Consider the following 84,217-nt stretch of genomic DNA (forward strand, 5'->3'; position numbering starts at 1 on the left):
AGCCGCGGCGCGCGCGGCTGGGCCGCCGGCTGGGCGGCCGCAGGCTGGGCCGCCGCGGGCGCCCCGGCGGTGGGTGCGCCGGCGCCCTGCTGGGCGGCGGCGGACTGGCTGAAGTCCGGGCGGGCGAAGATGGCCGTGGCCTCGTTACCGTGCGACCGGAACCACACCGCCTCCATCTCCCGGAAGATCGGCGCCTCGGCCGGCAGCTCGGGACGCGGCGTGATCGGCGCGGCCGGGGCAGCCGGAGCCGTGGCGGCCAGCCCCGCCCCGAGGCCGCGACCGGCACCCGGGTCGGCGCCGAAGCCGCCCCCCCGGGCGGATCCGGCCAGGCCCGCCGACAGCCCGGCGCCGGCCGACGACCCGGCGATCGGGCCGACCGGCAGGACCGGCCCGCCCGGCGTCTGGTTCTCCCCGGCGCCCGGGACGCGCTTGGGCAGCGGCTCGACCGTGGGGTACGCGACCGTCGGCGTACCGACCGACATGCCGCCCGCGAAGGCCGGCTGGGCCGGGGCGGCCGGCTGCGCGCCGCTCGGGCCGCCCGCCCGCACCGGGGCCGTGGTGTCGCGCGCCTGCTCCGGGGCCTGCCACGGCGCCGGGGTGGCGGAGCGCCACTGCTCGGTGAGGGTGGCCGAGGCGGTACGACCCCCGCCGTACGCCGGCTCGGCCATGGGGGCCGGGTTGAGCGGCGTCTGCTCGACGGCGAGCGGCTGGCGCGGCCGGGTGATCTGCTGGTCCCGGCTGTGCGTGGGCAGCACCACCGTGGCGGCGGGGAGCGTCACCTGGGCGACGGTGCCGCCCTCCACGTTGCGACGCAGCTCCACCCGGATGGAGTAGCGGGAGGCAAGGCGGCTCACCACGGCCAGACCCATCAGCCGGAACGCCGCGACGTCGACGCTCGGCGGGGCGGCCAGCCGGCGGTTGAGCGAGTCGAGCTGCTCGTCGGTGAGGCCCAGGCCCCGGTCCTCGATCTGGATCAGGACGTAGTCCCGGATCCGCCGGCCGTCGGCGACCACCGTGGTGTTCGGCGGCGAGAAGCGGGTGGCGTTGTCGAGGAGCTCGGCGACGAGCCGGACCACGTCGTTGACCGCGTGCGCGGCGACCGAGATGTCGGTGTCGACCGTGCCGAACTCGATCCGGTTGTAGAGCTCCACCTCGGACTGGGCGGCCCGCAGCACGTCCACCAGCAGGGCGTCGTCCCGGCGCGGCACGGCCGAGTCGGCGCCGGCCAGGACGAGCAGGTTCTCGTCGTTGCGGCGCATCCGGGTGGCCAGGTGGTCCAGCTCGAAGAGCTGCGCCAGCCGCTTCGGGTCCTCCTCGCCGCGCTCGATCGCGTCCAGCTCGCCGATCATCCGGTCGACCAGGGTCTGACTGCGCCGAGCCAGGTTGAGGAACATCGCCGAGACGCTGGTACGCAGCGCGGCCTGCTCGGCCGCGACGCGGACCGCCTCGCGGTGCACCACGTTGAAGGCGAGCGCCACCTGGCCGACCTCGTCGCGGTTGTTGAGCTGGATGGGGTCGCGTACCTGCCGGACGATCTCCTCGACGCCGCCGTCGCCCACGTTGCCGACGTTCTGCAGCCGCTTCACGGCGTCCGGCAGGTCGTGGTTGGCCACGGAGAGGGCGCCCTCGCGCAGCCGGCGCAGCGAGTGGTTGAGCGAGCGGGCCAGCACCACGGCGAGGGTCACGGCGACGACGAGGGTGAGCAGCACCAGCACCGACTCGATGACGGCCTGCCGGATGACGGCCGAACGGGCCTCGTCGGCCTGGCTGAGCAGCCGCTCCTGGAGCCGGATCTCGGCCCAGCGCATCAGGTCGTTGACCGCGCCGATGGCGGCGGTGGCGTCCTGGGCGGTCACCAGCGGACGCTGCCCGACCGAGCGGGTGATGTCGGCGGCCACCCGGTCGGCGAGGGTGACGGCGTCGCCGGAGACGGTGCTGTCGACCAGTGCGCGCTGGGTCGGGTCGGCGGCCAGGGAGAAGGAGAGCAACGCCTCCTGCTGGCTGGTCAGCGTGGCCACGAAGGAGGAGAACTGCTCCTCGTCGAGCTGGCCGGCGACGAGCGCGGTGTAGACGACCGACTGCTCCTCGGCGACGGCCTCCTTCGCCCGGGCGAAGCTGGCCACCGCGCGGCGGGCGTCCGCCAGCCCCTCGTCGCCGGGGAGCTGGGCCAGCCCGTCGCCGTACGCGACCAGGTCGGCGATGACGACGCCGTAGCGCAGCGCGGCCTCGGCGACCGCCATCTGCTGGCGGTCCAGCACCTTCTGGCGGGTGCCGGCCAGCGTCTCCAGGTGCTCGTCGATGGTCGCCAGCCGGTCCCGCACGGCGGCCGGCGGCTCGCCGACCCGCTTGCGCTCCGACCGGTACGCCTCGACCCGCTCGTCGGTGCTGCGCACCCGCACGTTGTACGGGTCCGCCTTCTGCTGCGGCGCGGACAGGAAGGCCGCCGCGGCCATCCGCTCGGCGTGCAGGTCCTGGGTCAGCGCGGAGATGTCGATGGAGAGCGCGGTGAGCGCCCGGGCCTGGGTGGCCTCGTAGGCTCCCTCGCCGACGGAGACGAGCCGGACCGTGGCCAGCGCGAGCACCGCGGCGACCGGCACGACCAGGATCAGCGCCAGCTTGGAGCGGATCCGGGCGTCGCGGAGCCGGGGCAGCCTGCGCCGCTTCGGCTCTGCGGTGTCGCCACTCGCGGGCAGGGTCGTCGGTCCGGTGCTCACGACATCGCCTCCGTCGTTTCTTCCACGCCTGCCCCGCCGACTCGCGCCCGGTGCAGCGGACTGCGCCACACGCGGCACGGCCGCGATTTCATCAGAAGTGATCCTGTTTGGGAAGCCACGGTGGGGCAGGAAACGTTCGGGCGGCACGCATCCCGTGATCCGGTCAACTAATACCTTCAATTCTCCACGCCCGTGAACAGGGCATGTGACTCCAGAGTGGTCATCCATGTCGGATTAGTAAGCGTTTGCAAAGTTCACGTTGCCCCACGATGTGGGATGCACGTCCCGAAACGCTTCCGACGCCTCCGCTTGACCGCAGGGCCCGGCGTTGGCAAGGTTTTGCAGGCTTCGCGCACACCGTACGGCAGACCTATCCCGTTCCTCCACTGAGGACGGACGACCCGGCGGTGACCGGGCAGCACCCGGGCCGCATCTGGAGGACTGAGTTGAGCACCATCCGCTCCGCGACCGCCGCGGCGCTCGCATCGGCCGCCCTGGCCACCACGCTCACCGGCTGCCAGTTCGGCGCGGAGGAGCGGGACACCAGTCCCATCGTCATCGCCGCGGACCTCGAACTCTCCGGCGCGGCGGCGCCCGCCGGCAAGGCGTACCAGCGGGCGCTGGAACTGAAGGTCGAGCAGCTGAACTCCTCCGGCGCGCTGGACGGTCGGCGGATCGAGCTGAGGGTGAAGGACAACCGGTCGGACCCGAGCGAGTCGCTGCGTAACGTCAACGACTTCAGCGGCGATTCGCAAGTCAGCGCCATCATCATGGGCAGCTGCAACGAATGCGCCGTCGGCGCCGCGGCCGCCATCAACCAGAAGCGAATTCCCACCATTGCGCTCGCGCCGTCCGACGCCGTGTCCACTCCGGTGGCCGACCGGCGCTACGTGTTCAAGCTCGCCCCGAACTCGGCGGACAGCGCCACCGCGCTCGCGGCGGAGATGCGCCGCCAGGGCGTCCGCAAGGCGGGCGTGCTGCACACCGACGACGCGTACGGCCGCGAGGGAGTGGCCGCGCTGACGGCCGCGCTGGGCAAGGTCGGCATCAAACTGGTCCACGAGAAGGCGGTCCGTACCACCGACACCGAGGTGGCCGAGCAGGTCCGGGAGCTGATCGACAAGAAGCCCAACGCGCTGGTCGTCTGGACCCCGGCGGAGCAGGCCACGCTCACCGCCGCGGCGGCGCGGCAGGCGAAGTTCGAGGGCCCGCTCTTCTTCGACGCGACGGCCGCCGGCGACCTCTTCCTCGGCGCGGCGTCCCGGGCGACCGAACGCGCGACGATGGTCTTCACCCAGACGATGGTCATCGACGACGTGATCGCCACCACCCCGGCCAAGGCGGCCCGCCGGCAGTGGTTCCAGGACTACACCGCCCGCTTCGGCGGCTACAACGGTTCCTCCTCGTTCGCCGCCGACGCGGTGCAGCTCATCGCGGACGCCGAACTGCGTGCGGGGGGCGAGCCCGGCCGGGTCGACCGCGACGGCATCCGGAACGTGCTGGAGACTTCCCAGATGGACGGCCTCTCCGGGCCGATCCGGATGACCCCGGACAACCACTCCGGCCTGATGCCGCAGGCCCTCACCACGCTGGTCGCGCGCAACGGGCGCTGGCGCCTCGCTGGCTGAGCCGAGGGGATGTGGCCCGCCGACCGGGCGGGCCACATCCCCTCGACCCCGTCTAGCGCCTCACCGGGCCGACGTGGTGGCCCGGACCCAGGGCAGGGCCAGGCGCTCGACCAGCGAGAGGGCGCTGTAGAGCAGGATGCTCATCGCCGCGATCAGCACGATCGCCGCCCAGGCCGTCGCGGTGTCCCCGACGCCGTTGTACTGCAGGATCTGGTAGCCCAGCCCCGGCTGGTCGGAGTAGAACTCGCCGATCACCGCGCCGATCGCGGCCAGTGGCATCGCCACCTTCAGCCCGACGAAGATCTGCGGCAGCGCGGCCGGGAAGCGCACCTTGCGGAACGCCTGCCACCACGAGGCGTTCAGCGACCGGGCCAGCTCGGCCAGGTCGGCCGGGGTGGTGGTGAGACCGGTCGCCGTGGAGAGCACGATCGGGAAGAAGCAGAGCAGGAACACCATGGTCAGGATGGGCTTCTCCCCCCAGCCGACCGAGACCACCAGCAGCGGACCGAGGGCGATCTTCGGCACCGCGTTGATCGCCACCAGCAGCGGCGAAAACATCCGCTCGACGCGCCGGGAGGCGGCCAGGGCCATTCCGATCAGGACCCCGGCGACCGCCGAGAGCAGGAAGCCGACCAGCGTCATCAGGGTGGTCACCCCCAGCGCCGGCACCAACACGTCGGCGGCCGCCCGGAACGAGCTCCACACCGCCTGCGGCGGCGGCAGGGCGGCCGGGTGCACCAGCTCCAGCACCGACGTGACCAGCCACCAGACGGCCAGCGCGATCACCACGCCGAGCAGCGGCAGCCCGACGGCCGCCGGGCGTACGCCGGATCGACGCGTCGGCGTGGGTACGCCGGCGGCGGTGGTCCCCACCCGCCGGGTCCCGGGGTGGCCGGCCCGGGTACCGGTCGTCTCCGTCACGGGTTCTCCTCTCCTGCCGGCCGGGCCGGCACGCGACGGGGGTGCGGCCCCCGGGTCGTCCCGGTGGACCGCACCCCCGTGGCACGGTCGGCGTGATCAGGCCTTCGGCGCGAGGCTGAAGTCGATGATCTGGTCGGGGGTGATGTTCTGCTTGAGCTGGCCGGCGCCCTGCAGGATCGCGATGCTCTTGGCGACCCGGCCGCTGTCCAGCGTGCCGAGCTGGGTGCCGGAGTTGCTGGAGCGCACGTAGCCGGCCATGAGCTGGAGCTCGGCGGCGGCCGCGGCGGGGTTCGCGGCGTCGACGTTCTTCTTCAGCAGCTCGCCCGCCTCCTGCGGGTTGGTGAGCGCGTAGTCCAGGCCCTTCATCAGGGCGGCGGTGAACCGCTTGACCATCTCCGGCTTCTCCTTGGCCGTCTTGGCGGAGGTGATCAGCACGTTGCCGTAGAGGTCCTGCATCACGTTGCTGTACGGCAGCAGGACGGCCTTCTTCTTGGTCACCGTCTCGATGGTGGGCTGGCCGACGACGAACTGGCCGATCCCGTCCACCGCACCGGAGGCGAGGGTGCCCATCAGGGTCTGCGCCTCGCCGTTGACCCACGTCACCTTGCTGGCGTCCACGCCGGCCAGCCGGGCGTACGTCGGGAAGAGGTTGCGCACGACGGAGCCGGGGGTGTCGGCGAGCTTCTTGCCCTCCAGGTCCTTCGGCGACGCGATGCCCTTGCCCTCGACGGTGGCGATGGCGGCCATGGTGCGCTGCTGGATCGCCGCGACCGCGACGAAGTCCTTGGCCTGGCCGTTGCCGAGCTGGAGCAGACCGCCGGTGAGGTCGATCGGGCCGAAGTCGGCCTGCCCGCCGGTGATTGTCTGGATCACACCGCCGGTTCCCTGACCCGGCTTGATGTCGACGTCGAACCCGGCCTCCTTGAAGAAGCCCTTCTCCTTCGCGACCCAGGCGTAGGAGTCACGGCCGAAGTTGCCGAACGAGGTGAGGTAGGTCACCTTCTCCAACGCCCCGCCGCTGCCACCCTTGGCGTCGGCGCCGGAGTCCGAGTCGCCACTGCACCCGGAGACCAGGGCGAGGGCGGTGGCCAGCGCAGCGGCAGCGACCGTACGGGTCAGCCTTCTCATCAGTGCACCATGTCCTTTCCGCCCGGCGGGGACAGGCCGCCGCCGGAGGGGGTTGTCTGGCGGGCCGGCGGAGGGGTTTGGCCGGCGCCACCGTCTTGAGGGGACTCTTAGCGGGCACAGCGTACGAGAAACCGCCCTGCGTAATGCCCGGCGTATGGGTTTCGTTACGGAAAAATCCTCGCGTCCACCCCGGACGACGTGGCGTCCACACCCGCCGGTTACCCTGGGCCGCTACTGCTGATCGCTGGCTCAGGAGGTCGCCGGAGATGATCCAGCTTTCCGGGGTGTCCCGCACCTTCGACGGCGGCAGCGGCCGAGTCGAGGCGCTGCGCGGCATCGACCTCGACGTGGCGGCCGGCGAGTTCGTCGCCGTACTCGGCCGCTCCGGTTGCGGCAAGTCCACGCTGCTCCGCCTGATCGCCGGCCTGCTCCCGGTCAGCGAGGGCACGATCACCGTGGCCGGTACGCCGATCACCAGGCCGCGCCCGGACATCGCGATGCTCTTCCAGCGACCGGCCCTGCTCCCATGGCGCACGGTCCTGGACAACGTCCTGCTCCCGGTGGAGATCTTCGGCTGGAAGCGGGCCAAGCACCGCGACCGGGCCCGCCAGCTGCTGGACCTCGCCGGACTGGGCGGCTTCGAGAAGCGGCTGCCGCACGAGCTCTCCGGCGGCATGCAACAGCGGGTCTCGCTGTGCCGGTCGCTGATCGGCGAGCCCCGGGTGATGCTGATGGACGAGCCGTTCTCCGCGCTCGACGCGCTCACCCGCGAGGAACTCTCCGGCGAACTGCAACGCGTGCACATGACGTCCGGGGCCACCGTCGTCTTCGTCACCCACTCGATCGACGAGGCGGTGCTGCTGGCCGACCGGGTCGTCGTGCTCAGCCCCCGGCCGGGCCGGATCCGCAAGGTGGTCGACGTGAACATCCCGCGACCGCGCACCCTCGGACGCAACGCGCACCTCGCGGACGTCGCCCGGGTCAGCGCCGACCTGCACGAGCTCCTCATGGAGCGGGACCTGCCGGCGGGGGCCGGCGCGGGAGGGCGGTGAGCATGCGGGTCTCCGTCTTCACGGAGCCGCACCGCGGCGCCAGCTACGACGACCAGCTCCGCTTCGCGCGGCTGGTCGAGGCCGGCGGCTTCGAGGGCTTCCTCCGCGCCGACCACTACCAGGCGATGGGGGACGAGCCGGGGCTGCCCGGTCCGACCGACGCCTGGCTCACGCTCGCCGCGCTGGCGCGGGAGACCAGCCGGATCCGGCTCGGCACCCTGGTCACCTCGGCGACCTTCCGGCTGCCCGGCCCGCTGGCGCTGATGGTGGCGCAGGTCGACCAGATGAGCGGCGGCCGGGTCGAACTGGGCATCGGCGCCGGCTGGTACGAGCGCGAGCACACCTCCTACGGCATCCCGTTCCCGCGCGTCGGCGAGCGCTTCGACCGGCTGGCCGAGCAGCTGGAGATCGTCACCGGGCTGTGGCGGACGCCGCCCGGCGAGACGTACAGCTTCACCGGCGAGCACTACCGGCTGGTGGACGCGCCGGCGCTGCCGAAGCCGGTGCAGGTGCCCGGCCCGCCCGTCATCGTGGGCGGACGCGGCCCGAAGCGCACCCCCGAACTCGCCGCCCGGTACGCCGACGAGTTCAACATGCCGTTCAAGACCGTCGCGGAGACCGCCGCCGCGTACGAGCGGGTGCGGGAGGCCTGCGACCGGACCGGGCGGGCCGGATCGGGACGCGCCCCGCTGACGCTCTCCGTCGGGATCGTGGTCGCGATCGGCCGCACCGACGCGGAGGCACACCGCCGCGCCGCGCCGCTGCACGTCAAGAGCGCACTGCCGCCGGAGGACCCGGTGGTCGGCTCGCCCGCGCAGCTCGTCGACCGGATCGGCGAGTTCGCCGCGATCGGGGCGACCCGCGTACACCTGCGGCTGATCGACCTCGCCGACCTCGACCACCTGGAGCTCATCGCCGCCGAGGTGCTCCCCCGACTGGACGGAACCCGATGACCGACACGCAGCTGGAACTCGGCCCGGTGGGCCAGGAGATCGTGTACGAGAACGACCGGGTCCGGGTCTGGCACATCCGGCTGGAGCCGGGCGAGCGGCAGCCGCTGCACCGGCACGACCACCCGTACCTGGTGGTGGCGATCCAGGGCGCGAAGAACGTCGTGCAGACGATCGACGGCACCCGCATCGACGCCGACGAGCCGACCGGCGGGGTCGTCTACCGGGATCCGGGCGCGGTGCACATGCTCACCAACGTGGGCGACACGACGTACCTGGCCCGGCTGGTCGAACTGAAGTAACCGCCGGCCGGCGGGTCGGAGCGGCTCGCGGCGCGCCGGTGGCGGCCTGGTCAACAGGTGCGTAACGTGCCGGACATGGCCTTTCGGACCTGGGGCAGACTGCTGCTCACGGCGCTCGCGGTGAGCCTGCTGGCCGGCGCCGGTCAGCTCGGCGTCGCCTTCGGTCTCGGCATCGTCCGGCTCACCGGCTCCTTCACCGGCGCCACCGTCAACCAGTGGCCGGCCCAGCTCGTCTGGGTGGGCTGGTTCGCGGCGAACGCCGCCGTGCTGGGTGCGGTGCTCACCGAGCGCCTGGCCCGCCGGGGCGACGGGCTGGCCGGCACCGGGCGCCTGCTCGCGGTCGCCGGCGCCGCCGCGCTGGGCGCGACGGTCGTCGCGCCGCTCTGCATGCAGCCCGCCCGGGCCGCCGAACTCGTCTCGGTGGACCCCGTCTGGGCCGTCGGAATCTGCGCGGTCCTCGGTGCGCTGGCCGGCGCGGGCGCCGCCCTCGCCGTACTGCTCCAGCCGCCGGTGGGCTGGAACATGGCGGCGGTCGCCGGCGCGGTCTGGCTGCTGGCCCTGGTGTCGGTGGCGCCCACGCTCGTCTCGACCGGGCCGCTGCCCTCCGTACGCCTCGGGGTGCTGGAGCCGTCGTGGCTCGCCGCCGGCGCGGCACAGCGGCTCGCCCTGGTGGTCCTGCCGCTGGTGGCGCTGCTGGCCGGCGCGGCGACCGGCGGGCTGGCCCGGTGGCGTGGGCAGCCGCCGCTGGTCAGCGGCGCGACGGGGGTCGCGGGCCCGGTGCTGGTCGCCTTCGCCTACCTGACCGCCGGCCCGGGCGACACGGCCGACCGCTACCAGCTCACCCCCTACTACGCCGCGCTGCTCGCGGTGGCCGCCGGCGCGCTCGGGTCCGCCGCCGCGGCGCTGCTGCGCTGGCCGCTCGGCACGCGCACCGCCCCCACCGGGGCCATCGAGCCGACCGACATCCTGCGCCCGCTGCCCGCCGGCCCCGTCCGGCCGCAGCGTGCGGCCCCGGCCGCCGACGGCGAGGAGCCGGAGACGCTCGACCTGGCCGGCGCCGACCTGGCCGCCACCGGCCGGGCCGGGCGGGAGCGGGCCGCTGACGTGGGCTCCGGCGGCCTTGTCGCCACCGGCGACACCCCGCCGCACCGGGCCGTCCCGCCGCACTGGGACTGGCCGGCCCACGGCGGCACCGCCCCCGCCGCCGACGCCCCGCCGGTCGGCAACTCGCAGCGGGTGGCCGCCTCGCCCGCCCCGGGCACGGCGGCGACGACCGGCCGCCCGGACGAACCGTCGCCCGCCGCGGCGGACGACGTCACCGACGCCCGCACCCCGACGGCCCCGGCCGCGACGCCCACCTCGGCGGGCCCGGCCGCGACCCCCGCGCCAGCCGGCGAGGACCCGCCGGCGCGACGGGCGACGCCCGACGGGGACGCGACGCGGATCGGCCGGGCGGCGCGGGCTGAGGGCGCGGCACCGGCTCAGGTCGGCGCGCCGACTCAGAGCGCGGCGCCGGCTGAGGTCGCGGCGCCGGCTCACAGCGGGACGCCGGCTGAGGTCGAGACGCCGGCACAGCACGTGGCGCCGACGGGAGCACCGGAGGCGCGGCCAGTGGCCGCCGAGGACCCGGCGGTGGCCGTCGCCCCGGCCGAGGAGGCGAGCGCCGACGAACGGTCGACCGGGCGGGTGGCGCGGGTCGGGCAGCCGACCGAGCCGGCGGCGCGGGTCGAACCGCCGGCCGACGGGGCGGCGACCGTCCGGCAGCCGGCCAGGAAGGCGGCGCCCGTCGGACGGCCGGCGGAGAAGGCTGCGTCCACCGAGCAGCCGGCCGATGCGGCGCCCCCCGCCGAGCCGTCCGCCGCGCCGGGCGCCCCCAAGCCCCGCCGCCCACGCAAGGCCCGGTCGACGCGCGCGTCGGCCGCGGTGCCGCCGGCCGGCACGGACGCGACGCCCGACGCCGACGTGCCCGTGAGCGAGGCCGCCGCACCGGCTGCGAAGCCGTCGCCGACGGCACCGGACGCCCCGGCCCGGCCCGACGCGCCGCGCGGCGCGGCACCAGACGCCCCGGCGGGCGGAGCGGCGGCGGAGGCCCTCGTCCCGGCCCCGCCGCCCGGGCCCGCCGCGCACCCCGAGCCGGTCCCGCCCGTCGGCCCGGCCGGCCTCTTCGCTACGACGACCGGAGCCGAGCCCGCCCCACTGTGGCCGGTGCCGACCCGGGTCCGGCCCGACGCGGCCGAGGCCACGCCCGTCGCGGAGTCCGCACCCGAGCAGGCGCCCCGCCCCCGGCACCGGGCCCCGATGCCCGACCTGGCCCGGGCCGCCAACTGGGACGCCCTCGCCACCGCCCGGCGTGCCGGCCCCGTCCCGGCACCGGCACCGGCCGACGGCACGCCGGCCGAGGAGACGCCCGCGACCGCCCCCGCGGCCGACCCGGCGTCCCCGGCCGAGGCCGAGCCGGCCACCGGTCGGTCCCGGATCCGGCTGGGGCTGTTCCGCCGCAACCGGTCCCGCACCGAGGACGCCCCGGCAGACCGGGATGCCGCCGAGGCGCTGCCGGAGCAGGACGAGGAGTACGTGGACTGGGTCACCGGCCTGAGCCGGCCCGTGCCGGACAACGAGCCCGAGCAGGAGAGCGGCCGGCGGTCGTTGCGCTCCACCGGCCGCCACCACCGCGACTGACCCGGCCGGCACCACCGGACCGGCCGGGCCACCGGGCCGCCACCGGGACGTACGGGTCACCCCATGCGGTGGCGCCCGGCCCCCGGGCGGTCGCCCCGGTCAGGCCAACGGCAGGTAGACCCGGCCGCCGGAGGAGACGAACTGCGCCGACTTGTCCTTCATGCCCCGCGCCGCGTACTCCTTCAGCTCCTGGGTGATCTTCATGGAGCAGAACTTCGGCCCGCACATCGAGCAGAAGTGCGCGGTCTTCGCGGGCTCGGCCGGCAGCGTCGCGTCGTGGTACGACCGGGCCGTCTCCGGGTCCAGCGAGAGGTTGAACTGGTCCTCCCAGCGGAACTCGAACCGCGCCTTGGAGAGCGCGTCGTCCCACGCCTGCGCGCCCGGGTGGCCCTTGGCCAGGTCGGCCGCGTGCGCCGCGATCTTGTACGCGATCACGCCGGCCTTCACGTCGTCGCGGTCCGGCAGCCCCAGGTGCTCCTTCGGGGTCACGTAGCAGAGCATCGCGGTGCCGAACATGCCGATCATCGCCGCCCCGATCGCCGAGGTGATGTGGTCGTACGCGGGGGCGATGTCCGTGGTCAGCGGGCCGAGGGTGTAGAACGGCGCCTCGTGGCACCACTCCTGCTGGAGGTCCACGTTCTCCTTGATCTTGTGCATCGGCACGTGGCCCGGGCCCTCGATCATCACCTGCACGTCGTGCTCCCAGGCGACCTTCGTCAGCTCGCCCAGGGTGCGCAGCTCGGCGAACTGCGCCTCGTCGTTGGCGTCCGCGATCGAACCGGGGCGCAGCCCGTCGCCCAGCGAGAACGTCACGTCGTAGCGGGCCAGGATCTCGCACAGCTCCGCGAAGTTCGTGTACAGGAAGTTCTCCTCGTGGTGCGCGAGGCACCAGGCCGCCATGATCGAGCCGCCCCGGGAGACGATCCCGGTCACCCGGTCCACCGCCAGCGGCACGTACGGCAGCAGCACCCCGGCGTGCACCGTCATGTAGTCGACGCCCTGCTCGGCCTGCTCGACGACGGTCTCCCGGAACACCTCCCAGCTCAGCTTCACCGGGTCGCCGCCGACCTTCTCCAGCGCCTGGTAGATCGGCACGGTACCGATCGGCACGGGCGAGTTCCGCACGATCGCCTCGCGCGTCTCGTGGATCCGCTTGCCGGTGGAGAGGTCCATCACCGTGTCCGCGCCCCACCGGGTCGCCCAGGTCAGCTTCTCCACCTCCTCGGCGACCGACGAGGTGACCGCCGAGGTGCCGATGTTGGCGTTCACCTTCACCAGGAACGCCTTGCCGATGATCGCCGGCTCGCACTCGGGGTGGTTGACGTTGAGCGGCAGCACCGCCCGCCCGGCCGCGATCTCGTCCCGGACGAACTCCGGCGCCATCCCCTCCCGGACCGCCACGAACTCCATCTCCGGCGTGACGACGCCGGCCCGGGCGTACGCGAGCTGGGTGGGGCGCCGGCCGTCCGCGCCCGCGAGCGGGGTGCCCGCGCCCCGCACCGGTGCGACGTCACCGCGCTCGGCGATCCACCCTCCGCGCAGCGGCGGCAACCCGACCTCCGGGTCGGAGCCGGGTCCGGAGGTGTCGTAGAGCCGCACCGGCGGGTTGCCGCCGGCCAGTTCCACCTCGGCGAACGGCACCCGGACGTCCGGCCGGGCCCCCTCCACGTACACCTTGCGACGTGCCTGCATGACAGCCTCCCTGGTGATCAAGCGGACCAGCCGAAGTGGTCCAGCGGGCCGCGTCCCGCGCCCAGCTCCCAGCCCCGCGCGCCGGTCAGCGCGCGGAGGACGTACTCCTTGGCGGCGGCGACCGCCGTCGGCACCGGGTCGCCGAGCGCCAGCCGGACGGCGATCGCCGCCGAGAACGAGCACCCGGTGCCGTGGTTGTGCCGGGTGTCGACCCGCGGCGCGCGGAGCAGGGTGGTGACGCCGCCGCCGTGCAGCACGTCGACCGCCTCGCCGTCGGCGTCCACGTCCCCGCCGGTCACCACCACGTGCGCCGGCCCGCCGGCGGCCAGCGCCTCGGCGGCGGCCACCATCTCCTCGACCGTGCTCACCGGGCGTCCGGTGAGGGCCGCCGCCTCCGCGCAGTTCGGCGTCGCCACCAGCGCGTACGGCAGCAGCCGCTCGACCGCGGCGACCACGCCCAGCCGGTGCCCGCTGGTGGCGACGAGCACCGGGTCGACCACGAGGTGCGGCAGCCGGCCGTCCCTCGCGGCGCCGGCCACCGCGTCGGCGACCGCCGGGGTGCCCAGCATGCCCGTCTTGACGGCGCGGACCGTGAAGTCGGCGAGCACGCTGTCGAGTTGCTCGGTGACCGTGCGGGGCGGCAGGGGCAGCACGGCGTCCACGCCCCTCGTGTTCTGCGCGGTGATCGCCGTGATCACGCTGGTGCCGTACGCGCCGAGGGCCGCGAAGACCTTCAGGTCGGCCTGGATGCCGGCGCCCGCGCCGGAGTCCGATCCGGCGATGGTGAGCACGGTCGTCGGGGTCATCGTTCCTCTTCCCTGGTCGACGTCGGCGGCTGCGGGGAGACCGCCGACCGGAAGGCGGCGTCGAGGGTGGCGGCGACCCCGGTCGGGTCGTCGGCGCGCATGATCGCGCCGAGCACCGACACGCCGGCTGCTCCCGCCCCGACGCAGGCGGCCACCTGCTCCGGGCTCCGCACCCCGCCCAGCGCGAGGACCGGCGCCGGGCTGTGCCGGATCAGTTCACGCAGCCCGTCCGGGTGCAGGGGCGGGCCGTAGCCGGGCTTGGTGCTGGTCGGGTAGACGGGCGAGAGGGTGGCGTAGTCCTCGGTGGTGAGCCTGGCCAGCTCGGCGCGGTCGTGGCAGGAGCGGCCCACCAGGCCGAGCCTCGGCGGCGGGTACGGGCCCGCGGCGGGCAGGTGGACGGCGTCGCCGCCGAGCGGGTCGGGGCCCGCGACGACCAGGGCACCGCCCGCCTCGGCGAGGATCGCGCGCAGCTCGGCGGCGAGGGCGGCGCGCTCGGCCCGGGGCAGGTCCTTCTCCCGCAGCACCACCCACCGCACTCCCCCGGCGACCGCCCCCGCCACGACCTCGGCCAACGACCGCCGCGCCTGCCACCGGTCCGTCAGCAGCACGACGCCCGCCGGCCCGCGCGCGATCCTGGTGGCAAACGGCCCCTCCGGTGTCCTTGTCGCACCAGGAGCCGACGCCGGTGCCGGAGCGGCCGGCGGGGGCGGGCCGGCGGGGGCGGGGGCGGGGCGGCTCACAGGTCCGGCCTTCCCTCGTCGGGTGTGGAGGCGAGCGCGTGGAAGCGGCGGGCGATCCGGCCCGCCCCGTACGCCAGCCGGCCCGCCTCGACCGCGTACCGCATGGCGGTGGCCATCGCCACCGGGTCGGCGGCACGGGTGACCGCGCTGGCGAGCAGCACCGCGTCGCAGCCCAGCTCCATGGCGAGCGCGGCGTCCGAGGCGGTGCCGATGCCGGCGTCCAGGATCACCGGCACGTCGACGCCCTGCCTGATCAGCCGGATGTGGTGCGGGTTCGACACGCCCAGGCCGGAGCCGATCGGCGCGCCCGCCGGCATCACCGCCGCGCAGCCGACGTCGGCCAGCCGGCGCGCCAGGATCGGGTCGTCCGACGTGTACGGCAGCACGACGAACCCGTCCGCCACGAGCTCCTCGGCGGCGCGCAGCAGCTCCACCCCGTCGGGCAGGAGCGTGCGCTCGTCACCGATCACCTCCAGCTTCACCCAGTCGGTGCCGAACGCCTCCCGCGCCAGGTGCGCCACCTTGACCGCCTCGCCCGCCGTGTAGCAGCCGGCGGTGTTCGGCAGCAGCCGTACGCCGCACCGCTCCAGCAGGTCGAGCAGCCCGCCGGCGGTGCCGGGGGCGGTGTCCACCCGGCGCAGGGCCAGGGTGACGAGTTCGGTGCCGGAGGCTCGGATCGCCTCCTCCAGCACGCGCAGGTTCGCCGCGCCGCCGGTACCGAGGATCAGCCGGGACGTGAAGCTCACGCCGCCCAGGTCGAGGCCCACCGGGTCACCCGCCCTGCGCGGCACTGAGCACCTCGACCCGGTCGCCGTCGCGCAGCGCGGTCGCCGGCCAGCCGCTACGCGGCACCACCTCTCCGTTGACCGCGACGGCGAGGCCGCGTCGCTGGTCGGTGACCGCGCGGACCAGGTCCGCCACGGTCGATCCGCCGGGCAGGCTGCGCCCGACGCCGTTCACCGTCAGTTCCACGGATACTCCTCCTCGGACACGAAGGGACCGGGCCCGCCGGCGGCCGGTGACGCGAAGCGGGCCGGGCTGAAGGGGGCGAGCAGCGGGTCCGCCGTACCCGTCTCGACCAGGTCGGCGATCAGGTCGGCGGTGACCGGGGTGAGCACGATGCCGTGCCGGTGGTGCCCGGTCGCGGCGAGCACCCCGGGCCGGCCGGGCAGCGGGCCGAGGATCGGGGCGTTGTCGGGGGTGCCGGGGCGCAGGCCGGCGAGGGTCTCCACCAGGTCGTACTCGGCCAGCTCGGGCAGCAGGCCGACGCCGGCGCGGAGCAGGCGCAGCACCGCCCCGGCGGTGACGTCGGTGTCGCCGCGCTCCTCGACGGTCGCGCCCACCACCACCTCCCCGTCGGGGCGGGGGACGAGGTAGACGTGCTCGCCGTCGGCGTACCCCCGGATGACGTGCCGGAAGCCCGGCGCGGCGCCGCCGGGCGCGCGGAGCCGCAGCAGCTGCCCCTTCACCGGACGCACGGGCAGCCCGGTCAGGGCCGCCGCGCCGCAGCCGGCCGCGACCACCGTGACCCCGGCGTCCAGCTCGGACAGCGCGCGCACGGCGGCGGGCACCAGCGTGGCACCGGCCCGTTCCGCGGCCGTGCGCAGCGCCCGCACCAGCCGGCGCGGGTCGACCTGGTGGTCGGTGGCGGCGAGCGCACCGCCGCGCACCCGGGGTGCCAGCGCCGGCTCGCGGTCCCGCAGCGCCGAGGGGCGCAGCGGCGTCACGGACAGCCCGAGCCCCTGCTGGTACGCCCACAGCCGGCGCGCCTCGGCCAGGTCGTCGGCGGTGAGCCCGACCATCAGGGTGCCCTCGGTGCGGTAGCCGACGTCCACGCCGCTGACCTCGGTCAGCTCGGCGGCGAAGGCCGGCCAGCGGGCGGCGGAGCCGGTCAGCAGCCCGGTCAACTCGCGCTCGCCGAAGTACGCCTCGGCGACCGGGGCGAGCATCCCGGCGGCGACGTGTGAGGCGCCGGAGCCCGGGGCGGGATCGTGCACGGCGACCCGGAGTCCGCGCGCCGCGCAGCGCCAGGCGATCGCCAGCCCGACCGGTCCCGCCCCCACCACGGCGACGTCCGGTCGGCTCAACACCCCAGCGCCCCCAGCAGCTCCGCCGTCGCCCGGGCCGGATCGGCCGCCCCGCTGATGGCGCCCACCACCGCCACCCCGTACGCACCGGCCGCCAGCAGCGCCGGCACCTCCGCGGCGGTCACCCCGCCGATCGCGACCACCGGCACGTCCACGGCGTCGGCGACGGCCCGCACCCCGGCCGGGCCGATCGGCGCGGGGAGCCCCGTCTTGGTGCTGGTGGCGTGGCAGGGGCCGACGCCCAGGTAGCTGGCGCCGGCCGCGACCGCCCCGGTCGCCGTCCCCGGCTCGCGGGCGGTGGCGCCGAGCACCGCGGTGGCGCCGAGCACCCGGCGGGCCGCCCCGACCGGCAGGTCGTCCGCGCCGACGTGGCCACCCGCGGCGCCCACCGCCAGCGCCACGTGCAGCCGGTCGTTCACCAGGCAGGTTGCGCCGTACCGCTCGCAGAGCGTGACCGCCCGGCGGGCCAGGTCGTACGCCTCCCGGTCGGTGGCGTCGTCCTCCACGCGGACCTGCACGACCAGCTCGGCGCGGGCCACCGGAAGGGCGGCCCGCAGCACGGCCAGCGGGTCCCGCCCGGGACGGGTGTCGGTGATCAGATGCAGTCGCCCGAGGGACGGCACGGCAACACTCCTCCCTGCGCCGGCATTACCCGGATCAGGTTCGACGGTCGGGGGCTCACAGCCCCCCTCTCAGCCCGGTGTACCGGGCTCCCGTGGGTCACTTGCGGGTGTCACCGTACGACGGATCCCCGGATCCGCCAAGGGCGGGCCGTGGATTTCACACCGACCGGCCGAAGCCGACGGGCGAGGTGCGCGTGACCGGTCCGTCACGCGATGCTGTCCGGATGCCCTCCCCGGCCCGGCTCCCGCCCCGGCTCGCCCCTCCTGCCGTTCCGAGGCAGCGCCGCGGTCGCCGAAGGCCTGGTGACCTGGACGATGCTGCGCGGACGGTCCTGGCGGCGCCTGCTCCCCGACGTCCACGTGCACCGTGACGCCTACCGGGTGGACGACCATCGGATGTGGTGCGACGCGGTCATCATCCGTGGGAGCGGCACCCGGTCGGCTGGTGCCGGCCGGAAGACACACCGGCCCCGGCAGGACGGTGCCGGGGCGGTGTCAGCGTGGTTCAGAGGATGGCGCGCAGGGCGTCGAGATCCTCGTCGGTGGGCTGCCAGGTGCCCGCCTCGGCGTTGGCACGCACCTGCTCCGGCGTGGTGGCACCGGCGATCACCGAGGTCACCGCCGGCTGGGCGGCGAGCCCGCCGATCGCCACCTGGAGCATCGACAGCCCCCGCTCGGCGGCGTACGCCTCGATCGCCTCGATGGTGTCCCAGTCGGCGGCGGCGAGACGCTCGGCGTACCGGCCGCCACCGGCGAGGCGACTGCCGGCCGGCGGCGCCTGGTCCCGCCTGTACTTGCCGGTGAGCAGCCCGTTGGCCAGGGGGAAGAACGGCAGCAGCCCGAGGCCGAACCGCTCACAGGCCGGCACCACCTCGGCCTCGACGCCGCGCTCCAGCAGGCTGTAGTGGTTCTGCGCGCTGATGAACCGGGTCCGGCCGGCGGAGGAGGCAACCCAGTCCGCGTCGGCGATCTGCCAGCCGGCGAAGTTGGAGTTGCCCAGGTAGCGCACCTTGCCGGCGCGGACGAGGTCGTCGAGCGCGGCGAGCGTCTCGTCGATCGGCGTTCCCGGGTCGGGCTCGTGCATCTGGTACAGGTCGATGTGGTCGGTGCCGAGCCGGCGCAGCGACGCCTCCACCGCCCGCGCGACGTAGCGACGGGCGCCCCGGGCACCGAAGTCGGGGCCGTTCATGCCGTGCATGTCCATGCCGAACTTGGTGGCCACCACCACGTCGTCGCGCCGCCCCTTGAGCGCCTGGCCCAGCAGTTCCTCGGAGCCGCCCTGCGGCTCGCCGTAGATGTCGGCGGTGTCGAAGAAGTTGATCCCGGCGTCGAGCGCGGCGTCGACCACCGCCCGGGTGCCGTCGAGGTCGAGCTTGCGGCCGAAGTTGTTGCAGCCGATGCCGACCACGGACACCACGAGCCCGGAGTCGCCCAACCGGCGGAAGGTCATCTCAGTCACGAGATCCACCCTATGCCGGCCGTCCGCCGCCCGCCGTGGGCATCGGAACCCGCCCCCCCCCGCCGGTCGAGCACGTCGGCGGCGGGCGGCGGGGATCACGCCACGTCCCAGACCGGTTCGGTGGTCTCCACCACCTCGTTGTCGCCTCCGAAGAGCACGAAGCGGTCGAAGGTGCGGGTGAACCAGCGGTCGTGGGTCACCGCCACCACGGTCCCCTCGAACGCGGTCAGTCCCGCCTCCAGCGCCTCCGCCGAGGCCAGGTCGAGGTTGTCGGTGGGCTCGTCGAGCAGCAGCAGCGTCGCGCCGGAGAGTTCCAGCAGCAGCACCAGGAACCGTGCCTGCTGACCGCCGGAGAGGGTGCCGAAGCGCTGGTCGCCCTGCCCCGCCAGCTCGTACCGGCTGAGCGCCGCCATCGCGGCGTGCCGGTCCATGCCGGCCCGGTGCTCGTCACCCCGCCAGAGGATCTCGACCAGCGTCTTCGCCATCAGCTCCGGCCGGTCGTGGGTCTGCGAGAAGTGCCCGGGACGCACCCGCGCCCCGAGCCGGGCGACCCCGGCGTGCGTCACCGGCGCCAGCGCGGCAGCGCCGTCGACCGGGCCGTTGGCCGGGTCGGGGTCGGTGCCGCCGCGGGCCAGCAGCCGGAGGAAGTGCGACTTCCCCGTGCCGTTGGCGCCGAGCACCGCGACCCGGTCGCCGTACCAGATCTCCAGGTCGAACGGGTAGGTCAGGCCGTCGAGTTCGAGCTGCTCACAGACCACCGCGCGCTTGCCGGTCCGCCCGCCGGTCAGCCGCATCCGGATGTCCTGGTCCTTGGGCGGTACGGGCGGCGGCCCGGCCTCCTCGAACTTGCGCAGCCGGGTCTGCGCGGCCTGGTAGCGCGACGCCAACCCGTCGTTGTACGCGGCCTTCTGCTTGTACATCAGCATCAGCTCGCGCAGCTTCTGGTGTTCCTCGTCCCAGCGCCGGCGCAGCTCGTCGAGGCGGGCGTGCCGGGCCACCCGTGCCTCGTGCCAGCTCGCGAAGCCGCCCGGGTGCACCCAGGCGCTGCCGCCCTCCACGGCGACCACCCGGTCGGCGGTGTGCGCGAGCAGCTCCCGGTCGTGCGAGACGTAGAGCACCGACTTGGTGGACTCGCGCAGCCGCCCCTCCAGCCAGCGCTTGCCCGGCACGTCGAGGAAGTTGTCCGGCTCGTCGAGGAGCAGCACCTCGTCCGGGCCGCGCAGCAGCAGTTCGAGGGCGAAGCGCTTCTGCTGGCCGCCGGAGAGCGTCCGGACCCCACGCTCCCGGGCACGGTCCCAGGGCATGTCGAGCACGATGGTGGCGACCGTGTCGAAGAGCACCTCGGCGTCGTACCCGCCGACCTCGCCCCAGGCCGCGAGCGCGTCCGCGTACGCCAACTGGGCCTTGCCGGCGGCGGTGCTGTACTTGCCGCGCACCTCGGCCGCCCGCATGGCCGCCTCGGTGTCGACCAGCCGGCGGCCGGCGTCGCGCAGCGCCGGCGGGGCCAGCGACAGCGCCAGGTCGGCCAGCGTGGACTCGTCGCCGATCATGCCGATGAACTGGCGCATCACGCCCAGCCCGCCGGCCCGCGCGACGGCGCCGGTCTTCACCGGCAGGTCGCCCGCGACCATCCTCAACAGCGTCGTCTTGCCGGCGCCGTTCGGCCCTACCAGGGCCACCTTGGCGCCCTCACCGACCCGGAACGACACGTCGGAGAAGAGCTCCCGGCCGTCGGGGAGGATGTGCCCTACCGCTGCCACGTCCACGTATCCCACGTCGGCATCCTGCCCGAGCACCGGCCGGGCGGCCCAACCATTTACCGGGTGACCCGCAGCACCCGGTAGCCCTTCTGGCTGGCGTGCCGCCCCACCTGCCAGCCCTGCTCGACCAGCCAGCGCTGCAACGAGTCACCCCCGAGGTACCGGGCCACCACCAGCCAGGCGACGCCGTCCGGCGCGAGCCGGGGCAGCCAGCGCAGCAGGAGCTGGTGCAGCTCGTCCTTGCCGACCCGGATCGGCGGGTTCGACCAGATCTCGGCGAAGCTCAGGTCGGCGGGCACGTCGTCCGGCCCGGCGACACGTACCCGGTCGGCCGCGCCGATCCGCGCCGCGTTGGCGGCGGTGAGTTCGCGGGCCCGTTCGTTGACGTCCACGGCCCACACGGTCGCCGTGGGCGCCGAGGCGGCGAGCACGCAGGTGATCGGCCCGAAGCCACATCCGAGATCCAGCAGGGCGCCGGTCCTCCCGGCGGCCGGCAGTTCGGCCTTGCGCAGCAGGACCGCCGTGCCGGGGTCGAGGCGGGCGGCGGAGAAGACGCCGCCGGAGGAGGTCAGCGCGTAGTCGTGGCCGGCGACGGAGAACTCGACCTCGCGCGGGTGGGCGGCGGTCGTGGGTTCAGCGGTGAAGTAGTGGTCGCCGGTCACGCCGGCAATTCTCGCACCGCCACCCGGCACCCCGACGCGGACCCGGCGCGACGCGGAACGGCGGGTGGCGGGCCGACGCGGCGCGGGCCGGCGAGTGGCGGGTCGGCGCAGCACGGCGCGAAACACCCGCGCGCTCAATTTCCCATTATTCACGCCTAAAGGGACAAATGCTCCTACCCTGGCGACATGGTGTATCGGTACGAGTCCGATGAGGACGAATTCATGGAGTACCCGGAGCCCGGGTCCGACCGGTCGGTGCTCGGTGCCGGTCCGCCTCCCCCCGCCGGTCCCTCCCCCTCGCGCTTCCCGACGCCGTCGCTCTCCCGCGGCGATCGGCTCGCGCTGCCCTCGACCGGCCCGGAGACGATCCGCGAGGCGGCCGACGTGCCGCCGCCGGCCGCCCAGCCGGAGACGTACTCGCAGCTCCGGCCGCACGCGCAGTCGCACGAGCGGGTACCCCCGCCGGCCGCCCCCGCCGCCGCGCGGCGCGGCGGCGGTCGGCTGTGGCAGGTCGTGATCGGCGGCGCGGCCGTGCTGGCGCTGCTCGCACTCTGCGGCCTGAGCGCCGCCGCCCTGCTGGTCGAGCGGGACGAGACCCCGCAGGCCACGCCCACCGCGCAGCCCACCGTGGCCGAGTCGGCCGACGCCGAGGCACACGATCTCGACTCCCGCGACACCGACCAGGCGCCGCTGACCGCCAAGGAGCTCTTCCCGGGCAAGCAGCTCGCCGTGGCCGACGGGGAGCCCGCCTACCGGGTGCTGAAGACGCACTCCAGCGCCAGCTGCGCGGTGGCGGCCACCGGGGAGGTCGCCGACCTGCTGCTCCGCCTCGGCTGCAACCAGGTGGTCCGCGCCACGCTGCGGACGCCCGACGGGGAGCACCTGGTCACCGCCGGGCTGTTCAACCTGACCGACCGGGCGAACGCCGAGCGCGCCCGGGACCGCATCCGGCAGTCGCTCGACGAGCGGGAGGGCCGGTTCCGGGGCATGGCGGCCGACGAGGAGAGCGAGGCCGTGGCCACCGCCCCGGCGCGCGTCGGCTGGCAGGTACGCGGCCACTACCTCGCGTACGCGGTGGTCGCCCGCAGCGACGGTGAGGCGATCAGGTCCGGCGACACGAAGGCGCGGGAGATCCTCTTCGACATGATCGAGCTGCATCTCAACCGGGGCGTGCTGGAGCGGCGCGCGGACGGCGGGACGGCCGGCCAGCCGACCGACGAGAGCACGAACCGGACCGGCACGCAGGACGGGGGCGAGCTGCCCGGCGAGTGACCGCGGCGCGACGGGTACGGGTGCGTGAGCCGGTGGCCCGCGCACCCGTGCCCGTCCGGAACTGCGCACCGGTGCCCGCTCACCCCTGGGGTACGACCCGGTGCGCCCGGAGCAGGTCGAGCATCCGGTCGTGCGGCACCGCGTACCTGACCCGTCCCCTGAAGCCGACGGTGGTGCCCGCCATGAACAGCGAGTTCAGCAGCGCCTCCTCCACGGCCTCCAGCACCGCCGCGAAGACGGGCTCCAGATCCGACTCGGGCGCGGCCGGCGTCTCCGTCCCGGCCGTGGAGAACGCCAGCGCGTAGTCGCCGCTGCCGCCGGCGAAGTCCGAACCCACCCGGGCCATCGCGAAGACGGCCCGTCGGGCGACGCGCCCGAGCTGCCGCGCGTCGAGTCGGCCGTCCGTGGCGACCACGATGACGCAGGAGTTCCCGGGCGGCTCGGGCCGGTGCGACAGCGGCGGGGCCGGCACCCCCACCTGCTCGGGTCGGACCGGCACCCCCGACACCCGCAGCACCCCCGAGAAGTTGGTCTGCACGAGCACGCCGACGGTGACCGTGCCGCGGGACGTCGGGGCGAGCCGCGAGGACGTCCCGACACCGGCCTTGAAGCCGAGGGCCGCGGTGCCCGTACCGGCGCCGACGGCGCCCTCCGCGGGCAGTCCGCCACGCGCCTCCTCCAGCGCGCCGAGGACGTGTTCCGCCCGTACCGGCCGGGCCCGGATGTCGGAGAGCAGCCCGTCGTTGGTCTCCGCCACCACGGGGTTCAGCGACTCGACCGCCTCCCGGCCGGGCTGCCGGAGCATGTAGGTGACCAGCGCGTCGGCGGCACGGAACGTCGACAGGGTCGCGGTCAGCACCACGGGAGTCTCGATCTCGCCCAGCTCGGTCACCTGGGTGGAGCCGACCATCTTGCCGTGCCCGTTGCCGACGAAGAGTCCCGCCGGCAGCGCCCGACGGCCGGTCAGCTGCTCCGGCACGACGGCCGTCACCCCGGACCGGATGCTGTCGCCGTCGAGCAGCGTGGTGTGGCCGACCCGCACGCCGGGCACGTCGGTGACGGCGTTGAGCGGTCCCGTCGGCATCGTCCCGACGACGACGCCGAGTTCCCGCGCGCGGCGAGGTTCCTGCACCACTTCCACTCCTTCAGGTCGACGAGGCGCTGCCGGGGAGGTCGCCCGGAGCCGCGCCGGCAGCGGCCGGCGGAGCGGCCACCTCGGCGGTCAGCCCTCCACGGGTACGCGCAGCCGCCGGGTCGCCTCGGCCCGGCGGGCGTACTCGGCCGGGTCGTCGGGGTAGCCGACCGCGACGAGGGTGAGCCCGTGGGCCGGCGCCACCGTCACCTCGCTGGAGCGTTCCCGGCGGGTCAGCAGGCTGCCCGGCCACTCGACCGGCCGGCGACCGTCCCCGGCGACCAGCATCGCGCCGACCAGGCTGCGCACCATCGCCTGGCAGAACGCGTCGGCCTGCACGGTGGCGACGAGGATGCCGTCGGGCTCCCGCCGCCAGTCCAGCCGGGTCACCGCGCGCAGGGTGGTGGCGTGCTCCTTGCGCCGGCAGTACGCGGCGAAGTCGTGCTCCCCCACCAGCCCGGCGGCCGCGGCGTTCAACGCGCCCAGCTCCAGCGGCCTCGGCCAGGCGAGGATCTCGTGCCGGCGCAGCGGCTCGGCACCCCAGGGCGCGTCGGTGACCCGGTACTCGTAGCGGCGGAACGTCGCCGAGAAGCGCGCGTCGAAGTCCGCCGGCACCTCGGCCATCGCGCGTACCCGGACATCGGTCGGGAGCAGCCGGGCCAGCCGGCGCAGCAGCCGCCCCTCGTGCTCCCGCCACACGGCGACGGGGAGGTCGACGTGGCAGACCTGCCCGCTGGCGTGCACCCCGGCGTCGGTGCGGCCCGCCACGGTCAGCCCGCTCGCCGTGCCCGCGCCGAGCACCAGGTCGAGGGTCTGCACGAGCACCCCGGCCACCGTGCGCCGCTCCGGCTGGGCCGCCCAGCCGGAGAAGCCCGACCCGTCGTACGCGACGTCCAGCCGCAGCCGGGTGCGCTCGTCCACTCGTACCTCCGCCTCACGGGATCGGGCCCGGCACCCCACGAAGGGGTGCCGGGCCCGACGGTGGCCTGGATCAGGCCTTGTCGTTCTCGCCGGCCTCGTCGCTGTCCTCGCGGGCGGCGGCGGTGTCGCCGGACGCCGACACGGGCGGCTCGGCGTCCTGGTCGCCCGAGTCCGACTTCGGGGCCTCCTCGGCCGGGGCGAGCGCCTCGACCTTGTCCTGCTGCGCGGCCTTGCGGGCCGCGGTCTTCTTGTTCGCCTTCGGCTCGGCGACCTGGAGCTCCTCGACCAGCTCGATGACCGCCATCGGCGCGTTGTCACCCTTGCGCGGACCGGTCTTCACGATCCGGGTGTAGCCACCGTTGCGGGTGGCGAACCGGGGCGCGATCTGGTCGAACAGGGCGTAGACCACGTCCTTGTCCTTGACGACGCCCAGCACCCGCCGGCGCGACGCCAGGTCGCCTCGCTTGGCCTTGGTGATGAGCTGCTCGGCCAGCGGACGCAGCCGCCGGGCCTTCGTCTCGGTGGTCTTGATCTTGCCGTGCTGGAACAGCGCGGTGGCCAGGTTCGCCAGCATCAGCCGCTCGTGCGCGGGGCTGCCGCCGAGGCGGGGGCCCTTGGTGGGCGTGGGCATGCTTGGTGCTCCTCAGGTGTGGCGGCAGCGCGGACTAGAGCTGCTCGGTCTCGCGGTAGTCGTCGGTGTCGTAGTCGGCCTCGCCGAAGCTGTCCACGACGTGCGCCGGATCGAAGTTCGGGGCCGAGTCCTTCAGCCCCAGACCCATCCCGGCGAGCTTCATCTTGACCTCGTCGATCGACTTCTGACCGAAGTTGCGGATGTCGAGGAGGTCGGCCTCGGTACGCCCGATGAGCTCACCAACGGAGTTGATGCCCTCGCGCTTGAGGCAGTTGTAGGAGCGGACGGTCAGGTCCAGCTCCTCGATCGGCAGCGCCAGGTCCGCAGCGAGCTGGGCGTCCTGCGGGGACGGCCCGATGTCGATGCCCTCGGCGGTCTCGTCCAGCTCGCGAGCCAGGCCGAAGAGCTCCACCAGGGTCGAGCCGGCGGAGGCCAGCGCGGTACGCGGGCCCATCGACGGCTTGGTCTCGACGTCGATGATCAGCCGGTCGAAGTCGGTCCGCTGCTCGACACGGGTCGCCTCGACGCGGTAGGTCACCTTCAGCACCGGCGAGTAGATCGAGTCGACCGGGATCCGGCCGATCTCCGCGCCGGCCTGCTTGTTCTGCGCCGCCGTGACGTAGCCGCGACCCCGCTCGACGGTCAGCTCCATGTCGAGCCGGCCCTTGCCGTTGAGGGTGGCGAGCTTCAGGTCCGGGTTGTGCACCGAGACGCCGGCCGGCGGCTGGATGTCCCCGGCCGTCACGTCGCCCGGGCCCTGCTTGCGCAGGTACATGCTGACCGGCTCGTCGTGCTCGGAGCTGACGCAGAGCTCCTTGACGTTCATGACGAGCTCGACCACGTCCTCCTTGACGCCGGGGATCGTGGTGAACTCGTGCAGCACGCCGTCGATCTTGATCGAGGTGACCGCCGCACCCGGGATCGACGACAGCAGCGTGCGCCGCAGCGAGTTGCCCAGGGTGTAGCCGAAACCGGGCTCCAGCGGCTCGATGGTGAACCGGGACCGGGTCTCGTTGATCGACTCCTCGGAGAGAGTCGGTCGCTGGCTGATGAGCATGTCTTCTCTTCTCTTCCGGGGCGCCCGCCATATGACGCCCACGACAAAGTGTTCCGGTGGCCCGCCCCGTGAGGGCGGGCCACCGCAACGAGCTCCGACTACTTGGAGTAGAGCTCGACGATCAACTGCTCCTGGACCTGCGTGTCGATGACCTGCCGGGCCGGGAGCGAGTGCACGAGGATCTTCATCTGGCTGGGGATCGCCTCCAGCCAGGCCGGCACCGACCGCGAACCGGCCTGAGCCTGCGCCACCAGGAACGGGGTGAGCTGCTTGCTCTTGCCCCGCACCTCGATGATGTCGTGCTCCTTGACCCGGTACGACGGGATGTCGACCTTCTTGCCGTTCACCATGAAGTGACCGTGCTTGACCAGCTGACGGGCCATGTCCCGGGAACCGGCGTAGCCGGCCCGGTAGACCACGTTGTCCAGCCGCGACTCGAGGATCTGCAGGAGGACCTCGCCGGTCTTGGCCTTCTTGCCCACGGCCTCCTCGTAGTAGCCGCGGAACTGCTTCTCCAGCACGCCGTAGACACGGCGGGCCTTCTGCTTCTCACGAAGCTGGAGCAGGTACTCCGTCTCCTTGGTGCGGCCGCGGCCGTGCTGCCCGGGCGGGAACGGCCGGGACTCGAACGGGCACTTCGGGCCATCGCACTTGCTGCCCTTGAGGAACAGCTTCATCTTCTCCCGCCGGCAACGGCGGCAGTCAGCACCGGTGTAACGAGCCATCTCTCTCTAACCTCTCAGACCCGGCGACGCTTCGGCGGACGGCATCCGTTGTGCGGCTGCGGCGTGACGTCGGCGATCTGCCCGACCTCGAGCCCGGCTGCCTGCAGCGAGCGGATGGCGGTCTCCCGGCCGGAGCCGGGTCCCTTGACGAACACGTCGACCTTGCGCATGCCGTGCTCCATCGCCCGGCGCGCGGCGGCCTCGGCGGCCAGCTGCGCGGCGAACGGGGTCGACTTGCGGGAGCCCTTGAAGCCCACCTGGCCCGAGGAGGCCCAGGAGATGACCGCACCGGTCGGGTCGGTGATCGACACGATGGTGTTGTTGAAGGTGCTCTTGATGTGCGCCTGCCCGTGGGCGACGTTCTTGCGTTCCTTGCGCCGGACCTTCTTGACGGCGGCTCCGGCACGAGCCTTCGGTGGCATAAGTCTGTGCGCTCCTAGTTACTTCTTGCCGGGCTTCTTCTTGCCGGCGACGGTCCGCTTCGGGCCCTTCCGGGTCCGCGCGTTGGTCTTGGTCCGCTGGCCACGCACGGGCAGGCCCCGGCGGTGCCGGATACCCGCGTAGCAGCCGATCTCGACCTTGCGGCGGATGTCAGCGGCGACCTCGCGGCGCAGGTCGCCTTCAACCTTGTAGTTGCCCTCGATGTGATTACGGAGCTGGACCAGCTCCTCATCGGTGAGGTCCCGAACGCGCTTGTCCGGCGAGATGCCGGTCTCGGCGAGCGTCTCCAGGGCGCGGGTGCGACCGACCCCGAAAATGTAGGTGAGCGCGATCTCCATCCGCTTTTCGCGGGGGAGGTCGACGCCGACTAGACGTGCCATGTGCGGGCGTACTCCTCGTGGTGTTAGTGCGGAGGTGTGGACCCGTCCCACCCCGCTACCGACCGCTCCGCCACCGGCGTCGTACGCCGGCGACCGCGAACGGCCGTGCCCGAGCGGGCCCCGGCCTCCGACCGGGGGTCAACCACGCAGTGGTACGCGACGCGCACCGCCCGCGGCTGGGACGAGCATGTGATTCGTTGTCGGGATCCGCGGCCCGGACCGATTCGACCGACCGTCTTCACACGGTCGGTCGGAACTGGTTCAGCCCTGGCGCTGCTTGTGGCGCGGGTCGGTGCAGATGACCATGACCCGGCCGTGCCGGCGAATGACCCGGCACTTGTTGCAGATCCTCTTGACGCTCGGCTTGACCTTCACGGTTGCCTTACTTCCCATCTGGCCCGACGACGCGCCGAGGCGCGACACCGGACGTCGAAGACGGACACGGGGACGACCCGGCCGCCGTCAGGCTTACTTGTAGCGGTAGACGATGCGCCCGCGGGTCAGGTCGTACGGCGAGAGCTCGACGACGACCCGGTCCTCCGGCAGGATGCGGATGTAGTGCTGCCGCATCTTGCCGCTGATGTGAGCCAGCACCTTGTGGCCGTTCGCGAGCTCCACCCGGAACATAGCGTTCGGCAGGGGCTCGATGACCCGACCCTCGATCTCGATGGCTCCGTCTTTTTTCGGCATGTCCTCCGCTGTCCTGACGTCGGTTGCTCCGGACGGCTCACAACGTCTTACACGGGCCACCAATCAAGATCGGAATGCCCGCGCCAGCCGCGGCTCCGACTCCCACCGAAGCGCGTGGTGGGCATGCCGGAGTGGACGCTGTGCGCCGATCTGAAAGTGTACGCCCGCCTGCGCGCCGCCGCCAAACCGGCCACCGTTCGGTGCGGCGAACCGGACAGAATCCGCCATTCAGGCAGCCGCGCCGGGCCGCCGCTCCCGCTCGGCGGCCGTCAGCTCACGGGCCTCGCCCTCGGCGTCGGTCAGCTCGCGGTCCTCGCCCTCGGCGGCCGTCAGCTCACGGGCCTCCCTGCCGTCCCGCTCGGCGGCCGTCAGCTCGCGCTTCGCCGCCCACCGCCGCGGCTCGCCGCCGGCGAGGCCGCCGATCGTGCCCACCAGGAGCACCGCTCCCCAGGGCCCGGCCACCCAGGCCGGCCAGAAGTAGAGCAGGTCCGAGGCGAGGACCGAGGTCACCGCCCAGATGGCCGACACGATCGCCACCACCCGGAGGTAGGGGGACCAGAGATCGGCCAGCCAGCGCCACGTCACGGCCGCCGGGGCACGGCCCACAGCCGGTGCGGCCGCGGCCGGGGTCGTCACGAGGTCCGGCGCCGGCAGGTCGGCCACCAGCGCGTCCAACTCGCCGTAGGTCCGCGCGGCGTAGGCGCGCTGCAACCGCTCGTCGTACTCGTGCAGATCGAGCCGGCCCTCGTCGACCGCCACCCGCAGCCGGTCGGCCACCGCCTGGCGGTCCGCGTCGGCGGCCCGCATCCCGTCGCGTCCGTCCATGCCCGCAAGCATGCCACCGCCCCACCAGCGGGGCCTCCCGCGCGGCCGGCGGAGCGGCGGGGGTCAGCGCGTGGGCGAGCCGGCCGGCTGGCGGGAGGTGACGAGTTCCCCGAGGCGGCCCCGTCCGCCGTCGGGCGCGGTCAGCACCCAGACGCCGTCCGGGAGCAGCGCCATCGTGTGCTCCACGTGCACCGCCATCGACCGGTCCCGGGTGACCACGGTCCAGCCGTCGGAGAGTTCGACGGTCCGGGGCGAGCCCATCGTGATCATCGGCTCGATCGCCAGCGCCATCCCCGGCACCAGGCGCGGGCCCTTGCCCGGCCGCCCGTGGTTGAGCACGTGCGGGTCCTGGTGCATCTCGGTGCCGATGCCGTGCCCGCCGTAGCCGTCGACGATGCCGTACCGGCCGCCCTTGCGTACCGCGTCCTCCACGGCGTGCGAGATGTCGGTGAGCCGGCCCTTGCCGCTGGCCGCGCCCCGCGCCGCGGCGGCGATGCCCGCCCACATGGCGTCCTCGGCGACGGCGGCCATCTTCAGCAGCGCCGGGTCGACCTCGCCCACCCCGACGGTGATCGCGGCGTCGCCGTGCCAGCCGTTCAGCACCGCGCCGCAGTCGATGGAGATCAGGTCGCCCTCGCGCAGCACCTGCTCCGGCCCCGGGATGGCGTGCACGACCTGCTCGTTGACGGAGGAGCAGATCGACGCCGGAAAGCCGTGGTAGCCCTTGAACGAGGGGGCGGCACCCGCCTCGCGGATGGTCGACTCGGCGATGGCGTCCAGGTCGGCGGTGCTGACCCCGGGGGCGACCGCCTCCCGCATCCGACGCAGCGCCTCGGCCACCACCAGCCCGGCGGCGCGCATCTTCTCGATCTGGTCAGGGGTCTTCAGCTGGATGTCCAGCTGGGGACGACGCATGGAGCCGTACCTTTCGTTGCCGAAGCCGAAGAGCGGGGCACGTCCGACGTACCCCGCTCTTCGCACTCTATCCGCCGGTACCCGGCGGGACGTCAGCCGCCGTACGAGCGCAGGGCGTCGATGGCGCGGACGGTGACGTCCTCCACCGGGCCGGTGGCGTCGATGCCCACCAGCTTGCCCTGGGCGCCGTAGTAGTCCACCAGCGGCGCGGTCTTGTCCGCGTACTCCCGCAGGCGGGTCGCGATGGTCTCCGGCTTGTCGTCGTCGCGCTGGAAGAGCTCGGCGCCGCACCGGTCGCAGATGCCGTCACGGGTGGTGGCGTCGAACTCGACGTGCCAGATCTTGCCGCAGCCCCGGCAGGTACGCCGGCCGGAGAGTCGCCGGATCACCTCGTCGTCGTCGACGACCAGCTCCAGCACCAGGTCCAGCGCGGTGCCCAGGTCGGCGAGGAGCTTGTCCAGCGCGGCGGCCTGCGGCGTGGTGCGCGGGAAGCCGTCGAGCAGGAAGCCCTCACCGGCGTCCGGCTCGGCGAGCCGGTCCCGGACCATGTTGATCGTCACCTCGTCGGGCACCAGCTCGCCGGCGTCCATGTAGCGCTTCGCCTCGACGCCGAGCGGGGTGCCCTGCGAGACGTTCGACCGGAAGATGTCGCCGGTCGAGATCTTCGGAACCGAGAGGTGCGCGGCGATGAACTCGGCCTGCGTGCCCTTGCCCGCACCAGGCGGACCAACCAGAACGAGTCTCATCTACCGCAGGAACCCTTCGTAGTTCCGCTGCATCAGTTGGCTCTCGATCTGCTTGGTCGTCTCCAGACCGACGCCAACCATGATCAGCACAGCGGTGCCGCCGAACGGGAAGTTCAGGTACTGCTGCTTGTCCAGCCAGATGAAGAAGAAGTTCGGCAGGATCGAGATGATGCCCAGGTAGAGGGCGCCCGGCAGGGTGATCCGGCTGAGGATGAAGTCGAGGTAGTCGGCGGTCGGCTTGCCGGGGCGGATGCCCGGCACGAAGCCGCCGTACTTCTTCATGTTGTCCGCGACCTCGGTCGGGTTGAACGTGATCGAGACGTAGAAGTACGTGAAGAAGATGATCAGCAGGAAGTAGACCGCGATGTAGATCGGGCTGGTCGGGTCGACCAGGTTGTTCTGGATCCACGCCTGGGTCTTGCCCGGGTTGTTCTGGTCGAAGAACTGCAGCGCCAGCTGGGGCAGGTAGAGCAGCGACGAACCGAAGATGACCGGGATCACACCCGCCTGGTTCACCTTCAGCGGGATGTAGGTCGAGGTGCCGCCGTACATCCGCCGGCCGATCATCCGCTTGGCGTACTGCACCGGGATCCGGCGCTGCGCCTGCTCGATGAAGGTGACCGCCGTGATGACCACCAGGACCAGCGCGATGACGAGCAGGAACTTGCCCCAGCCGCCGGTCTGCTTGATCTGCCAGCCCTCGCTGGGCAGCCGGGCGGCGATCGAGGTGAAGATGAGGACGGACATGCCGTTGCCGACGCCCCGGTCGGTGATCAGCTCACCGAGCCACATCACCACGCCGGTGCCGGCGGTCATCGTCATGACCAGCAGGGTGAGCGTCAGCCAGTCCGGGATCCCGGTCCCCTCGGGGATGATCGGGAACTGGTCGCACTGGTTGTTGAAGAGCTGCCCGGAGCGGGCCAGCGCCACGAACGCCGACGCCTGGAGGACACCCAGGCCCAGGGTCAGGTACCGGGTGTACTGGGTGATCTTCGCCTGGCCGGCCTGGCCCTCCTTGCGGAGCTGCTCCAGCCGGGGGATGACCACCGTCAGCAGTTGCAGGATGATCGACGCGGTGATGTAGGGCATGATGCCCAGCGCGAAGACCGAGAGCTGCAGCAGCGCTCCGCCGGAGAAGAGGTTGAGCAGGTTCATCACGCCGGTGGAGCCGTTCTCCATCGCGTCGATGCACTTCTGCACGTTGCCGTACGAGACGCCCGGGCTGGGCAGCGTCGCCCCGAGCCGGTAGACCGCGATGATGCCTACTGTGAACAGCAGCTTCTTGCGCAGGTCAGGCGTACGGAACGCACTGAGAAAGGCGGACAGCAACTTCTTCCTCCTGCGCGAGGCGGGCCGCCGGTGATCCCTGGCGGGGCGGGTTGGGTGCCGGGCGAGTGCCCGATATCCATGGCTGGGAAGGGACTCTAACAGCCCGATCCCCGTCCGGGCAGGTGTGCCCGGCTACATAAACCGAATCCGATGTTACCCGGCGCACACGCGCCCGGGCAGAGCATGGCGCCCGCCCAGTTTGGACAACTGAGCGGGCGCCAGGGAACGTCAACCCCTACAGCTCGGTGGCGGAGCCACCGGCGGCGGCGATCTTCTCCTTGGCCGACGCGCTGAACGCGTGCGCCGACACCTGGAGGGCGACCCCGCCGAGGTCGCCGGTGCCGAGGACCTTGACCGGGTGGCCCTTGCGGACCGCGCCGGCCTCGACCAGCTCCAGCGGGCCGACCTGGCCGCCGTTGGGGAACAGTTCGGCGAGCCGGTCCAGGTTGACCACCTGGAAGACCACCTTGAACTTGTTCTTGAAGCCCTTCATCTTCGGCAGGCGCATGTGGATGGGCATCTGCCCACCCTCGAACGCCGCCGAGATGTTCTTGCGGGCCTTGGAACCCTTGGTACCGCGACCGGCGGTCTTGCCCTTGGAGCCCTCACCGCGACCCACGCGGGTCTTCGCGGTCTTGGCACCGGGCGCCGGGCGCAGGTGGTGGACCTTGATCGTCATTACTCGACCTCCTCGACCTTCACGAGGTGGTTGACCGTGAAGATCATGCCGCGGATCTCCGGACGGTCCTCCTTGACCACCACGTCGTTGATCCGCTTGAGACCGAGCGAACGCAGCGAGTGACGCTGGTTCTGCTTGGTCCCGATCTCGGACCGGACCTGGGTGACCTTCAGGCGAGCCATCAGGAAGCCACCCCCGCCCGCGACGCCAGCATGGCGGCCGGCGCGACGTCCTCGACCGGCAGACCACGCCGGGTGGCGACGGCCTCGGGGGACTCGAGCCCCTTCAGCGCCGCCACGGTGGCGTGCACGATGTTGATGGGGTTCGACGAGCCGAGGCTCTTGGAGAGCACGTCGTGGATGCCCGCGCACTCCAGCACGGCGCGCACCGGACCACCGGCGATGACACCCGTACCGGCCGAGGCCGGCTTGAGCAGCACCACACCGGCGGCGGCCTCACCCGTCACCGGGTGCGGGATCGACGCGGCGATCCGCGGCACCTTGAAGAAGTGCTTCTTGGCCTCCTCGACGCCCTTGGCGATCGCCGCGGGCACCTCCTTGGCCTTTCCGTAGCCCACGCCGACGGTGCCGTCGCCGTCGCCCACGATCACCAGGGCGGTGAAGCTGAAGCGACGACCGCCCTTCACGACCTTGGCGACGCGGTTGATCGCGACGACCCGCTCGAGGTGCGGGGTCTTCTCGACGGGCGCGTTTCCGCGGCCGCCCTCACGGCGGTTGTCGCGGCGACCACCCTCGTTGCCACCGGACCCGCCGCCACGGCGCTGTTGACCTGGCATCAGCAGCCTTCCTTATCTCTCGTGACGGGGTTTCTAGAACTCGAGCCCGGCTTCGCGGGCGGCGTCGGCAAGCGCGGCGACCCGCCCCGCGTACCGGTTGCCACCGCGGTCGAAGACGACCTTGGAGACGCCGGCGGACTTGGCCCGCTCGGCGAGCAGCGCGCCGACCTTGCCGGCGAGGGCGCTCTTGTCGCCCTCCGTCCCGCGCAGCGAGGCGTCCAGGGTCGAGGCCGACGCCAGGGTGTGCCCCTTGGTGTCGTCCACGATCTGGGCGACGATGTGCCGCAGGGAACGGGTGACCACGAGGCGGGGACGCTCGGCGGTGCCGCTGATGTTCTTGCGGACCCGGAAGTGCCGGCGCGCACGCCCGACGGCGCGCTTGGCGGCGACGCCGCTGCGGCGCTTGAGCAGCGTGGCGCTCACTTCTTACCTGCCTTTCCAGCCTTGCGGCGGATGACCTCGCCCTGGTACTTCACGCCCTTGCCCTTGTAGGGCTCCGGCGGGCGGATCTTCCGGATGTTGGCGGCAACCTCGCCGACGAGCTGCTTGTCGATGCCGGCCACGTGGAACAGCGTCGGCCGCTCCACCGTGAAGGTGATGCCGTCCGGCGCCTCGACCAGCACGGGGTGCGAGAACCCGAGCGCGAACTCCAGGTCCTTGCCCTTGGCGGTCACGCGGTAACCGGTGCCGGCGATCTCCAGGCTCTTGCGGTAGCCCTCGGTGACGCCGACGATCATGTTGGCGACCAGGGTACGGCTGAGGCCGTGCAGTTCCTTGGCCTTGCGCTCGTCGTTCGGGCGGTTGACGTTCAGCTGCCCGTCCTCGGCCCGCTCGACCTTGATCGGCTCGGCCAGGGTGTGCGAGAGCTCGCCCTTCGGGCCCTTGACCTTGACGGTCTGCCCGTCGATCGTGATGTCGACGCCGGCTGGTACCGGGATCGACCTACGTCCAATACGCGACATTTCTACCTGTCTCCCGTTACCAGACGAAGGCGAGGACTTCCCCGCCAACGCTCCGCTTGCGGGCCTGCCGGTCGGTGAGCAGCCCCTGGGACGTCGAAATGATCGCCACGCCCAGCCCGCCGAGCACCCGCGGGAGCCCGTCCGACTTGGCGTAAACCCGCAGGCCGGGCTTGGACACGCGCTTGATGCCGGCCAGGCTCCGCTCGCGGCTCTGGCCGTACTTCAGCTCGACGACCAGTCGCTTGCCGACGGCGCCCTCCTCGGGCTCCTCGACCGACCAGGTGGCGATGTAACCCTCGGCCTTGAGGACCTCGGCGATGTTCGCCTTGATCTTCGAGTAGGGCATCGTCACCCGGTCGTGGTACGCCTGGTTGGCGTTACGCAGACGCGTGAGCATGTCTGCGATCGGGTCGGTCATCGTCATGGATTTCGTCAGCCTTTCTCGCCGGGGTTCCCGGGGCCTTCCGCCCCGGGCCTACGGCGAAGAGCAATACGTGATCGGTGCAAGGGGTCCCGGCACGGAGCCGGGACGCGGTCGCCCTTACCAGGAGGCCTTGGACACGCCCGGCAGCTCACCGCGGTGGGCCATCTCCCGGATGCAGACCCGGCAGAGCCCGAACTTGCGGTAGACCGCCTTGGGACGCCCGCACCGCTGGCAGCGGGTGTACGCGCGAACCGAGAACTTCGGCTTCGCGGCCGCCTTGATGATCAGCGCCTTCTTGGCCATCTCAGTTCTCCTTGAACGGGAAGCCCAGGAGCTTGAGCAGCGCCCGGCCCTCGTCGTCGGTCGTGGCGGTCGTGACCACCGTGATGTCCATGCCCCGCTGCCGATCGATCTTGTCCTGGTCGATCTCGTGGAACACCGACTGCTCGGTCAGACCGAACGTGTAGTTGCCGTGCCCGTCGAGCTTGCGCCCGTCCAGACCGCGGAAGTCACGGATACGCGGCAGCGCGATCGACAGCAGCCGGTCCAGGAACTCCCACATCCGGTCGCCGCGGAGGGTGACCTTCGCGCCGATCGGCATGCCCTCGCGGAGCTTGAACTGCGCGATGGACTTGGTCGCCCGCCGCACCTGCGGCTTCTGCCCGGTGATGGTGGCCAGGTCCCGGACGGCGCCGTCGATCAGCTTGGCGTCCCGGGCTGCCTCGCCGACACCCATGTTGACGACGATCTTGACCAGCCGCGGCACCTGCATGGGGTTGCCGTAGCTGTGCTGCTCCTGCAGCCGCGCCACGATCTCGTTGCGGTACCGCTCCTTGAGGCGCGGCATGGTCTTGGTTTCGGTAGCCGTGGTCATCACAGGTCCTTACCGGTGCTACGCGCGATGCGGACCTTCTGGCCGTTTTCGTCGAACCGGTAACCGACGCGGGTCGGCTTGCCGTCGGAGTCCAGAACCTGCACGTTCGAGACGTGGATCGGGGCCTCCTGGGTGACGATGCCACCGGTCTTGGCGCCACGCTGGGTGGTGCTGATGCGGGTGTGCTTCTTGACCCGGTTCACGCCCTCGACCAGGACCTTGTCCTGCCGCGGGTAGGCCGCGATGACCTTACCCTTGGCACCCTTGTCCTTGCCGGCGATGACGACGACCGTGTCGCCCTTCTTGACCTTCACGGTCACAACACCTCCGGCGCGAGAGAGATGATCTTCATGAACCGCTTGTCCCGCAGCTCCCGGCCCACCGGGCCGAAGATGCGGGTACCGCGCGGGTCCCCGCCGTCCTTGATGATGACGGCGGCGTTCTCGTCGAAGCGAATGTACGAACCGTCCGGCCGACGCCGCTCCTTGGCGGTGCGAACGACGACGGCCTTGACGACGTCGCCCTTCTTCACACCCGCACCCGGGATCGCGTCCTTGACGGTCGCCACGATGACGTCGCCGATGCTCGCGTAGCGCCGACCGGAGCCACCGAGAACCCGGATGCACAGGATCTCCCGGGCACCCGTGTTGTCGGCGACGCGCAGTCGCGACTCCTGCTGAATCACGTCTATCTCCTATGTCTGCCGGTTCTCCGGCCGCGCTGGGCGGCCGGAGCCTGGCGGAACCCGCGCCCGGCTGACGCCGGGCGAGCTCGAGCCTTCGCTACTTGGCCTTTTCCAGGATCTCCACGATCCGCCACCGCTTGGTGGCGGACAGCGGCCGGGTCTCCATGATCATGACCCGGTCGCCGATGCCGGCGGTGTTCTGCTCGTCGTGCACCTTCAGCTTGCGGGTACGGCGCATGATCTTGCCGTACAGCGCGTGCTTGACCCTGTCCTCGACCTCGACGACGACGGTCTTTTCCATCTTGTCGCTGACCACGAGGCCCTCACGCACCTTGCGGCGGGCCCGCGCGGTGGCGGTGGTGGTGTTCTCGCTCATGATGCAGTCACCTCAGTCGGCGCGGCCGAGAGACCCAGCTCGCGCTCACGCATGATCGTGTAGATCCGGGCGATCTCCCGACGGATGACCTGCAGCCGCCGGTTGTTGTCCAGCTGGCCGGTCGCGGCCTGCACGCGGAGGTTGAACAGCTCCGCCTTGGCCTCGCGCAACTTCGTGACCAGCTCCTCCTCGGAGAGCTCACGCAGCTCGGAGGCCTTAACGCCCGCTGCCATCAGGATTCACCCACTTCGCGCGTAACAATGCGGCACTTCATCGGGAGCTTGTGGATCGCGCGACGCATCGCCTCTCGCGCGATCTGCTCGTTGGGGAAGGACATCTCGAAGAGGACCCGCCCCGGCTTGACGTTGGCGACCCACCACTCCGGCGAACCCTTACCGGAACCCATCCGGGTTTCCGCCGGCTTCTTGGTGAGGGCCTGGTCCGGGAAGATCGTGATCCAGACCTTGCCGCCACGCTTGATGTGGCGGGTCATCGCGATACGCGCCGACTCGATCTGGCGGTTGGTCACGTACGCCGGCTCGAGAGCCTGGATCCCGAACTCGCCGAACACCACCCGGTTACCACCCTTGGACGCGCCACTGCGGTCCGGGTGGTGCGGCTTGCGGAAGCCCTTCGGGGGCTTGCGCGGCATCAGCATCTGTCAGCCCTCCTGCTGCGTTTCTGCCGCGGCGGCGACGGCGGCGGGGTCCACCGCGTCACCGCTCGGCGTCTCGGCCTGCTGCGCGATGGTCGTCGCGGCGGCCCTGCCGGCCTCGGTGCCGCCGGCGGTCGTGCCGGCCGAGCCGGACCGACCACGGCGCGGCCGCTCGGGGCGGTCGCCGCGCTCACGGCGCGGGCGCGACGGCGCCTCGGCCGGGGTCTCCCGACCCGGCACCGCGTCGCCCTTGTAGATCCAGACCTTCACGCCGATCCGGCCGAAGCTCGTACGGGCCTCGAAGAAGCCGTACTCGATGTTGGCCCGCAGCGTGTGCAGCGGAACCCGGCCCTCGCGGTAGAACTCGGTCCGGCTCATCTCGGCGCCGCCGAGGCGACCCGAGACCTGGACCCGGATGCCCTTGCAGACCGGGTTCTTCATCGCCGACTGCATGGCCTTGCGCATCGCCCGACGGAAGCTGACCCGGCTGGAGAGCTGCTCGGCCACACCCTGTGCGACGAGCTGCGCGTCCGACTCGGGGTTCTTCACCTCGATGATGTTCAGCTGGACCTGCTTGCCGGTCAGCTTCTCGAGCTCGCCGCGGATCCGGTCGGCCTCCGCGCCCTTGCGGCCGATGACGATGCCCGGCCGGGCGGTGTGGATGTCGACGCGGACCCGGTCGCGGGTGCGCTCGATGTCGACCTTGGAGATGCCGGCGCGCTCGAGGCCCTTGGACATCATGCGGCGGATCTTGACGTCCTCGCCGATGTAGTCCTTGTAGAGCTTGTCCGCGAACCAGCGGGACTTCCAGTCGGTCGAGATGCCGAGCCGGAACCCGTGCGGGTGAACCTTCTGACCCATTACTCGGCGCCCTCCGTCTTGCTCTGCGTCTCGGCCGGCTCCGCCTGCTTCGCCGGGGCCGCCTTCTTCGCGGCGGCCTTCTTCGGCGCGGCCGGCGCCACCGCCTCGACCGCGACGGTGATGTGGCAGGTGCGCTTGCGGATCCGGTACGCCCGGCCCTGGGCCCGCGGCTGGAACCGCTTCATGGTCGGGCCCTCGTCCACGTACGCCTCGCTGACGAGCAGCGCGTCGGGGTCCAGCCGCTCGTTGTTCTCCGCGTTGGCGATCGCGCTAGCGAGCACCTTGTACACCTGCTCGCTCGCAGCCTGCGGCGCGAACTGCAGCACCGTGAGCGCCTCCTTCGCGGGCAGGCCGCGGACGAGGTTGACCACCCGGCGCGCCTTCATCGGCGAGATGCGCACGTGCCGCGCAACCGCCCGCGCGCCCGGAAGCACCGGAGCGTCGCCCTTTCCTGGCATCGCTGTAACCCCTTGTTCCTCTATCCGTATGCCCGCGGCGTCAGCGCCGACGGCTCTTCCGGTCGTCCTTCTCGTGACCCTTGAACGTACGGGTCAGCGCGAACTCGCCGAGCTTGTGCCCGACCATCGCCTCGGTAACGAACACCGGGACGTGCTTACGTCCGTCGTGCACGGCGATCGTGTGACCCAGCATCTCCGGGATGATCGTCGAGCGCCGCGACCAGGTCTTGATCACGTTCTTCGAGCCCTTGTCGTTCTGCGTCTCCACCTTCTTGAGCAGGTGGTCGTCGATGAACGGGCCCTTCTTCAGGCTGCGAGGCATGTCTTATCTCCCTCAGCCGCGCTTACGCGTGGCGTAGCGGCGGCGGACGATCAGCCGGTCACTCGGCTGGCCCTTACGACGGGTGCGGCCCTCGGGCTTACCCTGCGGGTTGACCGGGTGGCGACCGCCGGAGGTCTTACCCTCACCACCACCGTGCGGGTGGTCGACCGGGTTCATCGCGACACCGCGGACGGTCGGGCGCTTGCCCTTCCACCGCATCCGGCCGGCCTTGCCCCAGTTGATGTTCGACTGGTCGGCGTTGCCGATCTCGCCGATGCTGGCGCGGCAGCGGACGTCGACGCGCCGGATCTCGCCGGACGGCATGCGCAGGGTCGCGTAGACGCCCTCGCGGCCGAGCAGCTGGATGCCGACGCCGGCCGAGCGGGCCAGCTTGGCGCCGCCGCCCGGACGCAGCTCCACGTTGTGGATCGTGGTACCGACCGGGATGTTGCGCAGCGGCAGGTTGTTGCCCGGCTTGATGTCCGCGCCGGGGCCCGACTCGACGGCGTCGCCCTGCTTCAGGTCCTTCGGCGCGATGATGTAGCGCTTCTCGCCGTCGGCGTAGTGCAGCAGCGCGATGCGCGCGGTGCGGTTCGGGTCGTACTCGATGTGCGCGACCTTCGCCGGCACGCCGTCCTTGTCGACCCGCTTGAAGTCGATCAGACGGTACTGCCGCTTGTGACCGCCACCGTGGTGCCGCGTGGTGATCCGGCCGTGGGCGTTACGCCCGCCCTTCTTCGGCAGCGGAGCCAGCAGCGACTTCTCGGGCGTCGACCGGGTGATCTCAGCGAAGTCGGCGACGCTGGAGCCACGCCGGCCCGGCGTCGTCGGCTTGTACTTACGGATAGCCATTGTCTACACCCCTCAGCTGACCGGGCCGCCGAAGGCCTCGATACGGTCACCGTCAGCCAGCTTCACGATCGCCCGCTTGGTCGCCTTGCGCTGACCGAAGCCGGTCTTGGTGCGCTTGCGCTTGCCCTGGCGGTTGAGCGTGTTGACCGTCAGGACGCGGACGTCGAAGATCTGCTGGATAGCGATCTTGATCTCCGTCTTGTTCGCGTCCGGGTGCACCAGGAAGGTGTACCAGTTGCGGTTCAGCTCGCTGTAGCTCTTCTCCGAGACGACCGGCGCCACGATGATGTCGCGCGGGTCGGCGATCGTGCTCACTTGCCACCCTCCTCGGTGGTCTCGGCGGGAACTCCCAGGAACTCGTCCAGGGCGTCCTTGGTGAAGACCACGTCGTCGGCCACCAGCACGTCGTACGTGTTGAGCTGGCCGGCCTCGATCAGGTGCACCCGCGGCTCGTTGCGCAGCGACACCCAGTTCAGCTCGTCGGTGCCGCTCAGCACGACCAGGACCCGGCTGGCCCCGGTCAGCTTCGCCAGCGTGGCCAGCGCGGCCTTGGTCGACGGCTTCTCGCCCGAGACGAACGCCTCGACGACGTGCACCTGCCCGGCGCGGGCCCGGTCGGAGAGGGCGCCACGCAGGGCGGCGGCCTTCATCTTCTTCGGGGTCCGCTGGCTGTAGTCGCGCGGCACGGGGCCGTGGACGACGCCACCGCCGGCGAACTGCGGCGCGCGGATCGAGCCCTGCCGCGCGCGGCCGGTGCCCTTCTGCTTGTACGGCTTCTTGCCGCCACCGGCGACCTCGCCGCGGGTCTTGACCTTGTGCGTGCCCTGCCGGGCCGCCGCGAGCTGGGCCACCACGACCTGGTGCATCAGCGCGACGTTGGCCTGGACGTCGAAGATGTCGGCGGGCAGCTCGACCGAGCCGCTCTTGGTGCCTTCGACGGTGAGGACGTCAACGGTGGTCACTTGGCCGCACCGCCCTTCTTCGCCTTGGTCTTGGCCGCGGTACGGACCAGGACCAGCGCGCCCTTGGGGCCGGGAATGGCGCCACGGACGAGCAGGAGGTTCTTCTCGGTGTCGACCGCCTGGACGGTCAGGTTCTGCACGGTGTAGCGCACGCCACCCATGCGGCCGGCCATCCGGGTGCCCTTGAAGACACGTCCCGGGGTGGCGCAGGCGCCGATGGAGCCCGGCGAACGGTGCTTGCGCTCGACACCGTGGCTGGCGCGCAGGCCGTGGAAGCCGTGCCGCTTCATCGGGCCGGCGTAGCCCTTGCCCTTGGTCTTGCCGGTGACGTCGATCGAGACGCCGGCCGGGAACTCCTCGACCGTGACCTCCTGGCCGAGCGAGTAGTCCGCGGCGTCGCTGGTGCGCAGCTCGACGATGTGCCGGCGCGGCGCGACGTCCGCCTTCGCGTAGTGCCCGCTGATCGGCTTCTTGACCTTGCGCGGGTCGATCGTGCCGTACGCCAGCTGGACCGCGGAGTAACCGTCCTTGTCGGCGCTACGAACCTGGCTGATGACGCACGGGCCGGCCTCGACCACGGTCACCGGGACAACACGGTTGTTGTCCCAGACCTGGGTCATGCCGAGCTTTGCGCCCAGGATCCCCTTGACTTGCCTGTCCATTTGTCCGGTCCCTACAGCTTGATCTCGATGTCGACGCCAGCCGGCAGGTCGAGGCGCATGAGCGAGTCGACCGTCTTCGGGGTCGGGTCGATGATGTCGATCAGCCGCTTGTGCGTGCGCATCTCGAAGTGCTCGCGCGAGTCCTTGTACTTGTGCGGCGAGCGGATAACGCAGAAACGGTTGATCTCCGTGGGCAGCGGCACCGGGCCCGCGACCTGCGCCCCGGTACGCGTCACCGTCTCGACGATCTTCCGAGCCGAGGAGTCGACGACCTCGTGGTCATAGGCCTTGAGCCGGATGCGGATCTTCTGTCCCGCCATGGTGGCTTCTGTTCCTTCTCTCGATGCCGCTGTGTTGCGGGCGCCTGTACCGGCTGGCACAGGCCCACTTCGCCGACCCCCGCGGTCGGGCGTGTCGCGCCCTCGGACCAGGCTCCGCCCCGGGACTCCGGAGCGACTCTGACCACGCGGTGGGTCAAGGCGTCGATCGCACTACCGCGACCTGAACGCCGTGCGAGGGTGGTTGACGGACGGGCCGCCAACCACCCTACGCTCGACTGCTCCGCCACCCGGAGGTTCAGCGAGAGCCGAACACGGGCAGCGAACTGTCGTTACGCAACCTGACTAGTATGCCGCACGACCGGCGGCGGGTCTAATCGGGGTTACCCAGCTCACTTAAGGATCTTGGTGACGAACCCGGCGCCGACGGTGCGGCCACCCTCGCGGATCGCGAACTTGAGGTTCTCCTCCATGGCGATGGGCTGGATCAGCTTCACCGTCATGGTGGTGTTGTCACCCGGCATGACCATCTCGGTGCCCTCGGGGAGCGTGACGACACCGGTGACGTCCGTGGTCCGGAAGTAGAACTGCGGACGGTAGTTCTGGAAGAACGGGGTGTGCCGGCCGCCCTCCTCCTTGGAGAGGATGTAGACCGTCGCCTCGAACTCCGTGTGCGGGGTCGTGGTGCCCGGCTTGATGACGACCATGCCGCGCTCGACGTCCTCGCGCTTGATGCCACGCAGCAGCAGACCGACGTTCTCGCCCGCGCGGGCCTCGTCGAGCAGCTTGCGGAACATCTCGATGCCGGTGCAGGTGGTCTTCATCGACTTCTCGCGGATGCCGACGATCTCCACCTCCTCGTTCGGCTTGAGCACGCCGCGCTCCGCGCGACCGGTGACGACCGTGCCACGACCGGTGATCGTGAAGACGTCCTCGATCGGCATGAGGAACGGCTTCTCGGTCTCGCGCTCCGGCTGCGGGATCGCGGTGTCGACCGCGGTCATCAGGTCCATCAGCTTGCCGGTCCACTCGGGGTCACCCTCGAGGGCCTTCAGCGCCGAGACGCGGACGACCGGCAGGTCGTCACCCGGGTAGTCCTGGTTCGACAGGAGCTCGCGCACCTCGAGCTCGACGAGCTCCAGGAGCTCCTCGTCGTCGACCATGTCGCTCTTGTTGAGCGCCACGACGATGTACGGCACGCCGACCTGACGGGCCAGCAGCACGTGCTCGCGGGTCTGCGGCATCGGGCCGTCGGTCGCCGCGACCACCAGGATCGCGCCGTCCATCTGCGCGGCACCGGTGATCATGTTCTTGATGTAGTCGGCGTGCCCGGGGCAGTCGACGTGCGCGTAGTGCCGCGCCTCGGTCTGGTACTCGACGTGCGCGATCGAGATCGTGATGCCGCGGGCCTTCTCCTCCGGCGCCTTGTCGATCTCGTCGAACGGCGTGTACGGGTTCAGGTCCGGGAACTGGTCGTGCAGGACCTTGGTGATGGCCGCCGTCAGCGTCGTCTTACCGTGGTCGATGTGACCAATGGTGCCGATGTTGACGTGCGGCTTAGTCCGCTCGAACTTCGCCTTCGCCACTGGTGTCCTCCTGTGGACTTCTTGGTTCGTTCGCCCCGGCGCGCCGGACGGCGCTTAGGACTCTGTCGACAGCCTTTCCGGCCTGGCGGCCGGAGAGCTTTGGTGGGTTCTGCGGCGATGAAGCCTACAGGCCCGGTCTCACGCGTCCCGACCGAGGTGGCCGCGGGTGGGAGCACCCTCCCGCGACCGCCCCGGATCATCGGATCAGGCTCGGGCGAGCGTCACTCGCCCGTCGCCTTGGCGATGATCTCCTTCGCCACGGAGGCCGGAACCTCGGCGTAGGAGTCGAACTGCATGCTGTAGCTAGCCCGGCCCTGGGTCTTCGACCGCAGGTCGCCGACGTAGCCGAACATCTCCGACAACGGCACCAGAGCCTTGACGACGCGGGCGCCGCTGCGCTCCTCCATCGCCTGGATGATGCCGCGGCGGGAGTTGAGGTCGCCGATGACGTCACCCATGTTCTCCTCAGGGGTGGTGACCTCAACGGCCATCATCGGCTCGAGCAGCGCGGGGTCGGCCTTGCGGGCCGCCTCCTTCATCACCATCGAGCCGGCGATCTTGAACGCCATCTCCGACGAGTCGACCTCGTGGTACTGGCCGTCCAGCAGGGTGAGCTTGAGGCCCACCAGGGGGAAGCCGGCGAGGATGCCGTACTGCATGGCGTCCTGCGCGCCCGCGTCCACCGACGGGATGAACTCCCGGGGGATGCGCCCACCGGTCACGGCGTTGGCAAACTCGTAGGTCGGGGCGTCGTTGCCCAGCGGCAGCGGCTCCAGGCTGATGATCACCCGGGCGTACTGGCCGGAACCACCGGTCTGCTTCTTGTGGGTGTACTCGACCTTGTCCACCTTGCGGCGGATGGTCTCGCGGTACGCCACCTGCGGCTTGCCGATGTTGGCCTCGACGTTGAACTCGCGGCGCATCCGGTCGACCAGGATGTCCAGGTGCAGCTCGCCCATGCCGGAGATGACCGTCTGACCGGTCTGGTCGTCCAGCTTGACGCGGAAGGTCGGGTCCTCCTCGGCCAGCCGCTGGATGGCGGTGCTGAGCTTCTCCTGGTCGGCCTTGGTCTTCGGCTCGATGGCGACCTCGATGACCGGCTCCGGGAAGGTCATCGACTCCAGGATGACCGGGTTCGCCGGGTCGCAGAGGGTGTCGCCGGTCGTGGTCTGCTTGAGACCCTGCACCGCGATGATGTCGCCAGCCTGGGCCGAGCTGCGCTCTTCCCGCTTGTTGGCGTGCATCTGGTAGATCTTGCCGATCCGCTCCTTGCGGTCCTTGGTGGAGTTGACCACCTGGGAGCCGGACTCGAGCGTGCCGGAGTAGATCCGCACGTAGGTGAGCTTGCCGAGGTGCTTGTCGGTCTGGATCTTGAAGGCCAGGCCCGAGAACGGCTCCGACACCGACGGCTTGCGCAGCATCGGGGTCTCGCCGTCGGTGGCCGTGCCCTCGATCGCCGGGACGTCCAGCGGCGACGGCAGGTACGCGACGACCGCGTCGAGCATCGGCTGGATGCCCTTGTTCTTGAACGCGGTGCCGGTGAGGACCGGGTTGGCCTTGCCGGCGATGGTGGACCGACGGATGGCCGCCTTGATCTCCTCGACGGAGATCTCCTCGCCCTCCAGGTACTTCTCCATCACCGAGTCGTCGACGTCGGCGAGGGTCTCCAGCAGCTTCTCGCGCCACTCCGCGGCGGAGTCGGCGAGGTCGGCCGGGATCTCCTCGATCGCGTAGTCCTCACCCTTCTGGGTCTCGCCCCGCCAGGTGAGCGCCCGCATCTCGACCAGGTCGACGACGCCGATGAAGTCGGACTCGGCGCCGATCGGGATCTGGAGGACCAGCGGGGTCGCGTTGAGCCGGTCGATCATCATCTGCACGCAGCGGAAGAAGTCGGCGCCGGTCCGGTCGAGCTTGTTGACGAAGCACATCCGGGGGACGTTGTACTTGTCGGCCTGGCGCCAGACGTTCTCCGTCTGGGGCTCCACACCGGCGACACCGTCGTAGACAGCGACCGCACCGTCCAGCACCCGCAACGACCGCTCCACCTCGACCGTGAAGTCGACGTGACCGGGCGTGTCGATGATCTGGATCGTGTGGCCCTTCCACTCACACTTGGTGGCAGCGGAGGTGATGGTGATACCACGCTCCTGCTCCTGCTCCATCCAGTCCATGACGGCGGCGCCCTCGTGGACCTCACCGATCTTGTACGTGATGCCGGTGTAGAACAGGATCCGCTCGGTGGTAGTGGTCTTACCGGCATCGATGTGCGCCATGATGCCGATGTTGCGTACGTTGGCGAGCGCGTCTGCGGCGGCCACTTCAATCCCTACTTATCGTCGTCTCGACACAACTGGTGGCGGTTCCGGCGCCACGAGGGCGCCGGAACCTGGGTGTTACCAGCGGTAGTGCGCGAAGGCCTTGTTCGACTCGGCCATCTTGTGCGTGTCCTCGCGCCGCTTGACGGCGGCACCGAGGCCGTTGCTCGCGTCCAGCAGCTCGTTCATCAGCCGCTCGATCATGGTCTTCTCGCGACGGGCGCGGGAGTAGGTGACCAGCCAGCGCAGGCCCAGGGTGGTCGCCCGGGCGGGGCGGACCTCGACCGGGACCTGGTAGGTGGCGCCACCGACGCGGCGGCTGCGCACCTCGAGGGTCGGCTTGACGTTGTCCATCGCCCGCTTGAGGGTGACGACCGGGTCGGTGCCGGACTTCTCGCGGCAGCCCTCGAGGGCGGCGTAGACGATGCGCTCGGCGAGCTGACGCTTGCCGCGCAGCAGGATCTTGTTCACCAGCTGGGTGACGAGCGGCGAGTTGTACACCGGGTCAGCGACCAGCGGCTTCCGCGGAGCGGGTCCCTTACGCGGCATGTCAGCTCTTCTCCTTCTTCGCGCCGTAGCGGCTGCGCGCCTGCTTGCGGTTGCGGACACCCTGGGTGTCCAGCGAACCGCGGACGATCTTGTAACGCACGCCGGGGAGGTCCTTCACCCGGCCGCCGCGGACGAGCACGATCGAGTGCTCCTGGAGGTTGTGGCCGACACCGGGGATGTAGGCGGTCACCTCGATCTGGCTGCTGAGCTTGACACGAGCGACCTTGCGCAGCGCCGAGTTCGGCTTCTTGGGGGTGGTGGTGTACACGCGGGTGCACACGCCGCGCCGCTGAGGGGAACCCTTCAACGCCGGGGTCTTGGTCTTACTCGTCTTCGCCTGGCGGCCCTTTCGGACCAGCTGCTGGATCGTGGGCACCGGGTTTCTCCGCTCCCTTCGACCGCCTGGTGGCGGCCGCGCCGTCTGCCGTAGCCGACCTGATGGCCGACTCTCCTACATTCCGACCAGGGCCACCTCGCGGAGGTCCCGGTACCCGCGGTCGGGCGTGTCGCCCAGCTCACGGTCCCGGCGCCGACGCTCTCGCGTGTCGACCGGGTCTTGCACCGGCACACGGCAGGCCGCGCGCCGGGTCTTTGGCTTTGTCGTGCTCCCGCGCGATCTCCGGGGGACCGGATCCAGCGCACGCACGAGTTGCCCGGGCTTGCCCGGGCGCAAGGGGAAAGAGTACCTATCACAACCGCACAGGTCAAAACGGAGCGGCTGGCGGAGCATCCCACCGCCCGCCGATCGAACCCGTCGCGCCTGCCCGCCCGTGATGGGCACCTACGGAAACAAGTGTAACGGCTTCCCCGGAGACCGACCCGTCGACCCCGTCACGGCGGCGCCCACCCGCGCGCCGGCGTCACGCCAGCGCCAGCAGCAACGCCAGCCCCAGGCCGAGCAGGCTGAGCAGCAGCCCCGCGCCGCCGCAGCAGACACCCGCGATCGCCAGGCCGCGACCGGTGAAGCGGACGGCCGGTGGCGCCGCCGGCCGCCGGATCTGCCGCAGCCCGAGCAGGCCGGCGACGACCGCGCCCGCGCCCGCCAGGACGCCCAGCACCGTGAAGGCCCCGGCCGCCCAGGCACCGTTCGCGCCGGCCACCGCGCCGAAGCAGACGACCACCATGGCGACCAGCGTCGAGACGACCCCGGCCACCAGCGACCCCACGGCCAGGCCGGAGGTGACCGGCGGCACGTCGAGGTGCACGACGCCGAACGGCGTACCGGCGACCGCCTCGACCCGCTTCGGCGGCAGGGCCGCCTCGCGCGGCGGCGGGGGCACCGGGGCCGCGGCCGGGCCCCAGCCGAGAGCCGGCCCCGGGCCGACGCCCCCGGTCGTGGCGCCCCGGGGCGCCACGGGATCGCTGCCCGGGAAGCGCGCCGGTTCGGTCACGGGTCCTCCTGTCGACGTTGAGCGTCCGCCGCCGCGCGGCGGACACCGGGCCAGGCTACCGCCGTCGGCCGGACGGGCCGCGCCGGGCGCGACCGCTCCCCCGGTTGGTCGTCAGTCCACGTTCGGCGCGAAGTCCTGCCCCGAGGGCGCGTCGGCGAGTTGGACCACCCCGATCACCACCGCGGTCACGACGCTGACGGCCACCAGCACCAGGCCCGCCCACGCCAGCCGCTCCCCCCGGCGCAGCCAGGCCGCGCCGGTCAGGAACCCCCCCGAGGCGTACGCCTCCCGGCGGGCCTGCCGGGCCAGCTGGAGCGCCACCGTCGCCGGCACCACGCCGCCGATGAACAGGCCGGTCAGCGCGCCCACCAGGCCCAGCGCGAAGACGGCCCGCGCCTTGGTGGCCCGGACCGGGTCCGGGTCGAGCGGATGGCGCGGCGGCCCCGGCTGGGCGACGGGCGCCTGCCCGGGTGCGGTCGTCATGTCCCCATCATGCCCCGCCCCGCCGGGCCACGGCGCCCGCACCGCTCACCCGGTGCCGGGACGCGACGAGGCCCCCGGCGGGACGCCGGGGGCCTCGTCGACAGTGCTGCCTAGCGGTACGACCCGAAGTCGAAGTCGTCCAGCGGAACCGCCTGGCCGCTGGCCGGCCCGAAGCCGTAGTCGGTCTCCGGGTAGCCGGTCATCGAGTAGACCTTGGCCTTCGCCTCCTCGGTCGGCTCGACCCGGACGTTGCGGTACTTGCTGATGCCCGTACCGGCCGGGATGAGCTTACCGATGATCACGTTCTCCTTGAGGCCGACGAGCGAGTCGCTGCGCGAGTTGATCGCCGCGTCGGTCAGCACCCGGGTGGTCTCCTGGAAGGAGGCCGCCGAGAGCCAGGAGTCGGTGGCCAGCGACGCCTTGGTGATACCCATCAGCACCGGGCGGCCGGCGGCGGGCTCGCCGCCCTCCGAGACGAGCCGGCGGTTCTCCGACTCGAACAGCGCCCGATCGACCAGCACGCCCGGCAGGAACTCGGTCGAGCCGGAGTCGATGACCGTCACCCGCTTGAGCATCTGGCGAATGATGATCTCGATGTGCTTGTCGTGGATGAGCACACCCTGCGAGCGGTAGACCTCCTGGACCTCACTGGTCAGGTGGACCTGGACCGCCCGCGGACCCATGATCCGCAGCAGCTCGTGCGGGTCGATGGTGCCCTCGGTCAGCTTCTCGCCGACCGCGACGTGACCGCCGTCGTGGGTCCGCAGCTTGACCCGCTTCGAGATCTTGTCGTAGACGATCTCGTCGCTGCCGTCGTCCGGCACCACGATGATCTTCCGGGACCGCTCGCCGTCCTCGATCCGGACCCGGCCGGGGGTGTCGGCGATGGGCGCCTTGCCCTTCGGGACGCGGGCCTCGAAGATCTCCTGGACCCGGGGCAGACCCTGGGTGATGTCCTCACCCGCCACACCACCGGTGTGGAAGGTACGCATCGTCAGCTGCGTGCCCGGCTCACCGATGGACTGGGCGGCGATGATGCCGACCGCCTCGCCGATGTCGACCGACTTGCCGGTCGGCAGCGACCGACCGTAGCAGGCCGCGCAGACGCCCAGCTTCGACTCGCAGGTGAGCACGCTGCGCACCCGGACCGTCTCCGTCCCGGCGGCGACGATCTTGTCGACCAGGATCGAGTTGAGGTCCTGACCCCGCTCCGCCACCACGGTGCCGTCCGGCCCCTTGATGTCGTCGGCCAGCGTCCGGGCGTGCACGCTGGTCTCGGCGTGGGTGTGCACGACGAGCCTGTCGTCGAGCCGCTCGCCGATCTGCATCGGGATCGCGCGGTCGGTGCCGCAGTCCTCCTCGCGGATGATGACGTCCTGCGAGACGTCCACCAGACGACGGGTCAGGTAACCCGAGTCGGCGGTCCGCAGCGCGGTGTCGGCGAGACCCTTGCGGGCACCGTGCGTGGAGATGAAGTACTCCAGTACGGAGAGACCCTCCCGGTAGCTGGCCTTGATCGGCCGGGGGATGATCTCGCCCTTCGGGTTGGCCACCAGACCACGGATCGCCGCGATCTGCCGGAGCTGGAGGAGGTTACCGCGGGCACCCGAGTTGATCATCTTCCACAGCGGGTTCTCCTGCGGCAGGGCGGTGTCCATCTCCTTGGCGACCTCGTTGGTCGCCTTGGTCCAGATCTGGATCAGCTCGCCGCGGCGCTCCTCCGGCGTCATCAGACCGCGCTGGTACTGCTTGTCGATCTGGTCGGCGTCCTTCTCGTACCGGGCCAGGATCTCCCGCTTGCGCGGCGGGGCGATGACGTCCTCCATGCCGATCGTCACACCGGACCAGGTGGCCCAGTGGAAGCCGGCCTCCTTGAGCCCGTCCAGGGTGGCGGCCAGCGCCACCTTGGGGAAGCGCTCGGCGAGGTCGTTGACGATCGCGGAGAGCTGACCCTTGCGGATCTCGTAGTTCACGAAGCGGTAGCCCTGCGGCAGCGTCTCGTTGAACAGCACCCGACCGAGCGTCGTCTCGACGGTCAGCGGCTCGCCCTCGACCCAGCCCTCCGGGGCGCTCCACGCCTCGGCGCCGGCGCCGTTGTCGACCCCGACCACGCCGCGCAGGCGGATCTTCACCGGGGCCTGGAGGTGCAGCTCGCCGTTGTCGTACGCCATCCGCGCCTCGGCGTCCGAGCTGAACGCCCGGCCCTCGCCCTTCTCGCCCGCGGTGAGGTGGGTGAGGTGGTAGAGGCCGATGACCATGTCCTGGGTGGGCATGGTGACGGGCTTGCCGTCGGCCGGCTTGAGGATGTTGTTCGACGACAGCATCAGGATCCGCGCCTCGGCCTGGGCCTCGGCGGAGAGCGGCACGTGCACCGCCATCTGGTCACCGTCGAAGTCGGCGTTGAACGCGGTGCAGACCAGCGGGTGGATCTGGATGGCCTTGCCCTCGACGAGCTGCGGCTCGAAGGCCTGGATGCCCAGGCGGTGCAGGGTGGGCGCCCGGTTCAGCAGGACCGGGTGCTCACCGATGACCTCTTCCAGCACGTCCCAGACGACCGGACGCTGCCGCTCGACCATCCGCTTGGCGGACTTGATGTTCTGCGCGTGGTTGAGGTCGACCAGCCGCTTCATCACGAACGGCTTGAACAGCTCCAGCGCCATCTGCTTGGGCAGGCCGCACTGGTGCAGCTTGAGCTTCGGGCCGACGACGATGACGGAACGGCCGGAGTAGTCGACGCGCTTGCCCAGCAGGTTCTGCCGGAACCGGCCCTGCTTGCCCTTGAGCATGTCGGAGAGCGACTTCAGCGGGCGGTTGCCCGGCCCGGTGACCGGCCGGCCGCGGCGGCCGTTGTCGAACAGCGCGTCGACGGCCTCCTGGAGCATCCGCTTCTCATTGTTGACGATGATCTCGGGAGCGCCGAGGTCGATCAGCCGCTTGAGGCGGTTGTTCCGGTTGATCACGCGGCGGTACAGGTCGTTCAGGTCGGAGGTCGCGAAGCGGCCACCGTCCAGCTGCACCATCGGACGCAGGTCCGGCGGGATGACCGGCACGCAGTCGAGCACCATGCCGAGCGGCGAGTTGCGGGTGTTCAGGAACGCCGCGACGACCTTCAGCCGCTTGAGCGCCCGGATCTTCCGCTGCCCCTTGCCGGAGCGGATGGTCTCGCGCAGGCTCTCGGCCTCGGCGTCGAGGTCCATGTTCTGGACCAGCGCCTTGATGGCCTCGGCGCCCATGCCGCCGGTGAAGTACTCGCCGAAGCGGTCGCGCAGCTCGCGGTAGAGCAGCTCGTCGGTGACGAGCTGCTTCGGCTCCAGCTTGCGGAAGGTGTCCAGCACCTCGTCCAGGCGGTCGATCTCGCGCTGGGCCCGGTCGCGGATCTGGCGCATCTCGCGCTCTCCGCCCTCCTTGACCTTGCGCCGGACGTCCGCCTTGGCACCCTCGGCCTCCAGCTCGGCCAGGTCGGCCTCGAGCTTGGTGGCCCGCTTCTCGATCTCCGAGTCGCGGCTGTTCTCTGCCTGCCGCTTCTCGGCCAGGATCTCGTTCTCGATCGTCGAGAGGTCGCGGTGACGCGACTCGGCGTCCACGCTGGTCACGACGTACGAGGCGAAGTAGATGATCTTTTCGAGGTCCTTGGGGGCGAGGTCCAGCAGGTAGCCCAGCCGGCTCGGCACGCCCTTGAAGTACCAGATGTGGGTCACCGGAGCGGCGAGCTCGATGTGCCCCATCCGCTCACGACGGACCTTCGACCGGGTCACCTCGACGCCGCAGCGCTCACAGATGATGCCCTTGAACCGGACCCGCTTGTACTTACCGCAGTAGCACTCCCAGTCCCGCTGCGGACCGAAGATCTTCTCGCAGAAGAGCCCGTCCTTTTCCGGCTTCAGGGTGCGGTAGTTGATCGTCTCAGGCTTCTTGACCTCACCGTGCGACCACTGACGGATGTCGTCGGCGGTGGCGAGGCCGATGCGCAGCTCGTCGAAGAAGTTGACGTCGAGCACTATGTCCCCTATGTCGTCGTCTGTACTGCTAGCTAGTGGGTGGGGTCGGGAGCCGGCGAGCCGGCCCCCGACCGCTCACCTCAGACCTCTTCGACCGAGCTCGGCTCGCGCCTGGACAGGTCGATGCCCAGCTCCTCCGCGGCCCGGAACACCTCGTCGTCGGTCTCGCGCATCTCCAGGGCCACGCCGTCGCTGGAGAGCACCTCGACGTTGAGGCACAGCGACTGCAGTTCCTTGAGCAACACCTTGAACGACTCCGGGATGCCCGGCTCCGGGATGTTCTCGCCCTTGACGATGGCCTCGTAGACCTTGACCCGGCCGAGGACGTCGTCGGACTTGATGGTCAGCAGCTCCTGCAGGGCGTACGCGGCGCCGTACGCCTGCATCGCCCAGCACTCCATCTCACCGAAGCGCTGGCCACCGAACTGGGCCTTACCACCCAGCGGCTGCTGCGTGATCATCGAGTACGGGCCGGTCGACCGGGCGTGGATCTTGTCGTCGACCAGGTGGTTGAGCTTGAGGATGTAGATGTAGCCGACCGCGATCGGGTCCGGCAGCGGCTCACCGGAGCGGCCGTCGAAGAGCTGCGCCTTGCCGGAGGCGCCGATCAGCTGCTTGCCGTCCCGGTTGGGCAGGGTCGACGACAGCAGACCGGAGATCTCCTCCTCGCGGGCACCGTCGAAGACCGGCGTGGCCACGTTGGTGTCCGGCTCGGACTCGTGCGCCTCGATGGAGCGCAGCTGGCGCTTCCACTCGGTGTCGTCGCCGTCGACGCTCCACCCCGTCTTCGCCACCCAGCCGAGGTGCGTCTCCAGCACCTGGCCGATGTTCATCCGGCTCGGCACACCCAGCGGGTTGAGCACGATGTCGACGGGCGTCCCGTCCTCCAGGAACGGCATGTCCTCGATGGGCAGGATCTTCGAGATGACGCCCTTGTTGCCGTGCCGGCCGGCGAGCTTGTCGCCGTCCTGGATCTTCCGCTTCTGGGCGACGTAGACCCGGACCAGCTCGTTGACGCCCGGCGGCAGCTCGTCGCCGTCCTCGCGGGAGAAGGTACGAACGCCGATGACCGTGCCGGTCTCGCCGTGCGGCACCTTCAGCGAGGTGTCCCGGACCTCGCGCGCCTTCTCACCGAAGATCGCACGCAGCAGCCGCTCCTCCGGGGTCAGCTCGGTCTCGCCCTTGGGCGTGACCTTGCCGACCAGGATGTCGCCGGGGACGACCTCGGCGCCGATCCGGATGATGCCGCGCTCGTCGAGGTCGGCGAGCATCTCCTCGCTGACGTTCGGGATGTCGCGGGTGATCTCCTCCGGGCCGAGCTTGGTGTCCCGGGCGTCGACCTCGTGCTCCTCGATGTGGATCGAGGTGAGCACGTCCTGCTGCACGAGGCGCTGCGACAGGATGATCGCGTCCTCGTAGTTGTGGCCCTCCCAGCACATGAACGCCACGAGCAGGTTGCGCCCGAGCGCCATCTCGCCCTCGTCGGTGCACGGACCGTCGGCGATGACCTGACCGGCCTCGACGCGGTCGCCCTCGAAGACCACCGGCTTCTGGTTGACGCAGGAGCCGGCGTTGGAGCGGCGGAACTTGTGCAGCAGGTACGTGCGGCGGTGGCCGTCGTCCTGGTGGATCGTGATGTAGTCGGCGCAGAGGTCCTCGATGACGCCGCCGACCTCGGCGACGACCACGTCACCGGCGTCGACCGCGGCGCGGTACTCCATGCCGGTGCCGACCAGCGGGGACTCGGCCTTGACCAGCGGCACCGCCTGGCGCTGCATGTTCGCGCCCATCAGTGCCCGGTTGGCGTCGTCGTGCTCGAGGAACGGGATCATCGCGGTGGCGACCGAGGTCATCTGCCGCGGCGACACGTCCATGTAGTCGACGGCGCTCGGCACCACGTCCTCGGTCTCGCCGCCCTTACGACGACACAGGACCCGGTCCTCGGCGAACGTGCCGTCGGCCCTCAGCGGCGCGTTGGCCTGCGCCTTGACGAACCGGTCCTCCTCGTCCGCGGTCAGGTAGTCGATCTGGTCGGTGACCCGACCGTCGACGACCTTCCGGTACGGCGTCTCGATGAAGCCGAACGGGTTGACCCGGGCGAAGGTGGAGAGCGCGCCGATCAGGCCGATGTTCGGGCCTTCCGGCGTCTCGATCGGGCACATCCGGCCGTAGTGGGACGGGTGCACGTCGCGGACCTCGAAGCCGGCCCGCTCCCGGGACAGACCACCCGGGCCGAGCGCGCTCAGCCGGCGCCGGTGGGTCAGGCCCGCCAGCGGGTTGGTCTGGTCCATGAACTGGGACAGCTGCGACGTGCCGAAGAACTCCTTGATCGCCGCCACCACCGGGCGGATGTTGATCAGGGTCTGCGGCGTGATCGCCTCGACGTCCTGGGTGGTCATCCGCTCGCGGACGACGCGCTCCATCCGGGACAGGCCGACCCGGACCTGGTTCTGGATCAGCTCCCCCACGGTGCGCAGGCGCCGGTTGCCGAAGTGGTCGATGTCGTCGGCCTCGTAGCCGTCCTCACCGGCGTGCAGCCGGCAGAGGTACTCCACGGTGGCGACGATGTCGTCCTCGGTCAGGGTGCCGGTGGTGATCGGCACCTCCAGCTCGAGCTTCTTGTTGAACTTGTAACGACCGACCTTGGCGACGTCGTACCGCTTCGGGTTGAAGAAGAGGTTGTCGAGCAGGGTCTGGGCGTTCTCACGGGTCGGCGGCTCGCCAGGGCGGAGCTTCCGGTAGATGTCGAGCAACGCCTCGTCCGCGCCGGCGATGTGGTCCTTCTCGAGCGTGGTCATCATCAGCTCGGACCAGCCGAACCGCTCACGGATCCGCTCGGCCGACCAACCGACGGCCTTGAGCAGGACGGTGACGGCCTGCCGGCGCTTGCGGTCGATGCGGACGCCGACCGTGTCGCGCTTGTCGATGTCGAACTCGAGCCAGGCACCCCGGCTGGGGATGACCTTGACGCTGGTGAGGTCGCGGTCGGAGGTCTTGTCCGGCTGCTTGTCGAAGTAGACGCCCGGGGAGCGGACGAGCTGGCTGACCACGACGCGCTCGGTGCCGTTGATGATGAAGGTGCCCTTCGGCGTCATCATCGGGAAGTCACCCATGAACACCGTCTGGCTCTTGATCTCGCCGGTGGTGTTGTTGGTGAACTCCGCGGTCACGAACAGCGGGGCGCAGTAGGTCAGGTCCTTCTCCTTGCACTCCTCGATCGAGGCCTTGACCTCGTCGAAGCGCGGAGCCGAGAAGGAGAGCGACATGGTGCCGGAGAAGTCCTCAATGGGACTGATCTCGTCGAGGATCTCCGCGAGACCCGAGCGTGCGTGCGGGTCGTCCGCCGACCGGCCCTGCCAAGCCTCGTTGCCGACGAGCCAGTCGAAGGACTCGTTCTGGATGGCGAGGAGGTTGGGGACCTCGAGGTGTTCGGTGATCCTGCCGAATGAAACTCGGCGGGGAGCGAATGCGCTCGACGTACGACTGGTCTTCGCAGGGCGGGAAGCTGCCAAGATGCGTCCTTCCGAGGACCGGTGCTGCAGAACGGCTGGTACGCGTGCACTCCAATGACCCCACCAGAAATATCCGTAACCGGACATTTCCGAGCAGGGGTCAAGTCGGAAGGCAGCGCAAACTAGCAGTGTAGCCGAGAGGCTAACCGCTGTCCAGCCCACCCCGCAGGTCGTCGCGGAACGTGCCTCGGGACCCCTGATCCGGGGTCGCACCGGGCCGCTCGGAACGCGACGTTCCTGCCGGGCCGCTCGGGTGCGGCGGCCGACGGTGTCGCCGCTGCCATTACCCGAACGGTGGCCGTTGCAAGCGCGGAAGGTCTTGCTGTGTCAGCGTGCCTGTCAGCCCGGGGCCGCGTCAAGGCCCGCATCCGGGTCGCCGCGTCTTTCCCACCCCCGGGCGACCGTCGCGCGCCGCCGCGTCGGCCGGCCCCGGACGTCCACGCCCTGCTCACCGCCGGTGCCGCCGGATCCACCAACACGGCGGGCGGCGATCCGGTGTCGGATCGCCGCCCGCCGTGACGCGGCGCGTCGGAGCTCGGCCGAGCCGGACGCGCGCGCCCGGTGGTACGTCAGGTCACTTGAGGGTGACCTTGGCGCCCTCGCCCTCGAGCTTGGCCTTGGCCTTGTCGGCGGTCTCCTTGTTGGCCTTCTCCAGGACGGCCTTCGGAGCGGCCTCGACCAGGTCCTTGGCCTCCTTGAGGCCCAGGCCGGTCAGCTCACGCACGACCTTGATGACCTGGATCTTCTTGCCGCCGTCAGCCTCGAGGATGACGTCGAACTCGTCCTTCTCCGGCTCGGCCTCGGCGGCGGCGGCGCCGGCACCCGGGGCGACCATCATCGCGGCCGGAGCCGCGGCGGTGACCTCGAAGGTCTCCTCGAACTGCTTCACGAACTCGGAGAGCTCGATCAGCGTCATCTCCTTGAACGCGTCGAGCAGCTCGTCGGTGCTGAGCTTCGCCATGTCTGGCGTCCTTTCCTGGATCTGTTAGGTAAGAACTGGGTGCGCCGCGGGGCCTCAGGCCGCCTCGGCGCCCTCCTTCTCGCGCTTCTCCTGCAGGGCGGCCGCCAGGCGGGCGGTCTTCGACAGCGGGGCTTGGAACAGGGCCGCGGCCTTGCTCAGGTTGCCCTTCATCGCGCCGGCCAGCTTGGCCAGCAGCACCTCGCGGGACTCGAGGTCGGCGAGCTTCGTGACCTCGGCCGCGTTGATGGCCCTGCCCTCGAAGACGCCGCCCTTGATGACGAGCTTCGGGTTGGCCTTCGCGAAGTCGCGAAGCCCTTTCGCCGCCTCGACGACGTCGCCCGAAACGAAAGTCAGCGCGGTAGGACCGGTGAACATCTCGTCGAGGCCGGAGATGCCAGCGTCGGACGCGGCACGCTTCGCCAGCGTGTTCTTCGCGACCGTGTAGCTGGTCTCCTTGCCGAGCGAGCGCCGCAGCTGGGTGAGCTGGGAAACCGTCAGACCGCGGTACTCGGTCAGCACCGTGGCGCCCGCGTTGCGGAAGCTCTCGGTCAGCTCAGCGACGGCCGTGGCCTTGTCGGCCCGGATCGGCTTGTCCGCCATGTCCCTCCTCTCTCGTTACTCGAGGCCGGTCACCGTCGTCGGCCGGAGCTTTCGACGGGGACGGAGGCGCCACGACAACGAGAAAAGCCCCGGCGCAGGGCGCACGGGGCGAGGGTCGGCACGCGGGCACGGTCGGCGGACCATGCTCAGCACCGATTATCGCTTACCGCCCTGCGCGGGTCGCCCGTCATCGCGGGACCTTCGACCGTGCCGGGGCACGGTGACCAGCGGTCTCTGGGTGGAACTTCGAGGTTGAGGTTACGCGAGCACCCCCCCGACCACCAAATCGCCTCCGGGTGGGCCGGATCACCGGTTGCGACGGTCCCACACCCCGGCGGCGGTCAGGGGCGGAACCGGCGCCGCCACAGGTAGCCGGCGCCCGCCGCCACGCTCCAGGCCGCCGCCCAGGCGGTGAGCAGGGCCACGGTCGGCGGGGCCGGGTCGCCCGCGGCGGCCCGCGCGGTCGCCATGACCGGCGGGGCCAGCCACGGCGCCACCGAGCCGCTCAGGCCGAGGACGACCGCGCCGACCCCGCCGAGCGCGAGCACCGCGACGCCGTACCCGGCGCTGCCCGTAGAGGCGCGGCTGGCCAGCGCCCCGAGCGCCACCGCCGCCGGTACGGCCAGCAGGTGCGCCCAGAGCCCGACGAGGATGCCGACCGGCACCGGCCGGTCGTCCGGCCCCACCGGGCCACTGACCCCACCGACCAGCCACGGGAAGACCAGCGCGACGGCCACCGTGACGAGGCCGGCCGCCCCGGCCGCGAGCAGCCCGGCCAGCCGCTCCCGGCGCGCCCCGACCAGCGCCTGGGCCAACCGGCGCTGCACGTCCGGCTCGACGTCCAGCAGCACCTTCGTCTGCCAGGCCAGCACCGGGAAGAGCACCACCGCCGAGACGCCGTACGCCTCCCCCGGCTGCGCCCGGCCGCCCCCGTAGAGGACGCCCAGGGCCACCAGGCCGGCGAGCAGCGGGGCCAGCGCCCGCCCCGTACGCAGGAAGCCGGCCAACCGCAGCCGGAGCAGCGCGGTCACCGCGGCCCCCCGGTGGTGCCGCCCGTGGCCTCGGGCGCCCGGGGAACGGGTGCGGCGCCGGCGTCCGGGGCGCCCGCCGACGGCCCCTCGGCGCCGGGCCGCGCCGGGGGGCGTACGCGAAGGATCTGGTGGCCGTCGGCGCGCAACCGGGCGACGGTGCCCTCGACCCGGGTGGCCGGGACCGCCACCTCGACCACCGCCAGCGCCGCGTCGGCCGACGGCGTGCTCTCGGTGACCGTGCCGTCGGCCACCGTCCAGCGACGGGCCCCGGGCAGCCGGGCGACCTCGCCGCGGTGGTCGCTGACCAGCACCGAGCCGCCCGCCGCCGCCACCTCGTCGATGACCGCGGGCACCAGTTCCCGGGTCGCGGCGTCGAGGCCCTCCCACGGCTCGTCGAGTACCAGCAGGCCGGGTGGACGCAGCATCGCCTGGGCCAGGCCGACCTTCTGGGCGGTGCCCTTGGACAGCTCCGGCAGCCGGACGCGGCGGAAGCCGGCCAGGCCCAGCCGGGAGGTCCAGTGCTCGACCGCGCGCCGCGCCGCCGCCGGATCGAGGCCGGCGACCCGGCCCATGGCCGTCAGGTAGCGCTCGACGGTGAAGGGCTGGTCGGCCGGGAAGCGCTCCGGCACCCACCCGACGTGCGGGGGCCGGCCCGTCACCCGCCCCCGGCTCGGCCGCAGGACGCCGGCCGCCACCTGGAGCAGGGTCGACTTGCCCACGCCGTTGCGGCCGAGCACGACCACGACCTCGCCGGGGCCGACCCGCACCCCGGCCTCCCGCAGCACCCACGGCCCCCGTCGCCGGTACCGCAGCCAGACGTTCTCCAGGCGCACCGGCCGAGCATGTCACAACCGACACGGAACGGGGCGCCGCCACGATGTGGCGACGCCCCGTTGCGGGAGCGGGTGCTCAGGCCTCGGCCGAGCCCTCCTGGAGGTTCTTCACCACGTTGGGGTCGACCGGGACGCCCGGGCCCATGGTGGTGGTGAGGGTGACCTTCTTGAGGTACTTGCCCTTGGCGGCGGACGGCTTGGCCCGCAGGACCTCGTCGAGGACCGCCGCGTAGTTGTCGATCAGCTGGGTCTCGGAGAACGAGGCCTTACCGATGATCAGGTGCAGGTTGGAGTGCTTGTCCACCCGGAAGGTGATCTTACCGCCCTTGATGTCCGAGACGGCCTTGGTGACGTCCATGGTCACCGTGCCGGTCTTCGGGTTCGGCATGAGACCGCGCGGGCCCAGGATCCGCGCGATCCGGCCGATCTTGGCCATCTGGTCCGGCGTGGCGATCGCCGCGTCGAAGTCGAGCCAGCCACCCTGGATCCGGGCGACCAGTTCGTCGGTGCCCACCTCGTCCGCACCGGCGGCGGCGGCCTCCTCGGCCTTCGCGCCGGCGGCGAAGACGATCACGCGGGCGGTCTTACCGGTGCCGTGCGGCAGGTTGACCACGCCGCGGACCATCTGGTCCGCCTTGCGGGGGTCGACGCCGAGGCGCATCGCGACCTCGACCGTGGCGTCGAACTTGGCGGTGGTGGTGTCCTTGGCCAGCTTCACGGCCTCGGCGGGGGTGTAGAGCTTCGACCGGTCGATGACGTCGGCGGCCTTGCGGTAGCTCTTGCTGCGCTGCATGTTTCTGCGTACTCCTGTGGTCTCTGGCGGGCCGCGGTGGTCGCGCGCCCTCCCACGAACTGGTCGGGTGAGTGCTGACCGAGGTCAGTCGTTGACGATGATGCCCATCGACCGGGCGGTGCCGGCGATGATCTTCGCAGCCTGGTCGACGTCGTTGGCGTTGAGGTCGACCATCTTCTTCTCGGCGATCTCACGCACCTGGGCCTGCGACACGGAGCCGACCTTGTCCTTCTGCGGGACGCCCGAGCCCTTCTCCACGCCGGCGGCCTTGAGCAGCAGCCGGGCGGCGGGCGGGGTCTTCAGGACGAAGGTGAAGCTGCGGTCCTCGTAGACGCTGATCTCGGCGGGGACGATGTCGCCCCGCTGGGACTCGGTCTGCGCGTTGTAGGACTTGCAGAACTCCATGATGTTCACGCCGTGCTGGCCGAGCGCGGGGCCGACCGGCGGCGCCGGCGTGGCCTGGCCCGCCTTCAGCTGAAGCGTGAACGTCTTGACTAGCTTCTTCTTCGGAGGCATGTCTCTTCCTGGGGCTTGGAACTGGGAAATGTGCCGGTCACGAACGCGCACGGTCAGCGCGACGCGACGGCGGCGACGTTCTAGGGTAGCGCAGCATCCCGTCGCCCCCCACGCCGAGGTGGGCGGGGCGGGGCGGCGGAACGGGAACGCCGGCGGCGGGCCGCTGCCCACCGCCGGCGCCCCGGACGTCAGATCTTGGTGACCTGGTTGAAGTTCAGCTCGACCGGCGTCTCGCGTCCGAAGATCGACACCAGCACCTTGAGCTTCTGCTGGTCGGCGTTGATCTCGCTGATCGTCGCCGGCAGCGAGGCGAAGGCGCCGTCGGTGACCGTGACCGAGTCGCCGACCTCGAAGTCGAGGACCTTGACCTCGGGCTTGGCCTTCTTCTGCTCGGTCTCGACGGCCGGCGCCAGCCACTTCAGCACCTCGTCGAGGGAGAGCGGGGCCGGGCGGTCGGCCCGGTCCGTCGCACCCACGAAGCCGGTGACGCCCGGCGTGTTGCGTACGCAGGAGTAGGACTCGGCGGTCAGCTCCATCCGGACCAGGATGTAGCCCGGGAAGACCTTGGCCTGGATCTGCGACCGCTTCCCGTTCTTGACCTCCACCTCTTCCCGGGTCGGCACCTCGACCTGGTAGATGTAGTCCTCCATGTCGAGGCTCGTGATCCGGGTCTCGAGGTTGGTCTTGACCTTGTTCTCGTAGCCGGCGTACGAGTGCACCACGTACCAGTCACCCGGCGCGTAGCGCAGCTTCTGCCGCAGCTCGGCTACCGGGTCGTAATCCTCGTCCGGCGCGGGCTCGGTGGTGGGGAACTCCGGCTCGCTGGCGGCCTCGACCGACTCGTCACCAGCCGCCGTCGCCACCGTGGACTGCTCGTCCGTGGTCTCGGCGGTCTCGTCGTACTCAGGCACGCTTGCTCACTTCCGTCACTATCGGCTCAGTCGGCCGGTCAGCTGGGGTTGCCGAAGACCCACAGCACGCCCTTCGCGAAGGCGAAGTCCAGGCCGGCCACGATCGTCAGCATCACCGCGACGAAGGCGACCACCACGGCCGTGTAGGTCAGCAGCTCCTTGCGGGTCGGCCAGATGACCTTACGCAGTTCCGCCACGACCTCGCGGATGAATCGGGCGATGCGGCCGAACAGGCCCACGCGCTCCGTCTCCGCCTTGGTCTTCGGACGGCTGTCCGCCGAATCCGCCTTCGCCCGCGACCGCGTCGCGGTGCCGCCCCGGGAGACCGGCTCCTCGTCGTCGGTGGCGTCGGCGTCGGCCACGTCGTCGACGACCTCGTCGTGCAGACCGTCGTCGCCGGCGTCCTCGCCGCGGCGCTTCTTGTCGGCCACTTCGCCCTCCGTCGCGGGATGTCGGGTCACACGCTGTCGGGCGTGCGCGGCGCTTGGTCACGCCGGCCGGACCAACCGTCCCGCGACGGGCCGCGGCCGGCGGATCAGCCGGAGGGCCCGAATGCCTCGGAGCCACCCCGCCGATGCCACCACCACGGGCCGGACGCCGCCGTTCGGCGGCGCGACCCACGGGAACGGTCAGGCCTGAGGCGCAGGGGTGACAGGACTTGAACCTGCAGCCTGCGGTTTTGGAGACCGCTGCTCTGCCAATTGAGCTACACCCCTGTGCGGCAATGCTCACCCCACCCGGTCACGGACGACCGTGCAGGGGTTACTTGCCCCACGGCGGACCAGTGTACGGGTAGCGGCACCACTTTCCCAACCGGTCTGCCCCTCGCGAGTCGGGAGCCTGGTCAGCGGGGCTTCCGCACGGTCGCCCGGGCCTGCGAAAGCACCTTCTCGCCCCGGCAGGTGGCGGTCACGTCGAGCCGGGTCAGCCCCTCCCCGGTGACCTCACGGACCACCGCGGTGACCTCGATCTCGGTGCCCTCGTCGTCGTCCGGTACGACCACCGGCCGGGTGAAACGGACGTTGTAGTCGACGATCGCGTCGGGCGCCCCGGCCCAGTCGGCCACCGCGCGGCCGACCAGCGCCATGGTGAACATGCCGTGCGCGATCACACCCGGCAGACCCACCTTCGCGGCGGTCCGGTCATTCCAGTGGATCGGGTTGAAGTCGCCCGAGGCGCCGGCGTAGCGGACCAGGTCCGCGCGCGTCACCCGGAACGTCCTGGCTGGCAGCTCCATCTCAGCCCTCCCCACGTACGACGAGCTTGGACCAGACGGTCACCACCGGGTCGCCGGCCGCGGTGGCGACCTCGGTGCGGGTGGTCAGGAAGCCGTGCCCGCCGCGACTGCTGACGTCGTCGATGACACTGACGCAGACCAGCTCGTCCCCCGCCACCACCGGACGGGTGTAGGCGAAGCGCTGGTCGCCGTGGACGACGCGGCTGTAGTCGACGCCGAGGGCCGGATCATCGATGATCTGCTGGTTGGCCGCCAGCGTGAGCACGATGGGGAAGGTCGGCGGGGCGACCACGTCCGGGTGGCCCAGCGCGCGGGCGGCCTCCGGGTCGTGGTGGGCCGGGTCGGCGGCACCGATCGCCGCGGCGAACTCGCGGATCTTTTCTCGGCCCACCTGGTAGGGGGCGGTCGGCGGATACGTCCGGCCGACGAAGGACGGGTCCAGGGACATGCCGCGAACCTACACGCCGACGACGAACGCCGGTCCGGACGGTCGGTGGCGGCCGGAGCCGCCCCGTGCCGTACGAACCGGCGTTCGGGAAGTGCCAGGGACCGGGCCGGCGGTGCCGGCCGCAGGTCAGCGGGTCTCGCGGTGAACCGTGTGCTTGCCGTCCCGCGGGCAGAACTTCTTCAGCTCGATGCGGTCGGGGTCGTTACGGCGGTTCTTGCGCGTGATGTAGTTGCGCTCCTTGCACTCCACACACGCCAAAGTGATCTTCGGCCGGACATCGGTCGCCTTCGCCACGGCGGAGTGCCTTCCTCTAACGGGTAACAACTACGGCGCGTCAGCCTACGCGCTGACGGCGTGGACATGCAAAGTGGGCGCCTGTGGCGCCCGTCCCACCGACCGCCGGGAGCTGACCCGGTGGACGAGAGTAGCGGTGGCCGGACTTGAACCGGCGACACAGCGATTATGAGCCGCTTGCTCTGCCATCTGAGCTACACCGCCGTGGCGGGTCCAGCCGGACCCTCTGAGCCCCCTTACGGAATCGAACCGTAGACCTTCTCCTTACCATGGAGACGCTCTGCCGACTGAGCTAAGGGGGCCTGCGCGATCTCCCCGGGGGGTGACGCGCAGGGGATACATTACACGGCCACGCGACGGAGATGAAATCGGATCCCCCACCCGCGCGTTGCCGCAGATCAGGGCACGACCCGCAGCCGGGGCAGCTCCCCCGGGGAGATCGTCTCCGGGTCCACCTGGGCGCCGAACCAGGCCTCCAGCCGCTCGTACGGCAGTGGGCGGCTGAACAGGAAGCCCTGGCCGATCTCGCAGCCGATGTCCTGCAGCAGCTCCAGGGTCAGCTCGCTCTCCACACCCTCGGCGACGACGGCCAGCCCGAACTGCTGGGAGAGGGTGACCACCGCGTTGACGATCGCCAGGTCGCCCGGGTCCGTCGCCATGCCCTGCACGAAGGAGCGGTCGACCTTCACCTCGTGCACCGGCAGCCGGCGCAGGTGGGCCAGGGAGGAGTCGCCCGTGCCGAAGTCGTCCACCGACAGGCGTACCCCGAGATCCCGCAGCCGCCGCAGGGTCGGGATGGGCCGGTCGGTGCCGTCCAGCACCCCGGCCTCCTTGATCTCCAGCGTGAGCAGCTGCGGCGGTACGCCGTACTCGTCGAGCAGCTCCCCCACCCGGGCCGGGAAGTGCTGGTCGGTGAGCGTACGGGCGGAGAGGTTGACCGCGACGGCGAGCGGCTGGCCGGCGTGCGTCCAGTCCCGGCTGCGCCGCAGCCCCTCCCGGAGCACGAACTCGGTGAACCGGCCGAGCTGGCCGGTGTGCTCGGCCACCGCCACGAAGTCCTCCGGGGCGACCGTGCCGTGCGCGGGATGCTCCCAGCGGGCCAGGCACTCCACGCCGACGAGCCGACGGTCGCGCAGCGTGACCTTGGGCTGGAAGTAGACCTCCAGCTCCCCCTCGTCGAGCGCGCGCCGCAGGTCGCCGGCGAGGCCGAGCCGCCGCAGCGACCGGGACTCCAGCACCGGGCTGAACAGCTGCACGCTCCCCGGCACGGACTTGGCCGCCGTCGCCGCCAGATCCACCCGTTGCAGCAGGGAGGCGGCGTCACTGCCGTGGTCGGGGTGCACTGCGACGCCGACCGCCGTGTCCACGTCGAGGGTGAGGGCGTCGAAGACCATCTCGTCGCGGATCTGCTCGCGCAGCTGCGCGGCCAGCTCCGTCGCCGCTTCGGCGCTCTCCAGCCGCAGCGTCACCAGGAACTCGTCCCCGCCAGCCCGGCCGACCAGCGCCGACGAGGGTACGCAGGAGCGCAGCCGGTCGGCGACCTCCACCAGGACCTTGTCGCCGGCGGCGTGCCCGAGCGACTCGTCACCTGACGCAGCCGGTCGACGTCGAACAGCAGCAGGGCCACGACCTCGCCCGGCGCCCGGATCTTGACGGCCTCCTCCAGCGCGCCGGTGATCCGCCGGCGGTTGGGCAGCTTGGTCAGCGCGTCGTGGTACGCGTCGTGCCGCAGCCGGTCCACCAGCCGCGAGTTCTCCAGCGCCACCGCGGCGTGCGCCGCCACCGTCTCGAAGACGGGCAGGTCGCTGCTCGTGAAGTGACCGACGTCGCTGAGCCGGTTCGCCACCTCCAGCGTGCCGATCACGGCCTGGCCGGAACGGAGCGGCACCACGATGACGTCCTTGATCTTGCCGTCGTTCAGCGCGCGGCGGGCCGCCTGCCCGCCCTCGAACGCCCGGCCGACGGCGACGGTGCGCCCCTCCTTCGCCGCCTGGTCGCGCAGGGCCGGCGGGGTCGGCACGACGTCCAGCAGCCCCGGGTCGTCCACCCGGGCGGTGAGCAGGACCTCCGGGTGCCGACCCTGGGCCGGCAGCCAGAGCGTGGCGTACTCGGCCTGCATGAGGGCGCGCACCCGGCCGAGGAGCGCGTCGACGAGCGTGCCGTCCTGGCCCCGTTCCGCGATGGCGCGGGTCAGGTCGTACATCTCCGCGAGCGTGCGGTGCTGGCGGAAGAACTGCGCGTACGACCGGTAGATCAGGATGAGCGCCGCGCCCAGCGCCGCCAGCAGCGCCACCGACCACCACGTCACGGTGACCGCGATCAGGACGATCAGGCCCAGGCACACGTTGATCGCGGCGGTGAGCATCCCGGGCGGAACGGAACGCAGCGCGTCGCGCCCGGCCTGCCACCCCTGCAACAGGGTGTGCACGCCCACGACGCCCGCGAGGCTGACGAGGAAGACCGCGGCGACGGCCGCGAAGAGGGTGGCCCAGGTGCCCGGTCCGACGCCGCGCATGGGGGGCAGCGCCTGCAACACGAGCCCGGCGAGGGACGTCCCGGCCGCCGCCTTCGCGACGTTGAACCAGAACTTCGCCGGCGCGAAGCGGTGCCTGGTCTGGGTCACCGCCGACGCCACCGTGTAGATGACCACCACGGTGACCGGGGGCAGGACGAAGAAGGCGACGACGAGGGGGATCTCGGTCAGCGTGACGCCGAACGACTGCCGCCGGACGACGAAGTTCAGGACCGGCATGCCGAGGCCGATCATCGCGCCCAGCAGCGCGGCCGCCAGCCACCACTCCCCGAGTGCCCGGTCGGCGACGAGGCTGGTCAGGGTGGAGCAGGTGATGGCGAAGAACGCCAGCGGTCCGGTGATGAACCAGGCGTGCTGCGTCGACGGGCGTCGCTTGTGATCACGCTGCGGCATGCCGCTCCCTTTGGCCTGTCCGGCCTCCGCCGGTCAGGCCGGCGACGTCACGGAGCAGGACTCAGCGCCCGCCGCCGGCGAGGGCGTCCTCCGGACGCACGGTCCAGATCAGGTCCCCGGCGGTCCAGATGAGATCCCCGCTGGTCCAGATCAGGTCCTCCGTGCCGAGGGCACCGCTGGCGTCGAAGAGGCCGACGAGTGCGGCGGCGGCGAGCACGAGGAGCGAGCCACGCAGTCGGCCCAGCTTTCGACCAGACATGTTTGCTCCTGTCGGGGAAGTGTCACGGGGATGGTGGAGGTTCCACGATCGTGCCACACGGCAGGTGTCCAGAAAAGCGGTGCGTACACCGCTGACCCGATGCGTCGGCGAGGTTCCGCCGTTCGGCCCAGGGGTCGCCTCGACCGAGGCCTGATCACGGGGCTGAGCGGTCACCATGCGCTTCGCACATTGCGGATTGCGACCTTCAGTGCAATTCGATCGAGGTCAGGAAACGGTCCCCGAATCCCTCGATCCGTTACCCTGCGTGATTAGTCTGGTGGTGTCGGACCACTCGGATGGCAAGTTGGACATCGACCACCATACCTGCTTTACGCCACTACGCCAGGGTTCATCGAAATCGATCATCCCGAGACGCGCCGACCGGGGCTGAACTCACATCTGATCCGACGGGCCCCGACCACCACCGCCTGCCCACGCACCGCGCTCCGCGCCCGGGCGACGGATGGCGTACATCGCCTGGCCCGCGCCGAACTCCTCGAACGCGTCGACCCGGACCATGCCGATGGCTTCCAGGAGACGGACCGACCGGACGTTCGACTCCTGGGTGACGGCGACCAGCCGGGCGACGTCGGGGAACAGGTCGAAGGCCGGTCCGACGGCCGCCGCACACGCCTCCCGGGCGTACCCCCGACCCCACCATTCGGGAAGGAAGACGTACGACAGCTCGACGTCCCCCGTCCGGTACCGGCCAAGGTGACACCAGCCGACGGCCGTTCCGGAGCTCGTCGTCACCATCAGCCCGCCTGTCTGGTCACCCGCCCGCCGCGCGGCCACCGCCTCGTCGGTCAACGGGCCGCCGAGGTGCCGCCGCATCACCGGGTCGCGCCACATCCGCTCGAGCACGGCCAGGTCGGCCGTACGGACCTCGCGCAGGACGAGCCGCTTCGTCCTGATCGGCGACGCGCCCGCCTCGCTCGTCATCCGTTCACCCGCCAGCCACCTGCCCCACCGTCCCATGGCCCCGCGCGGCCAGCCGGAGCTCGCTCTGGCAGCGGGACTCCCCGCGCCGGATCGCGGGTGGCCGGCTCGACGTCAGCCCCGTGGCAGCCGGCCCAGGGCCGCGGTGGCGAGTTCGGTCGCGGGTGCGCAGTTCGACTCCTCGGGCGCCTCGGTGTAGACGCTCACGCTCAGTTGCTCGACCGTGCTGGTCGAGGTGGGGCGCTCCAGCGGCCGGTGCGCGATCTGGACCTCGCAGCTCGGGAGCTTGAGGGCGCCGCCGACCCACGTGTCGACGATGGCCGTACGCCCGTCGATGTTGATCGCGCGGTCGGTGCCTTCATCGATCTTGGGCTGCGGCGCCCGCCGGAACGACACGAGCACGCTCGGACCGCGCTCCGCGCCGGTGCTCCACTCGCAGCCCTGACCGTTGAAGGAGGGGTGGACCTGGCGGGCGTCGATGCCGGCCATCCGCCGGACCTCGGTGTGATCGAGCAGGCGACAGGCGTCCTGCCTGCCGAGCGAGTCCGGAGGCAGGACGAGCGGTTGCAGTTCGCCCCGCGTCAGTTGAGGCAGCATCCCGTCGATGGCGGCGTCCGCGATGGCGCAGAGAAGATCGGGACCCTGGGCCAGGCTCGCGATGACGGTGACGGTGGCGTGGTCGGAGACGACGACGTGGCGGCTGCATCCGTTCGAGTCCCCCGGCGCGCCGTAGACCGTGACGCCGTTCCGGTCGGCTGGCGTCAGGGGCGTCCCCTCGTGCGGCTTGAACCTGAACTCGCTGCTCACCATGGCGGCACCGCCATCGGTCAGGCTGATGGTCCCCTGGCAGGTGGTGTACTGCCAACCCATCTCGGTCGACACCCGACCGAACCTCGACAGGGCCGTTGATCTCAGCAGCCCACACGGGTCCGAACCCGACAGTTGCTCCGGCGTGACCGTGATACCGCTGCTGCGTGGGACTCCGGCGGAGGGGATCACCTGCGTGGGCGGCGTCGCCGGGGGCGGCTCGCTCGCGCAGCTGGACACGGAGAGCATCGTCGCGAGAAGCAACAGCGGTGCCGTGGTGCGGAAGGCGTGACGGACCATGCCTGCAAGGTAGCGTTCGGCACGCGACCTGTCGCGCAGCGTGGGAGGCACCGGAGTTGGCCGGCGATTCACGACCGCGGGCCGGCTTGTGCCGTGGACCCGAGTCAGTTGCGCCGTGAGGGCCGACCATGAGGGGCCCTCCCGCGCTTGGAGGGGAAGCTGCGAACAGCAATACGAAGGTGCGGACAGGGTGGGTGGTTGGGAGCTGCCATCGAGACGATTCCGCCCCTGAGACCGTGACCGTCCCCGCGGCGGGCACCCTTGCGCCCTGGCACTAGTCTCCTGGAACCATGCGGACCCGCCTCGGGAACTTCCTGGTCGTCCTGGTGACCTTCGTGCTCATCGTGCCGGCCGCCGTGGCGATCTGTGCCGCGATCGTAGGTGGTGTCCAGCACGACCTGTACCCGGTTACCGCCGGCATCGGCGCCGTCGGCGTGGTGCTCATCATGACGGTGGTCGCGGGCAGCGGTCGCCTCTGGCCGGCGCTGTTGACCACGCCATGCGGATACCTCGCCGCCTGGGGCGTAGCCACGGCGGTCGCCGCCGTGGACCGGAACGAGAGCGCACCGCTCGTGATCGGGGCTGTGGCGGGAGTCGCCGGTCTCGTCCTCGGCCCATTGTCGTCGTTGCTCATCCCACCACACAGCCCGCGCCGGACGGTCCTCGACATCTTCGACATCGTCTGAGCCCTGACAGCCGCACCGGCACCTGACGTACGCAGCGCCGGGTCGTACAGCCACGTGTCGTGGGCGATGAGCAGCTCGATCGCGGCGGTGAGCTGACACCCGGATGGGAGCGCTCACCAAGAACCGGGCCGTGAGAACGCGAGTGCTAGATGATGGTCACGCCCCAAGATCCCGTAACGGGGCGCTCCAAGAATCGGGCCATCGCCGGGGGCGATGGCCGTCGCTGACTGCGACAGATCAGTTCGTCCCTTGGCGGACGTCCGTCCCCTGTTCGGCGAACGCCTTGAAGTCCTGCATGTGCTGCCGGGACTGCTTCCGGAAGGTGCCGGGCATCAGACGCCCCATCAGCCGCATCAGCAACCCGTCGAACCGGAACTCGCTCTCGCTCTCCCACAGCGTCGTGTCCGGACCGGCGTCGATGATCCGGTCGCGCTGGGCCTGCCACATGCCCTCGCCGACGATCTCGCGGTCGTAGTGCACGACGACCGAACTGGGGATGGCGTGCAGGTCTGCAGGTTCCAGGCGCGTGATGGTCTCGGTGGCCTCCATCCTCTGCTTCCCCATTTGAAACACGACTCGCGAGGTGGTGCCGACCTGGCCGTGCACCCCGTCTACCGGCTCGTGCAGTACCAGGCCGCGCAGCCACTTCGGCATGTGCGCCGGGTCGGCGACCAGCTGGACCACCTTCTCGCGTGGCAGGCCGATCTCGATCGAGGTGGTGTACTTCATCGAGCGTTCTGTCCGGGGGCGTAGAACGCGGTGGTGGCCTCGACCGCAGACGCCACCTGAGCCGGATTGCCGCCGGCGGCCAGGTGAGCTTCGCCCCATGCCACGGCGCTGCGCCGAGCGAACTCGCGCCCCTCGGGCAAGTTCCGGAACTCCTCGTGGTCGAGGGTCTCGCCGTCGGCCAGGAACCGGGCCAGGGTGAGGAGATGCAGGTCCCAGCCCACGCCGCCGGCACCGGGGCCGTAGGTCGGGAACATGGGCTCCCCGACGGCCGCCGCATGGACCAGTTCGAGCTCCGTGCCCCCGGCAGGGCCCGGGGACAGGCGCACCTCGACCTCGCTCGTACCCGGCCACTCGTCGGCCTCCGGTCCAAAGAGCCAGGACACCCGCAGTCGCCGCGGCGGGTCGCACCGGAGGATCTCGCCGTGCTCACCGCCGTCCAGCTCGAACGACCCGCCGAGCCGCAGGTCCCCGGTGACCGACTTCAACCAGCGGCCCAGTCGCTCGGGGTCGGTGATGGCGTTCCACACGTCGTCGACCGGCGCGTCGTAGTGACGCCGCAACTCCATCGTGTACGCCTCTCCGGCGGGCAGGGTCGCTGCGCCCATCGTCCGGCGCACAGCGGCCAGTTCGTCCAGTACGTCCTTCATGTCATGTTCCTTCCGTTGGTGGATCGGGCCTTGCCGACACCTGAGGTCCGGGATGCGCGTCTGCCGCGGGCCAGTTCAGTTCCCAGGGCATCGAGCCGCTGATCCCAGAACCCGCGAAACCGGTCCAACCACACGTCAACCTCGCTCAGCGGCGAGGGGTCGACGGCGTAGAACCGGCGGGCCCCCTCAGCCCGGACCGACGCGAATCCGCTCTCACGCAGAACGCGCAGATGCTGGGAGACAGCCGGCTGGGACAGTGCGAACTCGGCCCGAATCACCTCCGTGATCGCGCCCGAGGTCTGCTCACCGTCGGCGAGCAGCTCGAGAATGCGCCGGCGCACCGGGTCACCGAGGATGTCGAATGCGTGCACGGCGAGGATCGTACCAGGCATGTCTTATATAAGCCATGGCCGGCATTCCGCCCTGCGGTGTCGACGCCATCGACATCCGATACGTCTCACCGATGCCGGAGTTGACCGAGACCGACTCCCGGTGTCAGGTGAGGCCGACATGGCCACCGCGTGCTGTCACCCGGGAGGGCGTCCCGACCCGGCGGGGGCCAGGTGGTCGATGAGGGGAACGACGCCGCAACCACGCGTCACGCTCACCACAGGTGCACGAGGAGCCCGAGCCACGGCTCACTTCCCGGATCACGTTCCCGTCGTGTTCCCGTGGAGGCTCACAGACCACCGGATCCAGCTGGACTCCGCCGGACCCACGAGAACGGCCCTGTGTCAGCGTTTCCGCTGCTCACAGGGCCGGCCGTAATCGCACCTGGTGGCGGGTAGAGGATTCGAACCTCTGTAGCTTTCGCGACGGATTTACAGTCCGCTCCCATTGGCCGCTCGGGCAACCCGCCAGGGCACCCCACCGCGTCGCAACGCGGCGGCGGAAGCAAGGATAGCGGCTCACCCCCGCACCGGCGCAACCGGGTACCGTCAGGGGGTCGTACCGCTGGTCAGCGGGGGACGAAGGACCACAGACCGCCGGACAGCAGGAGCATGAGCATGGCAGCGAACCCGTCGTTCGACATCGTGAGCAAGGTCGACCGTCAGGAGGTCGACAACGCGCTCCGCCAGGCGGAGAAGGAGCTCGCGACGCGGTTCGACTTCCGGGGCACCGGCGCCGAGATCTCCTGGTCGGGCGAGGAGGCGATCAGCCTCCAGGCCGAGACCGAGGAGCGGGTGCGGGCGGCGCTGGAGGTCTTCAAGGAGAAGCTGATCAAGCGGAACATCTCCATGAAGTCGCTGGACGCCGGCGACCCGCGCTCGTCGGGGAAGACCTTCAAGATCGACTGCAAGGTGATCCAGGGGATCGACTCGGACAAGGCCAAGGCGATCAGCAAGAAGATCCGCGACGAGGGCCCCAAGGGCGTCCAGGCCCAGATCCAGGGCGACCAGCTCCGGGTCACCGGCAAGAAGAAGGACGACCTCCAGGCCGTCATCGCGCTGCTCAAGGGCGATGACTTCGGCGTCGCCCTCCAGTTCACCAACTACCGGTAACGCGCGCCCGTACGCCGTCTGGGACGCCGCGGGCCGTCGCCGGCGCTCGTCGTCCGTCAGCTGGTCTGACGCTCGACGCGCCGCGGCGGCCCGCCCGCTCTCGTCGTTGCCCGCCCCGGGCACCGACGGGCGGCCGTCGGCGCGGCGGCGACCGGCGTACGAGGCGCCGCGGCAGCGCGCGGCGGGTCGCCGGACCGGGCACGGGCGGCGCGCGGTCAGCCGGCGAACAGGAGGAGCAGGACCACCGTCAGGATCGCGCTGATCAGCAGGGAACCGAGGCAACCCGCCCGGTTCGAGAAGAAGAGGAACATGGCAGGGAGATACCCCGCCACCGCGGCGAGAACCGTGGGCGGGTAGCGGAGCGTCAGGCCGGCAGCAGTTCCTCGGTGCGTACCGCCCGGGCCTCCGCGGTGGCGATGGGCCCGGCGGGCAGGGCCGCGACCCCGGCCCCGACGGCGACCGCGGCGCCGGCGAAGACGAACGCCCAGGGCACGCCGCCGCCGTGGTCGACGATCAGACCGGCGACCGCGCCGCCGGCGGCGCTGGCCCCCACCGACATGGTCACCACCCAGGTGTACGCCTCGTTCAGCATGCTGGTCGGGGAGATCCTGCCGACCAGGGTGTTCTCCAGGGTGAGCGCCGGCGCGATCGTGGCGCCACCGACCACCAGGGCCGTGCCCAGCGCCACCGGGGTGGGCATCACGGCGAACACCGCGAAGCTGGCGGCCACGGCGCCGAGCAGCAGCGAGAACTGCCGGGTCATGTTCCGGGCCGGCTTGCGTACGCCGAACCAGAAGCCGCCCGCGGCGCTGCCGACCCCCCAGACGGCCAGCAGCACGCCGGCGAGGCTGTCGGGGTCGTCGGAGGTGTAGGCGGTGGCGAACGCCGGCACGGTCACGCCGGCCGCGCCGAAGGCGATGCCGAGGCTGGCGACGCAGAGCAGCAGCGCCGGGAAGCCGGGTACGCGCAGCGGCCCGAGCCCCCTGGTGTGGTGCTCGCGCGGGTGCGGCCGCCAGCCGCGCATCACCCGGCCGAGGGCCACCGCGAGGGTGCCGAAGAGGGTCACCACGGCCGCGCCGACGAGGGCGGCCCCGGCGTCGGCGACCAGGATGAAGCCGGCGACCAGCAGCGGGCCGAGCACGAAGACGATCTCGAAGAGGGTGGTCTCGGCGGCGAGGGCGGTGTTGCGCAGCTGCCACCGGCCGGACGCGGGCGAGGTGAGGTCGTTCCAGGCGCCCCGGATCGCGGCGGTCAGCGGCGGATAGGTGGCTCCGGCGACCCCGGACGCCACGAAGACCAGTGCCAGGCCGCCGCCGTCGGCGCGGGCGGCCCAGAGCAGGCCGAGCAGGGCGACCGGGTGGGCGACAGCGGTGCCGACGAGCACCGGGCTCGGGCCGATCCGGTCGGCGATCCGGCCGGCCACGGGGCTGAGCGCGGCGCCGGCGAGGGCGTAGATGCCGCCGGCGACGGCCGCCAGCGAGTAGCGCCCGGTGTTCTGCTCGACGACCAGCAGCAGCGCCAGCGGCGTCATACCGATCCCGAGCCGGCCGATGATGCCGATGAGCAGCAGCATCGGCGCTCCCGGGATCCGCCAGACGCCCAGGTACTGGCGCAGTGCGGCCACGGTCGACCTCCAGGGGATGTAACGAGCGGGGAACCTTCCGACCCTAACGCCGCGCGCCGCTCCGGAAAAACCGTCCACGCGCCCAACCGCAGTTCCGCCCGTGTCCGGCGGGCGGACACGGGCGGAAAGGTGATCAGGGCCTCAGCGCCGGAACTGGACCGGGCCGCTGTTCGCGGCCATCCGCTCCAGCCGCGCGACCCGCTCCTCCATCTTCGGGTGGGTGGAGAAGAGCGCGGCCACGCCGCCGCCCCGGAACGGGTTGTCGATCATCAGGTGGGCGGTGCTGGTGAGCTGCCCCTGGGCCGGCAGCGGCCGGGTCCGGGTACCCATGTGGATCTTCCGCAGGGCACTGGCCAGGGCCAGCGGGTCCCGGGTGAGCTTGGCGCCCGAGGCGTCCGCCTGGAACTCCCGGCTGCGGCTGATGGCCAGCTGGATGACGGTGGCCGCGATCGGGCCCAGGATGATGGTGAGCAGCAGCACGGCCGGGTTCGGGGAATCCTCGTCGTCGCCACCGCCCAGCGGGATGAACCAGGCGAGGTTGGCCAGCATGGTGATGATGCCGGCGAGACCGGCCGCCACGCTGGAGATGAGGATGTCCCGGTTGTAGACGTGCGACAGTTCGTGGCCGATCACCCCGCGCAGCTCGCGGTAGTCGAGGATCTCGGTGATGCCCTGCGTGACGCAGACGGCCGCGTGCTGCGGGTTCCGCCCGGTCGCGAACGCGTTGGGCTGCGACGTCGGGCTCAGGTAGAGGCGTGGCATCGGCTGCCCGGCCTCGGTGGCCAGCTCGCGGACCATCCGGTAAAGCTCGGGGAACTGTGCCTCGGTGACCGGTTGCGCCCGCATCGAGCGCAGCGCGAGCTTGTCGGAGTAGAAGTAGGTGACGCCGTTCATCACCAGCGACAGGACGACGGCGATGACCAGGCCGCCGCTGCCGCCGAACCAGTAGCCCACCGCCAGGATCAGCGAGGTGAGCAGGCCTAGCAGCGCGGCGGTCTTCAGACGGTTGTGGTGCACGATCACTCCTTCGGTGCACGAATCGCGCGGGATCCGCTGACCGGTTCAACAACCCGGTACCCGCCAGCCATCCGTCTAATGGCTGTGAGTTGCCTGAGATGTCCGGGATGCCCGTCGATGCCTACCGCGCCGCGGACCGGGAAACCGACCGCCGGGAGGCGCCGCCCGGAGCCGTCCCGACCGCCCGGGCAGGCAGCGCCGTGCCGGGCGACGACCGCCGGGGAGCGGCGCTCAGCGGGCGGCGGCGTCGAGCAGGAGCTGCGGCGCGAAGCCGAGCACCAGACCCACCGCCGTCGCCACGGCGAGCACCAGGCCGATCGTCCGGGCCCGCACGGGCGGCACGGCCGAGGTGGCCCCGGAGGTGGCGAGCGGACCGGCCTCCGGGCCCGACGGGACCGCCGACCCGGCATCCGCACCGGCCGGGACCGCCCGTCCGGCGGCCGGTACGGCGGCCGTCCCGGCCGGCAGGGCCCGCTCGGCGGTCGGCGCGGCCCAGAGGGCGGCGGTGAGGCGCAGGTAGTAGGCGAGACCGATCACCGCGTTCACGGCGACCACCGCGGCGAGCCAGCCGGCGCCGCCGTCCAGCAGCGAACGGACCACGGTCACCTTGGCGAAGAGGCCCGCCAGGCCCGGCGGCAGGCCGGCGAGCCCGACCAGTGCCAGCCCCAGCGCCGCCGCCCGCCACGGGTGCCGCCGGGCCGCCCCGCGCAGGTCGTCGACGGTGCCGCCGTCCGCGCCCGCCGGACGCAGCGCCACCACCCCCGCGAAGGCCGCCAGCTCCAGCACCACGAAGAAGACGGCGTACGCGACGGCGGCCGCGTACGCGGCGGTGCGGGCGTCGGCGGTGCGCCCCGAGGCCAGCGCCAGCGCGCCGAGCGGGGCGAGGATGTAGCCGGCCTGGGCGACCGAGGACCAGGCGAGCAGCCGCACCGTACGCCGCTGGCGCAGCGCCACCAGGTTGCCGACGGTCATCGTCAGCACCGCGAGCAGGGCGAGCACCGGGCCGGTCACGTCGGCCGGCAGCGCGTGCTGCACGACGGCGAGCAGGGCCACCACGCCGCCCAGCTTCGAGGCGGTGGAGAGGTACGCCGCCACCGGCAGCGGCGCGCCGTCGTACGTGGCCGGCGCCCAGGCGTGGAACGGCACCGCCGCCACCTTGAACGCCAGCCCCAGCACCACCAGCGCCACGGCGGCGGTGGTCAGCGGCAGGTCCAGCAGCTCCGGCCGGTCGGCGAGGATCGCGCCGATGCGGCCCAGGTGCAGCCCGCCGGTGGCCGCGTAGAGCAGCGCCGCCCCCAGCAGGGTCAGCGTGGTGGCGACGACGCTGACCACGAAGAAGGTGACGGCCGCCTCGGCGCTGGCCAGGCTGCCCCGGCGCAGCCCGACGAGCACGTAGAGCGGCAGGGTGAGCGTCTCCAGCGCCACGATCAGGGTGATCAGGTCGCCGGCCGCGCCGAGCACCACGCCGCCCGTCATCGAGCAGGCGAGCAGGAAGCAGTACTCCCCCGTCGGCGACTGCCCCGCCCTGAGCAACGGCCCGGAGAGCGCGAGCACGCCGAGGGTGAGCAGGGCGACGACGACGGCGACCAGGGCGGCCCGACCGCCGAAGACGTACGAGCAGTCGGGGCCGACGCAGAACGTCCGCCGCCCGCCGCCGACCAGGACCGCGCCGAGCGCCGTGGCCGCCGCGCCGACGGCGGCCGTGGCGAGCGTGACCCGGGCGCGCGCCACCAGCAGGTCGGCCAGCAGCACCAGCACGGCCGTGCCGGCCGCCAGGTACGCCGGGAGCAGCGCCACGTTGTCGACGCTCTGCACCACGCTCATCCCGACACCCCGCCGTCTCCGTGCCGTCGGCCCGTCCCGCTCACCGCAGCACCTCCACCAGGGCGTCGACGGGGGCCTCCGCGACGCCGAGCACCAGGGTCGGCGCCAGCCCGACCGCGAGGGCGAGCAGCACCAGCGGCGCCCACGCGGCCACCTCCACGCCCGCCAGGCCGGGGTCGAGCCGCCCGACCGCCGGGCTGGGCCGCCCGTGCGTCACCCTGCGCAGCAGCCGCAGCAGGTACGCGGCCGTGAGCGCCCCGCCGATCGCGGCCAGCACGCCGAGGGTGGTCCAGAGCGCCCCGCCGGCCTCGACGGCGGCGACCACCGCGAACGCCTCGCCCCAGAAGCCGGCCAGCCCGGGCAGGCCGAGCGAGGCGACGGCGGCGAAGCCGAGCAGCCCGGCGAGCCGGGGGGCGGTCTCCCGCAGCCCGGAGAGCTCGTCAAGCGACCCGGTGTGCGTACGGTCCTTGACGGCACCGGCGAGGAAGAAGAGCAGGCCGGTGATCACCCCGTGTGCGACGTTGCCGATCAGGGCCGCCTGGATGCCGGTGGCGGTGAGCGTGGCGACGCCGAGCAGCACGAAACCCATGTGCCCGACGCTGGAGTACGCGATCAGCCGCTTCAGCTCGCGCTGCGCGAGGCAGACCAGCGACCCGACCAGGATCGCCGCCACGGCCAGCACGCCGAGCACCGGGGCGGCCCAGCGGGCGCCCTCCGGGGCCACCCCGACGGCGATGCGGATCAGCCCGTACGTGCCCATCTTGAGCAGCACCCCGGCGAGGACGACGCTGCCGACGGTGGGCGCCTGGGTGTGCGCGTCGGGCAGCCAGGAGTGCAGCGGCCAGAGCGGGCTCTTCACCGCGAAGGCCAGCGCGAGCAGCGTGAACGCGGTGAGCTGGGTCCCCCGGGACAGCCCCGTACCGCCGGTCAGCGCCACCACGTCGGCCGTCCCGGCGGCGGCCACCACCACGTAGACGCCGACCAGCAGCAGCACCGAGCCGAGCAGCGTGTAGAGGGCGAACTTCGCCGCCGCCCGCCGCCGCTCCGCGCCGCCCCAGCCGGCGATGATCGCGTACATCGGGAGCAGGACGACCTCGAAGAAGACGAAGAAGAGCACGAGGTCGAGGGCGAGGAACGTGCCGAGGATGCCGACCTCGACGGCCAGCAGCAGCGCGACCAGCGCCCGGCCGCTGCCGCCGTCGGGGACGCGCCACATGGTGTAGCCGCAGCAGAGCAGGGTGAGCAGGGCGGTCAGCACGACCAGCGGCCAGGAGATGCCGTCCACCCCGAGATGGAAGCGCAGGTCGAGGCCGGGCACCCAGGGCAGGTCGAGCCGGTGCCAGGGGCGCACGGCGGGGGTGCCGGCCGCGTAGGCGCTCCAGCCGCGGTCACCGAGGAAGAGCAGCCCGGCGGCCACCAGGGTCAGCGCGGCGACGGCCGTGCCGAGCGCCCGGGCCGCCCGGTCCCGGGGCGTCGCCGCCACCGCCAGCGCGCCGAGCGCCGGCAGCGCCAGCACCGCCACCAGCAGGAACTCCCCGTACCTCAACGCGCCACCTCGGTTCGCGACTGCGGGGCCCGCAACCCCGGCTCACTCCTCGCGCTCACGCCGCTCATGCGGAGACTCCGACCAGGACGGCCGCGAGGCCGATCAGCAGCGCCCCGGCCAGCACCCCGACCGCCGCGCGCGGCAGCGCCGCGCGGTGCAGCGCCGCCAGGCCGCCGCCGAGGCCGTACGCGGCCCGGCCGCTGCCCTCGACCGCGCCGTCCACCACCACCTCGTCGGCGGTACGCGTCGCGCGGGCGAGCGCCTTCGTCGGGCGTACGACCAGGGCGCGCTGGACGTCGTCGAGCCGGAACGCGGCGGCGAGGACCGGCCGCAGCGGACCCAGCGCGGTCGCCGGGTCGGCGGCCGGGTCCCGCCGCCAGCGCAGCCAGGCCAGCCCCGCCCCGGCGGCCAGCAGCGCCAGCGGCAGCAGCAGTTCCGGGCCGACGTGGATCAGCAGGTGCTCCTCGGCCGGCGCGCCGGAGGTGGGCGTCTGCAGCAGCCGGCGGGCGAAGGACTGGACGAAGCCGGCGAGACCGAGCAGGGCCGCCGGCACGGCGAGCAGCAGCAGCGGCCAACGCATCACGGCGGGCGGGTCGTGCGGGTGGGCCAGCGGGAGCCGGATCTCGCCGAAGAAGGTGCGCAGCAGCAGGCGGGTCGCGTACCAGGCGGTGACCGCGACGCCGAGCAGCCCGGCCAGCCAGACCAGCCAGCCGACCCAGGACGGGGCCGGGCCGGTCCCGTGCCGGGCGGCGTCCCCGGCGACGGTGAGCACGCCGTCCTTGCTCCAGAAGCCCGACAGCGGCGGCACCCCCGCCAGGGCGCCCAGCCCTACGACCGTGCACCAGAAGGTGACCGGCATGCCCCGGCGCAGCCCGCCCATCCGCGACATCAGCGTGGTGCCGACCGCGTGGATCACCGCGCCGGCGGCGAGGAAGAGCAGCGCCTTGAAGGCGGCGTGGGTGAGCAGGTGGAACAGCGCGGCCGGCGGGGAGCCGACGGCGAGCGCGCCGGTCATGTAGCCGATCTGGGAGACCGTCGACCAGGCCAGCACCCGCTTGAGGTCGTCCTGCGCGGTGGCGGCGAACGCGCCCAGCAGCAGGGTGACCGAGCCCAGCACGCCGAGCACCGCCAGCGCGACGGGGGCCGCCTCGAACAGCGGGTAGAGGCGGGTCACGGCGTACACGCCGGCGGCGACCATCGTGGCGGCGTGGATCAGCGCCGAGATCGGCGTCGGGCCAGCCATCGCGTCCGGCAGCCAGGTGTGCAGCGGGAACTGGGCGCTCTTGCCGGCCACCCCGGCGAGCAGCAGCAGGCAGGCGGCGGTCAGCGTGCCGGCCGCGTGGTCGTGGGCGAGCACGTCGGCGATCCGGAAGCTGCCGGCCGAGACGCCGAGCAGCGCGATGCCGAGCAGGAAGCCGACGTCGCCGACCCGGGTCACCAGGAACGCCTTCATCGCGGCGGCCGGCGCCTCGGGCAGCCGGCGGTCGTGGGCGATGAGCAGGTAGGAGCAGACGCCCATCACCTCCCAGCCGACCAGCAGCAGGATCAGGTCGCCGGCGACCACCACCAGCAGCATGGCGGCGGTGAAGAGGCTGATCTGCGCCGCGTACGGCGGGTAGCGGTGGTCGGTGTCGACGTCGTCGTGCGGGCCCCGACGCAGGTAGCCGATCGAGTAGACCTGCACGGCCAGGGCCACCGCGGCGACCGCCACGGCGACCAGGGCGGCGGCTGAATCCAGCCGCACCCCGAGGCTGACCGTCAGCCCGCCCAGGTCGACCCAGGTGGTGGACGCCTCGGCCGGCCGGTCGAGGGTGACCAGCAGGGCGACGGCAAGCGCCAGCGCACCGGCCGCGCCGGCCACGCCGAGCGCGATCGCGACCCGCCGGGCCGGGCCCCCGTCCGTCCCGGCGCCGCGCGGGGAGGGCGGCAGCAGCAGGCCGAGCAGGCCCGCGACCAGCGGTACGGCCGGCAGCAGTACGCCGAGCAGGGTCGTCGTGCTCACCGCTCCCCCTCCGGGCGGTCGGCGGAACCGGACCGCGCCTCGGCCGGGGACCGGGCTTGCGTCCCGGCGGCGCCCTGCGCCGGGGTCGAACCGGCCGGGCTTCCGGCCGGCGCGTGCCCGGGCCGCTCGGTGAGCGGCACCTCGTCGACGGCGACGGTGGCCCGGAGCCGGTAGAGCTGGAGCACGATCGCCAGGCCGACCCCGATCTCGGCGGCGGCCAGCACGATCACGAAGAGCGCGAAGACCTGCCCGCCGTGCGGCAGCCCGGCGCGCACGGTGGTGTCGGCGGTGACCAGGATCAGGTTGACCGCGTTGAGCATCAGCTCGACGGCCATCAGCACCAGTACCGCGTTGCGCCGGCGCAGCACGCCGTAGACGCCGAGGCCGAACAGCAGGGCGGCGGTGACGTACGGGATGACGGGTCTCACCGCGCCCGCCCGCCGTCGTCGACCGGACCCCCGCCGGTGGCCGCCGTCCCGGACGGGCCGACGCCCTGGCCGGCGGCGTTCGCCCGGCCGGTGCCCGACCCGGCGGCCCTCGCCCGGCCGGCGTCGGGCTCGTCGGCCTTCGCCCGGCCGATGTCGGGCCGGGAGAGCACGATGGCTCCGACCAGGGCGGAGAGCAGCAGCACCGAGAGCACCTCGAAGGGGAGCACCCAGCCGGTGAAGATCTGGTCGCCCAGGCGTTCCGCGGTGCCGGCGTCGGGCAGCTCGACGGCCGTCCAGCGGTAGGCGTCGACCAGCAGGGCGGCCAGCCCGAGCCCCGTGCCCCCGCCGATCAACGCCGCGGCCCAGCCCGGCCGGTCCAGGTCGTCGGAGGCGCCGATCGGGGCGCGGGTGAGCATCACCGCGAAGAGCAGCAGCACCACCACCGCGCCGACGTAGATCAGCACCTGCACCCAGGCCACCAGCTCGGCGGTGAGCACCAGGTACATCCCCGCCAGCGCGCCGAGGCAGACCACCAGGTAGAGGCCGGCCCGGACAAGGTGGCGCGTCGCCACCACCAGCGTCCCCGAACCGACCGCCACCGCGCCGAGGGCGAGCAGCAGCGCGTCCGCACCGGTCATGCGCCGGCCTCGGGCTCGGGGCGTACGGCCGGGGCGGCGGGCGCGGCCGGGACCGCGGCCTTGCGCGCGGCGGCGGTCTCCTCCTTCGCCGGCTCACCGTTCGGGTCGTGCGCGGGCGGCGGCGGTACGGTGCCCATCCACTGCCCGAGGTGGTCCTTGTCGTGCAGCAGGTCCTTGATGTCGTACTCGGAGTATTCGAACTCCGGCGACCAGTAGAGGGCGTCGAAGGGGCAGACCTCCACGCAGATGCCGCAGTACATGCAGAGCGAGAAGTCGATGTCGAACTTGTCGAGCACGTTGCGCTGGCGGGGGCGGGCGGCGCCGGGCACCGCCACCTCCTCCTTGTGCGAGTCGATGTAGATGCACCAGTCGGGACACTCCCGGGCGCAGAGCATGCAGACCGTGCAGTTCTCCTCCAGCAGCGCGATCACCCCGCGCGAGCGGGGCGGCAGCTCGGGGGCGACGTCCGGGTACTGCTGGGTGGTCGAGCGGCGCGTCATCGTCTTCAACGTGACCGCGAGCCCCTTCACCAGGCCCGCGCCGGGCAGGCCACGGTCTCCGCCGGCGCCGCCCGGCTCGCTGCGCTCGCTGCGGTCGGTCATGCCGACCATCCTGCCCTGTGGCCGCGGCGCGCGCGACCACCACCCGGGGGTCGGCGGCGGTACCTTGCCCCGGGGAGAACGACCCACCGGAAAGGGCTCGCCATGACCGCCGCGCCGCGGGGCGGCCATCCGCCGCCGGGCGGGTGGCCGGTCGACGGCCTCGACCGACTGCCCGACGACGGCCGCCGCCACGAACTCCTGGACGGAAACCTCATCGTGTCGCCCTCCCCCACGCGACTCCACCAGTCCATCGCCGGCCGCCTCATGGTCGCGGAGCCTCGACCGGGTGCTCAAGCCCGCGCTCTACGCCGAGGCGGACATCCCCTACTTCTGGCGGATCGAGACCGGGTCGGGGAGCGTCGTGCACGCCCACAAGCTCGACCCGGCCAAGCGGGTCCACGTCGAGCAGGCCCGGATGACCGACGGCGTCGTCCCCGAGCCGTGGGAGATCGACATACCGCCCGGCAGGATCACGCCCCGGTCCCGCTGAGCCCGCCGGCCGCGGGCGGGAGCATCTCGACGCCGAGCTGCTGAAGGAGCTGGAACAGCTCGTTGCAGCTCCACACGTCGACGATCCGGCCCGCGTCGTCGAAGCGCAGGAAGCTCGCCCCCGAGTAGCTGACCACCTGCCCGGTCGGCGGCACCGGCCCGAACGGCCCGGCGTGGGTCCCGGCCGCCCGCCAGTGCACGGCCACCCGGTCCCCGGCGGCCACCACATCCACGATCTTGTAGCGCAGGTCGGGGAAGGCCGCGCGGCGCTCCCGGTGCCACGCCAGCGTCGCCTCCGGGCCGGCCCCGCCCAGCCCCGGGCACTCCGGCGACACCAGCTCGTACGCGGACTCCTCCCGCCGGGCGTTCCACACGTCGGCGATGAGGCGCCGGGTCGCCGCCTCCACATCGGTCACCGCGGCAGCCTAACCGCCCGCCGCACGGTGGAGGTCGGCACTCGGCGCGCCCGACGGCGGTTCAGCCGCCATGATGGGACGAGCGGAGGCGACGGCGGAGGGGGCGGACGTGGAGGACACGACCGAGCGCGGCACGGCGGGCGGCGGCACGGCGACCAGCGGCGACGAGGTGCTGATGCGCACCGGGGGCAGGTACGTCGAGCCGGGCGGCGAGTTCACCCGGGACCAGCGCTACATCGCCACCCGGATCACCGCCGACGCCCGGGACGGCTGGCCCGTGGAGCCCGGCCGGTACCGCCTGGCGGTCAGCCGCGCCTGCCCCTGGGCGAACCGGCTGATCATCGTCCGGCGCCTGCTCGGGCTGGAGGACGCGATCTCGCTGGCGGTGGCCGGCCCGACCCACGACAAGCGGAGCTGGACGTTCGATCTCGATCCCGACGGGCGCGACCCGGTGCTCGGCATCGAGCGCCTGGCCGAGGCGTACTTCGCCCGCTTCCCCGGCTACGAGCGGGGCATCACCGTACCGGCGCTGGTGGACGTGCCGTCCGGGCAGGTGGTCACCAACGACTTCGGGCGGATGAGCCTGGATCTCTCCACGGAGTGGACGGCGTACCACCGCGAGGGCGCGCCCGACCTCTACCCGCAGCGCCTGCGCGACGAGATCGACGAGGTGAGCGCGGTGCTGTTCCGGGACGTCAACAACGGCGTCTACCGGTGCGGCTTCGCCGGCGACCAGCAGGCGTACGAGAAGGCGTACCACCGGCTCTTCGACCGGCTGGACTGGCTGAGCGAGCGGCTGGCCGGGCAGCGCTACCTGGTCGGGGACACCATCACCGAGGCGGACGTGCGACTCTTCACCACGCTGGTCCGCTTCGACCCGGTCTACCACGGCCACTTCAAGTGCAACCGGAGCAAGCTGACCGAGATGCCGGTGCTCTGGGCGTACGCCCGGGACCTGTTCCAGACCCCGGGTTTCGGCGACACGATCGATTTCGACCACATCAAGCGGCACTACTACGAGGTGCACCGCGACATCAACCCGACCGGGATCGTGCCGCTCGGCCCCGACCTTGCCAACTGGCTCACCCCGCACGACCGGGAGTCCCTCGGCGGCCGCCCCTTCGGCGACGGCACCCCGCCCCCGCCGCCCCCACCGGCCGAGCGCGTCGACCCCGCCCACACCCCCATCCCCTGACCCACGCCCCACGCCCCACGCCCCACGCCCCACGCCCCACGCCCCACGCCCCACGCCCCACGCCCCACGC

General features: G+C 71.9%; 91 protein-coding genes, 4 tRNA genes, 2 pseudogenes and 1 riboswitch. Of the genes and pseudogenes, 11 read left to right on the forward strand and 86 right to left on the reverse strand.

Annotated elements, in window-relative coordinates:
* The coding region (locus tag V6V16_RS15355) for a sensor histidine kinase (RefSeq protein WP_334562719.1) at positions 1-2,714 on the reverse strand (2,714 nt) is incomplete at its 3' end.
* A 446-nt stretch (positions 2,715-3,160) separates the two neighbouring features.
* Here V6V16_RS15355 and V6V16_RS15360 point away from each other — a divergent pair.
* Positions 3,161-4,342 (forward strand): ABC transporter substrate-binding protein, encoded by a 1,182-nt coding sequence (locus V6V16_RS15360; RefSeq protein ID WP_334562720.1) that lies wholly within the window; start codon positions 3,161-3,163, stop codon positions 4,340-4,342.
* Between the two features lie 60 nt (positions 4,343-4,402).
* Here V6V16_RS15360 and V6V16_RS15365 read toward each other — a convergent pair whose 3' ends face one another.
* Positions 4,403-5,263, reverse strand: coding sequence for an ABC transporter permease (locus tag V6V16_RS15365; protein WP_442934092.1), 861 nt, complete (start codon positions 5,261-5,263; stop codon positions 4,403-4,405).
* 96 nt (positions 5,264-5,359) lie between these two features.
* A complete protein-coding gene (locus V6V16_RS15370; RefSeq protein ID WP_334562721.1) occupies positions 5,360-6,391 on the reverse strand; it encodes an ABC transporter substrate-binding protein in 1,032 nt (343 codons plus the stop codon).
* A 266-nt stretch (positions 6,392-6,657) separates the two neighbouring features.
* Between V6V16_RS15370 and V6V16_RS15375 the strand changes: the two genes are divergently transcribed.
* The 4 genes from V6V16_RS15375 to V6V16_RS15390 all read left to right on the forward strand — a co-directional run bounded on the left by V6V16_RS15375 (position 6,658) and on the right by V6V16_RS15390 (position 11,374).
* Positions 6,658-7,443, forward strand: coding sequence for an ABC transporter ATP-binding protein (locus V6V16_RS15375; RefSeq protein WP_334562722.1), 786 nt, complete (start codon positions 6,658-6,660; stop codon positions 7,441-7,443).
* A 2-nt stretch (positions 7,444-7,445) separates the two neighbouring features.
* Positions 7,446-8,396 (forward strand): LLM class F420-dependent oxidoreductase, encoded by a 951-nt coding sequence (locus tag V6V16_RS15380; RefSeq protein WP_334562824.1) that lies wholly within the window; start codon positions 7,446-7,448, stop codon positions 8,394-8,396.
* Entirely contained in the window at positions 8,393-8,695 is a 303-nt protein-coding gene (locus V6V16_RS15385; RefSeq protein WP_334562723.1) for a cupin, read from the forward strand. The genes V6V16_RS15380 and V6V16_RS15385 overlap by 4 nt, the downstream gene beginning before the upstream one ends.
* A 75-nt stretch (positions 8,696-8,770) precedes the next feature.
* A complete protein-coding gene (locus V6V16_RS15390; protein ID WP_334562724.1) occupies positions 8,771-11,374 on the forward strand; it encodes a hypothetical protein in 2,604 nt (867 codons plus the stop codon).
* 99 nt (positions 11,375-11,473) lie between these two features.
* On the opposite strand, the gene thiC is transcribed toward V6V16_RS15390, so the two are convergent.
* The 10 genes from thiC to V6V16_RS15440 form a co-directional block, all read right to left on the reverse strand.
* Positions 11,474-13,066 (reverse strand): phosphomethylpyrimidine synthase ThiC, encoded by a 1,593-nt coding sequence (thiC, locus tag V6V16_RS15395; protein WP_334562725.1) that lies wholly within the window; start codon positions 13,064-13,066, stop codon positions 11,474-11,476.
* A 17-nt stretch (positions 13,067-13,083) separates the two neighbouring features.
* Positions 13,084-13,872 carry a bifunctional hydroxymethylpyrimidine kinase/phosphomethylpyrimidine kinase gene (gene thiD / locus V6V16_RS15400; protein ID WP_334562726.1) on the reverse strand — a complete coding sequence of 263 codons (789 nt, stop codon included), beginning with the start codon at positions 13,870-13,872 and terminating at the stop codon, positions 13,084-13,086.
* Entirely contained in the window at positions 13,869-14,504 is a 636-nt protein-coding gene (locus tag V6V16_RS15405) for a thiamine phosphate synthase (RefSeq protein WP_334562825.1), read from the reverse strand. Before V6V16_RS15405 ends, thiD begins: the two co-directional genes overlap by 4 nt.
* A 104-nt stretch (positions 14,505-14,608) precedes the next feature.
* Positions 14,609-15,379, reverse strand: a complete 771-nt coding sequence (locus tag V6V16_RS15410) for a thiazole synthase (RefSeq protein WP_334562827.1) — start codon at positions 15,377-15,379, stop codon at positions 14,609-14,611.
* Positions 15,380-15,383: 4 nt separating this feature from the next.
* Positions 15,384-15,584, reverse strand: a complete 201-nt coding sequence (gene thiS, locus V6V16_RS15415; RefSeq protein ID WP_334562727.1) for a sulfur carrier protein ThiS — start codon at positions 15,582-15,584, stop codon at positions 15,384-15,386.
* Entirely contained in the window at positions 15,575-16,702 is a 1,128-nt protein-coding gene (gene thiO / locus V6V16_RS15420) for a glycine oxidase ThiO (protein ID WP_334562728.1), read from the reverse strand. The genes thiS and thiO overlap by 10 nt, the downstream gene beginning before the upstream one ends.
* Positions 16,696-17,322 (reverse strand): thiamine phosphate synthase, encoded by a 627-nt coding sequence (gene thiE / locus V6V16_RS15425; protein ID WP_334562729.1) that lies wholly within the window; start codon positions 17,320-17,322, stop codon positions 16,696-16,698. Before thiE ends, thiO begins: the two co-directional genes overlap by 7 nt.
* Positions 17,317-17,425, reverse strand: a riboswitch (TPP riboswitch). It overlaps the preceding gene by 6 nt.
* Before the next feature lie 402 nt (positions 17,426-17,827).
* Entirely contained in the window at positions 17,828-18,790 is a 963-nt protein-coding gene (locus tag V6V16_RS15430; protein ID WP_334562730.1) for an aldo/keto reductase, read from the reverse strand.
* Positions 18,791-18,876: 86 nt separating this feature from the next.
* Positions 18,877-20,556 carry an ABC-F family ATP-binding cassette domain-containing protein gene (locus tag V6V16_RS15435; protein WP_334562731.1) on the reverse strand — a complete coding sequence of 560 codons (1,680 nt, stop codon included), beginning with the start codon at positions 20,554-20,556 and terminating at the stop codon, positions 18,877-18,879.
* A 41-nt stretch (positions 20,557-20,597) separates the two neighbouring features.
* Positions 20,598-21,203 (reverse strand): class I SAM-dependent methyltransferase, encoded by a 606-nt coding sequence (locus V6V16_RS15440; RefSeq protein WP_334562732.1) that lies wholly within the window; start codon positions 21,201-21,203, stop codon positions 20,598-20,600.
* Between the two features lie 186 nt (positions 21,204-21,389).
* Here V6V16_RS15440 and V6V16_RS15445 point away from each other — a divergent pair, with 186 nt between their 5' ends.
* A complete protein-coding gene (locus tag V6V16_RS15445) occupies positions 21,390-22,475 on the forward strand; it encodes a hypothetical protein (protein ID WP_334562733.1) in 1,086 nt (361 codons plus the stop codon).
* A 79-nt stretch (positions 22,476-22,554) separates the two neighbouring features.
* Here V6V16_RS15445 and V6V16_RS15450 read toward each other — a convergent pair whose 3' ends face one another.
* From V6V16_RS15450 to V6V16_RS15745, 60 genes and pseudogenes are all read right to left on the reverse strand, one after another.
* Positions 22,555-23,610 carry a P1 family peptidase gene (locus V6V16_RS15450; protein ID WP_334562734.1) on the reverse strand — a complete coding sequence of 352 codons (1,056 nt, stop codon included), beginning with the start codon at positions 23,608-23,610 and terminating at the stop codon, positions 22,555-22,557.
* A gap of 87 nt (positions 23,611-23,697) precedes the next feature.
* A complete protein-coding gene (gene truA, locus V6V16_RS15455) occupies positions 23,698-24,528 on the reverse strand; it encodes a tRNA pseudouridine(38-40) synthase TruA (protein WP_334562735.1) in 831 nt (276 codons plus the stop codon).
* Between the two features lie 70 nt (positions 24,529-24,598).
* Positions 24,599-25,159, reverse strand: coding sequence for a 50S ribosomal protein L17 (rplQ, locus tag V6V16_RS15460; RefSeq protein ID WP_334562736.1), 561 nt, complete (start codon positions 25,157-25,159; stop codon positions 24,599-24,601).
* A gap of 34 nt (positions 25,160-25,193) precedes the next feature.
* Complete coding sequence (locus tag V6V16_RS15465; RefSeq protein ID WP_334562737.1) at positions 25,194-26,216, reverse strand: DNA-directed RNA polymerase subunit alpha; 1,023 nt, start codon at positions 26,214-26,216, stop codon at positions 25,194-25,196.
* Between the two features lie 98 nt (positions 26,217-26,314).
* Positions 26,315-26,941, reverse strand: a complete 627-nt coding sequence (gene rpsD, locus V6V16_RS15470) for a 30S ribosomal protein S4 (RefSeq protein ID WP_334562738.1) — start codon at positions 26,939-26,941, stop codon at positions 26,315-26,317.
* Between the two features lie 14 nt (positions 26,942-26,955).
* Positions 26,956-27,363: a 30S ribosomal protein S11 gene (rpsK, locus tag V6V16_RS15475; RefSeq protein ID WP_020513613.1), complete on the reverse strand. Its 408-nt coding sequence runs from the start codon at positions 27,361-27,363 to the stop codon at positions 26,956-26,958.
* Between the two features lie 18 nt (positions 27,364-27,381).
* Positions 27,382-27,762 carry a 30S ribosomal protein S13 gene (gene rpsM, locus V6V16_RS15480; RefSeq protein WP_334562739.1) on the reverse strand — a complete coding sequence of 127 codons (381 nt, stop codon included), beginning with the start codon at positions 27,760-27,762 and terminating at the stop codon, positions 27,382-27,384.
* A 261-nt stretch (positions 27,763-28,023) separates the two neighbouring features.
* Positions 28,024-28,137, reverse strand: coding sequence for a 50S ribosomal protein L36 (gene rpmJ / locus V6V16_RS15485; RefSeq protein WP_012184307.1), 114 nt, complete (start codon positions 28,135-28,137; stop codon positions 28,024-28,026).
* Between the two features lie 93 nt (positions 28,138-28,230).
* Positions 28,231-28,452, reverse strand: coding sequence for a translation initiation factor IF-1 (gene infA / locus V6V16_RS15490; RefSeq protein WP_007073013.1), 222 nt, complete (start codon positions 28,450-28,452; stop codon positions 28,231-28,233).
* A 228-nt stretch (positions 28,453-28,680) separates the two neighbouring features.
* The gene (locus V6V16_RS15495) at positions 28,681-29,277 is read right to left on the reverse strand and encodes a DUF1707 SHOCT-like domain-containing protein (RefSeq protein WP_334562740.1); all 597 of its coding nucleotides are present in this window, start codon (positions 29,275-29,277) and stop codon (positions 28,681-28,683) included.
* Between the two features lie 63 nt (positions 29,278-29,340).
* The gene (gene map / locus V6V16_RS15500; RefSeq protein ID WP_334562741.1) at positions 29,341-30,192 is read right to left on the reverse strand and encodes a type I methionyl aminopeptidase; all 852 of its coding nucleotides are present in this window, start codon (positions 30,190-30,192) and stop codon (positions 29,341-29,343) included.
* Between the two features lie 92 nt (positions 30,193-30,284).
* The gene (locus V6V16_RS15505; protein WP_334562742.1) at positions 30,285-30,938 is read right to left on the reverse strand and encodes an adenylate kinase; all 654 of its coding nucleotides are present in this window, start codon (positions 30,936-30,938) and stop codon (positions 30,285-30,287) included.
* Complete coding sequence (secY, locus tag V6V16_RS15510) at positions 30,939-32,267, reverse strand: preprotein translocase subunit SecY (RefSeq protein ID WP_334562744.1); 1,329 nt, start codon at positions 32,265-32,267, stop codon at positions 30,939-30,941.
* Between the two features lie 235 nt (positions 32,268-32,502).
* Positions 32,503-32,946, reverse strand: coding sequence for a 50S ribosomal protein L15 (gene rplO, locus V6V16_RS15515; protein ID WP_334562745.1), 444 nt, complete (start codon positions 32,944-32,946; stop codon positions 32,503-32,505).
* Entirely contained in the window at positions 32,946-33,128 is a 183-nt protein-coding gene (gene rpmD / locus V6V16_RS15520; RefSeq protein ID WP_334562746.1) for a 50S ribosomal protein L30, read from the reverse strand. The genes rplO and rpmD overlap by 1 nt, the downstream gene beginning before the upstream one ends.
* Positions 33,128-33,742: a 30S ribosomal protein S5 gene (gene rpsE, locus V6V16_RS15525; protein ID WP_334562748.1), complete on the reverse strand. Its 615-nt coding sequence runs from the start codon at positions 33,740-33,742 to the stop codon at positions 33,128-33,130. Before rpsE ends, rpmD begins: the two co-directional genes overlap by 1 nt.
* A 33-nt stretch (positions 33,743-33,775) precedes the next feature.
* Positions 33,776-34,165, reverse strand: coding sequence for a 50S ribosomal protein L18 (gene rplR / locus V6V16_RS15530; RefSeq protein ID WP_334562749.1), 390 nt, complete (start codon positions 34,163-34,165; stop codon positions 33,776-33,778).
* Positions 34,162-34,704 carry a 50S ribosomal protein L6 gene (gene rplF, locus V6V16_RS15535; RefSeq protein WP_334562750.1) on the reverse strand — a complete coding sequence of 181 codons (543 nt, stop codon included), beginning with the start codon at positions 34,702-34,704 and terminating at the stop codon, positions 34,162-34,164. The genes rplR and rplF overlap by 4 nt, the downstream gene beginning before the upstream one ends.
* Before the next feature lie 16 nt (positions 34,705-34,720).
* Positions 34,721-35,128 (reverse strand): 30S ribosomal protein S8, encoded by a 408-nt coding sequence (gene rpsH / locus V6V16_RS15540; protein WP_091242005.1) that lies wholly within the window; start codon positions 35,126-35,128, stop codon positions 34,721-34,723.
* A gap of 117 nt (positions 35,129-35,245) precedes the next feature.
* Entirely contained in the window at positions 35,246-35,431 is a 186-nt protein-coding gene (locus tag V6V16_RS15545) for a type Z 30S ribosomal protein S14 (protein WP_007465272.1), read from the reverse strand.
* Between the two features lies 1 nt (position 35,432).
* Complete coding sequence (gene rplE / locus V6V16_RS15550) at positions 35,433-36,002, reverse strand: 50S ribosomal protein L5 (protein WP_334562751.1); 570 nt, start codon at positions 36,000-36,002, stop codon at positions 35,433-35,435.
* Positions 36,002-36,322, reverse strand: coding sequence for a 50S ribosomal protein L24 (gene rplX / locus V6V16_RS15555; protein ID WP_334562752.1), 321 nt, complete (start codon positions 36,320-36,322; stop codon positions 36,002-36,004). Before rplX ends, rplE begins: the two co-directional genes overlap by 1 nt.
* Positions 36,319-36,687 carry a 50S ribosomal protein L14 gene (rplN, locus tag V6V16_RS15560; RefSeq protein WP_007465279.1) on the reverse strand — a complete coding sequence of 123 codons (369 nt, stop codon included), beginning with the start codon at positions 36,685-36,687 and terminating at the stop codon, positions 36,319-36,321. Before rplN ends, rplX begins: the two co-directional genes overlap by 4 nt.
* 97 nt (positions 36,688-36,784) lie before the next feature.
* The gene (rpsQ, locus tag V6V16_RS15565; RefSeq protein WP_334562753.1) at positions 36,785-37,063 is read right to left on the reverse strand and encodes a 30S ribosomal protein S17; all 279 of its coding nucleotides are present in this window, start codon (positions 37,061-37,063) and stop codon (positions 36,785-36,787) included.
* Complete coding sequence (gene rpmC, locus V6V16_RS15570) at positions 37,060-37,296, reverse strand: 50S ribosomal protein L29 (protein ID WP_007073028.1); 237 nt, start codon at positions 37,294-37,296, stop codon at positions 37,060-37,062. The genes rpsQ and rpmC overlap by 4 nt, the downstream gene beginning before the upstream one ends.
* Positions 37,296-37,721: a 50S ribosomal protein L16 gene (gene rplP / locus V6V16_RS15575; RefSeq protein WP_007465292.1), complete on the reverse strand. Its 426-nt coding sequence runs from the start codon at positions 37,719-37,721 to the stop codon at positions 37,296-37,298. Before rplP ends, rpmC begins: the two co-directional genes overlap by 1 nt.
* Before the next feature lie 3 nt (positions 37,722-37,724).
* Positions 37,725-38,579, reverse strand: a complete 855-nt coding sequence (rpsC, locus tag V6V16_RS15580; protein ID WP_334562757.1) for a 30S ribosomal protein S3 — start codon at positions 38,577-38,579, stop codon at positions 37,725-37,727.
* Positions 38,579-39,037: a 50S ribosomal protein L22 gene (rplV, locus tag V6V16_RS15585; protein WP_091102565.1), complete on the reverse strand. Its 459-nt coding sequence runs from the start codon at positions 39,035-39,037 to the stop codon at positions 38,579-38,581. The genes rpsC and rplV overlap by 1 nt, the downstream gene beginning before the upstream one ends.
* 40 nt (positions 39,038-39,077) lie before the next feature.
* Complete coding sequence (gene rpsS, locus V6V16_RS15590; protein ID WP_088647003.1) at positions 39,078-39,359, reverse strand: 30S ribosomal protein S19; 282 nt, start codon at positions 39,357-39,359, stop codon at positions 39,078-39,080.
* Between the two features lie 12 nt (positions 39,360-39,371).
* A complete protein-coding gene (gene rplB / locus V6V16_RS15595; protein ID WP_109801295.1) occupies positions 39,372-40,211 on the reverse strand; it encodes a 50S ribosomal protein L2 in 840 nt (279 codons plus the stop codon).
* Positions 40,212-40,223: 12 nt separating this feature from the next.
* Positions 40,224-40,526, reverse strand: a complete 303-nt coding sequence (rplW, locus tag V6V16_RS15600; protein WP_088998352.1) for a 50S ribosomal protein L23 — start codon at positions 40,524-40,526, stop codon at positions 40,224-40,226.
* On the reverse strand, positions 40,523-41,173 hold the full coding sequence (gene rplD / locus V6V16_RS15605; protein WP_334562763.1) for a 50S ribosomal protein L4: 651 nt from the start codon (positions 41,171-41,173) through the stop codon (positions 40,523-40,525). The genes rplW and rplD overlap by 4 nt, the downstream gene beginning before the upstream one ends.
* Entirely contained in the window at positions 41,170-41,835 is a 666-nt protein-coding gene (rplC, locus tag V6V16_RS15610) for a 50S ribosomal protein L3 (protein ID WP_334562765.1), read from the reverse strand. Before rplC ends, rplD begins: the two co-directional genes overlap by 4 nt.
* Before the next feature lie 11 nt (positions 41,836-41,846).
* The gene (gene rpsJ / locus V6V16_RS15615) at positions 41,847-42,155 is read right to left on the reverse strand and encodes a 30S ribosomal protein S10 (RefSeq protein ID WP_007073037.1); all 309 of its coding nucleotides are present in this window, start codon (positions 42,153-42,155) and stop codon (positions 41,847-41,849) included.
* Positions 42,156-42,505: 350 nt separating this feature from the next.
* Positions 42,506-43,699, reverse strand: a complete 1,194-nt coding sequence (tuf, locus tag V6V16_RS15620) for an elongation factor Tu (protein ID WP_334562767.1) — start codon at positions 43,697-43,699, stop codon at positions 42,506-42,508.
* A 221-nt stretch (positions 43,700-43,920) separates the two neighbouring features.
* Positions 43,921-46,017: an elongation factor G gene (gene fusA, locus V6V16_RS15625; protein ID WP_334562769.1), complete on the reverse strand. Its 2,097-nt coding sequence runs from the start codon at positions 46,015-46,017 to the stop codon at positions 43,921-43,923.
* 75 nt (positions 46,018-46,092) lie between these two features.
* The gene (gene rpsG, locus V6V16_RS15630; RefSeq protein ID WP_077938296.1) at positions 46,093-46,563 is read right to left on the reverse strand and encodes a 30S ribosomal protein S7; all 471 of its coding nucleotides are present in this window, start codon (positions 46,561-46,563) and stop codon (positions 46,093-46,095) included.
* Between the two features lies 1 nt (position 46,564).
* On the reverse strand, positions 46,565-46,939 hold the full coding sequence (gene rpsL / locus V6V16_RS15635) for a 30S ribosomal protein S12 (protein ID WP_014440718.1): 375 nt from the start codon (positions 46,937-46,939) through the stop codon (positions 46,565-46,567).
* 484 nt (positions 46,940-47,423) lie between these two features.
* The gene (locus V6V16_RS15640; RefSeq protein WP_334562828.1) at positions 47,424-47,816 is read right to left on the reverse strand and encodes a hypothetical protein; all 393 of its coding nucleotides are present in this window, start codon (positions 47,814-47,816) and stop codon (positions 47,424-47,426) included.
* A 249-nt stretch (positions 47,817-48,065) separates the two neighbouring features.
* Positions 48,066-48,437 (reverse strand): hypothetical protein, encoded by a 372-nt coding sequence (locus V6V16_RS15645; protein WP_334562772.1) that lies wholly within the window; start codon positions 48,435-48,437, stop codon positions 48,066-48,068.
* Positions 48,438-48,547: 110 nt separating this feature from the next.
* Positions 48,548-52,435 carry a DNA-directed RNA polymerase subunit beta' gene (locus V6V16_RS15650; protein WP_334562773.1) on the reverse strand — a complete coding sequence of 1,296 codons (3,888 nt, stop codon included), beginning with the start codon at positions 52,433-52,435 and terminating at the stop codon, positions 48,548-48,550.
* An 80-nt stretch (positions 52,436-52,515) separates the two neighbouring features.
* A complete protein-coding gene (gene rpoB, locus V6V16_RS15655) occupies positions 52,516-55,947 on the reverse strand; it encodes a DNA-directed RNA polymerase subunit beta (protein WP_334562775.1) in 3,432 nt (1,143 codons plus the stop codon).
* Between the two features lie 574 nt (positions 55,948-56,521).
* Positions 56,522-56,908, reverse strand: a complete 387-nt coding sequence (rplL, locus tag V6V16_RS15660) for a 50S ribosomal protein L7/L12 (RefSeq protein WP_334562776.1) — start codon at positions 56,906-56,908, stop codon at positions 56,522-56,524.
* Between the two features lie 54 nt (positions 56,909-56,962).
* Positions 56,963-57,508, reverse strand: a complete 546-nt coding sequence (gene rplJ, locus V6V16_RS15665) for a 50S ribosomal protein L10 (protein WP_334562778.1) — start codon at positions 57,506-57,508, stop codon at positions 56,963-56,965.
* Between the two features lie 341 nt (positions 57,509-57,849).
* Entirely contained in the window at positions 57,850-58,539 is a 690-nt protein-coding gene (locus tag V6V16_RS15670) for a hypothetical protein (protein WP_334562780.1), read from the reverse strand.
* Positions 58,536-59,372, reverse strand: coding sequence for an ABC transporter ATP-binding protein (locus V6V16_RS15675; RefSeq protein WP_334562782.1), 837 nt, complete (start codon positions 59,370-59,372; stop codon positions 58,536-58,538). Before V6V16_RS15675 ends, V6V16_RS15670 begins: the two co-directional genes overlap by 4 nt.
* A gap of 76 nt (positions 59,373-59,448) precedes the next feature.
* Entirely contained in the window at positions 59,449-60,165 is a 717-nt protein-coding gene (rplA, locus tag V6V16_RS15680; protein WP_334562783.1) for a 50S ribosomal protein L1, read from the reverse strand.
* Between the two features lie 84 nt (positions 60,166-60,249).
* Entirely contained in the window at positions 60,250-60,681 is a 432-nt protein-coding gene (rplK, locus tag V6V16_RS15685) for a 50S ribosomal protein L11 (RefSeq protein WP_334562784.1), read from the reverse strand.
* A 188-nt stretch (positions 60,682-60,869) separates the two neighbouring features.
* Positions 60,870-61,592 (reverse strand): transcription termination/antitermination protein NusG, encoded by a 723-nt coding sequence (nusG, locus tag V6V16_RS15690; RefSeq protein ID WP_334562786.1) that lies wholly within the window; start codon positions 61,590-61,592, stop codon positions 60,870-60,872.
* Positions 61,593-61,630: 38 nt separating this feature from the next.
* A complete protein-coding gene (gene secE / locus V6V16_RS15695) occupies positions 61,631-62,023 on the reverse strand; it encodes a preprotein translocase subunit SecE (protein ID WP_334562787.1) in 393 nt (130 codons plus the stop codon).
* A 212-nt stretch (positions 62,024-62,235) separates the two neighbouring features.
* Positions 62,236-62,308 (reverse strand) — tRNA-Trp (locus V6V16_RS15700).
* Positions 62,309-62,436: 128 nt separating this feature from the next.
* Entirely contained in the window at positions 62,437-62,829 is a 393-nt protein-coding gene (locus V6V16_RS15705; RefSeq protein ID WP_334562788.1) for a MaoC family dehydratase, read from the reverse strand.
* A 1-nt stretch (position 62,830) separates the two neighbouring features.
* On the reverse strand, positions 62,831-63,277 hold the full coding sequence (locus tag V6V16_RS15710; protein ID WP_334562789.1) for an FAS1-like dehydratase domain-containing protein: 447 nt from the start codon (positions 63,275-63,277) through the stop codon (positions 62,831-62,833).
* A 126-nt stretch (positions 63,278-63,403) separates the two neighbouring features.
* The gene (rpmG, locus tag V6V16_RS15715; RefSeq protein WP_013288652.1) at positions 63,404-63,571 is read right to left on the reverse strand and encodes a 50S ribosomal protein L33; all 168 of its coding nucleotides are present in this window, start codon (positions 63,569-63,571) and stop codon (positions 63,404-63,406) included.
* A 131-nt stretch (positions 63,572-63,702) separates the two neighbouring features.
* A tRNA-Met gene (locus tag V6V16_RS15720) sits at positions 63,703-63,775 on the reverse strand.
* A 25-nt stretch (positions 63,776-63,800) separates the two neighbouring features.
* A tRNA-Thr gene (locus tag V6V16_RS15725) sits at positions 63,801-63,873 on the reverse strand.
* Between the two features lie 96 nt (positions 63,874-63,969).
* Positions 63,970-66,497, reverse strand: a pseudogene (locus V6V16_RS15730) (putative bifunctional diguanylate cyclase/phosphodiesterase).
* Between the two features lie 61 nt (positions 66,498-66,558).
* Entirely contained in the window at positions 66,559-66,756 is a 198-nt protein-coding gene (locus V6V16_RS15735; protein WP_334562791.1) for a hypothetical protein, read from the reverse strand.
* 393 nt (positions 66,757-67,149) lie between these two features.
* Entirely contained in the window at positions 67,150-67,698 is a 549-nt protein-coding gene (locus V6V16_RS15740) for a GNAT family N-acetyltransferase (protein WP_334562792.1), read from the reverse strand.
* A 111-nt stretch (positions 67,699-67,809) separates the two neighbouring features.
* Positions 67,810-68,577: a DUF3558 family protein gene (locus tag V6V16_RS15745; RefSeq protein WP_334562793.1), complete on the reverse strand. Its 768-nt coding sequence runs from the start codon at positions 68,575-68,577 to the stop codon at positions 67,810-67,812.
* A 70-nt stretch (positions 68,578-68,647) separates the two neighbouring features.
* Between V6V16_RS15745 and V6V16_RS15750 the strand changes: the two genes are divergently transcribed.
* Positions 68,648-68,794, forward strand: a complete 147-nt coding sequence (locus V6V16_RS15750) for a hypothetical protein (RefSeq protein ID WP_334562794.1) — start codon at positions 68,648-68,650, stop codon at positions 68,792-68,794.
* A 298-nt stretch (positions 68,795-69,092) separates the two neighbouring features.
* Complete coding sequence (locus tag V6V16_RS15755; RefSeq protein ID WP_334562795.1) at positions 69,093-69,488, forward strand: hypothetical protein; 396 nt, start codon at positions 69,093-69,095, stop codon at positions 69,486-69,488.
* 237 nt (positions 69,489-69,725) lie between these two features.
* Here V6V16_RS15755 and V6V16_RS15760 read toward each other — a convergent pair whose 3' ends face one another.
* The 4 genes from V6V16_RS15760 to V6V16_RS15775 form a co-directional block, all read right to left on the reverse strand.
* Positions 69,726-70,217 carry an SRPBCC family protein gene (locus V6V16_RS15760; protein WP_334562796.1) on the reverse strand — a complete coding sequence of 164 codons (492 nt, stop codon included), beginning with the start codon at positions 70,215-70,217 and terminating at the stop codon, positions 69,726-69,728.
* Entirely contained in the window at positions 70,214-70,864 is a 651-nt protein-coding gene (locus V6V16_RS15765) for an SRPBCC family protein (protein WP_334562797.1), read from the reverse strand. Before V6V16_RS15765 ends, V6V16_RS15760 begins: the two co-directional genes overlap by 4 nt.
* A complete protein-coding gene (locus tag V6V16_RS15770) occupies positions 70,861-71,235 on the reverse strand; it encodes an ArsR/SmtB family transcription factor (protein WP_334562798.1) in 375 nt (124 codons plus the stop codon). Before V6V16_RS15770 ends, V6V16_RS15765 begins: the two co-directional genes overlap by 4 nt.
* Positions 71,236-71,639: 404 nt before the next feature.
* Positions 71,640-71,723, reverse strand: a tRNA-Tyr gene (locus V6V16_RS15775).
* 148 nt (positions 71,724-71,871) lie between these two features.
* On the opposite strand from V6V16_RS15775, the gene V6V16_RS15780 reads away from it, so the two are divergent.
* Positions 71,872-72,366: a YajQ family cyclic di-GMP-binding protein gene (locus V6V16_RS15780; protein ID WP_334562800.1), complete on the forward strand. Its 495-nt coding sequence runs from the start codon at positions 71,872-71,874 to the stop codon at positions 72,364-72,366.
* Positions 72,367-72,730: 364 nt separating this feature from the next.
* Here V6V16_RS15780 and V6V16_RS15785 read toward each other — a convergent pair whose 3' ends face one another.
* From V6V16_RS15785 to V6V16_RS15820, 8 genes and pseudogenes are all read right to left on the reverse strand, one after another.
* Positions 72,731-73,990: an MFS transporter gene (locus tag V6V16_RS15785; protein ID WP_334562801.1), complete on the reverse strand. Its 1,260-nt coding sequence runs from the start codon at positions 73,988-73,990 to the stop codon at positions 72,731-72,733.
* A gap of 141 nt (positions 73,991-74,131) precedes the next feature.
* Positions 74,132-75,007, reverse strand: a complete 876-nt coding sequence (gene htpX, locus V6V16_RS15790) for a zinc metalloprotease HtpX (protein ID WP_334562804.1) — start codon at positions 75,005-75,007, stop codon at positions 74,132-74,134.
* A gap of 231 nt (positions 75,008-75,238) precedes the next feature.
* The gene (locus V6V16_RS15795; protein WP_334562805.1) at positions 75,239-76,831 is read right to left on the reverse strand and encodes an NADH-quinone oxidoreductase subunit N; all 1,593 of its coding nucleotides are present in this window, start codon (positions 76,829-76,831) and stop codon (positions 75,239-75,241) included.
* 40 nt (positions 76,832-76,871) lie between these two features.
* A complete protein-coding gene (locus V6V16_RS15800) occupies positions 76,872-78,377 on the reverse strand; it encodes a complex I subunit 4 family protein (protein WP_334562808.1) in 1,506 nt (501 codons plus the stop codon).
* A gap of 64 nt (positions 78,378-78,441) precedes the next feature.
* A complete protein-coding gene (locus V6V16_RS15805; RefSeq protein ID WP_334562811.1) occupies positions 78,442-80,379 on the reverse strand; it encodes an NADH-quinone oxidoreductase subunit 5 family protein in 1,938 nt (645 codons plus the stop codon).
* Positions 80,376-80,807, reverse strand: coding sequence for an NADH-quinone oxidoreductase subunit NuoK (gene nuoK / locus V6V16_RS15810; protein ID WP_334562813.1), 432 nt, complete (start codon positions 80,805-80,807; stop codon positions 80,376-80,378). Before nuoK ends, V6V16_RS15805 begins: the two co-directional genes overlap by 4 nt.
* Positions 80,804-81,445: an NADH-quinone oxidoreductase subunit J family protein gene (locus tag V6V16_RS15815; RefSeq protein ID WP_334562814.1), complete on the reverse strand. Its 642-nt coding sequence runs from the start codon at positions 81,443-81,445 to the stop codon at positions 80,804-80,806. Before V6V16_RS15815 ends, nuoK begins: the two co-directional genes overlap by 4 nt.
* A pseudogene (locus V6V16_RS15820) lies at positions 81,432-82,056 on the reverse strand (NuoI/complex I 23 kDa subunit family protein); the annotation flags it as partial. The pseudogene V6V16_RS15820 and the gene V6V16_RS15815, both read right to left, overlap by 14 nt.
* 277 nt (positions 82,057-82,333) lie before the next feature.
* On the opposite strand from V6V16_RS15820, the gene V6V16_RS15825 reads away from it, so the two are divergent.
* A complete protein-coding gene (locus tag V6V16_RS15825) occupies positions 82,334-82,537 on the forward strand; it encodes a hypothetical protein (protein ID WP_334562817.1) in 204 nt (67 codons plus the stop codon).
* Here V6V16_RS15825 and V6V16_RS15830 read toward each other — a convergent pair.
* Positions 82,518-82,952 (reverse strand): ester cyclase, encoded by a 435-nt coding sequence (locus tag V6V16_RS15830; protein ID WP_334562819.1) that lies wholly within the window; start codon positions 82,950-82,952, stop codon positions 82,518-82,520. The two genes, V6V16_RS15825 and V6V16_RS15830, sit on opposite strands and share 20 nt — an antisense overlap.
* A gap of 175 nt (positions 82,953-83,127) precedes the next feature.
* Here V6V16_RS15830 and V6V16_RS15835 point away from each other — a divergent pair, with 175 nt between their 5' ends.
* Positions 83,128-84,147, forward strand: coding sequence for a glutathione S-transferase family protein (locus V6V16_RS15835; RefSeq protein ID WP_334562829.1), 1,020 nt, complete (start codon positions 83,128-83,130; stop codon positions 84,145-84,147).
* Positions 84,148-84,217 lie beyond the last annotated feature (70 nt).

The sequence above is a fragment of the Micromonospora sp. CPCC 205561 genome (assembly GCF_036906775.1).
Classification (GTDB): domain Bacteria; phylum Actinomycetota; class Actinomycetes; order Mycobacteriales; family Micromonosporaceae; genus Micromonospora.

Bases quoted from the DNA above. Each gene is read 5' to 3' on its own strand.
- V6V16_RS15370 (WP_334562721.1), bottom strand. From the start codon at position 6,391: ATGAGAAGGCTGACCCGTACGGTCGCTGCCGCTGCGCTGGCCACCGCC.
- V6V16_RS15375 (WP_334562722.1), top strand. From the start codon at position 6,658: ATGATCCAGCTTTCCGGGGTGTCCCGCACCTTCGACGGCGGCAGCGGC.
- V6V16_RS15380 (WP_334562824.1), top strand. From the start codon at position 7,446: ATGCGGGTCTCCGTCTTCACGGAGCCGCACCGCGGCGCCAGCTACGAC.
- V6V16_RS15385 (WP_334562723.1), top strand. From the start codon at position 8,393: ATGACCGACACGCAGCTGGAACTCGGCCCGGTGGGCCAGGAGATCGTG.
- V6V16_RS15390 (WP_334562724.1), top strand. From the start codon at position 8,771: ATGGCCTTTCGGACCTGGGGCAGACTGCTGCTCACGGCGCTCGCGGTG.
- thiC (WP_334562725.1), bottom strand. From the start codon at position 13,066: ATGCAGGCACGTCGCAAGGTGTACGTGGAGGGGGCCCGGCCGGACGTC.
- thiD (WP_334562726.1), bottom strand. From the start codon at position 13,872: ATGACCCCGACGACCGTGCTCACCATCGCCGGATCGGACTCCGGCGCG.
- V6V16_RS15445 (WP_334562733.1), top strand. From the start codon at position 21,390: ATGGTGTATCGGTACGAGTCCGATGAGGACGAATTCATGGAGTACCCG.
- rplQ (WP_334562736.1), bottom strand. From the start codon at position 25,159: ATGCCCACGCCCACCAAGGGCCCCCGCCTCGGCGGCAGCCCCGCGCAC.
- V6V16_RS15465 (WP_334562737.1), bottom strand. From the start codon at position 26,216: ATGCTCATCAGCCAGCGACCGACTCTCTCCGAGGAGTCGATCAACGAG.
- rpsD (WP_334562738.1), bottom strand. From the start codon at position 26,941: ATGGCTCGTTACACCGGTGCTGACTGCCGCCGTTGCCGGCGGGAGAAG.
- rpsK (WP_020513613.1), bottom strand. From the start codon at position 27,363: ATGCCACCGAAGGCTCGTGCCGGAGCCGCCGTCAAGAAGGTCCGGCGC.
- rpsM (WP_334562739.1), bottom strand. From the start codon at position 27,762: ATGGCACGTCTAGTCGGCGTCGACCTCCCCCGCGAAAAGCGGATGGAG.
- infA (WP_007073013.1), bottom strand. From the start codon at position 28,452: ATGCCGAAAAAAGACGGAGCCATCGAGATCGAGGGTCGGGTCATCGAG.
- V6V16_RS15495 (WP_334562740.1), bottom strand. From the start codon at position 29,277: ATGGACGGACGCGACGGGATGCGGGCCGCCGACGCGGACCGCCAGGCG.
- map (WP_334562741.1), bottom strand. From the start codon at position 30,192: ATGCGTCGTCCCCAGCTGGACATCCAGCTGAAGACCCCTGACCAGATC.
- V6V16_RS15505 (WP_334562742.1), bottom strand. From the start codon at position 30,938: ATGAGACTCGTTCTGGTTGGTCCGCCTGGTGCGGGCAAGGGCACGCAG.
- rplO (WP_334562745.1), bottom strand. From the start codon at position 32,946: ATGACGATCAAGGTCCACCACCTGCGCCCGGCGCCCGGTGCCAAGACC.
- rpmD (WP_334562746.1), bottom strand. From the start codon at position 33,128: ATGGCTCGCCTGAAGGTCACCCAGGTCCGGTCCGAGATCGGGACCAAG.
- rpsE (WP_334562748.1), bottom strand. From the start codon at position 33,742: ATGCCAGGTCAACAGCGCCGTGGCGGCGGGTCCGGTGGCAACGAGGGT.
- rplF (WP_334562750.1), bottom strand. From the start codon at position 34,704: ATGTCGCGTATTGGACGTAGGTCGATCCCGGTACCAGCCGGCGTCGAC.
- rpsH (WP_091242005.1), bottom strand. From the start codon at position 35,128: ATGACGATGACCGACCCGATCGCAGACATGCTCACGCGTCTGCGTAAC.
- V6V16_RS15545 (WP_007465272.1), bottom strand. From the start codon at position 35,431: ATGGCCAAGAAGGCGCTGATCATCAAGGCGGCCGCGAAGCCGAAGTTC.
- rplE (WP_334562751.1), bottom strand. From the start codon at position 36,002: ATGACCACGGCTACCGAAACCAAGACCATGCCGCGCCTCAAGGAGCGG.
- rpsQ (WP_334562753.1), bottom strand. From the start codon at position 37,063: ATGAGCGAGAACACCACCACCGCCACCGCGCGGGCCCGCCGCAAGGTG.
- rpmC (WP_007073028.1), bottom strand. From the start codon at position 37,296: ATGGCAGCGGGCGTTAAGGCCTCCGAGCTGCGTGAGCTCTCCGAGGAG.
- rplP (WP_007465292.1), bottom strand. From the start codon at position 37,721: ATGCTGATGCCGCGCAAGCCCCCGAAGGGCTTCCGCAAGCCGCACCAC.
- rpsC (WP_334562757.1), bottom strand. From the start codon at position 38,579: ATGGGTCAGAAGGTTCACCCGCACGGGTTCCGGCTCGGCATCTCGACC.
- rplV (WP_091102565.1), bottom strand. From the start codon at position 39,037: ATGCCAGGAAAGGGCGACGCTCCGGTGCTTCCGGGCGCGCGGGCGGTT.
- rpsS (WP_088647003.1), bottom strand. From the start codon at position 39,359: ATGCCTCGCAGCCTGAAGAAGGGCCCGTTCATCGACGACCACCTGCTC.
- rplB (WP_109801295.1), bottom strand. From the start codon at position 40,211: ATGGCTATCCGTAAGTACAAGCCGACGACGCCGGGCCGGCGTGGCTCC.
- rplC (WP_334562765.1), bottom strand. From the start codon at position 41,835: ATGGACAGGCAAGTCAAGGGGATCCTGGGCGCAAAGCTCGGCATGACC.
- rpsJ (WP_007073037.1), bottom strand. From the start codon at position 42,155: ATGGCGGGACAGAAGATCCGCATCCGGCTCAAGGCCTATGACCACGAG.
- rpsG (WP_077938296.1), bottom strand. From the start codon at position 46,563: ATGCCGCGTAAGGGACCCGCTCCGCGGAAGCCGCTGGTCGCTGACCCG.
- V6V16_RS15645 (WP_334562772.1), bottom strand. From the start codon at position 48,437: ATGACGACCGCACCCGGGCAGGCGCCCGTCGCCCAGCCGGGGCCGCCG.
- rplL (WP_334562776.1), bottom strand. From the start codon at position 56,908: ATGGCGAAGCTCAGCACCGACGAGCTGCTCGACGCGTTCAAGGAGATG.
- rplJ (WP_334562778.1), bottom strand. From the start codon at position 57,508: ATGGCGGACAAGCCGATCCGGGCCGACAAGGCCACGGCCGTCGCTGAG.
- rplA (WP_334562783.1), bottom strand. From the start codon at position 60,165: ATGCAGCGCAGCAAGAGCTACCGCAAGGCCGCCGACGTCATCGACCGG.
- rplK (WP_334562784.1), bottom strand. From the start codon at position 60,681: ATGCCTCCGAAGAAGAAGCTAGTCAAGACGTTCACGCTTCAGCTGAAG.
- V6V16_RS15705 (WP_334562788.1), bottom strand. From the start codon at position 62,829: ATGGAGCTGCCAGCCAGGACGTTCCGGGTGACGCGCGCGGACCTGGTC.
- V6V16_RS15710 (WP_334562789.1), bottom strand. From the start codon at position 63,277: ATGTCCCTGGACCCGTCCTTCGTCGGCCGGACGTATCCGCCGACCGCC.
- V6V16_RS15735 (WP_334562791.1), bottom strand. From the start codon at position 66,756: ATGTCTGGTCGAAAGCTGGGCCGACTGCGTGGCTCGCTCCTCGTGCTC.
- V6V16_RS15740 (WP_334562792.1), bottom strand. From the start codon at position 67,698: ATGACGAGCGAGGCGGGCGCGTCGCCGATCAGGACGAAGCGGCTCGTC.
- V6V16_RS15755 (WP_334562795.1), top strand. From the start codon at position 69,093: ATGCGGACCCGCCTCGGGAACTTCCTGGTCGTCCTGGTGACCTTCGTG.
- V6V16_RS15760 (WP_334562796.1), bottom strand. From the start codon at position 70,217: ATGAAGTACACCACCTCGATCGAGATCGGCCTGCCACGCGAGAAGGTG.
- V6V16_RS15765 (WP_334562797.1), bottom strand. From the start codon at position 70,864: ATGAAGGACGTACTGGACGAACTGGCCGCTGTGCGCCGGACGATGGGC.
- V6V16_RS15780 (WP_334562800.1), top strand. From the start codon at position 71,872: ATGGCAGCGAACCCGTCGTTCGACATCGTGAGCAAGGTCGACCGTCAG.
- V6V16_RS15795 (WP_334562805.1), bottom strand. From the start codon at position 76,831: ATGAGCGTGGTGCAGAGCGTCGACAACGTGGCGCTGCTCCCGGCGTAC.
- V6V16_RS15815 (WP_334562814.1), bottom strand. From the start codon at position 81,445: ATGACCGGTGCGGACGCGCTGCTGCTCGCCCTCGGCGCGGTGGCGGTC.
- V6V16_RS15835 (WP_334562829.1), top strand. From the start codon at position 83,128: ATGCGCACCGGGGGCAGGTACGTCGAGCCGGGCGGCGAGTTCACCCGG.